The sequence below is a fragment of the Streptomyces sp. NPDC088350 genome (assembly GCF_044753545.1).
Classification (GTDB): domain Bacteria; phylum Actinomycetota; class Actinomycetes; order Streptomycetales; family Streptomycetaceae; genus Streptomyces.
In genome coordinates this window covers 349,001-462,698 of sequence record NZ_JBIVNL010000009.1, presented here as the reverse complement: position 1 = coordinate 462,698, position 113,698 = coordinate 349,001, and the positions used below count along the sequence as shown (strand labels likewise).

General features: G+C 70.9%; 102 protein-coding genes and 1 pseudogene (1 of these 103 only partly in view). 64 read left to right on the top strand and 39 right to left on the bottom strand.

The features are described 5' to 3' along the window. On the bottom strand, window positions 1-72 hold the start of the coding sequence (locus ACIQBL_RS32195) for an N-acetylmuramoyl-L-alanine amidase (protein ID WP_401947796.1). The gene continues 858 nt to the left of window position 1, outside the view; the window shows 72 of its 930 coding nt (coding positions 1-72); its start codon is at window positions 70-72; its stop codon lies beyond the left edge, outside the window. A gap of 716 nt (window positions 73-788) precedes the next feature. On the opposite strand from ACIQBL_RS32195, the gene ACIQBL_RS32190 reads away from it, so the two are divergent. Further along, window positions 789-1,973, top strand: coding sequence for a cytochrome P450 (locus ACIQBL_RS32190; protein WP_401947794.1), 1,185 nt, complete (start codon window positions 789-791; stop codon window positions 1,971-1,973). Between the two features lie 34 nt (window positions 1,974-2,007). On the opposite strand, the gene ACIQBL_RS32185 is transcribed toward ACIQBL_RS32190, so the two are convergent. Further along, entirely contained in the window at window positions 2,008-2,508 is a 501-nt protein-coding gene (locus tag ACIQBL_RS32185) for a MarR family winged helix-turn-helix transcriptional regulator (protein ID WP_401947791.1), read from the bottom strand. A 120-nt stretch (window positions 2,509-2,628) separates the two neighbouring features. On the opposite strand from ACIQBL_RS32185, the gene ACIQBL_RS32180 reads away from it, so the two are divergent. Beyond that, a complete protein-coding gene (locus tag ACIQBL_RS32180) occupies window positions 2,629-3,906 on the top strand; it encodes a multidrug effflux MFS transporter (protein WP_401947788.1) in 1,278 nt (425 codons plus the stop codon). A 258-nt stretch (window positions 3,907-4,164) separates the two neighbouring features. Here the strand turns inward: ACIQBL_RS32180 and ACIQBL_RS32175 are convergent, their stop codons facing one another. After that, window positions 4,165-6,102, bottom strand: coding sequence for a pectinesterase family protein (locus tag ACIQBL_RS32175; RefSeq protein ID WP_401947786.1), 1,938 nt, complete (start codon window positions 6,100-6,102; stop codon window positions 4,165-4,167). Between the two features lie 959 nt (window positions 6,103-7,061). Here ACIQBL_RS32175 and ACIQBL_RS32170 point away from each other — a divergent pair. After that, a complete protein-coding gene (locus ACIQBL_RS32170; protein WP_401947784.1) occupies window positions 7,062-9,326 on the top strand; it encodes an ATP-binding protein in 2,265 nt (754 codons plus the stop codon). A gap of 20 nt (window positions 9,327-9,346) precedes the next feature. Here ACIQBL_RS32170 and ACIQBL_RS32165 read toward each other — a convergent pair whose 3' ends face one another. From ACIQBL_RS32165 to ACIQBL_RS32150, 4 genes are all read right to left on the bottom strand, one after another. Further along, window positions 9,347-10,249: an aminoglycoside phosphotransferase family protein gene (locus tag ACIQBL_RS32165; protein WP_401947781.1), complete on the bottom strand. Its 903-nt coding sequence runs from the start codon at window positions 10,247-10,249 to the stop codon at window positions 9,347-9,349. 135 nt (window positions 10,250-10,384) lie between these two features. Continuing rightward, window positions 10,385-11,041, bottom strand: coding sequence for a response regulator (locus ACIQBL_RS32160; protein WP_401947779.1), 657 nt, complete (start codon window positions 11,039-11,041; stop codon window positions 10,385-10,387). Beyond that, window positions 11,038-12,369, bottom strand: coding sequence for a sensor histidine kinase (locus ACIQBL_RS32155; protein ID WP_401947776.1), 1,332 nt, complete (start codon window positions 12,367-12,369; stop codon window positions 11,038-11,040). Before ACIQBL_RS32155 ends, ACIQBL_RS32160 begins: the two co-directional genes overlap by 4 nt. A 109-nt stretch (window positions 12,370-12,478) precedes the next feature. Beyond that, on the bottom strand, window positions 12,479-14,716 hold the full coding sequence (locus ACIQBL_RS32150; protein ID WP_401947774.1) for an MMPL family transporter: 2,238 nt from the start codon (window positions 14,714-14,716) through the stop codon (window positions 12,479-12,481). A 272-nt stretch (window positions 14,717-14,988) separates the two neighbouring features. Between ACIQBL_RS32150 and ACIQBL_RS32145 the strand changes: the two genes are divergently transcribed. After that, entirely contained in the window at window positions 14,989-16,476 is a 1,488-nt protein-coding gene (locus ACIQBL_RS32145; RefSeq protein WP_401947771.1) for a serine/threonine-protein kinase, read from the top strand. Between the two features lie 37 nt (window positions 16,477-16,513). Here the strand turns inward: ACIQBL_RS32145 and ACIQBL_RS32140 are convergent, their stop codons facing one another. Next, window positions 16,514-16,867 carry a hypothetical protein gene (locus tag ACIQBL_RS32140; RefSeq protein ID WP_401947768.1) on the bottom strand — a complete coding sequence of 118 codons (354 nt, stop codon included), beginning with the start codon at window positions 16,865-16,867 and terminating at the stop codon, window positions 16,514-16,516. Window positions 16,868-17,058: 191 nt separating this feature from the next. Between ACIQBL_RS32140 and ACIQBL_RS32135 the strand changes: the two genes are divergently transcribed. The 4 genes and pseudogenes from ACIQBL_RS32135 to ACIQBL_RS32120 form a co-directional block, all read left to right on the top strand. Continuing rightward, a complete protein-coding gene (locus ACIQBL_RS32135; RefSeq protein WP_401947766.1) occupies window positions 17,059-18,282 on the top strand; it encodes a PP2C family protein-serine/threonine phosphatase in 1,224 nt (407 codons plus the stop codon). Window positions 18,283-18,339: 57 nt separating this feature from the next. Continuing rightward, window positions 18,340-19,254 carry a DMT family transporter gene (locus ACIQBL_RS32130; protein ID WP_401947763.1) on the top strand — a complete coding sequence of 305 codons (915 nt, stop codon included), beginning with the start codon at window positions 18,340-18,342 and terminating at the stop codon, window positions 19,252-19,254. After that, window positions 19,247-20,161, top strand: coding sequence for a LysR family transcriptional regulator (locus tag ACIQBL_RS32125; protein WP_401947761.1), 915 nt, complete (start codon window positions 19,247-19,249; stop codon window positions 20,159-20,161). Before ACIQBL_RS32130 ends, ACIQBL_RS32125 begins: the two co-directional genes overlap by 8 nt. A gap of 76 nt (window positions 20,162-20,237) precedes the next feature. Continuing rightward, a pseudogene (locus ACIQBL_RS32120) lies at window positions 20,238-20,468 on the top strand (phospholipase); the annotation flags it as partial. Window positions 20,469-20,741: 273 nt separating this feature from the next. Here ACIQBL_RS32120 and ACIQBL_RS32115 read toward each other — a convergent pair. Together ACIQBL_RS32115 and ACIQBL_RS32110 are read right to left on the bottom strand one after the other, a co-directional pair. Further along, window positions 20,742-21,650, bottom strand: coding sequence for a fructosamine kinase family protein (locus tag ACIQBL_RS32115; RefSeq protein WP_401947758.1), 909 nt, complete (start codon window positions 21,648-21,650; stop codon window positions 20,742-20,744). After that, window positions 21,625-22,173, bottom strand: a complete 549-nt coding sequence (locus ACIQBL_RS32110; RefSeq protein ID WP_401947755.1) for an AAA family ATPase — start codon at window positions 22,171-22,173, stop codon at window positions 21,625-21,627. Before ACIQBL_RS32110 ends, ACIQBL_RS32115 begins: the two co-directional genes overlap by 26 nt. 115 nt (window positions 22,174-22,288) lie before the next feature. On the opposite strand from ACIQBL_RS32110, the gene ACIQBL_RS32105 reads away from it, so the two are divergent. Then, window positions 22,289-23,518, top strand: a complete 1,230-nt coding sequence (locus ACIQBL_RS32105; protein WP_401947752.1) for a PP2C family protein-serine/threonine phosphatase — start codon at window positions 22,289-22,291, stop codon at window positions 23,516-23,518. A gap of 4 nt (window positions 23,519-23,522) precedes the next feature. Here ACIQBL_RS32105 and ACIQBL_RS32100 read toward each other — a convergent pair whose 3' ends face one another. The 3 genes from ACIQBL_RS32100 to ACIQBL_RS32090 are packed head-to-tail and all read right to left on the bottom strand — an operon-like array spanning window position 23,523 to window position 29,056. Then, entirely contained in the window at window positions 23,523-26,423 is a 2,901-nt protein-coding gene (locus tag ACIQBL_RS32100; protein WP_401947749.1) for a hypothetical protein, read from the bottom strand. A 3-nt stretch (window positions 26,424-26,426) separates the two neighbouring features. Next, a complete protein-coding gene (locus tag ACIQBL_RS32095; protein WP_401947746.1) occupies window positions 26,427-27,668 on the bottom strand; it encodes a hypothetical protein in 1,242 nt (413 codons plus the stop codon). After that, window positions 27,668-29,056, bottom strand: a complete 1,389-nt coding sequence (locus tag ACIQBL_RS32090) for a hypothetical protein (protein WP_401947743.1) — start codon at window positions 29,054-29,056, stop codon at window positions 27,668-27,670. The genes ACIQBL_RS32095 and ACIQBL_RS32090 overlap by 1 nt, the downstream gene beginning before the upstream one ends. 130 nt (window positions 29,057-29,186) lie before the next feature. Between ACIQBL_RS32090 and ACIQBL_RS32085 the strand changes: the two genes are divergently transcribed. The 7 genes from ACIQBL_RS32085 to ACIQBL_RS32055 all read left to right on the top strand — a co-directional run bounded on the left by ACIQBL_RS32085 (window position 29,187) and on the right by ACIQBL_RS32055 (window position 34,505). Continuing rightward, on the top strand, window positions 29,187-29,612 hold the full coding sequence (locus ACIQBL_RS32085; RefSeq protein ID WP_401947741.1) for a hypothetical protein: 426 nt from the start codon (window positions 29,187-29,189) through the stop codon (window positions 29,610-29,612). Beyond that, window positions 29,609-29,890: a hypothetical protein gene (locus ACIQBL_RS32080; RefSeq protein WP_401947738.1), complete on the top strand. Its 282-nt coding sequence runs from the start codon at window positions 29,609-29,611 to the stop codon at window positions 29,888-29,890. The genes ACIQBL_RS32085 and ACIQBL_RS32080 overlap by 4 nt, the downstream gene beginning before the upstream one ends. Before the next feature lies 1 nt (window position 29,891). Next, window positions 29,892-30,389, top strand: coding sequence for a hypothetical protein (locus ACIQBL_RS32075; protein ID WP_401947735.1), 498 nt, complete (start codon window positions 29,892-29,894; stop codon window positions 30,387-30,389). Window positions 30,390-30,418: 29 nt separating this feature from the next. Continuing rightward, the gene (locus tag ACIQBL_RS32070) at window positions 30,419-31,816 is read left to right on the top strand and encodes a hypothetical protein (RefSeq protein ID WP_401947732.1); all 1,398 of its coding nucleotides are present in this window, start codon (window positions 30,419-30,421) and stop codon (window positions 31,814-31,816) included. A 162-nt stretch (window positions 31,817-31,978) separates the two neighbouring features. After that, window positions 31,979-33,160, top strand: coding sequence for a hydroxylase (locus ACIQBL_RS32065; protein ID WP_401947729.1), 1,182 nt, complete (start codon window positions 31,979-31,981; stop codon window positions 33,158-33,160). Window positions 33,161-33,200: 40 nt separating this feature from the next. After that, the gene (locus ACIQBL_RS32060; RefSeq protein WP_401947726.1) at window positions 33,201-33,719 is read left to right on the top strand and encodes a flavin reductase family protein; all 519 of its coding nucleotides are present in this window, start codon (window positions 33,201-33,203) and stop codon (window positions 33,717-33,719) included. A 42-nt stretch (window positions 33,720-33,761) separates the two neighbouring features. Beyond that, window positions 33,762-34,505, top strand: coding sequence for a hypothetical protein (locus ACIQBL_RS32055; protein ID WP_401947723.1), 744 nt, complete (start codon window positions 33,762-33,764; stop codon window positions 34,503-34,505). Between the two features lie 76 nt (window positions 34,506-34,581). On the opposite strand, the gene ACIQBL_RS32050 is transcribed toward ACIQBL_RS32055, so the two are convergent. The 4 genes from ACIQBL_RS32050 to ACIQBL_RS32035 form a co-directional block, all read right to left on the bottom strand. Next, window positions 34,582-35,340: an SDR family NAD(P)-dependent oxidoreductase gene (locus ACIQBL_RS32050; RefSeq protein WP_401947721.1), complete on the bottom strand. Its 759-nt coding sequence runs from the start codon at window positions 35,338-35,340 to the stop codon at window positions 34,582-34,584. Window positions 35,341-35,388: 48 nt separating this feature from the next. Further along, window positions 35,389-36,153, bottom strand: a complete 765-nt coding sequence (locus tag ACIQBL_RS32045; protein WP_401947718.1) for an SDR family NAD(P)-dependent oxidoreductase — start codon at window positions 36,151-36,153, stop codon at window positions 35,389-35,391. A 28-nt stretch (window positions 36,154-36,181) separates the two neighbouring features. Continuing rightward, window positions 36,182-37,306 (bottom strand): acyl-CoA dehydrogenase family protein, encoded by a 1,125-nt coding sequence (locus ACIQBL_RS32040; RefSeq protein WP_401947715.1) that lies wholly within the window; start codon window positions 37,304-37,306, stop codon window positions 36,182-36,184. A 130-nt stretch (window positions 37,307-37,436) separates the two neighbouring features. Further along, on the bottom strand, window positions 37,437-38,915 hold the full coding sequence (locus ACIQBL_RS32035; RefSeq protein WP_401947712.1) for an aldehyde dehydrogenase family protein: 1,479 nt from the start codon (window positions 38,913-38,915) through the stop codon (window positions 37,437-37,439). 187 nt (window positions 38,916-39,102) lie between these two features. On the opposite strand from ACIQBL_RS32035, the gene ACIQBL_RS32030 reads away from it, so the two are divergent. After that, window positions 39,103-40,362: an amidohydrolase family protein gene (locus ACIQBL_RS32030; protein ID WP_401947709.1), complete on the top strand. Its 1,260-nt coding sequence runs from the start codon at window positions 39,103-39,105 to the stop codon at window positions 40,360-40,362. Window positions 40,363-40,438: 76 nt separating this feature from the next. On the opposite strand, the gene ACIQBL_RS32025 is transcribed toward ACIQBL_RS32030, so the two are convergent. Then, a complete protein-coding gene (locus ACIQBL_RS32025; protein WP_401947706.1) occupies window positions 40,439-41,443 on the bottom strand; it encodes an LLM class flavin-dependent oxidoreductase in 1,005 nt (334 codons plus the stop codon). A gap of 68 nt (window positions 41,444-41,511) precedes the next feature. Beyond that, on the bottom strand, window positions 41,512-42,285 hold the full coding sequence (locus tag ACIQBL_RS32020) for an enoyl-CoA hydratase/isomerase family protein (RefSeq protein ID WP_401947704.1): 774 nt from the start codon (window positions 42,283-42,285) through the stop codon (window positions 41,512-41,514). 129 nt (window positions 42,286-42,414) lie between these two features. On the opposite strand from ACIQBL_RS32020, the gene ACIQBL_RS32015 reads away from it, so the two are divergent. Genes ACIQBL_RS32015 through ACIQBL_RS32005 form a run of 3 tightly spaced genes read left to right on the top strand, consistent with a single transcriptional unit; the run spans window position 42,415 to window position 45,294 of the window. Next, on the top strand, window positions 42,415-42,723 hold the full coding sequence (locus tag ACIQBL_RS32015) for a hypothetical protein (protein WP_401947701.1): 309 nt from the start codon (window positions 42,415-42,417) through the stop codon (window positions 42,721-42,723). 25 nt (window positions 42,724-42,748) lie between these two features. Continuing rightward, a complete protein-coding gene (locus ACIQBL_RS32010; RefSeq protein ID WP_401947699.1) occupies window positions 42,749-44,266 on the top strand; it encodes a class I adenylate-forming enzyme family protein in 1,518 nt (505 codons plus the stop codon). Continuing rightward, entirely contained in the window at window positions 44,263-45,294 is a 1,032-nt protein-coding gene (locus ACIQBL_RS32005) for a phosphotransferase family protein (RefSeq protein WP_401947696.1), read from the top strand. Before ACIQBL_RS32010 ends, ACIQBL_RS32005 begins: the two co-directional genes overlap by 4 nt. Window positions 45,295-45,342: 48 nt before the next feature. On the opposite strand, the gene ACIQBL_RS32000 is transcribed toward ACIQBL_RS32005, so the two are convergent. Both ACIQBL_RS32000 and ACIQBL_RS31995 read right to left on the bottom strand, forming a co-directional pair. Further along, window positions 45,343-46,125 (bottom strand): SDR family NAD(P)-dependent oxidoreductase, encoded by a 783-nt coding sequence (locus ACIQBL_RS32000; RefSeq protein WP_401947693.1) that lies wholly within the window; start codon window positions 46,123-46,125, stop codon window positions 45,343-45,345. Next, window positions 46,122-47,441 carry an acyl-CoA dehydrogenase family protein gene (locus tag ACIQBL_RS31995; RefSeq protein WP_401947690.1) on the bottom strand — a complete coding sequence of 440 codons (1,320 nt, stop codon included), beginning with the start codon at window positions 47,439-47,441 and terminating at the stop codon, window positions 46,122-46,124. The genes ACIQBL_RS32000 and ACIQBL_RS31995 overlap by 4 nt, the downstream gene beginning before the upstream one ends. Before the next feature lie 113 nt (window positions 47,442-47,554). On the opposite strand from ACIQBL_RS31995, the gene ACIQBL_RS31990 reads away from it, so the two are divergent. From ACIQBL_RS31990 to ACIQBL_RS31950, 9 genes are all read left to right on the top strand, one after another. Further along, entirely contained in the window at window positions 47,555-48,787 is a 1,233-nt protein-coding gene (locus tag ACIQBL_RS31990) for a CaiB/BaiF CoA transferase family protein (RefSeq protein WP_401947688.1), read from the top strand. Between the two features lie 76 nt (window positions 48,788-48,863). Then, window positions 48,864-50,063, top strand: coding sequence for a cytochrome P450 (locus ACIQBL_RS31985; RefSeq protein ID WP_401947685.1), 1,200 nt, complete (start codon window positions 48,864-48,866; stop codon window positions 50,061-50,063). Window positions 50,064-50,071: 8 nt separating this feature from the next. Continuing rightward, on the top strand, window positions 50,072-50,545 hold the full coding sequence (locus tag ACIQBL_RS31980) for a VOC family protein (RefSeq protein WP_401947682.1): 474 nt from the start codon (window positions 50,072-50,074) through the stop codon (window positions 50,543-50,545). Further along, window positions 50,536-51,642, top strand: a complete 1,107-nt coding sequence (locus tag ACIQBL_RS31975) for an acyl-CoA dehydrogenase family protein (RefSeq protein WP_401947679.1) — start codon at window positions 50,536-50,538, stop codon at window positions 51,640-51,642. The genes ACIQBL_RS31980 and ACIQBL_RS31975 overlap by 10 nt, the downstream gene beginning before the upstream one ends. Before the next feature lie 29 nt (window positions 51,643-51,671). Then, window positions 51,672-53,168 (top strand): class I adenylate-forming enzyme family protein, encoded by a 1,497-nt coding sequence (locus tag ACIQBL_RS31970; RefSeq protein ID WP_401947676.1) that lies wholly within the window; start codon window positions 51,672-51,674, stop codon window positions 53,166-53,168. 44 nt (window positions 53,169-53,212) lie between these two features. Then, the gene (locus ACIQBL_RS31965) at window positions 53,213-54,469 is read left to right on the top strand and encodes a MaoC family dehydratase N-terminal domain-containing protein (protein WP_401947674.1); all 1,257 of its coding nucleotides are present in this window, start codon (window positions 53,213-53,215) and stop codon (window positions 54,467-54,469) included. A 33-nt stretch (window positions 54,470-54,502) separates the two neighbouring features. Then, the gene (locus ACIQBL_RS31960) at window positions 54,503-55,267 is read left to right on the top strand and encodes a crotonase/enoyl-CoA hydratase family protein (RefSeq protein ID WP_401947671.1); all 765 of its coding nucleotides are present in this window, start codon (window positions 54,503-54,505) and stop codon (window positions 55,265-55,267) included. Window positions 55,268-55,321: 54 nt separating this feature from the next. Next, complete coding sequence (locus tag ACIQBL_RS31955; RefSeq protein ID WP_401947669.1) at window positions 55,322-56,470, top strand: CaiB/BaiF CoA transferase family protein; 1,149 nt, start codon at window positions 55,322-55,324, stop codon at window positions 56,468-56,470. Window positions 56,471-56,507: 37 nt separating this feature from the next. Beyond that, window positions 56,508-57,653: a thiolase family protein gene (locus ACIQBL_RS31950; RefSeq protein ID WP_401947666.1), complete on the top strand. Its 1,146-nt coding sequence runs from the start codon at window positions 56,508-56,510 to the stop codon at window positions 57,651-57,653. A 19-nt stretch (window positions 57,654-57,672) separates the two neighbouring features. Here ACIQBL_RS31950 and ACIQBL_RS31945 read toward each other — a convergent pair whose 3' ends face one another. Both ACIQBL_RS31945 and ACIQBL_RS31940 read right to left on the bottom strand, forming a co-directional pair. After that, window positions 57,673-58,914, bottom strand: a complete 1,242-nt coding sequence (locus tag ACIQBL_RS31945; protein ID WP_401947663.1) for a cytochrome P450 — start codon at window positions 58,912-58,914, stop codon at window positions 57,673-57,675. Window positions 58,915-59,050: 136 nt separating this feature from the next. Continuing rightward, the gene (locus ACIQBL_RS31940) at window positions 59,051-60,250 is read right to left on the bottom strand and encodes an acyl-CoA dehydrogenase family protein (RefSeq protein WP_401947661.1); all 1,200 of its coding nucleotides are present in this window, start codon (window positions 60,248-60,250) and stop codon (window positions 59,051-59,053) included. A gap of 192 nt (window positions 60,251-60,442) precedes the next feature. Between ACIQBL_RS31940 and ACIQBL_RS31935 the strand changes: the two genes are divergently transcribed. The 5 genes from ACIQBL_RS31935 to ACIQBL_RS31915 all read left to right on the top strand — a co-directional run bounded on the left by ACIQBL_RS31935 (window position 60,443) and on the right by ACIQBL_RS31915 (window position 66,173). Continuing rightward, window positions 60,443-61,915 (top strand): FadR/GntR family transcriptional regulator, encoded by a 1,473-nt coding sequence (locus ACIQBL_RS31935; RefSeq protein ID WP_401947658.1) that lies wholly within the window; start codon window positions 60,443-60,445, stop codon window positions 61,913-61,915. A gap of 130 nt (window positions 61,916-62,045) precedes the next feature. Beyond that, the gene (locus ACIQBL_RS31930) at window positions 62,046-63,194 is read left to right on the top strand and encodes an acyl-CoA dehydrogenase family protein (protein WP_401947655.1); all 1,149 of its coding nucleotides are present in this window, start codon (window positions 62,046-62,048) and stop codon (window positions 63,192-63,194) included. Between the two features lie 50 nt (window positions 63,195-63,244). Then, window positions 63,245-64,012: an SDR family NAD(P)-dependent oxidoreductase gene (locus ACIQBL_RS31925; RefSeq protein WP_401947652.1), complete on the top strand. Its 768-nt coding sequence runs from the start codon at window positions 63,245-63,247 to the stop codon at window positions 64,010-64,012. Beyond that, complete coding sequence (locus ACIQBL_RS31920; RefSeq protein ID WP_401947650.1) at window positions 64,009-65,196, top strand: acyl-CoA dehydrogenase family protein; 1,188 nt, start codon at window positions 64,009-64,011, stop codon at window positions 65,194-65,196. Before ACIQBL_RS31925 ends, ACIQBL_RS31920 begins: the two co-directional genes overlap by 4 nt. Beyond that, a complete protein-coding gene (locus ACIQBL_RS31915; protein WP_401947647.1) occupies window positions 65,193-66,173 on the top strand; it encodes an NADPH:quinone oxidoreductase family protein in 981 nt (326 codons plus the stop codon). Before ACIQBL_RS31920 ends, ACIQBL_RS31915 begins: the two co-directional genes overlap by 4 nt. Window positions 66,174-66,182: 9 nt before the next feature. Here ACIQBL_RS31915 and ACIQBL_RS31910 read toward each other — a convergent pair whose 3' ends face one another. Beyond that, the gene (locus tag ACIQBL_RS31910) at window positions 66,183-67,046 is read right to left on the bottom strand and encodes a mycofactocin-coupled SDR family oxidoreductase (protein WP_401947645.1); all 864 of its coding nucleotides are present in this window, start codon (window positions 67,044-67,046) and stop codon (window positions 66,183-66,185) included. 180 nt (window positions 67,047-67,226) lie between these two features. Here ACIQBL_RS31910 and ACIQBL_RS31905 point away from each other — a divergent pair, with 180 nt between their 5' ends. The 4 genes from ACIQBL_RS31905 to ACIQBL_RS31890 are packed head-to-tail and all read left to right on the top strand — an operon-like array spanning window position 67,227 to window position 69,612. Further along, complete coding sequence (locus ACIQBL_RS31905; RefSeq protein ID WP_401947643.1) at window positions 67,227-68,372, top strand: amidohydrolase family protein; 1,146 nt, start codon at window positions 67,227-67,229, stop codon at window positions 68,370-68,372. Further along, a complete protein-coding gene (locus tag ACIQBL_RS31900; protein WP_401947640.1) occupies window positions 68,369-68,578 on the top strand; it encodes a hypothetical protein in 210 nt (69 codons plus the stop codon). The genes ACIQBL_RS31905 and ACIQBL_RS31900 overlap by 4 nt, the downstream gene beginning before the upstream one ends. Before the next feature lie 16 nt (window positions 68,579-68,594). Beyond that, a complete protein-coding gene (locus ACIQBL_RS31895; RefSeq protein WP_401947638.1) occupies window positions 68,595-69,407 on the top strand; it encodes a mycofactocin-coupled SDR family oxidoreductase in 813 nt (270 codons plus the stop codon). A gap of 13 nt (window positions 69,408-69,420) precedes the next feature. Next, on the top strand, window positions 69,421-69,612 hold the full coding sequence (locus ACIQBL_RS31890; protein ID WP_401947635.1) for a ferredoxin: 192 nt from the start codon (window positions 69,421-69,423) through the stop codon (window positions 69,610-69,612). A gap of 54 nt (window positions 69,613-69,666) precedes the next feature. Here the strand turns inward: ACIQBL_RS31890 and ACIQBL_RS31885 are convergent, their stop codons facing one another. Beyond that, complete coding sequence (locus tag ACIQBL_RS31885; RefSeq protein ID WP_401947632.1) at window positions 69,667-70,539, bottom strand: VOC family protein; 873 nt, start codon at window positions 70,537-70,539, stop codon at window positions 69,667-69,669. A 168-nt stretch (window positions 70,540-70,707) separates the two neighbouring features. Between ACIQBL_RS31885 and ACIQBL_RS31880 the strand changes: the two genes are divergently transcribed. The 8 genes from ACIQBL_RS31880 to ACIQBL_RS31845 all read left to right on the top strand — a co-directional run bounded on the left by ACIQBL_RS31880 (window position 70,708) and on the right by ACIQBL_RS31845 (window position 77,251). Continuing rightward, window positions 70,708-71,568: an alpha/beta fold hydrolase gene (locus tag ACIQBL_RS31880; protein WP_401947630.1), complete on the top strand. Its 861-nt coding sequence runs from the start codon at window positions 70,708-70,710 to the stop codon at window positions 71,566-71,568. A gap of 36 nt (window positions 71,569-71,604) precedes the next feature. Beyond that, window positions 71,605-72,240, top strand: coding sequence for a TetR family transcriptional regulator (locus tag ACIQBL_RS31875; protein WP_401947627.1), 636 nt, complete (start codon window positions 71,605-71,607; stop codon window positions 72,238-72,240). A gap of 153 nt (window positions 72,241-72,393) precedes the next feature. After that, on the top strand, window positions 72,394-72,834 hold the full coding sequence (locus tag ACIQBL_RS31870) for a DM13 domain-containing protein (RefSeq protein ID WP_401947624.1): 441 nt from the start codon (window positions 72,394-72,396) through the stop codon (window positions 72,832-72,834). After that, window positions 72,831-73,340, top strand: coding sequence for a hypothetical protein (locus ACIQBL_RS31865; RefSeq protein ID WP_401947622.1), 510 nt, complete (start codon window positions 72,831-72,833; stop codon window positions 73,338-73,340). The genes ACIQBL_RS31870 and ACIQBL_RS31865 overlap by 4 nt, the downstream gene beginning before the upstream one ends. 112 nt (window positions 73,341-73,452) lie before the next feature. Beyond that, window positions 73,453-74,292, top strand: coding sequence for a 2-keto-4-pentenoate hydratase (locus ACIQBL_RS31860; protein WP_401947620.1), 840 nt, complete (start codon window positions 73,453-73,455; stop codon window positions 74,290-74,292). Further along, window positions 74,289-75,239, top strand: coding sequence for an acetaldehyde dehydrogenase (acetylating) (locus ACIQBL_RS31855; RefSeq protein WP_401947617.1), 951 nt, complete (start codon window positions 74,289-74,291; stop codon window positions 75,237-75,239). The genes ACIQBL_RS31860 and ACIQBL_RS31855 overlap by 4 nt, the downstream gene beginning before the upstream one ends. After that, window positions 75,236-76,246, top strand: coding sequence for a 4-hydroxy-2-oxovalerate aldolase (gene dmpG / locus ACIQBL_RS31850; RefSeq protein WP_401947614.1), 1,011 nt, complete (start codon window positions 75,236-75,238; stop codon window positions 76,244-76,246). Before ACIQBL_RS31855 ends, dmpG begins: the two co-directional genes overlap by 4 nt. A 246-nt stretch (window positions 76,247-76,492) precedes the next feature. Continuing rightward, window positions 76,493-77,251: an IclR family transcriptional regulator gene (locus ACIQBL_RS31845; protein ID WP_401947895.1), complete on the top strand. Its 759-nt coding sequence runs from the start codon at window positions 76,493-76,495 to the stop codon at window positions 77,249-77,251. Window positions 77,252-77,264: 13 nt separating this feature from the next. Here ACIQBL_RS31845 and ACIQBL_RS31840 read toward each other — a convergent pair whose 3' ends face one another. The 6 genes from ACIQBL_RS31840 to ACIQBL_RS31815 form a co-directional block, all read right to left on the bottom strand. Then, complete coding sequence (locus ACIQBL_RS31840; RefSeq protein ID WP_401947612.1) at window positions 77,265-77,732, bottom strand: hypothetical protein; 468 nt, start codon at window positions 77,730-77,732, stop codon at window positions 77,265-77,267. A 19-nt stretch (window positions 77,733-77,751) separates the two neighbouring features. Further along, window positions 77,752-78,495 (bottom strand): SDR family oxidoreductase, encoded by a 744-nt coding sequence (locus ACIQBL_RS31835; protein WP_401947610.1) that lies wholly within the window; start codon window positions 78,493-78,495, stop codon window positions 77,752-77,754. Then, on the bottom strand, window positions 78,488-79,213 hold the full coding sequence (locus ACIQBL_RS31830) for a TetR/AcrR family transcriptional regulator (protein WP_401947607.1): 726 nt from the start codon (window positions 79,211-79,213) through the stop codon (window positions 78,488-78,490). The genes ACIQBL_RS31835 and ACIQBL_RS31830 overlap by 8 nt, the downstream gene beginning before the upstream one ends. A gap of 120 nt (window positions 79,214-79,333) precedes the next feature. Next, window positions 79,334-80,632, bottom strand: coding sequence for a ThuA domain-containing protein (locus tag ACIQBL_RS31825; RefSeq protein WP_401947604.1), 1,299 nt, complete (start codon window positions 80,630-80,632; stop codon window positions 79,334-79,336). A gap of 31 nt (window positions 80,633-80,663) precedes the next feature. Beyond that, window positions 80,664-82,811: an RICIN domain-containing protein gene (locus ACIQBL_RS31820; RefSeq protein ID WP_401947602.1), complete on the bottom strand. Its 2,148-nt coding sequence runs from the start codon at window positions 82,809-82,811 to the stop codon at window positions 80,664-80,666. A gap of 131 nt (window positions 82,812-82,942) precedes the next feature. Then, window positions 82,943-84,316, bottom strand: coding sequence for an RICIN domain-containing protein (locus ACIQBL_RS31815; protein WP_401947599.1), 1,374 nt, complete (start codon window positions 84,314-84,316; stop codon window positions 82,943-82,945). 594 nt (window positions 84,317-84,910) lie between these two features. On the opposite strand from ACIQBL_RS31815, the gene ACIQBL_RS31810 reads away from it, so the two are divergent. Together ACIQBL_RS31810 and ACIQBL_RS31805 are read left to right on the top strand one after the other, a co-directional pair. Continuing rightward, complete coding sequence (locus ACIQBL_RS31810) at window positions 84,911-87,511, top strand: AAA family ATPase (protein ID WP_401947597.1); 2,601 nt, start codon at window positions 84,911-84,913, stop codon at window positions 87,509-87,511. Window positions 87,512-87,613: 102 nt separating this feature from the next. Beyond that, a complete protein-coding gene (locus ACIQBL_RS31805) occupies window positions 87,614-89,029 on the top strand; it encodes an FAD-binding oxidoreductase (protein WP_401947594.1) in 1,416 nt (471 codons plus the stop codon). Window positions 89,030-89,054: 25 nt separating this feature from the next. Here the strand turns inward: ACIQBL_RS31805 and ACIQBL_RS31800 are convergent, their stop codons facing one another. The 3 genes from ACIQBL_RS31800 to mgrA form a co-directional block, all read right to left on the bottom strand. After that, entirely contained in the window at window positions 89,055-89,771 is a 717-nt protein-coding gene (locus tag ACIQBL_RS31800) for an NPP1 family protein (protein WP_401947893.1), read from the bottom strand. Between the two features lie 266 nt (window positions 89,772-90,037). Continuing rightward, window positions 90,038-91,036, bottom strand: coding sequence for a Dyp-type peroxidase (locus ACIQBL_RS31795; RefSeq protein ID WP_401947591.1), 999 nt, complete (start codon window positions 91,034-91,036; stop codon window positions 90,038-90,040). Between the two features lie 61 nt (window positions 91,037-91,097). Then, entirely contained in the window at window positions 91,098-92,141 is a 1,044-nt protein-coding gene (mgrA, locus tag ACIQBL_RS31790; protein ID WP_401947589.1) for an L-glyceraldehyde 3-phosphate reductase, read from the bottom strand. 229 nt (window positions 92,142-92,370) lie between these two features. Between mgrA and ACIQBL_RS31785 the strand changes: the two genes are divergently transcribed. From ACIQBL_RS31785 to ACIQBL_RS31755, 7 genes are all read left to right on the top strand, one after another. After that, a complete protein-coding gene (locus ACIQBL_RS31785) occupies window positions 92,371-93,471 on the top strand; it encodes a cytochrome P450 (protein WP_401947586.1) in 1,101 nt (366 codons plus the stop codon). A gap of 348 nt (window positions 93,472-93,819) precedes the next feature. After that, entirely contained in the window at window positions 93,820-94,098 is a 279-nt protein-coding gene (locus tag ACIQBL_RS31780; protein WP_401947583.1) for a hypothetical protein, read from the top strand. Between the two features lie 313 nt (window positions 94,099-94,411). Continuing rightward, a complete protein-coding gene (locus ACIQBL_RS31775; protein ID WP_401947580.1) occupies window positions 94,412-94,849 on the top strand; it encodes a Fur family transcriptional regulator in 438 nt (145 codons plus the stop codon). Window positions 94,850-94,883: 34 nt separating this feature from the next. Further along, window positions 94,884-97,094 carry a catalase/peroxidase HPI gene (gene katG / locus ACIQBL_RS31770; protein WP_401947577.1) on the top strand — a complete coding sequence of 737 codons (2,211 nt, stop codon included), beginning with the start codon at window positions 94,884-94,886 and terminating at the stop codon, window positions 97,092-97,094. A 111-nt stretch (window positions 97,095-97,205) separates the two neighbouring features. Beyond that, window positions 97,206-98,807, top strand: a complete 1,602-nt coding sequence (locus ACIQBL_RS31765; RefSeq protein WP_401947574.1) for a serine/threonine-protein kinase — start codon at window positions 97,206-97,208, stop codon at window positions 98,805-98,807. Window positions 98,808-98,816: 9 nt separating this feature from the next. Next, a complete protein-coding gene (locus ACIQBL_RS31760) occupies window positions 98,817-99,269 on the top strand; it encodes a flavodoxin family protein (protein ID WP_401947572.1) in 453 nt (150 codons plus the stop codon). A 100-nt stretch (window positions 99,270-99,369) separates the two neighbouring features. Then, window positions 99,370-99,600, top strand: a complete 231-nt coding sequence (locus tag ACIQBL_RS31755) for a chaplin (protein WP_401947569.1) — start codon at window positions 99,370-99,372, stop codon at window positions 99,598-99,600. 84 nt (window positions 99,601-99,684) lie between these two features. On the opposite strand, the gene ACIQBL_RS31750 is transcribed toward ACIQBL_RS31755, so the two are convergent. Beyond that, window positions 99,685-100,359: a hypothetical protein gene (locus tag ACIQBL_RS31750; RefSeq protein WP_401947566.1), complete on the bottom strand. Its 675-nt coding sequence runs from the start codon at window positions 100,357-100,359 to the stop codon at window positions 99,685-99,687. A gap of 267 nt (window positions 100,360-100,626) precedes the next feature. Here ACIQBL_RS31750 and ACIQBL_RS31745 point away from each other — a divergent pair, with 267 nt between their 5' ends. The 8 genes from ACIQBL_RS31745 to ACIQBL_RS31710 all read left to right on the top strand — a co-directional run bounded on the left by ACIQBL_RS31745 (window position 100,627) and on the right by ACIQBL_RS31710 (window position 108,130). After that, window positions 100,627-101,547: an SGNH/GDSL hydrolase family protein gene (locus ACIQBL_RS31745; RefSeq protein ID WP_401947563.1), complete on the top strand. Its 921-nt coding sequence runs from the start codon at window positions 100,627-100,629 to the stop codon at window positions 101,545-101,547. A 115-nt stretch (window positions 101,548-101,662) separates the two neighbouring features. Then, window positions 101,663-103,303, top strand: a complete 1,641-nt coding sequence (gene pgm / locus ACIQBL_RS31740; protein WP_401947561.1) for a phosphoglucomutase (alpha-D-glucose-1,6-bisphosphate-dependent) — start codon at window positions 101,663-101,665, stop codon at window positions 103,301-103,303. A gap of 98 nt (window positions 103,304-103,401) precedes the next feature. Beyond that, on the top strand, window positions 103,402-105,330 hold the full coding sequence (gene nhaA / locus ACIQBL_RS31735) for a Na+/H+ antiporter NhaA (RefSeq protein ID WP_401947559.1): 1,929 nt from the start codon (window positions 103,402-103,404) through the stop codon (window positions 105,328-105,330). 49 nt (window positions 105,331-105,379) lie between these two features. Then, the gene (gene rpmG, locus ACIQBL_RS31730) at window positions 105,380-105,544 is read left to right on the top strand and encodes a 50S ribosomal protein L33 (RefSeq protein WP_401947557.1); all 165 of its coding nucleotides are present in this window, start codon (window positions 105,380-105,382) and stop codon (window positions 105,542-105,544) included. 77 nt (window positions 105,545-105,621) lie between these two features. Beyond that, complete coding sequence (locus tag ACIQBL_RS31725) at window positions 105,622-105,870, top strand: type B 50S ribosomal protein L31 (protein ID WP_401947554.1); 249 nt, start codon at window positions 105,622-105,624, stop codon at window positions 105,868-105,870. Further along, entirely contained in the window at window positions 105,867-105,989 is a 123-nt protein-coding gene (ykgO, locus tag ACIQBL_RS31720) for a type B 50S ribosomal protein L36 (protein WP_043662604.1), read from the top strand. The genes ACIQBL_RS31725 and ykgO overlap by 4 nt, the downstream gene beginning before the upstream one ends. A 131-nt stretch (window positions 105,990-106,120) precedes the next feature. Continuing rightward, the gene (locus ACIQBL_RS31715) at window positions 106,121-106,951 is read left to right on the top strand and encodes a PP2C family protein-serine/threonine phosphatase (RefSeq protein ID WP_401947551.1); all 831 of its coding nucleotides are present in this window, start codon (window positions 106,121-106,123) and stop codon (window positions 106,949-106,951) included. A 213-nt stretch (window positions 106,952-107,164) separates the two neighbouring features. After that, window positions 107,165-108,130 (top strand): MASE1 domain-containing protein, encoded by a 966-nt coding sequence (locus ACIQBL_RS31710; protein ID WP_401947891.1) that lies wholly within the window; start codon window positions 107,165-107,167, stop codon window positions 108,128-108,130. 4 nt (window positions 108,131-108,134) lie between these two features. Here ACIQBL_RS31710 and ACIQBL_RS31705 read toward each other — a convergent pair whose 3' ends face one another. Next, window positions 108,135-109,271, bottom strand: a complete 1,137-nt coding sequence (locus ACIQBL_RS31705) for a PP2C family protein-serine/threonine phosphatase (RefSeq protein WP_401947549.1) — start codon at window positions 109,269-109,271, stop codon at window positions 108,135-108,137. Window positions 109,272-109,425: 154 nt separating this feature from the next. Here ACIQBL_RS31705 and ACIQBL_RS31700 point away from each other — a divergent pair, with 154 nt between their 5' ends. Next, a complete protein-coding gene (locus ACIQBL_RS31700; RefSeq protein WP_401947547.1) occupies window positions 109,426-110,187 on the top strand; it encodes a hypothetical protein in 762 nt (253 codons plus the stop codon). On the opposite strand, the gene ACIQBL_RS31695 is transcribed toward ACIQBL_RS31700, so the two are convergent. The 3 genes from ACIQBL_RS31695 to argG all read right to left on the bottom strand — a co-directional run bounded on the left by ACIQBL_RS31695 (window position 110,153) and on the right by argG (window position 113,507). Beyond that, entirely contained in the window at window positions 110,153-110,686 is a 534-nt protein-coding gene (locus ACIQBL_RS31695; RefSeq protein WP_401947545.1) for a TerD family protein, read from the bottom strand. The two genes, ACIQBL_RS31700 and ACIQBL_RS31695, sit on opposite strands and share 35 nt — an antisense overlap. Window positions 110,687-110,794: 108 nt before the next feature. Continuing rightward, window positions 110,795-111,856 carry a M20 family metallopeptidase gene (locus ACIQBL_RS31690; protein WP_401947888.1) on the bottom strand — a complete coding sequence of 354 codons (1,062 nt, stop codon included), beginning with the start codon at window positions 111,854-111,856 and terminating at the stop codon, window positions 110,795-110,797. A gap of 205 nt (window positions 111,857-112,061) precedes the next feature. After that, on the bottom strand, window positions 112,062-113,507 hold the full coding sequence (argG, locus tag ACIQBL_RS31685) for an argininosuccinate synthase (protein ID WP_019056089.1): 1,446 nt from the start codon (window positions 113,505-113,507) through the stop codon (window positions 112,062-112,064). Between the last annotated feature and the right edge of the window lie 191 nt (window positions 113,508-113,698).

The following is a 113,698-nucleotide window of genomic DNA, read 5'->3' as shown; positions in this document are numbered from 1 at the left end:
GTGCTCGTGCACGGCGAGGCCCTCGGCCTTCAGCACGGAGAGCGTCTTCTCGGCGGACAACGGTGTGGCCATGGGAGCTGTGCCCTTTCGGATCAGCGCGTCAAGTGGTCGGTAAGGACAGGTGAGTTGAGGCCCGACGTGCTTCTGTGACCGGGTTCTCGTCTCGTGGCGTTCAGGATGGCGCAAACTATGCCCCGCGCGGGGCCGATTCGATCTGTTGCTCTCGCGGGCAGTGACCGCCGGGCCCCGGTGGTGACGCCGAGCACCCCGGCCGTCGGCACCAGGGCGATCGCTCCGAGCACGGTGGCGGTCGGCAGATGCCTTGCCGGCGGTGCCATGGGTTGATGGTGGCCTCGGGGGGCGGATGGTGACATGAGCGCGGGTACTCAGACCGGGGAGCGGACGGGGGCGTGGGTACTCAGCTTTGGGGAGGTGAACTCACCCGGGGGCGCCGGGGCGCCGGGTCGCGCGGGGCGAGGCGGACTGCGGTGCGCTGGCCGGTGGTGCCGGACCGTGAGCCGCAGCCGCTGCGCGTGTGACCGGCTCCGGCCCGGAACGCCGGAGCCACCCTGGGCCTCGCTCGGCACGGTCAATCGGTACCTCATCGGCGTGCCGGGTCGGATCCAGCGGCATCCGGCGCTCGCCGTGCTCGATGTCGCCCCGTTCGTCCGCGCGCCGTAGGTCCTGTGCGCCCGCAGGGCGACATCGGCGCCCCCGCCGACTCCGCCCACGGCGCGATTGTTAGCCTCGCTCATGGCCAGTTTCCCCCTGCCCCGTCATGGATCGCGATGAGTACGGTCGCCGCCGCCTCCTTCCCGCTCGGTGCCGGGACCACCCTCGCCGAACTCGCGCAGGACCCGCATGCGCGGCTGGCGCGGCTCCGTGAGCGTGAACCCGTGTCCTGGCTGCCCGAGTTGGGCGGCTGGCTGGTCACCCGGCGTGACCTCGCGCTGAGCGTGATGCGGGACGCGGCCACGTTCACCGTGGACGACCCGCGCTTCTCCACCGCCCAGGTCGTCGGCCCGAGCATGCTCTCCCTCGACGGGGAGCGGCACGCGCGACACCGTGAACCCTTCACCGCGCCGTTCCGCCCGCGCGAAGTACGGGACGGCTTCGCCTCGTTCATCGAGCGCGAGACCGACCGGCTCGTCACCGCGCTGCGACCGACAGGCGCCGCCGAACTGCGCCGCACCTTCGCCGGCCCGCTCGCGGTCGCCGTCGTCACCGAGGCGCTCGGGCTGACCGGCACCACCCCGGACACGGTCCTCTCCTGGTACGACGCGATCGTACGGTCGGTCTCGGACATCACCGCCGGGCAGGAAGCGGGAACCGCCGGCACCAAGGCGTACGCGGAACTGCGCGCGGCCGTCGAAGCCACCGTCGCCGGCCAAGGCGGAGCCTCACTCCTCGTCTCCGCCGCCGGACGACTGACAGTGCCCGAAGTGGCCTCCAACGCCGCGGTGTTGCTGTTCGGCGGCATCGAGACCACCGAGGCGATGATCACCAACGCGCTGCTGCATCTGCTCCTGCACCCCGAGCAACTCGCCCTCGTCCGGGCCGACATGGGCCTGCTGGACGGCGCGATCGAGGAATCCCTGCGCCTCGAACCAGGTGCCGCCGTCGTCGACCGCTACGCCACCCGGGACACCGTCCTCGGCCCCGCCGCGATCCGTGCGGGCGACCTGGTCACCGTCTCCCTCACCGGCGCCAACCGCGACCCCGCCGTCTTCCCCGACCCCGACCGCTTCGACGTCCGCCGCGAGAACGCCCGCCTCCAGCTGGCCTTCGCCCACGGCCCGCACTACTGCCTCGCCGCCCACCTCGCCCGCCTGGAGACCCGCATCGCCCTCCAGCACCTCCTGGAACGCCTGCCGGCCCTGCGCCTCGACCCGGAGCACCCGACTGCCCCGCACGGACTGGTCTTCCGTAAACCGCCGACACTCCATGTGCTGTGGGACGCGAAGTCGTCCTGACGCAACCCGGATGTGATGTGTCGTCAGGAGGCGCTCATTCACGGCCCACTTGGCGCTCCATGACCTCCACCAGGCGCCCCAGCGCGCTCAGCACCTGATCCCGGTCCTCGCCCAGTCCCGCCAACAGCTGCACCTCGGTGGCGAGTTGGCGCGGGAAGAGATCGTCCACGGCCTTGGCTCCGGCCGGCGTGATGGTCACCAGGGCGGCACGTCGGTCGGCCGGGTTCGGGGTGCGGGCGATGAAGCCGCGCTTCTCCAGTTTGCCCAGCGCCTTGCTGACGCCCGCGCGGGACAGCCCGAGCCGCTCGGCGAGGCGGCGGGCGATCACCGGGTCGGTGGCGTGGCGCAGGGGGATCAGCATGTCGACCTCGGGGGCGGTGAGCGCGGCGCCCGCGTAGAGGGGTTCCACCGCCCGGTTCAGGAGGCCGGTGGCGTGCTTGAGCAGGCCGATCAGCTCCATGGGGGAGGTGTCGAGGCCGGGGTTGTGCTCGGTCCACTGTGCGCGGACGTCGGTGGGGGAGGGGGAGGGCGACATGCGGCTCGTCTTCTCGCTTCCTGGGCCCGGTCTTCAAGGACTTCCGGGGCGGTCTTCGCGAGCCGGCGCCTCACCCGTCCGTCATTGTTAACCGGTGAACCATCGGTTACCGTTGTCGTCATGGTATCGCCGTCCCCCTCGTCTTCCGCTGCCGTGGACGCCTCCGCCGCGGCCGATTCCCCCGACCCCTCGCGGCGCGCCGCCGTCGCCCTGGTCGCCGTCCTCGCCGCGCTGACCGCGGTCGCCCCGCTCGCGACCGACATGTACGTCCCGGGCCTCCCGGCTCTGGGGCACACGCTCGGGGCGAGCGGTTCGGCCGTCCAGCTGACGATGACCGCTTTCCTGGCCGGACTCGTCGTCGGACAGCTGCTGATAGGCCCGCTCAGCGACGGCCTCGGCCGGCGCCGGCTGCTGCTGGCCGGAGCGGCGGGGTTCGTGTTCTTCTCGCTCGTGTGCGCCGTCGCCCCCGGCATCGGAGTACTCACCGGTGCCCGGTTCCTCCAGGGCGTGACCGGCGCGGCCGGCATGGTGCTGGCCCGCGCCGTGCTGACCGACCGCTTCCACGGGCCGGACCTGCCGCGCCACTTCGCGGTGCTCTCGCAGATCATGGGTGTCGCGCCGATCGCGGCGCCGGTGCTCGGTGGGGCGATCCTTACCGTGTCGACCTGGCGCGCGGTGTTCGTCGTACTGGCCGTGATGGGCGGGCTGTTGCTGCTGGCCGTGCTCCGCAAGGTGCCGGAGTCCCTGCCGCCCGAGCGGCGGCACACCGGCGGGGTCGCGAGCACGTTCCGGGCGATGGGGGCGCTGCTGTCCCGTCGTACCTTCATGGGGTACGTCCTTGTCCTCGCGTTCGTCTCGGCGGCGCTGTTCACCTACATCAGCGGCTCCAGCTTCGTCTTCGAGAATCTGCACGGTGTCTCGGCCACGACCTACTCCCTCATCTTCGCGACCAACGCCTTCGCCATGCTGATCGCGGGCGCGGCCTTCTCCCGACTGGCCGGACGCACACGGCTGAACAACCTGCTCGTGGCCGGAGTCGCCGTCGCGGCGGTCGGCGCGCTGCTCCAGGTGCTGCTGGTGCTGATCGTGGGGGAGACCCTCGCCGGCACCTGGATCACCCTGTTCGTCACGGCCGGCGGCATCGGCATGGTCTTCCCGTCGACGATGAGCATCGGCCAGACCCTCGGCCGCAGCGCACCCGGCGCGGCCTCCGCCCTCCTCGGTGGTCTGCAGTTCCTGTTCGGGGCGCTCGCGGCGCCGCTGGTGGGGTTGTTCGGGGAGGACAGTTCCCTGCCGATGGCGCTGATCATGCTGATCGCCGTGGTGGCGGCGGGAGTCGCGCTGGTGGGGCTGGCCCGGCCCTGGGAGGGGCGGGGAGAGCCGTCGGCGGCGGCGTAGAGCAGGTCCATGCGCGTCCAACGGCGGTGGGGGGGGGGGGCGGCGGGCCGGCCCACCCCCCCCCCCCCCCCCCCCCCCCCCGGGGGGGGGGGGGGGGGCGGGGGGGGGGGGGGGGGGCGGGGCGGGGGGGGGGGGGGGGGGGCGCGGGGGCGGCGGGGCGGGGGGGGGGGGGGCCCCCCCCCCCCCCCCCCCCCCCCCCCCCCCCGCCGCTCACCTCGCCATGAGGGGGCGGGGTGCGGTCTGTTCTCTAGGGTGCGATCACCAGACGGGGTTCCAGCCGTCGGCGCCGGCCAGGTACTTCTCGGCGGTGTAGTCGGCCGCTTGGCTGTCCGTCAACTGCGGGGAGTTCGAGCTGTCGCCCGTGCCCAGGCCGTAGTTGTTGTACTCGTGGAACCGGGCCCACGACCAGGGGTAGTCGGGGGTCATGTCGGTCCAGGGCTGGTCTGGGTCGATGCCCGCGTGCACCACACTGTCCCGGACCACGGCCTGGGGCCAGGCGTCCGCCGTGTTGTGCCACGGCCGGCCGAGATACATCGTCTTCGCGGTCACGCCGACGGTGGTGATCTCGCTGCTGACGATCAGGAGCCCGTACTTGATGCGGTAGTCGGTGTTCGGCGCCAGCACCGTGCCTCCGGTCCAGTTCTTCACGGCGATCTGGCACCGGTCGACCACCGCGGTGGCGTTGCCGAAGATGAAGTCGATCGAGCCCTCGATGTAGCTGTTGTAGATGTACTGCCGGGTCTGCGTGGTGGCGACCGGCGCCTTGACGAGCACCGTGTCCTGGATGCCGATGAGTCGCACGTTGCCGAAGACCTGCCGGTCGCCCATGGCGGCCAGCGCGACCGCCTGCGTCTCGAAGGCGCTGATCTCGGGGTGGTTGGCGGGGTTGAACGTGTTGTGGATGGTGAGGTCCTGCACGAACAGGTCGTGCGCCTTGAAGGTCGCCACGGCGCTGCCCTGGGTGCCCCACTCGGTGCCGTCGGACTTGAGCGTCCCGTGGGCCCGGTCGTAGCTGATGACAACGTCGTCAGGAGTGCCGGTGACGCCCCGCATTGTCAGCCAGGGCCTGCTGGCCGGGACGCTGATGACCTCGTTGTAGGTGCCCTGGTCGATGAGGATGCTGTTCGCGCCCGAGTCGGGAAGCGCGTCGATCGCGGACTGCACGGTTCCGTGGTCGCCCAGGCCGTCCTGGGAGACGTAGATCAGGCTGCCTTCGAGGAAGTGCTTGCCCTTGGTGTCCTGGTCCGAGTGGTAGGCCGTCATGAGATAGGCCGCGGCGGCCACCGTGGTCCCGATGACGATCCCGGCGACCTCGACAGGCGTCGCGAAGACGGCCGTCCCCGCGATGACCGCCAGCAGGAATCCCCTGCTGAGCCTGCTCCAGTTGTTGTGGAACGCGATGTGCGTCGCGCTCAGGGCGAACGACACGCCCCGGCCGAACGCCACCGCGGTCTCCCGCGCCTGCTCCCGGAACCGGGAGGCCTCGGCGACCCCCACGATGAGCAGCAGGATCGACGCGGCGGCGAGCCGGGTGTCGATGTTCTCGCCGTTCAACAGCCTGGTCACGGCGGTGTCGAAGTTGGCGGGGCTGATCTGCATGCCGTCGCGGGTGGCGCCCTGCTGCTGGAGGTTGCCGTAGGTCGCCAGCGCCGAGAACCGGGTGTTGGTGTTCGCGACCGTGGAACCCGGCAGCCGGGCGGGGTTGACCCGACCGTCCGACAGGGTCGGCGCCACGTCGGAGTCCAGGATGAAGAAGCTGCGGGTGGTGTCCGTGGGCCAGTACACGATGCTGCTGTCGTCGGCGTCCTCGGTGCCCCACCGCCAGCCCATGAGGTAGCTGTCCGACCGGCGGATGAACAGGCGGATGAAGCTCAGCTGACCCTCGGTGTGCAGGTCCACGGTGATGTACTGGGTGGTCCCGTCGATGTCGGTGACGTCGACGGGGGGACCGCCCAGCGAGTCGAGTCGGCCGGCTCTGACCGCCTGTCTGATGCCGTTGAGCATGCCGACGTAGCCGCTGCGGGCCTCGGAGGGCTCGCTGCTGATCCGCCAGGTGACGTTCGCGCCGGTCGCGGCGGCGGCACCTGGGGCATCGGCGAACACCAGACCGCCGGCCATGACGCTGGTGGCCACCACGGCCGTCGCAGCGGCGAGAAATGATCTCCGGGGAAGTCCGCCCCGCGCCTCGGTCGTCATATGAGCTCCTTGATGTGATGAGCGACCCGTCGAACGGATCGCTGCGTACGGCGATCGCCGTGCGCGACGCGACGCGGCACGCGGTCGGTGAGTGACATCGGCCGGGTGAGATTCCGTCACAGTTCCGGTCGCCGACCGTTGTCGGCGTGTGCCGGGGGTGCGCTCCCGAGCGGGTCCGAGGACCGCGGCGCGGGAGGGCGCGCCCTGTCGTGGGTCATGTCGGAAAGGTTCGGTGCGGGACGCGTTCCGGGGCCATCCGTACTTCTGCGGGGCAGGGCCCGGCGCCGTACCCCCGTGGTTTTACGGGGTTGTCCCGCCGGGTGGGCGCCTGGTTCGCTGTCCGCCGGGGCGCGATCGGGGCGCGGAACCGATCAGGCACCGGTCTTCCCGGCGCGGACGATACCCCGGCCCGCTTGCCGCTCGGTGCGCCTGCGGTGAACGCCTTCGCCTGTATGACGGGCCCGGGGCGTCGAGCCGGGCTCCGGTCGTTGCCGGGGCCGAACGGGACGCTTCGTCGTGCTCCCCGGTGCGGCCCAGGGCGCCCGCTCCGGTCTCCTGCCCGACGACGGCAGGTGACCTCCGCGGGCGTTCACCTCTTGGGGCCGGCAGCGCGCACGATTGGCGCGCGAACGTCTCCACTCCGGCGGGCCGTCACCGTGCCGACCCGCAGCCGCCGTTCGCCGGCGCTCGCCGGGACGGCGTGCCCGTGTGCGCGGATCCGCCGCCCTTCCGCCCGCCTGTGCCCCCTCTCGGCCCGGACGTGTTCATGAGAGGTCGATCACAGCCCACTCCCGGCCGTCGGTGGGTTGGATACTGTTCAGTGGCATACGTGCCGTCGTGTCCAGTTCCGTTGCCCTGAGCGCCGCACGTCGAGATTGTCATCGAATATCGCCTTCGTGACCACCGTCGAGACAGGGCAGGGGAGTTGGGGTGCGAGCTGTGGGAAGGCGAGAAGGAACTTGATCATCCAGATACCGGGTGTGGGGAATCTGCCGGCGGCTCTGACCACGTTAGTGGGCAGGGACGGGGACATCGCCGAAGTCCGCCGCCATCTGGGGACGACACGGCTGCTGACACTCACCGGAGCGGGCGGGGTGGGCAAGACACGGCTGGCGCTGGAGGTGGCCGCCGCGTCGGCGACGGATTTCGCGGACGGGGTGTGGCTGGTGGACCTGGCCCCGGTGCGGGACCCCGCGTCGGTGGCGAACGCCACGGCGACCGCGCTGGGAGTGCCGGACCTGGGCACCCGGCCTGTCGTCGACCAGCTCGCCGCCTTTCTGGCCCGGCGCGGTCCGCTGATCGTGCTCGACAACTGCGAGCATCTCGTCGACGCCTGCGCCGAGTTGGCGCACGGACTGCTGTCCGCGTGCCCGAGGCTGCGCATCCTGACGACGAGCCGTCAGGCGCTGGACATCTACGGCGAGCACGTCTTCGCCGTTCCTCCGCTGGCGCCCGACGCCGCGGCGGAACTGCTGCGGGACCGGACCACCGCCGTACGCCCGGAGTTCCGGATCACCGACGACAACCGCGCCCAGGTCCGCAGACTCTGTGCCGACCTGGACTGTCTGCCGCTGGCCATCGAGCTGGCCGCGTCCCGGCTGCGGACCCTCACCCTCGACGAGGCGTTGAACCGGCTGGAGGACCGTTTCGGGCTGCTCGCCAACGGCAGCCGGGTCGCCCGGCCGCACCAGCGGACCCTGCGCGGGCTGATCGACTGGAGCCACGAACTGTGCACCCCGGCCGAGCAGTTGCTGTGGCGACGGCTGTCGGTCTTCGCCGACGACTTCGGCCTCGACGCGGCCGAGGCCGTCTGCGCGGGCGACGGCATCGAGCGGAGCGAGGTACTCGACCTCCTCGACCGCCTGGTCGGCCAGTCCGTGGTCCTGCTCTGCGAGCGAGCGGGTCTGACGCGCTATCGACTCCTTGAGACCATCCGCCAGTACGGGCGGGAGCGGCTCGCCGCATCCGGCGAGGAACAGCGGGTACGGCGCCGGCACCACACCTTCTACCTGGATCTCGCCGAGGGCATCGCCGACGGCTGGTACGGCCCCGGCCAGTTGGAGAGCCTGACGCGGATCCGCGCGGAGTACGCCAACCTGCGCGTGGCGCTGGACCTGGGCGGCGAGCCGCAGGCCACTCTGGCGCTCGCCGCCGCGCTGCGTTTCTACTGGTGCGAGGGCGGATACCTCGGCGAGGGACGCCGTTGGCTCGACCAGGCGCTCGCCGCCGCGCCCGAACCCACCCCGGCGCGGGCCCGGGCGCTGTGGGTCGCGGCCTGGGTCGCGGTGTTGCAGCGCGATCACGAGGCGGCGTACGGCTGGCTGGACGAGGCGGCGGAGCTGGGGAAGGCGCTGACCGACCGGGTGGTGTGCGCCCATGTCATGGGCCTGCGCGGCACGTTGGCGCTGTTCGGCGGCCGACTGGCGGACGCCGTGGCCCTGCTGGAGGAGGCGGTGACCGCCCACAAGGGGACGGACGAGGAGATCGGGGCGGTCTACGCGTTGATTCTGCTGGCCACCGCCCAGTCCCACCTCGGGGACCCGCGCACCACACAGACCTGCCGGGAGGCGGTCACGCTCGCGGAGGCGCACGACGAACGGCTGGTCCGCGCGCACGCCCAGTGGACGCTCGGCTACGACGCCTGGATGCGCGGCGACCTGAAGGAGGCCGCGCTCATGATCCGGACCGCGCTGGGGAACGAACGGGGCTTCACCGACTACCTCAGGGTCGCCCTGATGGTGGAGCAGCTGGCCTGGGTCACCGCCGCGAGCGCGGAACACCGGCACGCGGGGCGGCTGTTGGGGGCCGCGCGCGCCCTGTGGGAGGACGCCGACACCCCCATCTCGACGTTCGGACCCCACATGGTGGACCAGCACGCCCAGTGCGAGGAAGCGATCGTACGGGCCCTGGGCCCGGCGGCGTACGAGGAACTCCTCGTGGAGGGCGGCAGTCATCGTTGCCCCGACGAGGCCATCGCCTACGCCCTGCGCACCGAACCCGAACCGACCGCCCTGGCCCCCGCCCCGAGCCCGCTGACGCGCCGGGAGCAGGAAGTGGCCGCGTCGGTGGCCAAGGGCATGAGCAACCGGCAGATCGCTTCCGCGCTCGGACGCTCACCCCGCACGGTCGACGGACATGTCGAGAACATCCTGGCCAAGTTCGGCTTCAGCTCCCGTGCCCAGATCGCCTCCTGGTGGACGGCCAACCAGGAGCCGAGGCCGTAGACCGACCTCGCGGAGTCGGTTCACGGTGTGTGAACGGACGCCAGTACGCGGTCGAGCGCCGTTCGGCCCGCGTGTCCCCACGTCGGTTGGCCACCGGGCAGGCCGCGGTCCCAGGCCCGGCCGACGCCGAGGAGGCCGAGGCAACTGCGGACGGCCCAGCCGCGGGCGCGGTGGATCGTGGCCTCGTCGGCGTGGCCGTAGGCCTCGAAGAAGTGGCTGTGCGCGCCCTCGGGCAGGAGCAGCCAGGCCGCCGCGAGGTCGGTCGCCGGGTCGCCCGCGCAGAGTTCGCCGAAGTCGATGACGCCGGACAGTGTCCCGTCGGAGGTGACGGCGTTCGCGGGGTGGAGGTCGCCGTGCAGCCACACCCGCGGACCCGCCCACGCGGGAGCCGTGACGGCCTTCTCCCAGACGGCACGCGCCTCGGCGGCGACACCGGGGGAGGCCACGAGGGGCAGCCCCGCCTCGAACCCCTCCGTGAGCAGGGCGAGCGGTACGCCGCGATCCGCGCCGGCCGGTGCGTCGGCGGGCGCCTCGCGGTGCAGCGCGCGGAGGAAACCCGCGAGCGTTTCGGCGGCGTCCCGGCCACGGGTGACGGGGGTGCCGTCGCACGGTTCGCCGGGGACCCAGGTCACGATGGTCCAGTTGTGGGGGAAGCGTGCCGTGGGCCCGCCCCGCCGCACGGGAGTCGGTACCGGGAGCGGCAGCAGGGGCGCCAGGCGTGGCAGCCAGTCCCACTCCTTGCGCAGGAGGGCCGGGGCACGCGGCGTACGGGGCAGTCGTACCGCCAACTCATCGCCCAGGCGCCACAGTTGGTTGTCCCACCCGGAGGCCACCGGGCGGAGGGCGAGTTCCGCGAGGTCGGGATGCCGCTCGCGCAGCAGCGACCGGACCAGGGCCTCGTCGATCTCGACGTCCGTCGACAAGAGCGGCAACTCCTTTGGCGCGAAAGGGCGATGGCAACGTGCTGTGATCGTACGGAACCGCCCGGCGAACGGTTCACCTCGCCGCCTCCGCCTCCGCCTCCGCCGCCACGCCCCGCGAGGCCGACATGACCTGCCTCAGGCCGGCCGTACCAGCCCGGCGTCGTACGCGAAGATCACCGCCTGGACGCGGTCGCGGGCGCCGATCTTGGCGAGGACGCGGCTGACGTGGGACTTGACGGTGGACTCGGCGAGGCTGAGGCGTTCGGCGATCTCGGTGTTGCTCCAGCCGGCCGCCATGACGGTGAGGACCTCGCGCTCGCGGTCGGTGAGGGCGTCGAGGCGGCGGTCCTGTTCGGGGGTGCGGCCCGGCATCCGGTCGGCGAAGGCGTCGATGAGTTTGCGGGTCAGGCCGGGGGAGATGACGGCGTCCCCGGCGGCCACCGCCCGGATGCCCGCGACGAGTTCCTCGGGCAGGGCGTCCTTGAGGAGGAAGCCGCTGGCCCCGGCGCGCAGCGCGGCGTACGCGTACTCGTCGAGGTCGAAGGTGGTGAGGACCAGGACACGGGAACGGCCGCCCGACCGCACGATCCGGCGGGTGGCCTCGATGCCGTCCATGCCGGGCATGCGGACGTCCATCAGGACGACGTCGGGGCGCAGTTCGGCCGCCAGCCGGACCGCCTCGACGCCGTGCGTGGCCTCGCCGACGGTGCTCAGGTCGGGGTACTGCTCGATGAGCATGCTGAAGCCGAGGCGTTGCAGGGCCTGGTCGTCGACGATGAGGACGGTGGTCATGCCGGGTGCTTCTCCGTGAGGTCGGGGGCGGTCGAGGTGGGGACGAGGAGGGCGCGGACGGTCCAGCCGCCACGGGAGTTGGGGCCCGCGGTGACCTGCCCGCCGTAGAGCGCGGCCCGTTCGCGCATGCCGACCAGGCCCTTGCCGTGCCCACCGGTGCCGGGTGTCCGCCGCGGGCCGGTGTCCTCGACGGTGACGGTCACCGCCTCCGGACCGGCCGCGACCGTGACCTCGACCTCGGTGTCCGGTGCCGCGTGCTTGAGCGTGTTGGTGAGGGCTTCCTGCACGATGCGGTAGACGGCGAGCTGAAGTCCCTGGGCGAGACCGGTGAGTTCACCCTTGAGGTGCAGGGTGGCGGCGGGTCCTGCGGCCCGGAACCGGCCCATCAGGGCGGCCAGGTCGGTCAGTCCGGGCTGGGGCGAGAGCGGGGTGTCGTCGGGTTCGTCGTCGTGGATGACGGCGAGCAGCCTGCGCAGTTCGGCCAGCGCGCCGCGCCCGCTCTCGGCGATGATCCGCAACGTGTCCGCGCCCCGCTTCGGCTTGGCCTCCGCGAGCCCGGCGGCGCCGCCCGCGAGGCCGACGATCACGGCGAGGGTGTGACCGAGGATGTCGTGCATCTCCCGTGCCACCCGGGCGCGTTCACCGGCCACGGCCAGCCGGGCCCGCTGGTCGCGCTCCACCTCCATACGTACGGCGTGCTCCTTGAGGGCCTCGATATAGGCGTTCACCAGTTTCCCGGCCAGACCCAGTGCGGCCATCGACAGGATGGCGACCACGGCCAGGAACGCCAGCACCGGTGTGCTGGTCGCTTCGTGCGCCATCCCGGCGCCGTTGAAGAAGACGATCGTCACGAACGCCGTCCCGAGGGTGTAGGCGACGGCGACGGCCAGTTGGCTGGGAGGGCCGAAGCGTCCCATGTTGATCAGCGCCACCAGTTGTGTGGCGCCCGCGCCCGAGTCCACCCCCAGGAGCCGCGACACCAGGGAGGTGGCGGCCAGGACGACGAACACCGCCAGGGGCTGGCGCACCCGCCAGAGCAACGGCACGGTGAACCCCGCCGTGAGCGCCAGCATCACCACGAAGGCGGGGCCGGACCTGTCGGCTGCCTGTGCCTGTGCCAGTGCCGGAATGCCGGCGAGGGCGTAGCAGGCGGGCACCCCCCACCGCCTGACCCGCGGATGGGCCATATCGGCGGTCTTCACCCGCGTCAGCCAGGTGAGCAGCCAGACGACCGACCGGTATTCGGAGTCACCCAGCCGGGCCCGGCCCATCAGGCGCTCGGGCTCGAAAGGCCGAGCCGTCGTCGGCGGTGCGCTCACGGGATACACCCTCCGTGGTGCGGGCGGGCCGCCCGCCGGCCCCGGGGGGAAGGGGGCCGGCGGGCGGGGACGGTGTGGTCGAAAGGGGCGTCCTGGTGTGGATCGTACGGCCGCCGCCTCAGCTCCCGCCGGTGGCGACGGGCGACGCGGGTGCCCGGCCCGCGCCCTCGGAGTCGCTGTCCGGGTCCTCGGCCAGCAGGTGGCGCAGTCGTTCGCCCTCGACGTCGACATTGGGCAGTATCCGGTCGAGCCGGCCGGGCAGTGCCCAGGCGCGGTGGCCGAGCAGGGCCATGACCGCGGGCACGATCGTCATGCGGACGACGAACGCGTCGAAGAGGACGGCGGAGGCGAGGCCCAGGCCGATCGACTTGATCAGCGCCACGTCGTCGAGGAGGAATCCGGCGAACACGGAGATCATGATGACCGCGGCGGCCGTGACCACCCGGGCCCCGTGCCGGAAGCCCGCGATCACCGCCTCCGTGGGCTCGGCCCCGTGGACGTACTCCTCGCGCATCCGGGTCACCAGGAACACCTCGTAGTCCATGGCGAGTCCGAACACCACGCCGATCATGAAGATCGGCAGCACGCTCACGATCGGCGAGGTCTGGTCGACGCCGAACAGGTCCGCCAGCCAGCCCCACTGGAACACCGCGACCACCACACCGAGCGTGGCGACCACGCTGAGCAGGAAGCCGGCGGCGGCCTTGAGCGGGACCAGGATCGAGCGGAACACCAGGAGCAGCAGGACCAGGGCCAGGCCGACGACCACGCCGAGGTAGGGGATCAGGGCGCCGCTGAGCTTGTGGGACACGTCGATGTTCAGCGCGGTCGTGCCGGTGACCATCAGCTCGGAGCCGGTGCCGGACTTCAGCGCCGGGCCCCGGTCGCGGATCTCGGAGACCAGGTCGACGGTGGCCTGGCTGGTGGGGGCGCTCTTGGGCACGACGGAGATCAGGGCCACGTCGCCGTTCTGGTTGAAGACCGCGGGGCGAACGGCGGCGACGTCGGACAGCTTGCCGAGCTGGGCGACCGCGTCCTGCGCGGCGGTCCTGGCGTCGCTGCTGCCGCGGCCGTCGACGACCACCGTGAGCGGACCGTTGTAGCCGTCGCCGAAGCCCTTGGTGATCGTGTCGTAGGCGATGCGCTCACTGGTGCCCGGCGCGGACATGCTGTCGTCGGGCAGGGACAGGCGCATCGACAGAGCGGGGACGGCGAGGACACCGAGCCCGACGACCGAGACGACCAGCATCTTCAGCGGGTTGCGGGTCACGAACCGGGCCCAGCGCACGCCCGTCGTGACGCCCTCGCCGCGCTCCTGGAGGGCGCGCATCCGGCGGCTGGTGAACCGGCTGGCCATGATCCGGGTCCCGGCGAAGCCCAGCATCGCGGGCAGCAGGGTCAGCGCGATCAGTACGGCGACGACGACCGCGAAGGCGGCGCCCAGGCCCATGCTGGTCAGCATGCCGATGCCGATGATGCTCAGGCCGGCCAGCGCGATGACGACGGTGAGACCGGCGAACACCACCGCGGAACCGGCGGTGCCCAGCGCGCGGCCCGCGGCCTCCTCCGGTTCGTGGCCGTCCCGGATCTCGCCGCGGTACCGGGAGACGATGAACAGGGCGTAGTCGATGGCCACCGCCAGCCCCAGCATCAGTGCGAGGGTGGTGGCGGCCGAGCTGAGGTCGAGGAACGCGCTCGCGACCGTGATGGCGCAGACCGCCGCCCCGACCCCGAAGACCGCCGTCAGCAGCGGCAGCCCGGCCGCGAGCAGCGACCCGAACGTGATGACCAGCGCCACGGCCGCGATCAGCAGCCCGATCAGCTCGGTCGCGCCGCCACCCGCCTTCTCCTGTACGGCGTTGCCGCCCAGGCTCACCGCGAGGCCAGCCTGCTCGCCCCGGTCGGCCACGGAGTGCAGGGCGTCGCGGGCGGCGCCGGTGACGTCTGCCTGGCCGACCTTGTAGATGACCTGGGCGTAGGTGATGGTGCCGGACGCACTGATCAGACCGCTCTGGTACGGATCGCTGACGTTCGCGACCTGGGGCGCCTTCCGCAGATCGGCGATCAGCGACTCGACCTCGGTCTTGTTGGCCCCGGACTTCAGTTGCTGCCCGTTTGGCGCCTCGAACACCACGCGGGCGGTGGCACCGGCGGCCGACGCCTGCGGGAACTCCTTGCCCAGCAGGTCGATCGCCTTCTGCGACTGCGTGCCGGGCAGGGTGAAGCTGTCGGACGTGTTCGACGAGACACTCGCCGCGCCGATGCCGACGGCCGCGAGGGCGGCGATCCACAGCATCAGGACGAGCCGTCGTCGCCGGAACGAGAACCGGCCCAGCCGGTAGAGGAAGGTGGCCACGGAGTACTCCCACCAGGTTTCGAGAGGAAGAGGAGGGCCTGCGCGACCCACGCCTTCACGGTAGGAGCGCCTTGCCCCGCGTCCGCGGCACCGGGGAAGTGAAAGCGGCCGACCTGACTAGTACCGGGGTACTGGGTCCTCTCCACCCTCCCGTCGGGATGAGCGGCCTTCCGGACGAGGCGGGCGCCGTGACCCGCCCCACACGATCCGGGACAAGGGGCGGTTAAAGTGACCAGGCGAATCGAACATGGACAGAACCGGCGGAGGACACCGTGTCGGACGAAGGGCGTCGCATCGCCGGGCGCTACACCCTGACCGAGCAGATCGGCCGGGGCGGCATGGGCACCGTCTGGCGCGCCGACGACGACGTGCTCGGCCGCCAGGTCGCCGTCAAGCGACTCCACGCCCGCCCCGAACTGTCCGCCGACGAACTCGCCACCCTGTACGAGCGCACCCGCCGCGAGGCCCGCAGCGCCGCCCGCATCGCGCACCCGAACGTCATCGTCGTCCATGACGTCGTGGACGACGACGGCCGCCCCTGCATCGTCATGGAGTACGTACCGGGCCCCACGCTCGCCGAACTCCTCAAGGACGGCCGCACCCTCCCGCACGAGGAGGCGGCCCGCATCGGCCTCGACATGGTCGCCGCCCTGCGCGCGGCCCACGCCGCCGGTGTACTGCACCGCGATGTCAAACCCGGCAACGTCCTGCTCGGCACCGGCGACCGGATCGTCCTCACCGACTTCGGCATCGCCATGACGGACGGGGCGTCGACGCTGACCAGGACCGGCGAGATTGTCGGCTCCATCCACTACATGGCCCCGGAGCGGATCCGCGGGCTCACCCCCGGAACGGCCTCCGACCTGTGGGCCCTGGGCGCCACGCTCCACCAGGCCGTCGAGGGACGCCCGCCGTTCCGCCGGGCCACGGCTATGGAGACCGCGTACGCCATCGCCGTGGACCCCTTGGAACCCATGAAGCAGGCCGGACCGTTGGGGCCGCTCATCGAGGCACTCCTCATCAAGGAGCCCGGCGAGCGGCCTACGGCGGCACAGGCGGAGCGGGCTCTTCAGGCCGCGTGGTGGGGGGACTCGACGACCGAACTGCCCCCGCCCGCCGCCGACTTGACCGTCGTAGGGCCGGAGTCGAATCCGGCGGCGGACGCCGGCCGTCGAAGGCGGGGCCGTAAGGGGCTCGTTGTCGGAGTGGTCGCCGTGGTCGCGGCCGCGACGGCGTTCGTGCTGCACACGGCGTCGAGGTCCGCGTCCGACCACGCGGTGAGCCGGCCCACGGCCAGCGCCTCCCCGTCACCGGTGCCGGAGGGCTATCACCTCGTCCGGGACCGGCAGCTCGGTGTCTCCTTCCCGGTGCCGGAGGGCTGGACGGCCGGGAAGCGGACGGCGGAGGGGGTCACCTACACCGACGAGACGGGCCTGGCCGGGCTCACCATCGGTGTCGTGGACCCGGCGGGACCCAACCCCAGTACGCACTTCGCGGACATCGAGACCAACACCAAGGTCAACTACCCCACGTATCGCAGGCTCCGCATGCAGCAGACCACCTTCCGTGAACAGCCCGCCGCCGTATGGGAGTTCACCTTCCAGGGCCGGGTCCGGGTGTTCCGCGCCGTCGACCTCGGCTTCGGCCGGGAGGGCGACCGCGAGTACGACATCTACCTCTCGGCGCCGGACGCGAAGTGGGACACCTACCGTCCCGTCTTCGACAAGGTCAGGGACGGTTTTGTGACCAGCGCGTCGTAGCCGCGGGAGACGGCGTGACATGCCGGGTGACCGGGATTCAGCGGAACTCGTGCACCACGCGGATCTCGCCGACGATGTGGGAGTTGAACTCGTCCAGCTCCTCGGCCGGCACCCACAGCTCCAGAATCGTCCGGCCGCCCGCCTGCTGGACGGGATACCGGGCCAGGAACCCCGACTCCACCTCGAACCGCGTCACGAAACCGGCGCCGTCGTGCGTGACGTTCCAGTCCCGCGCGATCCTGATCGCGTAGTCCTCGTTGAGGACCGGGTAGAAGATCGGCTGCTCCGGCAGCCGGGGCGGCCAGGCACGCCAGCCGAGCGCCCTGACCAGGTCCAGCTCCTGGGGGCCGGTGGGGCGCCAGAGGGTGGTGGTCGGTCGCCGGTTCGTCATCGGAGTCGCTCTCTGCGTGGGGGATCAAGGGGTCGGAGGGGACGTTATCGGCGGCTCGGACGGCACGGCCACGGAGTTTCGTCCCCGGCGACCGCACCCTCACCCTCCGACCCGATGCCACCCCACCACGGGTCGCTACCGCCCGAACGCCCGCGCGGGTGTTGGGATGGGGGTGGCAGAGAGGGGCCGCCGTGGACGGCGACGGGGTTACCGGGTCCGAGAAGGGCTCGGCGGAGCGGTTCGCGCTCGCGCGGCGGGCCGTGTCCGCCGTCGGGTCGACGCTCGACGAGCGCAGGACGGCGGCGGAGTGCGCGACGTTCCTGGTCGACGAGTTGTGCGACGCCGCGGCCGTGGACCTGTTCGCGCAGGACGAGGCCCGCCCGGCGCCGCACGGCATGCTGCACCCGATGGCGGCGGCGGGCCGCAAGGAACTGCTGGACAGCCTGCGCACCGCGCCACGCGAGGACGTCATGGTCCGGGCCCTGGACGCGGGCCGTCCGATCACCACGTCGTTCACCACGAACGACCACGGCGTACTGGCCGCCCTCTCCGTGCCGTTGACGGCCTGGGGGAAGGCCTACGGGGCGCTCCTCGCGATCCGCGCCGACCGGCCCTTCGGCGACGACGAGGCCGCCGCCGTGCACTACGCGGCCCGGCTCACTGCCGCCCACCTGCACCACGCCGTCGAACACCACCGGCTGCGCACCACCGCCCTGAACCTGCAACAGGTCCTGCTCACCGAGCCCAGCCGCCCCCACCCCAACGTCGAGATGGCCACCCGCTACCTGCCCGCGGGCAGCGGCACCCTCGTCGGCGGCGACTGGTTCGAGGCCGTACGACTGCACTACGGCCGCACCCTCCTCGTCATCGGCGACGTCATGGGGCACGGCCTGGACGCGGCGGTCGACATGAACGCCTACCGCTCGATGCTGCGCTACGTCGCCTCCACCGATCTGCCGCCCCACCGGATCCTGCGCCAGATGGACACCGCCATGTCCGAGGAGCACAACCGCCGCCCGGCGACCTGCCTCCTCGCCCTCCTGGACCCGGACCGGGGCACGGCCGCCTTCGCCGGCGCGGGCCATCTGCCGCCCGCCGTCTTCCACCGCGACGGCGCCGGCGAACTGATCCCCGTCCCCGTCGGCCCGCCCCTCGGCACGGGCCTCGCCGACTACGAGATGACCACGCTCGCCCTCACCCCCGAGGACACCCTGGTCATGTTCACCGACGGGCTGGTCGAGCGGCGCGGGGAGGACATCGACGCCTCCCTCGCCCGCCTGGCCCGGCTCCGCCTGCACCCGGGTCAGGGCGTCTCCCGTCTCCTGGACGACATCGTGCTGCGGCTCCATGTGCAGGACGCGGAGGACGACGTCGCCGCGATCGCCGCGCGGCTGCGACCCAGAAGCACGACTTAAGTGTTCGGTCGTAAAAGCTAACTGGACCTTTCGAATCGTGGGGAACAGCCTGGAGGCATGGTCCCGCGCATCGCGTCCCCCCGTTTCCTCGCCCTGGCCGGCACGGTCGTGCTGTGGGCCTCGGCGTTCCCCGCCATCCGGGTCGGCCTCGACGGGCTGGGGGTGGCCGCGCTGTCGTTCCTGCGGTTGGTGATCGCGGCCCTCGCGCTGACGCTGGTCGCGCCCCTGGCGCACGTACGGTTGCCCCGGCGCGCCGACCTGCCCCTGATCGCGCTGTGCGGAGCCACCGGCATGACCGCCTACCAACTCCTCCTCAACTGGGGCGAGATCCACGTCGACGCGGGCACCGCCAGCCTGCTGATCTCGATCGCCCCCGTCTTCAGCGTCCTGCTCGGCACCCTGTTCCTGCACGAGCGGCTGCGCCGCACCAGCGTCGTCGGCAGCCTGGTCGCGCTCGCCGGTGCCGCCGTCGTCAGCCTCGCCGAAGGCGCCGGCGGATTCACCGGCTCCGCGCCGGCCGTACTCGTCGCCGCGCTCGTCCAGGGCGTCTACCACTTCGCGAGCAAGCCGTTGCTGCGCCGCTGCACGGGCCTCGAAGTCGCCACGTACACCATGACCGCGGGCACCCTCTTCGCCCTGCCGCTGCTCCCCGCCGCCTGCCGGGCCGCCGTCCACGCGCCCGCCGGCGCCCTGCTGTCGGCGGTCTACCTCGGCCTGCTGCCCTCCGCGCTCGGGTTCGTCATCTGGGCCTACGCCGTCGCCCGGCTGCCCCTGGCGACCTCCACCGCGGCCCTGTACCTCGTACCGCCGGTCGCACTCGTCGTCTCCTTCCTCTGGCTCGGCGAGACACCCCACCCCCTCGCACTCGCCGGCGGCGCGGTCGGCATCATCGGCGTGATCCTCGTCAACCGGCGGCCCGCCCACCCGGCCGACAGCCCAACTCCCCTCGCCCAAGGAGCCGTTCGTGCTTGACGTCCGCCGTCTGCGCATCCTCCAGCACCTGGCCGCGTACGGAACCGTCGCCGCCACCGCCGAGGCCCTGCACCTGACGGCACCGGCCGTCTCCCAGCACCTGGCGGCCCTGGAACGCGAGGCGGGCACCCCGGTCGTCGAGAAGCACGGCCGCACCCTGCGCCTGACCGCCGCCGGTGAACTCCTGGTCGCGCACGCCGAGATCATCCTCGCGGAACTCGCCGCCGCCGAGTCGGGTCTGGCCGCCCTGCGCAGCGGCCGGTGCGGCATCGTACGCGTCACCGCCTTCGCCTCCGCCGCCCGCACCCTCCTCCCGCCCCTGTGGCAGCGCCTCGCCGACGCACCCGATCTTTCGGTACGCCTCTCCGTGCGCGAGCCCGACGAGGCGCTCGACGAACTTCGCAAACGGGAAACAGATCTGGCGCTGGTGCACAGCTACACCGTGCTGCCGCGCGGCTTCCCCGCCACCTTCGAGCAGGCCGTCCTCCTGGAGGAACCGGTGCTGCTCGCCCTGCACCCCGACGAGGCGGACCGACTCGGGCTCGCGGCCGGACAGCCCGCCGATCTGTCGGGGCTCGCGCACCTGCCGTGGCTGACCCCGGGCCAGGAGACCTCCTGCTACGAGATGATCCAACGGGCCTGCGGCGCCGCCGGGTTCGTGCCCGACATCCGCGCCCGCAGCAGCGACTTCGCCGTGCTCACGGCCCTGGTCGGGGCCGGTGCGGGTGCGGCGCTCGTGCCGCGCATGGCTCTCGGGGAGACCTCCGCGCCGCTCAGTCTCCATCCCCTGCTGCGGCCCGTGACCCGCACCGTGTTCACCGTCAGCCGGGCGGGCACCGCCGGTCATCCGGACCTGCGCGGCGTGCTGGACCTGCTGCACGAGACGGCCGCCGCCGGACTCATGTAACAGCCATCCGGCGATCAAGCTTTGGCAACTCCTCGGCAACGTACGCCTGTTGCCGGTCACGGCTTGGCCAACCCCTTCCGGCGTCGAGGAGCCGAACGTCACCGACTGGCGTCGGGAGACCTTCGGCGACTTCACCACCGCGTTCCGCTTCCGCGACGCCCGCCCGCGCTCGCCCCGGCTGCCCCACGACACGGCGGAGCAGTTGGAGAAGGCGAAGGAGGAAGTGGCAACGCTGCCGAAGCCCACGCTGCCGGGCGCGGACCAGAAGTTCCCGCATGAGGAGCGGGGCCGCCGACCGCACGTCTGACGTGATTGTCGTGGCGGGCGGCCCCGGCCGGTGTCCTCCGGCCGCGGCCGTCCGTGCGGCTGAGCTGGTCCGCGCGGCCTGGCCGCTGCCGGACGGCAGGACGTGGGTCGCAGTGTCTGACCCGGACTGTCGTGCGGGCGGACTCGCCCGGGGTTTCCCGGCCAGGCCCGCGCGCCACCGACAGTGCCTGCTCGGCGAGGCCGTGGCCGAAGGGCACGACGTGGGTCGGCAGCGTCTGACCTGGACCGTGGTGACGGGCGGCTTCGCCCGGCGCTACCCGGCCAGGGCCGCCCGCGCCGCCGACAGCGCCCGGTCGGCGTAACCCCGCCCGAACAGCACCACGTGCACCAGTAGCGGAAACAGCTGGTGCAGGCCGATGCGGTCGGTCCAGCCAGGGGCGAGCGGTGCGGCCTCCTGGTAGCCGTCCAGTACCTCGGGCAGGTGCGGGCAGCCGAAGAGGTGGAGCATGGCCAGGTCGGTCTCGCGGTGTCCGCCGTGTGCGGCCGGGTCGATCAGCCAGACGTGTCCGTCGGAGCCCCACAGCACGTTGCCGTTCCACAGATCACCGTGCAGCCGGGCGGCCGGCTCGGCGGGACCGGCCAGTTCGGGCAGCCGCTCGCAGACCCGTTCCACCGCCGTCGCCTCGTCGGCGCGTACCGTGCCAGCGTCGACCGCGCGGCGCAGATAGGGCAACACCCGTTGTCCTGCATACCAGTTGGGCCAGTCGGTACCCAGCACGTTGCGCATCGGGGCGAGACCGATGTACGCGTCCGTAGGACCGCCGGGCGGTGGTGCGCCGAACGCCGGTGCGCCGGAGGCGTGCAGAGCCGCGAGGTCTCGGCCGAACCGTACCGCCGCCCGCGCACTCGGCGGGCCGGTGCGGACGTGGTCGGTGACCAGCCAGCGCTCGTCCGACCGGCGCACGGCGGGCACGCGGACCGTACCGGCGTCGGAGAGCCAGCGCAGCCCCGCCGCCTCGGCCCGTACCGCGCCGGGAGCCTCGGCGCCCTTGACCACCACCAACTGCCCACCGTCGAGCGCGACTTCGGTGACCGCCCCGGACAGCGGACGCTCACCGGTCACCGCGCACCCGGTGAGCCGGGCCGCCGCCGCACCCGGAGTCTCGCTCTCGATCACGGGGACAGCGTACGACCGGTCAGCGAGCCCCCGACCGAAGGACATCGCACAGGCCGGACTCGCGCAGTACCCGCTCGACCGTCTCCTCCAGCGGGCTGGTCGCGGGGACCACGGTCTCGACACCGCCGGGGAGTACGTCCAACGGCCGGTACCACTCGCGGAGTTGGTGCTCGGTGACCTCGTCCGCGATGGGCTTCGTGGCATGCCGGACCAGGGTCTCCTCGAACGGCACATCGAGGTAGTAGCAGTGCGTGCGGCCGGGAAAGTCGGCGAGCAGGCCGGCCAGCATCTCGCCGTAATGGGCGACGTAGAGGAGACCCTCCAGCACGGTGTGGAAGCCGTGCGCCAGTGCGTGCCGGACGGTGAGGTCGATCAGGCCGATGTTCGCGCCGCCGGGGATGTCGCGCTCGCGCAGCACCTCGCGGCGCAGGACGTCCTGGCGGACCAGGGCGACACCGCGGCCGTAGCGCTCACGCAGACCGGTGGCCACCGAGCTCTTGCCGGAGGCGCTGTTGCCGCGCAGCACGATCAGCCGGGTGGGGGAGGAGGGCGTTGTCACCCGGGGCACCCTATCCACCGCGTGCCACTGAGTGACCGGGTGAACACAAAGTGCCTCCTGAGGTCCAACCGGTCTGCTTATATCGTGGGAAAATGGTGTGATAGCGGCGATTGGTGGCAGGGCCATGACGGACGCGGAGATCGACTACGCGGCGGTGTTCCAGGGGCTGCCCGGCATGGTGGCCCTGCTGACCCCCGACCTGGTGTACGCGGACGCCAACGAGGAGTTCCTGCGCATGTCCGGCCGCACCCGCGAGCAGGTCGTCGGCCGATTCCTCTTCGACGTCTTCCCCGACAACCCGAACGACCCCACCGCCACCGGCATGCGCAACCTGGAGACCTCACTCCGGCGGGTCGTCGCCACGGGCGAACGCGACGCCATGGCCCTCCAGCGCTACGACGTGGAGTCGACGACATGCCCCGGGAAGTGGGAGGAGCGCTACTGGAGCCCGGTGAACGCCCCTGTGCTCGACGAGGACGGCAAGGTCGTGCTCCTCGTCCACCGGGTCGAGGAGGTCACCGAACTCATCCGGGCGCGCGGCACCTCCGGCGGCGGCCGGACCCGCGTCCTGGAGGCCGAGCTGTACACCCGCGCCCGCGAACTGCAGGAGGTCAACGAACGCCTGCGCAGCGCCCACGCCCGCGAACGCGAGGTCGCCCTCGCCCTCCAGGAGGCGATGCTGCCGACCCGCCGCCAGGGCGCCGGCCACCGGATCGCCGTGCGCTACCGGCCCGCGGTCGGCTCCCTGAACGTGTGCGGCGACTGGTACGACGTGGTCGACCTGGTCGGCGGCAACCGCATCGGCGTCTCCGTCGGCGACATCGTCGGCCACGGCCTGGCCGCCGCCGGCGTCATGGGCCAGCTGCGCAGCGCCCTGAGCGCCACCTCCCGCGTCGCGGACGGCCCCGCCCAGGCCCTGGACGTCCTGGGGCGCTACGCCAACGTCGTCGACGGCGCCGAATCCGCCACCGTGGTCACGACCTTCGTCGACTTCGACCACCACACCATCACCTACAGCAGCGCCGGACACCCGCCGCCCGTCCTGGTCCATCCCGACGGCCGCGTGGAGTTCCTGGACCGGGCCACCGACCCGCCGCTCGACGCCCGTCCCGACCCGACGCCCCGGCCGCAGGCCACCACCGACTTCTCCCGAGGCTCCACCCTTGTCCTCTACACCGACGGCCTGATCGAACGCCGCCGCGAGGACATCGACAAGGGCCTGGCCCGCCTCGCCGACTCCCTGGTCCGCCACCGCGACGCCGACCCCGAGGCCCTCGCGGACGCCGTACTCCTCGAACTGCTTCCGCACGGGGGCGCCACCGACGACACCGCTCTGATCATCGTGCGGCTCTGACCCGTCACACGACGATGCTGGTCATTGCCGCCCACAACAGGGGCGAGTGCTCGATACGGCCGTCCGCGCGCCAGCGGTCGAGCTGCTCGCGCTGCCAGGCGCTGAGGCTCCCCACGGGGTCGTCGTCCTCGTGAGCCGTGTCGACGGCGACGATCGCCTCCGTCAACGGGCGTACCGCATCGGGCAGTTGGGCCAGCCGGTGGAAGGCGAAGCTGGTCGGCAGTACCCAGCGGGTGGCGGTGACCAATTCGGCACCGTTGTGGAGCATCGCCGTCGCCAGGCCGAACGACTCGGCGAACCGCAGATCGCCGCCGCTCTCGCAGCCGATGAGGGCGACCCGGGCCGGCGCGGGCCAGATGCTCGCGCCCGGTTCGCCGTCCGCGCGCAGGGGGAGCGAACCCAGCAGGAGGTCCTTGGCCGACAGCGGCCGGTGGGTGCGGAGGGGCTCGGCCAGGCCCACGGTTCCCGCGTCGCAGCTCAGGTGCAGGGTGCCGTCCTCGCTCTGGCCGCCCTCGACCGGCGCGCCGCTCACGTGGCCGACGTACAGCAGCCTGCGGGCGCCCGCGCGGAGTACGCCGCTCAGCCAGTCCCGGTCCAGGTCGGTGCGGCGGAAGGCCTCCGCGGGGGTGGCGAGGGACGGTATGACGGCGCCCGCGTCGAGGCGGCGCTGGACGAGCGCGAGCAGTTCCGGGTCGGTGCCGGGCGGGCCCAGGACCGAGCCGAGGGGCGAGTCGGCACGGAATCCGGGGACGCGGGGGTCGAGGACGAGCACGACCGGACCGGTGGCGGTGCCCTGTGCTGTCGTGGGCGCCGGGTTTCGCGGCCGTAGTGACGCCGGTGCGGTGGTGACGACGTCCGCCAGGTCGACGAGCCGGACATCCTCGTCGTCGACTGCCAGGATTTCCCAGGGGACTTGGGCGACCCGGGGCGACGGCTGGATCCGTACGAGTGGACGGCCCGCCCGCTCCGACACCTGGCGTATCTGTGCCGTCAGCCCCTCCGGCCACAGAGCCTCGGCCAGCAGCCGTGCCAGCCTGCGCTCGCTCCCGTGCTCGGCCAACGCCCCCGTGCCGAACGCCCGCCGCATCCCCTCCGCGCCGTCGCCCGCTCCCGGCAGCGCGTCGGCCAGCGCGGCGACCGCCCGGTCGACCTCGGCGGCCGGCCCCTGACCGGTGCCGAAGCCCCGGGCCCCGCCGGCCCAGGTCCAGGTCATGAACAGGTCGCCGGCGTCGGCCAGTCGGATCTGGACCACCGGGCGGCTCGTCAGGTCGTCGGTGATCCAGAACGGCACTTCCTCCTCGTGCACGATCGGCCGGTGATAACGGAACTCGGCCGCCGCGATGTACTCCTGGAGCGCGACGCGGCCCGGGCCCGGCTGCGCCGACATCCGCACCTTCGGCGGCGGCGCGACCCGCAGGCCGACCGAGGCGGCGGCCTCCGCCGCCACACCGCCGAGCGTCATCGTGCCGTCGGTGTCCTCGTAGTGTCCGTGCGACTTCATGGCCGCGTTCGGGAAGACGGAGGCGGGGTCTTCGAGCGGCCCGCTCGGCGGTGTGCGGTGGAGGGCCAACGAGGCGCCCGCACAACGGTGTTCGGCCAGCTCGAAGAGCAGTCCCTGGTCCTGCCGGCGCATCACGAGACGGAAGACCAACCGCATGGCGTCGTCCGCCAGTCGCAGCCACTGGCTGCGCGCGTGGGCGGTGGCGAAGTCGAAGCGCGCCGCCTCCAGGGCCAGCGCGGAGGGCAGCGCGAGGGAGAGCGCGTTGTCGACGGACTCCCGCTCGCGGTCGCCGTGGTCCGTCCGGTTCAGGTTGTCCTCAAGGGTGCGGGCGAGCATGAGGTCGACCTGCGCGCACCGCTCGTACACCTCCCGCTCCTGGTACACGTCCCGCGCCGCCTGGGCCAGCCGCTTCATCTCGTCGATGTCGCCCCGGTCGTAGGCGTGTTGGGCGCCCAGCAGCATCGTGTCGGCGGCGGCGATCGAGGCGCCGAGCCGTTCGAAGCGGGCCAGGCTCGCCGCGAGCAGCTCCTCCGCACCGGCGGCGTCGCCGCGCCGGCCGGCGAGAAAGGCACGGGCCTGCTCGCAGACCGCCAGGTCGGCGAACCACCGCTGCTCTTCGAAGAACGCGGACGCCTCCGCGAACAACCGCTCCGCCAGGTCGAGTTCGCCCCGGTGCATCGCGGTGTACGCCCGGTGCGCGAGCAGCGACCGCTGCTGACCGGTGTCACCCATTGCCCGGAAGCGGTCCTCCGCGCGGGCGAAGCAGTCCTCGGCCGCGTCGAACCGCCCGGTCGACGAGCAGATCACACCGAGGGCGACCAGCAGCCGGGGGATGGTCTCCACCGCTGTCTCCGGCGTGGTGGACAGCAGCCCCGACGCCTGCTCCTCGGCCGCTCCCCACTCACCCCGGTCCATGAGCACATGCACCCGGTTCAGGCCGAGTTCGGAGGCGCGCAGCCCGTCGCGGTCGTCGAACTCGGGCAGTGTGACCGCCGCCTCGTCGAGACAGGCCAGTGCCTCGTCGAGACGTCCGGTACGGCGGAGCAGGTCGGCTCGGGCGATCAGCGTCCGCAGCACCATCTCCAGCCACAGTTGACGGCCGCGCGGCCCCATCGGCGCCGACGCGATGCCGTCGAGCAGGGCACGGGAGCGGCTGTTGGCGTCCTCCGCCGCGGCCAGGTCCGTGGCCGTGAGCTGGACACTCGCGATGTTCGCCAGCAGGTGCGCGCGCAGGAACCGTACGTCCGGCGAGTCGTCGAGGGACTCGGCGAGGGTGAGCAACTCCTCGTAGACGGCGACCGAGGCGGTGATGTCGGCGGCCAGTTGATGTTCCTCGGCCAGGGCGAGACCGCTGTCGAACGGCTCTCCGTACAGCGGTGTCACCACACCGTTCTCCTCGGGCATCCGTCAGTAGTCCTCATCGGCGGTGGTGGCGGCGATCTCGGCGAGGAAGGGTCCCGAAGTTCCCTCGTACGTCGATGTGTTGTACGCGAACGGCTGTGCCGCCGTCGCGAGTCGTCGTCGGACCAGCGCGCGGATCGCGTCGCGGTCGGCGGCGCCCTCGGGCCCCGGACCCGGGTCGAACCCGGGCAACAGCAGACCGATCTCGATACGCGGCTGTGTCTCCCCGGCCGGCAGTTCCAGGTCCGCCCGGCCGCTCCACACGTCGTCCCGCCGGGCGAGGGGCACCCGACTCGGGAGGCCGCCGTCGACCCCGACCTCCGCGACGAGGAGCGCACCGGCGACGGGTGCCGCGAGATGCGCGACGACCTCGACCTCGATCTGTCGGCGCGCGCCGAGCGCGCGGGCGGTCCAGGACACCGCGGTCTCGGAGGCGTCGACGAAGCCGGGCGGGTAGCGGCGCCAGTCGTTGGTGCCCGCGCCGCGCGCGATCAACCTGCCGCCCGCGACGAGTGGTTCGCCCGCGGCAAGGGCGTAGTCGCGGTGTCGTACGAACAGCGAGGCGAGGTCGACCGGGGCGCCGTCCCGACGGGGCCGATCCAGCGACGACCGAAGGCGGCGCAGAGCCTGCCCGTCCAAGCCGGCGCTGTCCGCCGCGTCGTCGACCGACCACAGGACGCTCTCCAGATGGCGTGCCGTGTCCGTAGACGGCGAGGTGGCGTGCCACCACTCGACCAGCTGGTCCAGGGCGACTTGGTGCACCTCGATCAACTCGGCCACGCAGTCGTCGGGTTGGTCACCGCCGTCGTCGAACAGCTGCTGGCACTCGTGTGTGAGAGCGGCCAACTCCAGCCCGAGGACGTTCGGTTCGAGCGCGGGTATCCCGTCCAGATGCGACGCCGGCCACCAGCGCGCCGCCCAGTGCCCGAGGCCGAGCCGGGCGGCGCCGCCCGCGAGCGCGGTCATGTCCGCCGGTACCCGCACCGCGACCGACTCGCCCGCCGCGCAGGCGTGCACGGCGGCGGCGGTGCGTTCGCCGTAGATTGCCCACAGCCACTGCTGCGCCCGCGCCGGATCGTGGATCTCGGCCACCGGCGGCGCCGGGTCCCCGAGGACGTTCCAGGTCAGCACCGCTCCGGCGACGTCGAGAACCGCTCGGGTGAAGTCGGGACCGGCGGCAGGACCGGCGACCCGGACGGTGCCGTCGTCGTCCCGCCCGACATGGACATCCCTGGGGCCCGGCGCCATCACGCGCTCCTCGACTCGGCCGCTTCCGGCACGGCGGGTGCCGCCGACAGTGTGCGCAGCGCCGACCGGACCCTGGCCCGGTGGTCCATCATCACCGAGCGGGCGACGCCGTCGAGCACCGCCCAGGCCGACGCGGCATCCGGCAAGGGCGCGTCGCGGACGTCCCGCCCGTGCAACCGCACCCACAGCCGCCGCATGTAGGCGGCCCACGGCGTACGGAGATCCCGGGCGAGGGCGTCCAGCACACCGCCGTCCGGATCGGGACGGGGCGAGACGGTCATCCGGCGGGCGCGAAGCACCGAGGCCTCCCGTCGCCAACGGCTGTTCACAGCGCGGTGGGCGGCAGTCCGCCCCGGCGCGGATTCCCCGGTGCCCAGCGGGTCGAGGCCGACGGCGAGCCGGCCGCCGAGCACGACGGCGACGCGCAGGCTCTCGTCGTACAGACCGAGCGGAGCGCAACTGCGGCCGACCTCCCGCCCGACGAGTTCCGGCACCGTCGGCAACTCCTCGCGCCGGGCCGACGACTGCAGGACGACGAAGAGCCGCTCGCAGAGTGTGCGGTCCAGCGGCGCGGGCAGTGTCGCCGTCGAAGCACCCCGGCCGACCTGCGGACGCGACGGCAACTGCCGCTCCGTCAGCCCGAGATGGGCCGGTAGATCCTCATCGCCCCACACCCCGCTCGCGTGCGCCCACAGGACCCGGCCGAACAGACCACCGTGTCCCGCCTCGACCATGGAGGCGTACGACGGTGCGTTCAGCGGCCCCTCCGCCCCGCCGCAGGCCTCCAGAACCTCGGTCGCCAGCGTGACCGCAGTGGCCGTATCGGCGACCGGAGCCGACTGACGACCGGCCCACAGGGTGCTCAACTCCCCGTCGAGTCGGGCCTGTTGGGCGGCGTCGGCCAGATACCGCTTCAGGACGTCCACCGTCCGGCCGCCGTCCGCGTGCGCCACGTCCTCGACGACGGCCCTGGCCAACGCGCCCGCGACCGAGTCCTTGTCGGCCGAGGGTGCTCCCTGTTCCACGGCCAGCTCGAAACACCGCTGGAAGTACAGATCCTGGGGGTTGCCCGCCACGACGCCCAGCGCCCGGCGGGTCCGTTTGAGCAGGGTGAACCACTGTGCCGTCGCGACAAGCCGCGTACCGGACTCCCGTATCAGCGCGTCGAGTTGTACGGCCTGCTCCGGAGCCAGGAAGTCCACCGCGAGTTCGGGGTGCGACGCCGGCCGGACGATCAACGGCAGCACGATCAGCTTGACCGTCCGGGTCAGCGGGGCGCCACCGGGGCCGCTGAGCGATTCCAGCCCGGGCCCCAGACCGCGCCACGCACGGTCGATGACCATCGCGCGCGGTCGGCGCTCGCCCGTCGGCTGACTCGGAAACGGCATGTCAGGAGCGTACGTCGTCCGAGATCGGGCGGGCGAACCTGGGATCGGTAGGCGACCCGGGCCGCCTAGCGTCCACACCGTGAGGCGGAAAGGCCAAGGACAGTCACAGGGACCAGAAGGAGCAGCAGTCATGGGAATCTTCGGGAAGCGGCGCATGAGCCGCGAGGAGCGGGCCGCCGAGATCGTGGGCAAGGTGGCGAGTGGCAAGGGCTTCTACGGCCGTACCACGCGCGCCTTCCTCGGCAACGAGGACTTCGCCAGGGTCCAGCAGTCGATCGGCGCGTACAACTCGGGCCTCGGCGTACAGCAGTTGCTCGCCGCGGGAGCGCCGACCACGACCGCCGTCGTCGTGTCGATCGGCGACACCGGCCAACTGATCAACGACGACCCGGTCGTCGACCTGGTCGTGCAGCCGACCGGGAGCACCGACCGGATCACCCTCCACACCATCGCCTCCAAGCTGCGGATCCCCCGCGCCGGCGAGCAGGTACTGCTGGTGGCCGACCCCGCCCACCCCGGCAGCTACCTCTACGCCGGGGACGGCGTGGCACCGTGACGCAGACCCTGGTGTACGAGGTGCCGGCGACCGACTCCACCCTGCTCTCCTTCGACGGCCGGGTGCTGGAGGTGTTCGGCGAGGCCGAGGCCGGCCGCTACCACCTCTGGGAGGAGCCCCGCCTGGAGATCCGCCCCGGCCGGAGCCGCCTCCTGGTGATCCGCACCCGCCCCGACAGACGACGCCAGTCCGTCTTCTACGATCCGGCCCGCCGCGCCGGCCTGGAAGCCCTGGCGGAGCGGCTGGAGCGGAGCCGGCCCCCGGTCGCGGAGCACTGACATGGCTGATGACGGGGTCGACGACCGGGTCGACGACGGGACCGGCCCCGAGCCCGCGCGGATGTCGGCGATTTCGCGGGTCGGACTGTGGGACGCGGTGTCCCTGTACGTCCTGTCCGCCGGGACGGCCCTGTGCGGCCCGGTCATGCTGGGCTTCGCCGTCTTCACCGGCGCGGACCTCATGAGCATGGGCGTGGTGTTCACGCTGGTCTTCGTTCCCCTGGGACTGGGGCTCTGGGGCACCACGGTCGCCGGCCGGGAGGAGAACCGGCAGCTCGACGCCGTCGGGGTCCCGGCCACCGCGGAGATCACCGACCTGACCGACTTCGACTGGGACGGGGAGAGTTCCGGCGTCGCGGTGGGTCTGCGGATCACCGGGCAGGGGCTGCGGACGTTCGAGACGACCTGGCGGCGCACACACCATCCCGCCCTGCGCGTGGGACGTCGGTTCAACGCCGTCGTCGACCCGGCCGGCGGCCGGTACCGCGTCGAGTTGTAGTGGTGATCACCTGCATGGAGGAGGACCAAATGCGCAGCCGTACCGGTGTGTTCGTGGGCAATCTGCTGTTCTCGGCGGTCTGCCTGTCGGCGGCGCCGTTCTTCCTCCTGGTCGGGTGCACCGCCTGGAGCGACGATCCCGGCTGGGGCTGGCCGGCGTTGCTGATCGGCTTCGGGCTGGCCGGCACGATCACGATCCCCGTCGTGGCGTTCACGAGTACGCGACAGGAGTTTCCGCGCATCACACGCAGGGACCGCGTCAAGGGCGAGCGGATGCCGTACGGGGACGACGCGTTCGTGATGTGGAGTCCCTGGAACCAACAGGGCTCGACGCAGGCGCAGTTGGTGCGGGCGGACGTACTGGAGGCGTCGTTGGTCCGCTACAGCCCCGACGGCGAGGCGACCTTCACCACCCACTACGGCGACTACACCCCCGACGAGTTCACGCCGCTGATCAGGCTGAGACTGCGGGTGCGCGACGCCGAGAACACCGATGCCGCCGCCGGGTTCGAGGTCACGGGCGAGTGGCGGGTGCCGTCCCTGTGTCTCTCGGTGATCACGGCGGGCCGCCTGGTCGTCCTCGTCGGTCCGGCCACTCCGGGGGCCGAGCGCACGGTCACCCCCTCGTGGCCGCGCAGCGCCCTGCTCGCGGGCACGAGAACCTGCCGGGTGATCGACCTCGAAGGCCGACTGTCCGACGCCACCCGTCGCCCCCGTCGCCAGCTCCAACAGATGCGGATCTCAAGGGAGATCGGCGGCACCAGGATGGCCGGCGACACGATCGACCTCCGGCACCTGGACCCGCACACGGCGGCACGGTACGCAGCTCTGGCCGACCGGGACCGCGCCTTCCCCGAGGAACAGGCGCCGGTGAGCGAGCCGGGCGAGGAAGCCCGCCGGCTGGCGGACGAACTCCCCGGTGAGAAGGGCGCGTTCGGCTCCGTCGGCCGACGATGGTCACGCCGTGGCGGAGTGCTGGTGCGCGCCCGCTTCCTGGAGATGCGTCCCAGGACCACCTTCCAGGACCACGGCCCGGTCCTCGACACGGTGCTGCGCATCCAACCGGCGGACGGCACACCCCCGTTCGACGCCGCCCGGCGGCTGACGGTACCGATGAACTACCTGACGGTCCTGCACCGCACCAAGGAGGTCGTCCTCACCGTCAGCCCGAACGGCCTCTCGTACGTGGTCGACTGGGCCCGCACCAACCTCCTCGCGGGTGTCACCGAGGCCACGGTCATCGCCCTGGACGGCCAGGAGATCCCGGTGACGGGACGCCCCGACATCATCTGGGCGTTGATGAACCTGCTGGCGTCCCAGGGTATTTCGGCCACCACACCGGTTCTGGACCTCCGCAAGCGCCGGATGGGCGCGGTGGCGGGTACGGCGCTGCACATGGTGCGGAGCCGCGCCGAACCCGGTACCTGAGCATGGTGTCCGCCGTGGACGGTACGCACGTACAGCGGTAGACCATCGGGTCCCGGTCAGCGGAAGACGCTCAGCGGGCGGTCGGCCTCGGAAACAGACTGGGATCATCCCGCCGCGCGTGCGCGGCACTTGCGAGGTACCAGTCAGCAGGAGGTGTGCGGCGTGACGCATGAAGTGGTCAACCGTGTCGAGGATCTCGGGTCCGAACTGGCCGCACTCGCCGAACAGAACGAGAAACTCGGCAAGTTGAGCGACCGGACCGTCGAACTGCTCCGCTCGGCAGGAGTGATCCGGCTTCTGCAGCCCAAGGAGTTCGGCGGCCACAGCGCCCACCCCCGGGACTTCGCGGAAGCGGTGATGGCCGTCGCGCGGCACGACGGAGCCGCGGGCTGGGTGTGCGGTGTCGTCGGTGTACACCCCTGGGAGCTGGCCCAGTTGGACCCCCGGCTCGCACACGAGGTGTGGGACGACAACCCGGACACCTGGATCGCCTCGCCGTACATGCCGAACGGCATCGCCGACCCCGTGGACGGCGGATACGTCCTGAGCGGACGCTGGCCCTTCTCCTCCGGGAGCGACCACTGCGACTGGGACTTCCTCGGCGCGCTCGTCGGCGACGGCAAGGGCAAGCCGGCGGGACCGATCTCCGTACTCCATGTCGTGCTGCCGCGCTCGGACTACGAGATCATCGACGGTACGTGGGACGTGATCGGCCTGGCGGGCACCGGCAGCAAGGACGTCGTCGTCGACAAGGCGTTCGTCCCCGCCTACCGCACCATCAGGCAGGAGGCGGTCCAGGAGGGCAGCGCCGCCGAAGCGGTCGGACTCACCGACACCCTCTACAAGTTGCCGTTCAGCTCCATGTTCCCCCTCGGGATCACCGCCGCGGTCGTCGGCATCTGCGAGGGCGCCCTCGCCCTCCACCTCTCCCAGCAGCGCGACCGCGTCGCCGTGACCGGGGTCCAAGTACGCGACGACCCCTATGTGTTGTACGCCGCCGGAGAGGCAGCCGCGGAGATCGCCGCCTCGCGGGTCCAACTCATCGACGGCATCAGCCGGTTGTACGACCAGGTCGAGGCCGGGAAGCCCGTCACCATCGAGGACCGGTCCAACGTCCGCCGCAACCAGGTCCGTTGCGCGTGGCGTGCCGTCTCCGCCCTGGACGAGATCTTCGTACGGTCCGGTGGCAACGCGATCCGGCGCGGCAACCCGATCCAGCGGTTCTGGCGCGACGCGCACGTGGGACTCCAGCACATGATCCACGTCCCCGGGTCCGCTTATCACGCCAACGCCCTTGCCCAGATGGGACTTGAGCTGCCCGAGGCGATGCGCGTCCTGATCTGACGGCCTGTCGAAGACGAGCGTACGAGAACAAGGAGGGGCCGTGACGGACGCGGTCGAGGGGCGCTACTTCCGTGAGGTGCTGGGGCACTTCCCCACGAGCGTGGTCGCCATCACCACGACGGACGCCGACCGGCAACCCCGGGGAATGATCGTCGGCACCTTCATGTCCGTGTCCTTGGAACCGCCGCTCGTGTCCTTCCTGGTGGACGGTTCCTCCAGCACCCTGCGGACGATCCGCACGGCCGGGCGATTCTGCGCCAACGCGCTCGCGGGCAACCAGGAACGCCTGTCCCGGCAGATGGCCGGCGGCCCGCATCGCTTCGAGGGAGCCGAGTGGCAGGAATCCCCGCTCGGCAATCCCGTCCTGGACGGAATCGTCGCGTGGGTCGACTGCACGGTCGAGAAAATCGTCGAACTCGGCGACCACCAACTCGTCGTCGGACGGGTCCGCACGCTCCGCGTCGAATCGATGAAGACCCCGCTGCTCTTCTTCCGGGGTGGGTACGGCGACTATCTGTCGAGCGCGACGCTGCTCTTGGACAGGCTGGTCGGCTGGTAAGAGCGCAAAAGTTTGAGCCGCGAGATCAAAGGAGATCCGTTGATGCGCCAAGACCTGCACTTCAGATTGGAACGCATCTCCGCGTGGTGCGGATTTGTGCTGTTGCTCGGTTTCGCCGTCGCGTTCTCCGTCGGCCATCTCATCACGCCGATGGATCCGACGACGGACGCCCAAGGCGTCGTCGCATTCCTCACCGACCACCGGACGGGCATCCTCGCCTGCGCCGCGATCATGGTCCTTGTGGTCCCGTTCGAGTACCCGTTCGTCGTCGTGACCAGCATGCAGATGCGCCGTATCGAGGGCGGGTGGGGGCTGCTCTCCATGGTCCAGCTCCTCACCGGCGTCGTCGCACCGATCGGTTTCTTCTTCCCGATCGCGATACTCGCCGCCGCGGCCTATCGCCCGGAAAGCCACTCGCCCGACGTGCTCTACGCGATGTCGGACATCTACTGGCTCATGCTGGTCGGCAACGCCTGCATATTCGTCCTCCAGGTCTGGTCGATCGGATACGCGGCACTCGTCGACAACCGGGCCAAGCCGGTGTTCCCGCGCTGGTTCGGCTATCTCAACCTGGTACTCGGAGTTCTGCTCATCCCGGGCGCCTTCGTGTTCCTCACCAAGACCGGCCCGTTCGCCTGGAACGGACTCCTCGCGAACATGCTCCCCACGCTCGTGTACTTCATCTGGAAGATCGCCACGCCGATCGTGCTGTTGCGCGCCGTGAAATCCGAAGAGGAGGAGGCGGCAGCGGAGACCGCGGAACCCTCCGAACTGGCCGTCCCGTAGCGGATCTCCTCTACTCCCGGACGTATCGCCTCAGCTGCTTCCGCCTGCGTGCGGCGCGAATCCGCCCCGCCGCACGCTAGACCGAGAGCGCGAACCCGCCCGTCACCCGCAGCGTCTCACCCGTGATGAACGACGCCTTGGACGAGATCAGATAGAGCAGCGCCTCGACGATGTCCCGTTCCTCGCCCTCCCGTTGGAGGATCTGCTCGCCCAACACCCGCTTCGCCTCTGCCTCCGACAGTTCGGCGCGGACGGTGTCGGTGAAGATCAGGCCCGGGGCGATCGCGTTGACGCGGATGCCGTCGGCGGCGAACTCGCGCGCGAAGGACACGGTCAGTCCGCGTACGGCGAGTTTGGAGACGCCGTAGACGCTGCGGTTCGCGTAGGCGGCCGACGAGGAGATGTTGACGATGGCGGCGCCGGCGCGTCCCCGCATGGCCCGCTGCGCCGCGAGGGAGCAGATGACGACGCCCATGACGTTCACGTCGAGCACGCGCCGTACGTTCGCGAGGCCGAGTTCTGTGAACGGCCGGTTGTAAGCCGCGTGCAGGCCCGCGTTGTTGACCAGGATGTCGAGACCACCGTGGCGTTCGGCCACCTCGCCGATGACCGTCTCGACCGCGGTCTCGTCGGCCACGTCACAGGTCACCCCCGTCACGCTGCCGCCCAGGGTGCCGAGTTCGGCGGCGGCGGTTTTCGCCGCGGCGCCGTCGATGTCCGCGAGCACGACATGCGCACCCCGCGCCGCCAGCGCGGCGCCGAACGCCCTGCCGAACCCGCGCCCGCCCCCGGTGATGAACGCGACCTTGCCCTGCTGCTCGTTACCGTCCGGCATACGATTGCTCCCGTCGTCGTCCTGGTTCCAATGGGCCCCCGGCACCGGTCACTTGGGGCTGAACCGCTGCCCCGCGTCGAGCCGCAGGCACTGGCCGTTCAGCATCGGGTTGTCGACGATGGCGAGCGCCAGCTTGGCGTACTCCTCCGGCCGGCCCAGGCGTTTGGGGAACGCCGCGTCCTTGACCAGCACCGCCCGCGCCTCGTCCGGGATCTTCTCGACGGCGCCCGTCTCGAACAGGCTGGGCGCGATGGCCAGTACCCGGATGCCTAGCGAGCCGAGATCGCGCGCCATGGTGAGACACATGCCGGCGATGGCGGCCTTGGCGGCCCCGTAGGCGACCTGCCCGACCTGCCCCTCGAAGGCGGCGATCGACGACGTGTTGATGATGACACCGCGCTCACCGTCGGGGTCCTCGGGTTCGTTGCGGCTCATGTGCGCCGCCGCGAGCCGGCTGATGTTGAAGGTGGCCACCGTGTTGAGGTCGAGGACGCGGCGGAAGGTGTCGAGGTCGTGCGGGCCGTTCCTGCCGAGTGTCCGTTTCGCCGTACCACCGCCCGCAGTGGTGATCGAGACGTGCAAGCCGCCCAGTGACTCCACGGCGGCGGCCAGCGCACTCTCCGTCGCCTCGAAGTCGGTGACGTCGACCGGCTGGAAACGCCCGCCCAGCGCCGCGGCCACCTCGGCACCGGCCGACGCGGGACGATCGAGTACGACGACCTCGGCGCCCCGCGCCGCGAGCGACTCGGCACTGGCCCGGCCCATCCCGGACGCACCGCCGAACACCACGGCCTTCTTGCCCTTGATCTCCATCGAACGGTTCCGTTCCCTTTCGCTCGGCTCAGACGGACGCGGCGGACCGCTGAAGGAGGGTGCAGAGCCGGTCGCGGTGGACGGCGGTGTCCCCGTACAGGACCCGGTCGGCCCTGGCCCGGCGCAGATAGAGGTGGAGGTCGTGCTCCCAGGTGAAACCGATGCCGCCGTGCAACTGCAGCGCCCACGCGGCCACTTCACCGGTACCGGCCGTCGTGTAGGAGGCTGCGGCACAGGCCGCCCGGGCGGTGTCGTCGGCACCGGCGTCGGCGGCCATCGCCGCGTAGTACGTCGCGGCGCGGGTGCCGTGCACGCGCAGTGCCATGTCGGCGCAGGCATGCTTCACGGCCTGGAAACCGCCGATCGGCCGCCCGAACTGCACCCGGCTCCTGGTGTGTTCGACGGTCAGCTCCAGCATCCGCTCCATCACACCGAGCGCGTCGGCGCACCGCAGGACGGACGCCTCGTCGAGCAGGTTCTGGATCTGGGCCGGTCCGCCGTCGAGACGGGCGTCCAACGGCACGCGTACGGCGTCCAGGCGGACCTCGTGGAACGCGCGCGTCGGATCCAGGACGCGCTGCCGCCGGACGGTGACACCGGGGGCGACGCGGTCGACGAGGAAGCACGCCGGCTCGCCTTCGTGGCGCGCGGTGACCAGCAGCCAGCGGGCACCGCCGGCATCCTGCACCACGGTCTTGACCCCGTCCAGGACGACCCCGTTCCCCTCGGTGCGGGCGGTGGCGTGGACGCCGTCCGGTGTCCAGGGCGCGTGCGGTTCGGCGAAGGCCCAGGCGGCCCAGCCCTCACCGGCGGCGAGTGCGGGCAGCACCTCGGCGCGCAGCCGCTCGGAACCGCCGTGGGCGATCGCCCGGCCGACGACGGTCGTCGGCAGGAACGGGCCACGGGCGAGTGCGCGGCCCAACTCCTCGGCAAACAGGGCGAGTTCGACCAGTCCCTGGCCGGACCCGCCGTACTCCTCGGGCAGGGCCAGGCCGGGCCATCCGAGGGCGGAGGTCAGGCGCCACAGTTCGGGGTCGACGTCCTCGGAACGGTCCAGCGACGCTCGTACGAGGGCGAGCGGGGCCCGGTCGGACAGCAGGTCGCGCGAGGCCTCGCGCAGCATGGCCTGCTCCTCGCTGAGCTCGAAGTTCACCAGCCACCACCCTGTCCACGACAGATCTGTAGCACGAGAAAGGTATCCTCTTTTAGGTCGGCGGTCGAGATCCAGGGCCGACCCGACCATGCTCGCCACCCCCCGGGAGCGGCCACGGGCGTCGCACCGGTCACCGTGCCGCCCAGCTCACCGTCTTCGTCTCCAGATACTCGTCGAGCCCGAACTCGCCCCACTCCCGGCCGAGTCCACTCTGCTTGTATCCGCCGAAGGCCGCCCGCGGGTTCACCCCGGCGCTGCCGCCGTTGATCGTGACCCCGCCGGTGCGGAGCCGGGTCGCCATGTCGTACGCGGCCACGGTGTCGGCGCTCCACACGGCACCGCCCAGCCCGTACGGGCTGTCGTTCGCGATCCGTACCGCCTCCTCGTCGGTGCGGAAGGGGATGACGACACCGACCGGTCCGAAGAACTCCGTCCGGGCGACGGTCATCGCGTTGTCCACGGCGGCGAAGAGCGTGGGTTCGACGAAGTAGCCCCTGTCGAGGCCGGCCGGGCGCCTGCCGCCGCAGACGATGCGGGCGCCCTCCTCCTCGCCGACCCGGATCAGCTTCTCGACCTTGTCCCGCTGGGCCGCGCTGATCAGCGGGCCCATCGTGGTGGCCGCGTCGGCGGGATCGCCCACCCTGACCCCGGCGAGCGCCGTGCTCAGCCGGGCGACCAACTCGTCGTGGACCGACTCGTGCACGAGCGTGCGCGTCAGCAGCGAACAGCCCTGTCCCGCATGGGTGGTGATGCCCGCGAGCGCGGAGCGGACGGCGCCGTCGAGGTCGCCGTCCGCGCGCACGATGTTCGCCGACTTGCCGCCGAGTTCCAGCACCACCTTCTTCATGGAGGCGGCGGCCTGGGTGTACACCATGCGGCCCACCGTGTCCGACCCGGTGAAGCTGACGAGGTCCACCATCGGGTGCGTGGTCAGCTCGCGGCCGGCCTCGACGTCACCGGTCACGATGTTCAGCACGCCCGGCGGCAGTCCGGCCGCGTCCGCGAAGTCGCCGACGAGCAGCGAGTCGAGAGGGGTCTGGGGCGCGGCTTTGAGTACGACGGCGCAGCCCGCGGCGAGTGCGGGGATCACCTTCATCATGCTGAGGAAGAAGGGGAAGTTGTAGGCGGAGATCAGCGCGCACACCCCGAACGCCTCGCGGCGCAGCACCCCTTGGGAGATGCCGATGCCCGGCGCGATCGTAGGATCCATCGGGCGTTCCCACGCGAAGGCCGGCATCACCCGCTCGGCCATGTCCCGCAGATGCGCCACCGGCACCCGGGTCTGGAGAGTCTCCGCCAGTGCGCGCACCGAACCCGCCTCGGCCATGTTGACGGCGACGAGTTCGGGCAGCCGCCGCTCCAACTCCTCGGCCATGCGCAGCAGAACCGCGCCCCGCTCGGCGGGCCGCAGCCGCGGCCACGGCCCCTCGTCGAAGGCCCGCCGCGCCGCCTCGACCGCGCGACGCACATCCGCGGGCGAGGAGTCCGGTACCTCGGCGATCGTCTCCTCCGTCGCCGGATTGCGTACCACGATCCGCGCGTCCGACGTGCCGTCGGTGTGCCGTCCGTCGATGTAGAGCCGCGAAGAGAACGAGTACGTCGTCGTCATGTGCCGTCCCCTCATCAGTGTGTCCCGTGTTGAGTGTACTGAATTGGGCGAGGTGGGCCAGGGGTGTGCACCTTTTATTGACTCGACCGGTCGGTACAGCTAACTTCGCAGATATCTGGGGGTCGGCCTTCTGGCTACGGACGACGGAGTTCGAAGAGAGGTACCGCCTGTGTTCAAGGAATTTGTGGTGTCCGGTGATTCGCACATCATCGAGCCGGTCGATCTGTTCAAGACCCGCCTGCCCAAGGTGCTGCGTGAACGCGCGCTGTGGGAGGAGGAGTTCACCCTCGACGAGCCGATCGTGCCGGGCGGGCACACGGAGTTCAAGAAGCTGCACACGATCGGGTTCGACGGCTGGACCATCTCCAAGTACCGCCAGACCGGCGGGGAGACCCCGGACGGCGATCCCGACCACATCATCCGGGACATGAACTTCGACGGCGTCGACGCCTCGGTCATGTTCCCCAACCTCTCGCTGTTCGTCCTGTTCACCGACGACCACGAGCTGTCGATGGCGCATGCGCGCGTGTGGAACGACTACCTCGTCGAGCGCTACCTCCCCTACAAGGACCGGCTGCGCCCCACCGCCGCGATCCCGATCACGGACGTCCCCGCAGCCGTGGCGGAGATCGAGCGGATCGCGAGGCTGGGGCTCGGCGCGATCCTCCTCCCGGAGATTCCGCCGCTGCCGTACTACGCCCGCGAGTACGACCCGATCTGGGCCGCGGCGCAGGCGCACGGCCTGCCGGTCTTCATCCACGTGGCCACCGGTGGCGTGAAGGTCAAGGAGCAGGTCTCCGGGACGGCGCAGACCGTGCGGGGTCTGATGACGTCCATGAACATGGGCAAGGGCAATCTGACCGACGACATGGTGGCGGGCCGGACGATGGGTTTCGCGGCGGGTGCGGGGGTGGCGGGTCCGCAGGGCATCATCGCCAGCCTGGTCGGCGGCGGGGTGTGCGAGCGCTTCCCGGACCTGCATTTCAACCTGATCGAGTACACGGCGGGCTGGCTGGTCTCCTTCATGGGGTACATGGACAAGGCGTGGAAGACGGGCACCGGCCAGGACCCCGACTGGTGGCTGGGTTTCTGGGACGACAACCACCCCGCCACCGAACAGCCCTCGATGGGACGGCTGTTCGCGATCAACGACAAGTGGCCCTACCCGCTCAAGCCCACCGAGTACGTCCGGCGCCAGATCCACGTGCAGTTCGCGGACGACCCCACGGCCGTCAAGGCGCGGCACATCACCGGCCTGTCCACGGTCATGTGGGGCAACGACTACCCGCACGCGGAGGGCACCTTCCGCAGCAGCGCGGAGTGCATCGCGGAGAACTTCGAGGGCGTGAACGACGAGGACCGCGCGGCCATCCTGGGCGGCACCCTCGCCGACGTCGTCCACTTCGACAAAAGCCGGAAACTCGCCCCGGTCACCGAGAACGCCTGACCCGCGAGACGGCGTTTCAGGGTACTGAAACGCGCTGGGACGGCGGGCGGCCCGAGGGTGCCGCCCGCCGCTTCTCTCAGTGTTCGGGCAACTCGCCGATCAGGGCCAGACCGGCGCGGGCGTAGGCGGCCCTGCGCCGTCGGCTCACCAGGAAACTCGGCGGTGCGAAATAGCCGACGTCACGAGGCAGCGAACCGGCGCGACGGGCGAGCATGTCCTTCGCGTCGGCCGTCGTCCCGCACACGGCGATCCCGGTCAGCATCTCGTCGGTGACGGCGGCGGCCATCGCGTCGGTGTCCCCGGCCCGGAACGCCTTGCGCAACTGTGCCACCGGACCCTCCCAGCCGTGGTGGGCCACGAACGGGTCGTACGTCTTCACCGTGAGGTAGAAGGCGATCATGCGGCGGGCGTCGGCCACGGCGCGTTCGGGGGCGGTGTCGTCCACCGCTGTGATGATCCACCCGTGTTCCAGGGGAGGCTCGGCGCGGCCCGCCGCAGCGGTGCCGCGCTCGACGGACGGTCGTACGACATCGTTCCACCAGGAGCCGGTGAACAGCCCGTGTCCGATCACGCCGTCGGCGACGCGGCCCGCCGTGGAGGCCATGCGGGTGTTGAACGCGGCGAGCAGGACCGGGATGTCGAGCCGGCCGAGCACGGGGGCGCGGACGTCGGCGTCGATCGAGTGGAACTCGCCGGAGTAGTGGACCTTCTCGCCGTTCTCCGCGTGCAGCCAGGCGCGGACGGCGCCGACGGTCTCCGCGATCCGGTCCACGGGCCGGTCGGCGGGCACGTCGAGCCAGTCGCGGTTGATGCGGAACGCGGCGCTGCCGAGCCCGAGGAAGAGCCGTCCCGGTGCTTGGGCGTGCAGCTGGCGCAGCGCGGTGGCGTGGGCGTACGGGGTGCGGGCGAAGGCGTAGGCGATGGCGGGCCCCGCCAGGGCGTGCTCGGAGTTCGCGACGATCTCGGCGAGGGTGAGGTAGGCGTCATGGTCGACGAACTCACCGGCGCAGAAGGCACCCGCACCGGCCTCCTCGGCCTCACGTGCCACCTCACGGCCCGGCCAGGGCATGCCGAAACGCATCAGAGCCAGCCCTCCCCAGAATCATCCCGCGTAAAAAAGGATACTGTTTTATGGAGCGTAGGGGAGTGTCAGCGCACTGTCCACTGCCCACGGGGCACCACGGAGCGGTCCACCTCCGCCTTCCCGATCGGGTTGCCGATCTGGGTGTACGACAGCCCGGTGCGCAGGGCCTGGGTGCGCGTCGCGTCGAGGGACTCCCAGATCGCGCGGACCGTGCCCTGGATCGCGGCCGGCGGTTTGGCGGCGATGACGCGCGCGATCTCGTCCGCCCGGTCCCAGAGCCGCTCGCCCGGCAGCACCTCGCTGACCAGGCCGATCTGCAGGGCGCGCGCGGCCGACAGGCGCTCGTCCAGGCCGAGCAGCGCGATCCGCAGGGTCTCGCCGAGAGGGATGCGGCGGGCCAGCCCGATCGGTTCGAGCGCCGCGGTGAGTCCGTAGCTGACGTGCGGGTCGAAGAAGGTCGCGTCCTGCGAACAGATAAGGATGTCCGCCTCGTTGAGCCAGTAGAACGCGCCGCCGGCGGCCATCCCGTGCACCGCGCAGACCAGCGGTTTCCACACCTGGTTCAGCTTCGGCGACAGGAACTCCCCGGGATCGCTCTGCGACCACACGTTGGGGTGCCGGTCGATCCCTTCCTTCACGTCCATGCCGGTGCTGAACGCGCGCTCGCCCGAGCCGCGCAACACCACGACGTGCACGTCGTCGTCGGTCTTCACCCGGTCCCAGATCGCGGCGAAGTCCTCCAGCATGTGCTGATTGAAGCTGTTCATGGCCTGCGGCCGGTTCAGTGTGACCGTGGCGACATGGTCGGTCACCTCGAACAGGACGGTCTTGAGATCCATCCGGCGACTCCGTTCATCGGATCGGTACGTCGGCTCGGTTCGTCATCTCGACGCGATCGAGGTAAGTAGTATACTTTTTTCTGGTCTTCGGGCGCCCGGAACGGAACAAGATCCGCGGAGGAAGCTGCGATGAGGCCACGAGTGGGACAGATGCTCGCCAGCACGGTGGACACGACGGCGGTGATCGTCGTGCGCTGCCCCGACAGCGAGTTGGACGTCACCTGCGGCGGTGCCGCCATGATCGAGGGGACCGGGCCGGGGGCCGTCACCGGCACCGCCGACCCGGACCGGATGGGCGGCTCACTGCTCGGCAAGCGCTACGCCGACGAGGACCTGGGCCTCGAACTGCTCTGCACGAAACAGGGACAGGGGACCCTCGCGGTGAACGGCGTCCCCCTGCCGGTGAAGTCCGCCAAGCCGCTCCCGGCCTCGGACTGAGAAGCGGGAAGCGGGAAGTGCGCCGATGAACGTGTCGATGATCCTGGACATGGCCGCCGAGGGCTTCGGCGACCGGGTCGTGATCGGACGCGCGCAGGACGGGCTCACCCCCGTCCGGCTGCGCGAACTGGCCGACGGCGGGGCCCGGTTGGTCCGCGCGGCCGGCGCCGACGCGATCGTGTACCTGGCCACGAACGGCCCCGCCTTCGCCGTCGCCCAGTTCGCCGCGGCCCGCGCCGGAGTCCCGCTGGTCCCGGTCAACTACCGCCTGGGCGACGAACAACTCGACGCCCTCCTCGCGAACCACCCGCACGCCCTGGCCATCGCCGCCCCCGACCAGGACGCGGCCCTGCGCCGGGCCGGACTGCCGTCCCGCAGCCCCGCCGACTGGCTCACGGACGCAGCCGCGCACACGGGCGATGACGCCGATCCGGTCCCGCCGTCCGCCGCCCCCGCCGTACTGATCTACACCAGCGGAACCACCTCGGCCCCGAAAGGTGTGGTCCTGCGCCACCACAACCTCGTGTCGTATGTGCTCGGCACAGTGGAGTTCGCCGCGGCGGACCCCGCCGAGGCGGCCCTGGTGAGTGTGCCGCCGTACCACATAGCCGCCGTCTCCCATGTGCTCACGAACCTCTACGCCGGCCGACGCACCCTCACTCTCGACCAGTTCACCCCGGCGGGCTGGCTCGCCCTCGTCCGGGAGCAGCGGATCACGCACGCGATGGTGGTGCCGACCATGCTCGCCCGGATCATGGACACGGCGGGACTGAACCGTTCCGTACCCTCAATGCGTTCACTCGCCTACGGTGGCGCCAGGATGCCGGTGCGCGTGATCGAGACGGCACTGCGCGCCTGGCCGGGGGTCGACTTCGTCAACGCCTATGGCCTGACGGAGACTTCGTCCACCGTCTCGGTGCTGGGCCCGGCCGAACACCGGGCGGCGGTCGCGAGCGAGGACCCCGTGGTGCGGGCCCGGCTCGGCTCGGCCGGGCTGCCGGTGCCGGGCATCGAGATCGAGGTCCGTGACGTGACAGGGGAGCCGCTCGGCGCGGGGGAGACCGGGCAGATCTGGGTGCGCGGTGAGCAGGTCTCGGGGGAGTACGCCGGGCAGGGCTCCGCCGTCGACCAGCGGGGCTACTTCCACACCCGCGACCGGGGCCGCCTCGACGCCGACGGCTACCTCCACATCGAGGGCAGGGCCGACGACACGATCATCCACGGCGCGGAGAACATCGCGCCCGCCGAGATCGAGGATGTTCTTCTACGGCACCCCGACGTGCTCGACGCCGTCGTCGTCGGCGTCCCGGACGAGGAGTGGGGCCAGCGGATCGAGGCCGTGGTGGTGCCTCGCGACGGCGCCGAGGTCGACGCCGGGGAGCTGCGCGCGGCCGTACGCGGCACCCTGCGCGGCTCGAAGACCCCGGACCGCATCACGTACTGGACCGAACTCCCGCGCACGGTGACCGGGAAACTGGTGCGCCGCGACATCGTGGCCGCACTCACCGCACCCGGGAACGCCGGGACGAAGGGGCAGCCATGAGTGTCATCACCAACGGCCCAGCGCTGGTAATGGAGTTGACGGATCGTACGGCCGCCGTGGTCGCCGGCTGGATCCCCGGAGCCGGGGTGACCTGCGTCGAACCCCTCACCGGCGGCACGTCGAGCCTGACGTACGTCGCCGCCCTGTCGGGTGTCCCGGCCGGCTACGAGCGCGTCGTCCTCAAGGTGGCGCCGCCCGGCCTGGCCCCGGTCCGCAACCGGGACGTACTGCGTCAGGCACGGCTCATGGCGGCCCTGGCCGGGCAGCCCGGAGTACGCGTGCCGAAGGTGCTGTTCTGCGACGCGGGCACGCCCCCGGCGATCCAGCCCTTCGTGGCAATGGAGTTGGTGCCGGGGGAGTGCGTCGAGCCGGTGCTGGTACCGCGCGGCACGCTCACCTCGGGGGAGGTGCGGTCCCGTGCCCTGGACGCGGCCCGTATGCTCGCCGACCTGCATCGGGTGGATCCGGCGCGTACGTCCCTCGCGGGGGAGCCGGTGGTCACGCTCGCCGGGGAGATCGACCGCTGGACCCGGGCGTTCGGCACCGTCTCCGACGACCTGAGCGCCGGTCACGAGGCGGTCGCCGACCGGCTGCACGCGACGGTGCCGGCCGCGACGAGACCCGTGTTCACCCACGGCGACTACCGGCTCGGCAACACGCTGTGCGCGGACGGCTCGGTCACGGCGATCATCGACTGGGAGATCTGGTCGCTCGGCGACCCCCGGGTCGACATGACCTGGCTGACCTTCTTCACCGACGAGGCCCAGCACCCGGCCTCCCTGTCGGACGAGCCGACCGGTATGCCCTCCAAGGCCGAACTCGTCGACGCCTACGAGGAGACGCGCGGCGAACGGCTCCACGACTTGCGGTGGTTCGAGGCACTCACCAAGTACAAGGAGTCGGCCGCGACCGCCCTGCTCATCAAACGGGGCCGGAAAGCAGGGCAGTTGAACGCCATGCATCAGCGCATGCTGCCCGCCCTGCCGGTGTTGCTGGGCGAGGCGAGGGAACTGCTGGGAACAATGTGACGCCCCCGCCGGGCCGACCTGGGCTCCCGCAACGGCCTGCGGGAGGGGCTAGTACAGCCCGCCGTCCACCCGGATCAGCGCCCCCGTCGTATAGCTGGACGCGTCGCTCGCCAGATACAGGGCGGTACTGACGATCTCGTCCGGCTGTCCGGGACGCCCGATCGCGCTGCGGGTCGTCTGCCGTTTCTCCTCCGCCCAGGCCTTGGAGATGTCGGTGAGGAACGGCCCGGCCGAGATCGTGTTGACCCGCACTGTCGGGCCGTACTCCAGCGCGAAGACCGTCGTGAGCGCGTTGAGCGCCGCCTTGGCGCCCGCGTACGGGCCGAAGCGGGGCTGGGGCATCAGCGCGCCGGACGACGAGACGTTGATGATCGAGCCCCCGTCCTCCGAGTCGGCCATCCGCTGCCCGATCAGCGAGGCGAGCCGGAACGGGCCCTTGAAGTTGACGCCGATCACCTTGTCGAACAACTCCTCGCTCGTCTCGGCCGAGGAAGGGGCGAGCGGGGACATGCCGGCGTTGTTGACCAGGACGTCGACCTTGCCGAACTCCTCGTAGGCCGCGTCGGCGAGCCGGGCGAGGTCGTCCCAGTGGCCGACGTGCGCGGCGACCGGGAGGGCGCGGCGGCCGAGGGCGCGGACCTCGGCCGCCGCGGTCTCGCACGCGTCGAGTTTGCGGCTGGCGATCACCACGTCGGCGCCCGCGGTGGCGAAGGCGCGCACCATCGCGAGGCCCAGCCCGCGGCTGCCGCCCGTGACGAGCGCGACCTTGCCGGAGAGGTCGAACAGGTCAGCCGGAGCAAGGGACTTGATGTCGCGGCGCTCGTCGCTCATGCGTCCACCCGGCCGGTGAGACTCTCGTCGTCGAGGATGTGCGCGTACCGCTTGCGGGCCGCCTCCCGCTTGGGCGGGATGTGCTCGCTGGGGAACAGCCCCTCGGCCGGGCGGCGGTTCTTCAGCAGCTGCTTGGCGATCGTGGCGCGGTGGACCTCGGTGGGGCCGTCGGCGAGGGCGAGGTTCGGGGCGGCCATCCACCATTTCGCCAGGGGGAGTTCGTTGGTGGTGCCGAGCGAGCCGTGCAGATGCAGGGCGCGCTGGATGACGTCGTGCAGCACCTTCGCCGTCTGGACCTTGCACATCGCGATCTGGGTCCGGGCGGCGCCGTGCGGCTGGGTGTCGATGATCCAGGCGGTGTGCAGGACGAGCAACCGGAACTGTTGCAGCTCCACCCAGGAGTCCGCGATGAACTGCTGCACGGCCTGCTTCTCGGCGAGAAGAGTGCCCTGAGTACGGCGGGACAGCGCGCGCTCGCACATCATGTCGAAGGCGCGGGCGCACTTGCCCACGGTGCGCATCGCGTGATGGACCCGGCCCCCGCCGAGCCGGGCCTGGGCGACCTCGAAGCCCTCGCCGGGGCCGCCGAGCATGGCGTCGAGCGGGACCCGCACCTGGTCGTAGCGGATGTAGGCGTGGATGCCCTCGTCGAGGGAGTCGCGCTCGTCCATCGTGCCGACGTTGCGCTTGATCTCGATGCCGGGTGTCTCGGCCGGGACGACGAACATCGACATCCGGGCGTGCGGCGGCGCCTCGGGGTCGGTGACGGCCATGACGATGAGGAAGGCGGCGTACCGGGCGTTGGAGGAGAACCACTTCTCCCCGTCGATCACCCACTCATCGCCGTCGCGCCGGGCCCGGCACGCGAACTCCTTCGGGTCGGCCCCCGCCTGCGGTTCCGTCATCGAGAAGGTGGAGACGATGTCCCCGTCGAGCAGGGGCTGCAGATACCGCGCCTTCTGTTCGGCGGTGCCGAACATGGCCAGGATCTCGGCGTTGCCGGTGTCCGGGGCCGCCGTGCCGAACACCGTCGGGGCCCAGTAGGAGCGGCCGAGGATCTCGTTGAGATAGGCGAGCTTGACCTGTCCGTAGCCCGCGCCGCCCAGTTCGGCGCCGAGATGGCAGGCCCACAGACCCTGGGCCCGGACCTGGTCCTGGAGCGGCCGCAGGATCGCGCGCGCCTTCTCGTTGCGCGTGTCGTACGGGTCGCCGCCGTGCGGGAACAGGAGGTCGAGGGGTTCGACCTCCTCCCGTACGAAGGCCGTCGCCCAGTCCAGTTTGGCCTGGAACTCGGGTTCGATCGAGAAGTCCAGCATCGGCCCTCCGGAAGGTGCGGCTCGGTCCGTGACGGCAAAACAGTATACTTTTTAGCGAGGTTCGGTCCATACTCGGAGCGCGTGACGGCGGATTGAGTATGAGGAGCTGGTCGATGCGCAGGCCGATGGAGGGCGTACGCGTCCTCGAAGTAGCCCAGTTCACCTTCGTCCCGGCGGCGGGTGCCGTGCTCGCGGACTGGGGTGCCGATGTCATCAAGATCGAGCACGCCGAACGCGGCGATGCCCAGCGGGGGCTGGTCCGGGTCCTCGGCTACGACGCCACCAGCGAGGGGTCGTCGTTCTTCCCGATCGTGGAGGGACCCAACCGGGGCAAGCGCAGCGTCGGCCTCGCCCTGGAGAAACCGTCCGCCCGCAAGGTGTTCGAGGACCTGGTCCGCGCCAGCGACGTGTTCCTCACGAACTTCCTGCCCGAGGCGCGCGCGAAGCTGCGCATCGACGTCGAGGACGTGCGGGCGATCAACCCGGACATCATCTACGTCCGGGGCAGCGGATTCGGCGCACGCGGGGAGGAGGCCACGAAGGGCGGCTACGACAGCACGGCCTTCTGGGCGCGCGGCGGCAGCGCCGCCGGAGTCACACCGCCGGGCGCGGACCGCATGACCCGGATGCCCGCCGGCGCCTACGGCGACGCGATGGGCGGCATGACGATCGCCGGTGGCATCGCCGCCGCCCTCTACTCCCGCGCGACGACCGGGGAGACGTCCGTGGTGGACGTGTCGTTGCTCGGCGTCGGTGCCTGGGCGACCCAGTTCACGGTCAACATGGCGCTGATGAACGGGGGCCCGCTCCCGGTGAACATCCAGCCCCGGCACGGCTCGCGCACCAACCCGCTCATCGGTGCCTACCTCACCTCCGACGGACGGTGGATCGAACTGTCGATGCTCCAACCCGGCCGCTACTGGGCCGAGTTCTGCAAGCTCGCCGGCCGTGAGGAACTCGGCACCGACGAACGCTTCGACAGCGCCGAGAAGTTGATGGCCAACGCCGCGGAGGGGGCGGACATCGTCGCCGGTCTCATCGCGTCCCGCCCGTTCGCCGAGTGGGTCGAGATCCTCTCCCGGGGGGAGGGGCCGTGGGCGGCGGTGCAGAACGCCTGGGAGGTCGGCCAGGATCCCTCGCTGCGCGCCAACGGACTCATCGCCCCGGTCGTGGACGCCGACGGCGTGGACCGCGAACTCGTCGCCAGTCCCGTCCAGTTCGACGAGAGCCCGGCCGACCTGACCCGGGCACCGCAGTTCGCGGAGCACACCGACGAGGTCCTGCGCTCACTCGGTCTCTCCGAGGACGAGCTGATCGCGCTGAAGATCGACGGCGCGGCGACATGACCGCCGTAACGGACATCGAGGCCGTACCGGACGTGACAGCCGTACGAGCGCTGAACACCGCACGAAAGGAGCCGTGATGAGCGCGACCCTCGAACCCGACGGGACCCACCAGGGCGTCCCCGCCTACCACTTCGACAACCGGCTCGGCGGCCCGGTCCTCAGCCATCAGGAACGCTGGGACGAGATCGCCCGCACCCACTCCGGATTCCGCAGCACCACCGCGCGCGGGTACTGGGTCGTCACCGAAGGCGCGGCCGTCCAACAGGCGTTGCAGGACTGGCGGACCTTCTCCAACCAGTCGGTGACGGCGCTCGATCCGGACCCGAGGTTCCTGTGGATCCCGGAGATGCTCGACCCGCCCCAGCACACCGCGTGGCGGCGCCTGTTGGGCAGCGCCTTCTCGCCCAAGACCGTCGCCGCCCGTGAACCGGAGATCCGGGAGGTCGCGTCCAACCTGATCGACGGGCTGAAGGACAGCGGCTCCGCCGACGTCCTCGACGCGTTCGCCCGCCGCTTCCCGACCCTGATCTTCATGCGCCTGATGGGTCTGCCCGAGGAGGATCTCCCGCAGTTCCTCGACTGGATCCACGACCTGCTGCACCTGTCCCACGGTGAAGACCCGCACGGCGAGCGGCAGTTGCGCGCCATGAACTCCGTGTCGGAGTACTTCGAGGAACAGATCGCCGTCCGCCGCGAGGCTCCTCGCGACGACCTGCTGTCCCGCGCCATGACCTGGACGATCGACGGCGAGCCGATCAGCGACCGGGACATGCACGCGTTCTGCGTCCTGCTGTTCCAGGCCGGCTTCGACACGGTCCCGATCTCGATCGGCTGGGCCCTCTACCACTTCGCCACGCATTCCGAGCAGCGCAAGGCGATCGTCGACGACCCGTCACTGATCCCCACGGCGGTCGAGGAGATCCTGCGCGTCTACTCGTTCGTCGTGCCCGCCCGCAAGGCGACCCAGGACGTGGAGATCGGCGGCTGCCCGGTCAGGGCGGGGGAGATGGTGATGCTCCCGCTCGCCGTCAGCAACCGCGACCCCGAGCGCTTCGACCACCCCCTCGACGTGGACCTGCGCCGCCAGGCCACCAACCACATCGCGTTCGGATCGGGCCCGCACCGCTGCCTGGGCTCGCACCTCGCCCGCCTCGAACTCAACGTGGCCGTCGAGGAATGGCACCGGCGCATCCCCGACTACCGGATCACCCCCGGCCAGGACCTCGAACAGCACGGCAACATGTACGGCATCAAGCAGCTCCGGCTGGAGTGGTGAGCGACGCCATGACGCACCCTCTCAGCGCAACTGACCTGTACCACACCGGAATTGTGGTCCCGGACATCGAGGCGGGGAAAGCGCGGCTGACCGGACTCGCCGGCCACCGCTGGACCGGGACCATGGCCGCAGACCTGCCGGTCCGGCTGGCGGACGGCGAGCGCGTGCTCCCGCTGCGCTTCGCGTACTCGCTGGACGCCCCGCACCTCGAACTCGTGCAGGAGATCCCGGGAACCCCGTGGACGCCGGCCGCGCACTTCGCCATCCATCACCTCGGCTACTTCTGCGACGACCTGCCGACGACGTCCAAACGCCTGGAGGAGGCGGGCTTCCCGCTGGAGGCCTGCGCGGAGGTCGACGGCGCCATGTCGATCTTCGCCTACCACCTCGACCCGGCGGGCGTCCGCATCGAGATCGTCGACCGCACCCGCATGCCGGACTTCGACGTCTACCTGCGCTCCAAGGCACCGACGTGGCACTGACGTTCACCGAGGAGCAGGAGCAACTCCGTACGACGCTGCGGCGCTTCCTGACGGAGAAGGCACCGAGCGCGGCGGTGCGCCGCGCCATGGACTCCGACGAGGGACACGATCCGCGACTGTGGCGGCAGATGGCCGACCAACTCGGCCTGCACGGAATCGCGCTGCCGGAGGAGTACGGCGGATTCGGCGGCGGCGCCGTCGAGTTGGGGATCGTGCTGGAGGAGACGGGACGGGTCCTGCTGCCGTCGCCGTACTTCGCGACCGTGGCCCTCGCCGGGCAGGCCCTCGCGGCCTCCAACGACGAGGCGGCGAAAGCGCGTTGGCTGCCCGCGATCGCCGACGGCTCGATGACGGCCACGCTCGCGCTCGCCGAGGCCACCGGTTCATGGCGGTTGGCGGACATCGAGACCTCGGCCGGAAACGGGACGGCGGTGTCCGGTACCAAGATGTTCGTCGTCGACGGCCACACCGCCGACCTGGTCCTCGTGGTCGCCCGCACCGACACCGGGCCCGGGCTGTTCGCCGTCGACGGTGCCGCGCCCGGTGTGACCCGCACCCGGCTGGAGACCCTCGACCCGACCCGGCGGCTGGCGCGTATCGACCTCGACAGCGCGCCCGCGCAACGGGTCGGTCCGGACGGTGACGCCTCGGCGTATCTGCGCACGGTGCTCGACCTCGTGGCCGTGGCGCTCGCCGCCGAGCAGGTCGGCGGGGCGCAGGCCTGTCTGGACGCGGCCGTGGAGTACGCGAAGGTCCGGGTGCAGTTCGGGCGGCCCATCGGGTCGTTCCAGGCGGTCAAGCACAAGTGCGCCGACATGCTGGTCGCCGTGGAAGGGGCCAGGTCGGCGGCCTACCACGCGACGGCCGTGGCCGCCGAGGGCTCGTCCGAACTACCGGTGTCCGCCGCTTCGGCCGCGTCCTGCTGCGCGGACGCCTTCACCCACGCGGCCAAGCAGAACATCCAGATCCACGGCGGCATCGGCTACACGTGGGAGCACGACGCGCACCTCTATCTCAAGCGCGCGAAGTCGTCGGAGCAGTTGTTCGGGGGCCCGGCGACGCACCGGGCCCGGTTGGCCGACCTGGTCGGAATCTGAGACCGACGTCCTGTCGAAAGGCTGATCCCGTGGGAATTCGCGACCGCCTGTCCCGCCTGCTGGCCGAAGCGCCCGCGGCTGCCGAGGCGATCGAGTACGACCGGGACTGGTGGACCTGGGGGCAGGTCCAGCGGACCGCGCGGGGCCTTGGCGAAGCACTCGACGCGATGGGCCTGCACGCCGGCGCGCGCGTCGGGGTCGTCCTGGAGAACCGGCCCGAACACGTCGCCGCGGTCGCCGCGGTGATCGCCTCCGGGCGCTGCCTGGTCATGCTCAGCCCGCTCCAGCCCGCCGAGCGACTCGCCGCCGACGTCGCGCGCTGCACACCGCCCGTCGTGGTGTCCGGAGCCGAAGTCCTCGCCCGCGACGGCGTGTTGGCCGCCGTGACCACACACGGCGCGGCCCTCGAACTGGGCACGGACGGGACCCTGCGGTCCGCGGGCGGCACGTCACCCGTCGCGGCACCGAGCCGCCCAGGTGTTGCCGTGGAGATGCTCACCTCCGGCACCACCGGCCCCCCGAAACGCGTCCACCTGCGGATCGGGCAGTTGGACCAGGCGCTCGTCTCCGGCGGACAGACCCGGAAGGACGACCGACTCCTGTCGGAGTCCGCGTCGCTCGTGGCCACCCCGCTCGTGCACATCGGCGGCCTGTGGCGGGCCCTCGCCTGCCTCGCCACCGGCCGCCGCATGCTCCTGATGCCGAGGTTCGCCGTCGAACCCTGGGTGAGCGCGGTCGAACGCCACCGACTCCGCGCGGCGAGCCTGGTACCGGCCGCGCTGCGCGCCGTACTCGACGCACACGTACCGAGGGAACGCCTCGCCACCCTCCAGGTGGTCACCTCCGGTACGGCCCCCTGCCCGCCGGAACTCGCCGACGCCTTCTTCCGCACCTACGGCATCCCCGTCCTGATGACCTACGGCGCGACGGAGTTCGCCGGAGCCGTCGCCGGCTGGACCCTGCCGTTGCACGACCGCTGGTGGCAGCGCAAGGCGGGCAGCGCCGGACGCGCCTTCGCAGGCGTGGAGTTGAGGGTGACCGGCGACGACCGCACCGAACTGCCCGTCGGCCGGACCGGCCGCCTTGAGGTCCGCACCGAGCAGAGCACCCACGGCGGCCGGAGCTGGGTGCGGACCAGCGATCTGGCCCGGATCGACGCCGACCGGTTCGTGTGGATCGAGGGGCGTGCCGACGACGCCATCATCCGCGGCGGCTTCAAAGTGCAGCCGGAGACGGTCAAACGAGTACTGGAGACCCATCCGGCCGTCCGCGAGGCGGCAGTCGTCGGGCTGCCGGACACGCGACTCGGTGAAGTACCGGTCGGGGCAGTCGAGTTGGTGCCGGAGTACCCCGCACCGGACCCGGCCGAACTCACCGCCCTGTGCCGCGCCCACCTCACCCCGTACGAGGTGCCGGCCCACATCGTCGTCCTCGACGAACTGCCCCGCACCCCGTCGAGCAAGGTGAGCCGCGTCGAACTCCTCGACCTCGTACGGGCCCGGCTCGCCGAGCACACCGAGGCCTGAGTGTCCTGAGGAGGAACTGCTGTGTCCAGCAAGGAGGTTGAGCGGTGAGCGATACCGAGGAGAAGGCGGCCGAGCGGTTCGGCGTGCTGACGGACGAGGCGGTCGAACGCTCCCGGCGCCGCCTGGGCGTACCCCAGCCGCAGCGCAACCCACCGCACAACTACGAGGTGACCTGGGACGGTTCACGCCACTTCGCCTACGGCTACGGCGACGCCAACCCGCTCTACTGCGACCCCGAGTACGCGGCGAAGACCCGCTGGGGCTCCCTCGTCGCACCGCCGACCTTCCTCTACACGATGGGGGAGGACGCGGCCCCGACACCGGACCCGGAGACCAAGGCCCTGCTCAAGGGCGACCCCTTCGCCGGACTCGGTTCCTACCAGGCGGTGATGGAGTTCGAATGGTGGCGGCCCCTCCAACTGGGCGACCGCTGCCGGGTGTTGCAGACCCAGGTCGACGTGCGGCTCAAGCACAGCAGCTTCGGCGGGCGCACCGCCCACGTCGTCCGCGACTACCTCTACGCCAACGGGCGCGGCGAGCCGCACGCGCTGCGGCGCGGCACCTGGATCAACGCCGAGCGGCACACGTCGAAGAAGCGCGCCAAGGAGACGCACGAGCAACAGCCGTACCCGCCCGACCGACTGGCCGAGATCGACGCGGCCTACGCCGCCGAGACCAGACGCGGAGCCGAACCCCGCTACTGGGAGGACGTCGAGGTCGGCGAAGTACTGCAACCCCGGGTGAAGGGCCCGCTGACCACAACGGACGTGGTCGTCTGGCACCTCGGCTGGGGCATGCAGCTCACCCCGCCCGGCGCGTTCGGGATCGCCGCCGCCGTACGTCGCAAGGCCCCCGGCCTCTACCCGCCCAACCGGCTGGGCGTCCCGGACACCGTGCAACGCCTGCACTGGGAACCCGAACGGGCCCGCGAACTCGGCCTGCCCAACCCCTACGACTACGGCGGCATGCGGGAAACCTGGCTCTGCCATCTCCTCACCGACTGGATCGGCGACGACGGCTGGCTGTGGAAACTCCGCTGCGAGCACCGCAAGTTCAACTACCTCGGCGACACGACCTGGGTGCGCGGCACGGTCGTCGACAAACGGCAGGTGGACGGGCGGGGCGAGGTGCACGTCGAGGTGCGCTGCGAGAACCAGCGCGGTGAAGTCACCACGCCCGGTACGGCAGTTGTGCTGCTGCCGCGTCGGGAGCGCGCCGTCGAACTCCCCTCGCCGCCCGCCCCGGACCTGGACGGCATGGTCGCCCACGAACTGGAGCGGTTCGCGGTCGGCGGCAAGTGAACGGCAATTGAGGATCACGATTCAGGAGGCAAGGTGTCGGACGAGGTGCTGGTGGAACGCCGTGGCGCGGTCCAGGTCATCACGATCAACCGTCCCGCGGTGAAGAACGCGCTGGACGCCGGAGTGGCCGCCGGTGTCGCCGCCGCGGTGGACGAGCTGGACGAGACGGACGAACTGCGGGTCGGCGTGCTCACGGGAGCGGGCGGCACGTTCTCGGCGGGGATGGACCTCAAGGCGTGGCTGCGCGGTGAGAGCCCCGCGATCGAGGGCCGCGGGCTGTGCGGGATCACCGTCACCCCGCCGCGCAAACCGCTGATCGCCGCCGTCGAGGGCTGGGCACTGGCCGGCGGCTTCGAGCTGCTGCTCGCCTGCGACCTCGTCGTCGCGGCCCGCTCGGCACGGGTCGGGGTGCCGGAGGTGACGCGGTCCCTGGTCGCCCGCGCCGGTGCGGCCCTGCAACTCCCGCGCCGGATCCCGTACGCCATCGCGCTGGAACTGCTCCTCACCGGCGAGCCCGTCACCGCCGAACGCGCGGCCGAGGTCGGTCTGGTCAACCGGCTCACCGACGAGGGCGGCGCGCTCGAAGGCGCCCTGGAACTCGCCGCGACGATCGCCGCCAACGGCCCCCTCGCCGTCGCCGCGACCAAGCGGATCGCCTACTCCGCCGCCGACTGGACGCTGGAGGAGGGGTGGACCCGGCAGGCCGAGATCGCGTCGCCGGTGTTCTCGTCGCAGGACGCGCGGGAAGGCGCCGCCGCGTTCGCGGAGAAGCGGCCACCGGTCTGGAAGGGACGCTGACGGCACCGTACTCTTAATGAGTATCCTTAATTTAAGTCGCCGAGGAGGATGTCGATGACCACAGGACCGCTGTCCGGCTGCCGCGTGGTCGAACTCGGTGGCATCGGGCCGGGCCCGTTCGCCGGGATGCTGCTCGCCGACCTCGGCGCGGAGGTCGTCCGGGTGGACCGGCCCGAGCGGGCGGACGAACCCGACGCGGGCGGACCCGCGGACGTACTCAACCGGGGGAAGCGGTCCGTCGTACTCGATCTGAAGCATCCGGCAGGACCCGCCGCCCTCCTCCAACTCGCCCAGCGCGCCGACGTGTTGATCGAGGGCTTCCGCCCGGGAGTCACCGAACGCCTGGGCATCGGACCGCACGAGTGCCTGGCCCGCAACCCCCGCCTGGTCTACGGCCGGATGACCGGCTGGGGCCAGACCGGACCCCTTGCCGCGGCCGCCGGACACGACCTCACCTACATCGCCCTCACCGGCGCACTCGGCGCGATCGGGGACGCGGCAGGACCCCCGCAGATCCCCCTCAACCTCGTCGGCGATTTCGGAGGCGGCGGCTGCTACCTCGTGATCGGGGTGCTGGCCGCCCTGCACGCCGTAGGGCGCACGGGAGTCGGCCAGGTCGTCGACGCGGCCATCGTCGACGGCACCGCCCACCTCCTCGCGAGCACCTTCGGCAAACTCGGGCGCGGGGCGTGGACCGACGAGCGGGGGAGCAACCAACTCGACGGCGGCTGGCCGTTCTACGCCGTCTACGCGACGAAGGACCGCCGGCATGTCGCGGTCGGCGCCCTTGAGGCGAAGTTCTACCGGCGGCTGATCGAGCTGCTCAAGCTCGACGTCGATCCGGAACTTCAGCACGACCGGTCGGCCTGGCCGGAGTTGCGCCGGCGCCTGGCCGAACGGTTCGCGGAGCGCACCCGTGACGAATGGGCGGCCCTGTTCGAAGGGACCGACGCCTGCGTCGCACCCGTCCTCGGACTCACCGAGGCGGCAGCACACCCCCAACTGGCCGCGCGCGGCAGCCTGTTCGCCCGGGACGGCGTCGTCCAGCCCGCCGCCGCACCCCGCTTCTCGGTGACACCGTCGAGCCCGGGGCCCGTGGCACCATCCGTCGGCGCCGACACCCGTGCCGTGTTCCGGGACTGGGAGATCGCCGGCGTCGACGCACTCGTCGACAGCGGCGCCGCCGTGCAGTTCCCCCACTGACGCCGTCCAGTTACCCACCGACCGAGAGGACCCTTCCATGCCAGAGGCCGTCATCGTCGACGCCGTCCGCACGCCCATCGGCAAGCGCAACGGCTCACTCGCCGCCGTGCACGCGGCCGACCTGTCGGCACACGTGCTCACCGCGCTGGTGGAACGCACCGGCGTGGACCCCGGCACCGTCGACGACGTGATGTGGGGCTGTGTGACCCAGATCGGCGACCAGTCGAGCAACGTCGCGCGGTTCGCGGCACTCGCGGCCGGCTGGCCCGAGCATGTGCCCGGCGTGACGATCAACCGGGCCTGCGGCTCCAGCCAACAGGCCGTCGACTCCGCCGCGCACGCCGTCATGGCGGGGCAGTACGACCTCGTGGTGGCCGGCGGCGTCGAGACCATGAGCAGGGTCCCGCTCGGCGCGCACCGGACCACCGGCCAGCCGTTCGGACCGGCCGTTCTGGCCCGCTACCACGGGGTCCGGTTCAACCAGGGCATCGGCGCCGAGATGATCTCCGAGCAATGGGGCTTCAGCCGCGGCCGACTCGACGAGTTCGCGTCGGATTCGCACGCCAAGGCCGCCGCGGCGATCGACTCGGGCGTGTTCGACGACCACATCGTGCCCATCGAGGTCGACGGCACGAAGTTCACCGTCGACGAGGGGCTGCGGCGCGGTACTTCGGTCGAGACCCTCGCCAAACTCAAGCCGTCGTTCAAGGAGGACGGCGTGATCCACGCCGGAAACGCCTCCCAGATCTCCGACGGCGCCGCCGCGCTGCTCATCACCACTCCCGAACGGGCAAGGGAGTTGGGCCTCAAGCCGATCGCCCGCTACCACTCCGGCGCGGTCAGCGGCGCGGACCCGGTCATGATGCTGACTGGCCCGATCCCCGCGACGGAGAAGGTGCTGCGCCGGTCCGGCCTGACCATCGACGACATCGGGGCGTTCGAGGTCAACGAGGCGTTCGCACCAGTGCCGTTGGCGTGGCTGGCCGAGACCGGGGCCGACCCCGAGCGGCTCAACCCACTGGGCGGAGCGATCGCGGTCGGCCATCCGCTCGGCGGCTCCGGGGCCATCCTGATGACCCGGCTGCTCGCCCGCATGCGGCAACGCGCCCTGCGCTACGGGCTCCAGACGATGTGCGAGGGCGGCGGCACCGCCAACGCCACGATCGTCGAACTGCTCCCGTGACGAGGTCCGGACGGAGGGATCACCAGGCCACCGGCAACTCGTAGATGCCGTAGGCCTGGGAGTCCTCCTTGAACTTCAACTCCGAGACGTCCACGGCGAGTCGAAGGCTCGGCACGCGGCGGAACAACGTGCTGAACACGACGTGGAGTTCGATGCGGGCCAGCTGCTGTCCCACGCACTGGTGCGGGCCCCAGCCGAACGCGTGGTGGTGCGCCGCGGCGCGGGTGAGGTCGAGCTTCTCGGGGTCCGGGAACGCCTGCGGGTCCCAGTTGGCGGCCGGCAGCGACGCGATGACGCCCTCGCCCGCGCGGATGACCTCACCGTCGATCTCGATGTCCTCGACGACGGCCCGGCGCGCCAGCAGATGCGGGATGGTGAGGTAGCGCAGCAGCTCCTCGACCGTGCTCGTCACGTACTTCGGATCGTCCGAGTGCTCACGCAGGCCCGCGAGTTGGGCCGGGTTCCGCAGCAACAGCGCGGTGCCCAGCGTGATCATGTTGGCGCTGGTGTCATGACCGGCGACGAGCAGGATGTGCCCCAGCGGCGCGGCTTCCTCCATGGACAGCTCGCCCCCCTTGATGCGCGCGCCGAGGTCGGAGAGGACGTCCTCGCCCGGGTTGTCCATCTTGGCCTCGATGAGCCCGGCGATGTAACGGCGCACGGTCGCCGTGCTCTCCGCCGCCCGCTCCGGGGTCTTGAAGCGCGCGTTCGTCACTCCCGCGTGCTCCTGGAAGAACTCGTGGTCCTCGTACGGCACTCCGAGGAGCGCGCAGATCATCAGCGACGGCAGCGGCAGGGACAGCGCCTCGTTCAGTTCGGCGGGGTTGGGACCCGCCAGCATCCTGTCGATGAGGTCGTCGGTGATCCGCTGGATCTCCGGGCGGATCCTCTCCATCCGGTGCCGGGTGAACGAACTCGTGAGCATCCGCCGCCACCGCGTGTGTTCGGCACCGTCGGTGTTGTTGATCGACGGCTGGATATGCGCCGCGTGCGCTTTCATCGCCTCGGTCGTGTGCGGATATCCGGGCGCACCGATATTCGCGCTGAGCCGGGGATCGGTCAGCAGCTGCCGCTGGGCCGCGTGCGTCGTGACGACCCACGGCGTGGTGCCGTCCCATGTCCTGGCCCGCACGAGGGCCTTGCCCGTGTCGTGCAGCTTGAGCAGCCCCGGCGGCGGCGCGAACGGGCACTCGCCCGATCGGGGCGACGGGTACTCGGGCAGTTCCTCGGAGACGTCGGTTCCGGCCACGCTCTCGGTCATGGTTCTGTCGTCCTCTCGTCGGCCCGCACCTGACGAAACCATACGTTGACCGTTCGGTACAATCAATCGTCGGCGGCCGTCGAAGAAATGCGTGGACCGAGTATTGACCGAATGGTCCATTCAATGGTGGGGCAGGTCAGCGCGGCTCCCGCGGCATCCCCAGCCCCCGCTCCGCCACCTGCGTCCGCAGCACCTCGTTCGCCCCGCCGGCGATCGTGTACGCCCGCGAGTACAGATGCGCGTCCTGCCACCAGCCATCCGCTACGGCGTCCTCGTCGCCCTCGACCAGCAACCCGTCCGTGCCCTGCAGGCCGAGGCCGAAGTCGACCAGGTCGTGGTTCAGCTCGCTGAAGAAGATCTTGCCGAGGAGGGCGTCGGCGGGCTGCTCCGTGCCGTGCAGCATCCGCGACTGGGCGAGCCCGATCAGCGCGGCGTTCACCTGCACCCGCGTGGCCAGTTCGCCGATCGCCTGCCGGGTCGCGGAGTCGTCGAGCGCGGGGCCGCCGCCCACCGTCGTACGAGAGGCGAGGTGCATCAAGTCGTCGAGTACGGCGACCAGTTCGACCCCGCGTGCCGCCACACCGGAACGCTCGTGGCCGAGACTGCTCATCGCGACCCGCCAGCCGTCGTCCACCCGGCCGATCACGTTCGCGGCCGGGATCCGCACGCCGTCCAGGAAGACCTCGTTGAAGTCGGTCGTCCCCGTGATCTCCCGCAACGGCCGGATGTCGACGCCCGGGCTGCGCAGATCGAGGGCGAACGCCGTGATGCCCTTGTGCTTCGGGGCCTCGCGATCGGTGCGCGCGAGCAGGTAACCCATGTCGGCGTGCTGCCCGTTGGTCGTCCACACCTTCTGGCCGTCCACGACGAACACCGCGTCGTCGCCCTCGCCCTCGCGCACCGCCCGTGTCCGCAGCGCCGCCAGGTCGCTGCCCGCCTCCGGCTCGCTGAACAGCTGGCACCACACGTCCTCGCAGGAGCGGATGCGCGGCAGGAAACGCGCCCGCTGCGCGTCGGTGCCGAACTCCAGCAGCGCCGCCGAGGCCAGTGAGGCCGCGCCGATCGGCTGCCAGGTGCGGGCGCGGGCGATCTCCTCGGCCACGACGGACGGCTCCAGGGGATGCGCGTCCGGCCGTCCGCCGTACTCAGCCGGCCAGTCGATCCCGAGGAAGCCCGCCTCGTACAGCTTGGCGGTCCACTGCCGGATCGCCGGCATCAGTTCGGGCTCCGGCGCGCGCACTCCCGCACGGGTCTTGATACCCGGGGCGTGCTCCGCGACGAAGGCGCGCACCTTGCGCCGGAACGCTTCGAGCTCGGGCGTGGACTCCAGTCGCATCGCAGACGGCTCCCTGTTCTCATGTCGCGGCCCGGAAATGAGGTTACTCTAACCGTGTCACTCACCCGGTTGGTAGAGTCCTACCCCCGAAAAAGTGGCCTCATCTGGGTTCCGCGTACCTGAACCAGGGGCCTCCGACCCAGGTGGCGAATAGACTGGGGATCCGCAATATCCGCCCCAGAGGAGTTGGCCATGGCGACTGCCGTCGACCGCGAGCCCGCCGACGGCGAGACCGGTGTCCCGGTCGGCAAGCTGGCCGCGCAGACCGCCCGCCGTATCGAGGCGACCGTGATCCGCCAGGGCTGGCCGGTGGGCGAGTCGTTGGGGTCCGAGGTGGATCTGCGGGAACGTCTGGGGGTCAGCCGGGCCGTGCTGCGCGAGGCGGTGCGGCTCGTCGAGCACCACCAGGTCGCCAGGATGCGGCGCGGCCCGAACGGTGGCCTGATCGTCTGCGCACCCGACGCCGGCCCCGCCACCCGCGCCATGGTGATCTACCTCGAATACGTCGGCACGAGCGTCACGGACCTCCTCCAGGCCCGCCTCCTGCTGGAACCGATCGCCGCCGGACTGGCCGCCGACCGCATCACCGAGGACGGCATCGACACCCTCCGGACCACGCTCGACGCCGAACTCGACCACTGGGACGACCCGGGAGTCCACTCGCAGGACCCCCTCCACCCCGTCCTCGGCCGGCTCTCGGGAAACCCGGTACTGCACCTGTTCGTCGACGTCCTCACCCGGCTCACCGCACGCTACGCGCACACCTCCCGCCGTATCTCCAAGGCCGAGATGCACGCGGCGAAGGGCACCTCGCACCGCGCCCACAAAGCCGTCGTCGACGCGGTGATCGCCGACGACGGGGCCCGCGCGCAGACGGAGTTGACCGCGCATCTGGAGTCGGTGGCCGGCTGGATCGAGAAGCACCGGGTGCGGCGCGGGCTGCGGATCGCGGGCAACGTGGTCGAGCCCGAACTCGTCGAGGGCCCGCGGGCCAAGCTCGCCGAAGTGGTCGCGGCCCGGATCCACGACGACATCGCCGCGCGCGGCTGGCAGACCGGCATGGTGCTCGGCTCGGAGGCCGACCTGCTCGCCCGCTACTCGATCAGCCGGGCCGTACTGCGGGAAGCCGTACGGCTGTTGGAGTACCACTCGGTCGCCCGGATGCGTCGCGGACCCGGCGGCGGACTGATCGTCACCGAACCCGAACCGCAGGCCAGCATCGACACCATGGCGCTGTTCCTGGAGTACCAGGGCGTCACCGCCGACGACCTGCGGATCGTCCGCAACGCCATCGAACTCGGCATCGTCGCCCGGGTGACCGCCAGGGTCGCGGAGGGCGACCAGGAGGTCGCCGAGCGCCTGGGCAGGGCCGTGCGCTGGAGCACGGAGGGCCCCGCCGACGACCCGCGCAAGGCCGACCTCTTCCACACCGAACTGGCCGCCCTGTCCGACAACCCGGTGCTGGCGCTGTTCCTGTCGATCATCACCGAGCTGTTCCGCCGCCACGCCTCCGGCCACGACCGGCCACTGCCCGGTGACACCGCGGCCGACGAGGTCCAGCACGTCCACCAGCGCATCCTCGACGCCATCGTGGACGGGGACGCGGGCGTCGCCCGGCACCGGATGCGCCGGCACCTGGACGCGCTCATCCCCTGGTGGCACTGAGCCGTCGACACCCGATCACCCAAGCCCCATGCGGCCTTCGGGCCCATGGGGCGTTCTTCTGTGCCCGGAGAGATCTGTGTGCGCCGAGATTAATTAGGTATACTGAATTGGTCGAGCCGAAGGAGTTCCGATGCGCCGGACCCTGTTCGAAGAGACCCATGAGGACTTCCGTCTGCTGGTCCGTGACTTCATCGCCCGTGAGGTCGTCCCCTCGTACGAGGACTGGCGACGGGCCGGACTCGTCCCCCGCGACCTGTTCACCGCGCTGGGCAAGCTCGGCATCATCGGCACCGCTATCCCGGAGGAGTACGGCGGGGGAGGCCAGGACGACTACCGCTACAACGTGGTGATCCAGGAGGAGTGCGCACGCGCCTGCGTCACACTCGGCGGCCTGCGCACCCATCTGGACGTCGTCGTCCCGTACTTCACGGGCCTGGCCGATACCGGGCAACGGGCGCGCTGGCTCCCGGGGTTGGCCTCGGGTGAGCTGTACACCGCGATCGCGATGAGCGAGCCCGCCACCGGCTCCGACCTCGCCGGCATCACCACCCGGGCGATCCGCGACGGCGACCACTTCGTGCTGAACGGGTCCAAGACCTTCATCACCGGCGGCCATCACGCGGACCTGGTGATCGTGGTCGCCCGCACCACTGTTGACCCGGAGAACAGGCGAGCCGGCCTCTCCCTCCTCGTGGCGGAGAAGGGCATGCCCGGCTTCACGGTCGGGCGCAAGCTGGAGAAGATCGGTCTTGCCGTCCAGGACACCGTGGAACTCTCCTTCACCGACGTCCGCGTGCCCGCCGCCAACGTCCTCGGCTCGGAAGGCGCCGCCTTCACCCTCCTCGGCCGCAACCTCGCCCAGGAACGCCTCGCCATCGCCGTCGGCGCGGTCGCCCAGGCCCGCACCGCGATCGACCTGACCGTCGCCTACGTCCGCGACCGGACCGTGTTCGGAAGACCACTGGCCCAGTTCCAGAACACGAAGTTCGAACTCGCCGCCCTGGACGCGGAGTTGACCGCAGCCCAGGCCCTGCTCGACGCGGCGGTCACCGCGCACGTCGCGGGCGGACTGGACCCCGTGGACGCGGCCCGGACCAAGCTGTTCTGCACCGAGACACAGGGACGTGTCGTCGACCGCTGTCTCCAACTGCACGGCGGCTACGGCTACATCCTCGAATCCCCGATCGCCCGCCTGTACGCGGACGCCCGCGTGAGCCGCATCTACGGCGGCACCAGCGAGGTCATGAAGCTCATCATCAGCAAGTCCCTGGGCCTTTGAGACCCTGCAGAACACGCCTTTGAAGCCCCGCAGACCATGAGGAGTTGGGTGTGAACATCGACGGTTCAGCGGCACTCGTCACCGGCGGTGCCTCCGGGCTCGGCCTGGCCACCGCGCGGCGCGTCGTCGAACGCGGCGGACGTGTCGTCCTCGCCGACATCTCCGAGGAGCAGGGCGTCAAGGCCGTCGCCGACCTCGGCGAGGCCGCACGCTTCGTCCGTACGGACGTCACCGACGCGACCGAGGTCTCCGCCGCCCTCGACGCGGCACAGCAACTCGGCACCCTGCGCTGCGTCGTGCACTGCGCCGGACGCGGCGGCGACCGCACCCGGATCATCGACCGCGACCGCAACCCCGGCGAACTCGACACGTTCGCCGAGGTCATACGCGTCAACCTGATCGGCACCTACAACGTGCTGCGTCTCGCCGCCGCCCGCCTCGCCGGCAACGACGTCGTCGACGGCGACCGCGGCGCCGTAGTGCTCACCGCGTCGGTCGCCGCGTTCGACGGCCAGATCGGGCAGACCTCCTACACCGCCGCCAAGGCCGGAGTCCACGGCATCACCCTCGTCGCCGCCCGCGACCTGGCCAGTTGGCAGATCCGGGTGAACACCATCGCGCCCGGCATCATGGACACCCCGATGCTCGGCCGTCTGCGCGCCGACATCCGCGACGGCCTCGCCGCCTCCGTACCGCACCCCAAACGACTCGGTGACCCGGACGACTTCGCCCGCCTTGCCGTGGAGATGCTGGAGAACCCCTACCTCAACGGCCAGACCGTCCGGCTCGACGGCGCCATCCGCATGGCCCCGCGATGACGGTGGACGAGACCGACGAGACCGACGAGCGGTTCCGCGCCCGTCTGCGGGCCTTCCTGACGGAGCAGCACCCCGGCCGTCGCCCCAAGGACCCCGTTGAGCGGGTCGCCTGGCAGAAGAAATGGCTGGCCACGCTGTACGACGCCGGTTACGCGGGCCCGAGTTGGCCGCGCGAGTACGGCGGCATGGACCTGTCCTTCGCACGCCAGGTCGTCTACCAGGAGGAGTACGCCCGCGCCCGCGTTCCCGGCCCGCTGGGCACCGGACTGGGCATCGCCGCCCCCACCCTCATCAAGTACGGCACACCCGAACAGAAGGAGTGTCACCTGCGACCCATGCTGCGCGGCGACACGGTGTGGGCCCAGGGCTACTCCGAACCGGAGGCGGGCTCGGACCTTCCCGCGCTGCGCACGACGGCACGGCGCGCAGGCGCGGAGTACGTCGTCAACGGGCAGAAGGTGTGGAACAGTTCGGCCGACATCGCCGACATCGTCTTCACCCTCGTCCGCACCGGACCGCCCGACTCCCGCCAGGACGGCATCAGTTACCTGCTGATCGACGCACACGCCCCCGGAGTGACCGTACGGCCGCTGCGCGACCTGACCGGGGACACGCACTTCTGCGAGATCTTCTTCGACGACGTCCGCGTACCGGTCGCCCACCGCATCGGCGAGGAGAACGGCGGCTGGCCGCTGGTCCGGACGAGCCTGGGGCACGAGCGGGCGGCCGGGGCGATGAACCAAGCCGCCCTGTACCGGCGGGTGTTGGACGAGTTGATCGCACTCGCCCACGAGCGCGGGGCCACGGCCGACCCGATCGTCCGCGACCGGCTCGCGGACTTCGAGATCCGGGTGCGCGTCATGCGGCTCACCGGCATGCGGACCATCGCCGACATCATGGCCAAGGGCGAACCGGGGCCCGCCTCTTCGACGGCACGCCTGTTCATCGTCACCTTCGAGCAGGAGCTGCACGAGTTCGCGGTCGACCTGCTGGGACCGTACGGAATGCTCGGCCGCCACGACCCTCACGCCGTCCAACGCGGGCGCTGGGTATGGGGGTTCCTGCGCACCCGGGCCTCGTCGATCGGAGCGGGCACCGCCGAGATCCAGCGCAACACGATCGCCGAACAGGTACTCGGCCTGCCCCGAGACCCGGCGATGCCCACGACCGGGGGAAGGACATGATGAGGGCCGCACGCTGCACGGAGTACGGGCCGCCCGGCGGCCTCACGGTCGCCGAGCTCGACGACCTCCACCCCGGTCCGGGCGAGGTGCTGGTCCGCGTGCACGCGGCGGCCGTCAACTTCCCGGACGTACTGATCGTGGCGAACCGCTACCAGGTGCCCGCGCCCCTGCCGTTCACGCCCGGCAGTGAATTCGCCGGTGTGGTCGCCGAGTTGGGGCCGGGTGTCGCCGGGCCGCCCGTCGGCTCACCCGTCGCCGGGGCGGTACTCACCGGTGCCTTCGCCGAGCAGGTCGTGGTGCCCGCGGCGACATTGCGCCACGTCCCCGAGGGCCTGGACATGGTGCACGCCGCCGCCTTCCACGTCACCTACGCCACCGCCTACCACTCCCTCGTCACCGTCGGACAGGGCAGTGCGGGGGAGTGGGTGGCCGTGCTCGGCGCGGCGGGCGGGGTCGGTTCGGCGGCGGTCGACATCGCGACGCGGCTCGGTATGCGGGTGGTCGCCGCCGCGTCGAGCCAGGAGCGGCTGACCGTCGCCCGCAAGCTGGGCGCCGAGGCCGGCGTCGACTACGTCCACGAGGATCTCAAGCTCCGCACAAGGGAGTTGACCGGCGGCGAGGGTGTCCACCTCGTGATCGACCCGGTGGGCGGCGACCATGCGGAGGCCGCTCTGCGGGCGCTGCGCCGGGGCGGCCGGTTCGTCACGGTCGGATACGCCGACGGGAAGATCCCGCGGATTCCGTTGAACCTGGTGCTGCTCAAGGACCTGGTCGTGCGGGGCTTCGAGATCCGTACGGTGCGCCAGTACGCCCCGGACGCGGTGGCCGCCGCCGACCGTGCCCTCGCCGGGATGGTCCGGGACGGGATGCGCCCGCTCGTCTCCCGCGTCCACGCCCTCGCCGAAGTCGCGACCGCCCTGACCCACGTGGCCGAACGCAGGACCACGGGCAAGGTGGTCCTGGACCTCAGCGCGTAGCAAGGAACCTCAGAACGTGGGGAGTTGAGGGCGCTTGCGGACATAGCCGCCGGCGTCCACCCGCATCTGCATGCCGGTGACATAGCGGGACTCGTCGGAGACCAGGAAGAGGACCATGTCGGAGACGTCCTCCGGCTCGACGTAGGGGATGTCCATACCGGTCGTCGCGGGGAACGAGACCAGCGCGTCCGCGCGGGTCGGGTTGTCGAGGTCGGGCCGGAACGACCGGTACATGATGTCGCTGTTGAGCATGTCCGTGTTGACATTGGTCGGGTGCAGCGCGTTGACCCGGATCCGCCGGGACAGCAGGACGGTCGCCAAGTCGTGGACGAAGGCGGCCACTTGGCGCTTGGCGAAGGAGTAGCCGAGACCGCCCGGGCCGTTGGACGGGTTGTCCACGGTCGCCGGGGTCAGCGCCGCGATGGACCCGGTCGCCACGATCGAGCCACCGTCCGGCAGATGGGGAAGAGCGGCCTCGACGGCGTGCACGACGCCGTTGAAGTCGACGGTGACGGCGTCGACGAAGGCCTGGACGCCCTGCTGGGGACCCAGCGGGGCGATACCGGCCTGGGCGACGACGGCGTCGAGCCGCCCCAACTCGGCCACCCCGTCGGCCACGGCGGCCTTCAGCGCAGCTGGATCGCGTACGTCCGCCTTGCGTGCCACGATGCGTCGGCCGAGCTTCTCGACCTGGCGCACGGTCTCGTCCAGGTCGTCCTGAGTGGCCAGCGGGTACGCGTTGGTGGCGATGTCCTCGCACAGGTCGACGGCGATGATGTCGGCGCCCTCCGCGGCGAGCCGCAGCGCGTGGGAGCGGCCCTGCCCACGCGCGGCTCCGGTGATGAAGACGACCTTGTCCTGTACTCGGCCCATCGTGGGACTCCTTCCGCCGGAAATAAAAGAGTAGCCTTAATGGTGTCCGAAGAGGATGTTCGTGATCCATGATCGGCCTCAAGTCCACTGACGGCTGGCCGGTTTCCGTTCAGTGGGACCTGAACAGTGCACAGAATTCGGCCGGTGCTAGAGAGTCCATGAGATCGAGGGAGCACATCGATGCCATTGCAGCCATGGATGAAGTTGCTGTCGACCGACGACCACCTCATCGAGCCACCGCGCCTGTGGACGGACCGCCTGCCGACGAAGTACCGCGATGTCGGGCCGAGGATCGTCGAGCAGGCGCGCGGCGAGGGCGAGGCCCCGGCCGAGGTGTGGAACTACGAGGGCCGCATCTACCCCTACATCGGCCTGAACGCCGTGGCGGGCAAGTCGCCCGAGGAGTTCGGCCTCGAACCGACCCGCTACGACGAGATGATCCCGGGCTGCTACGACCCGAAGGCCCGGCTGCGCGACATGGACCTGGACGGCGTGTGGGGCGCGCTGTGCTTCCCGTCGTTCCCGCGCTTCGCCGGCACGGTGTTCCTGGACGGCCAGGACCGCCGACTCGCCCTGCTGTGCGTGCAGGCGTGGAACGACTTCGTGCTCGACGAGTGGTGCGCCACCGCCCCCGGCCGGCTCATCCCGCTGGTCATCCTGCCGCTGTGGGACGTCGACGCCTGCGCGGCCGAGATCCGGCGCACGGCGGCCAAGGGCGCCAAGGCGATCTCGTTCCCGGAGAACCCGGTCCCGCTGGGCCTGCCGTCGTTCCACACCGACCACTGGGACCCGGTGTTCACGGCGGCCGAGGAGACCGGGATGCCCCTGTGCCTGCACTTCGGCACCTCGGGCGCGGCTCCGAAGACCGCCCCGGAGGCACCCTTCGCGGTCACGATCGCCCTGTTCGGCTGCAACTCCATGTACGCCACCGCCGACCTGCTGTTCTCCCCGGTGTTCCACAAGCATCCCGACCTCAAGGTGGGGCTGTCCGAGGGCGGGATCGGCTGGATCCCGTACCTGCTGGAGCGGATCGACGGCACGTGGGAGCGGCACCGCTTCTACCAGAACGTCAACCAGACCGTGCGGCCCTCCGAGCTGTTCCACCGGCACATGCACGGCTGCTTCATCGACGACCGGTTCGGCGTGGACGTGCGCCACCACATCGGCGTCGACAAGATCACCTGGGAGTGCGACTACCCGCACTCCGACTCCTATTGGCCCAAGAGCCGCGCCTACGCGGCCGAGGTCCTCGCCGACGTACCGGACGACGAGGTGCACAAGATCGTGGAGCTGAACACCCGCCGCCTCTACAACCTCCCCGTATGAGCAGGCGCCCGGAGTCCGAGCGGTCCGACTGGACCGATCTCGACCTGCTGACCCGCGACGAGGCGTACGGCCGCCTCCAGGAGGAGATCGCCCTCACCGACCGACGTCTGGCCGAACTGGGCGCGGGCGACGAGGCCGAGCGCGAACTCCTCGGCACGCGGCTGCGTGCCCTGCGCGAGGCCGCCGAGGATCTGAATGTCCGCTGAGGCGACGGGAGTTGGCATGGGGCGTGTGGAAGGAAAGGTCGCGCTCGTCACGGGAGCGGCCCGTGGTCAGGGCCGCTCGCACGCGGTGCGGCTGGCGGAGGAGGGAGCCGATGTCGTCGTCACCGACGTGTGCCACGACATCAGCGATGAGCTGCCCTACTCGTTGGCGTCGAAGGAACAGCTCGAAGAGACCGCGGAGTTGGTGAGAGCGACGGGCCGCCGGTGCGTCGCCGTCCAGGCCGACGTCCGCTCGGTGGTGGAGTCGCGGGTCGCCGTCGACGCGGCCCGGGAGGAGTTCGGGCGGCTCGACACGGTCGTGGCGAACGCCGGCGTGATGAGTATCGGCGCCGCCTGGGAACTCTCCGAGGAGGCCTGGGACGTCGTCATGGACGTCAACCTCAAGGGGCCCTGGAACACGGTCCGGGCCGCGATCCCCTGGATGATCGAGGCCGGACAGGGCGGTTCCGTCATCATCACCAGTTCGGCCGCCGGTATCCGCGGCCATGTGCCGTACGCCCACTACGTGGCCAGCAAGCACGGCGTGGTCGGGCTGATGAAGGCGCTCTCCAACGAACTCGCCCCGCACCGCATCCGGGTGAACACCGTCCACCCCACCGGTGTCAGCGACACGGGCATCACCGTCGGCGTCCCGATCGAGGAACTCGCCGCGAGGGAACCGCTGTTCGCGCTGGCCGCGATGAACCCCCTCGCCCCCTACGTCGAGCCGCGCGACGTGTCGAACGCCGTCCTGTTCCTCGCCTCGGACGAGGCACGGTACGTCACGGGACTCCAGTTCACCGTCGACGCCGGCTCGACGAACAAGCCGTAGAACGGAGTGGTGAATGAAGATCACGATTGACTCCTCGCTGTGCTCCGGGCACGCGAGGTGCGCGGCGGCGGCGCCGGAGGTGTTCCGGCTCGACGACGACGGCTATGCGCTGCCCTTCGACGGCGAGTTGCCTCCCGAGCTGGAACAGGCGGCAAGAGACGGGGAGTTGGCCTGCCCTGAGCGGGCCATCACCGTCGAGCGGTGACGCGGAGGAGCCCCACGGCCGTGGACCGTGGGGCTCCTCTCGTGTGGGCCGGGTTCAGCCGGCGGGCTGCGGCGGCGGCGTGAAGTGGTGGCCCCAGAACGCGCCGTCGGTGATCTCGTAGACGGGGACCGGCTCCGGTACCTGGAGGCCGTTCCAGCCGAACTCGACGGCGTAGTTCTCCGGCGACCACACGTAGAAGGACACCATGTGGTCGTTGGTGTGCTTGCCCAGCGAGTGCATCATCGGGACTTCGAGCTTGGCGGCCCGGTCCAGGGCGCGGCCCACGTCGTCCAGCGTCCTGCCCTCGACCATGAAGTGCAGCAGCCGTCCGGGGCCGGGTGCCGGGGTGACGCCCAGGGTGTGGTGGCGGGGGTTGCAGCCCATGAACCAGGTCGTGCCGCCCGGTGAGCGCATCGTGTTGCGCTCGATGAAGCCGAGGACGTTGACGTAGAAGTCGAAGGTGCCCCGCGCGTCCTCGGCGGAGACGATCGCGTGTCCGAAGCCCATGTCGCCGGTCAGGAACCCTGACACCAGGGGCGTGTGCACCGGAACGTGGTCGAGGATCGCGCCGTAGAACAGCTCGACCGGGTTGCCGCCCGGGTCGTTGAACCTGACGAAGCCGGTGACCCTGCGTTCCGCGGCCTCGTCCTCGGTGCCGGCGGTCACCTTGATGCCGGTCTTCTCGACGTCGGCGACCAGCCTCGCCAGTTCCCGCTCGTCGATCACCTCGAAGCCGAGGGCGGTCATCCCGTTCTGCGAGCCGGGGGAGACCACGATGCGGGCGGGGTGGTCGTCCATCCTGAAGTACAGGGACTCCGGGTCGCCGCCCTCAACTGGCATCAGGCCGAGGAAATCCGCCCCGAACACCTTCCATTTCTCGATGTCACTGGACTCCAGCCGTACATACCCGAGTGAGCGCACACCCATCAGGTTCTCCCATCACCGTGGTCAGGTCCTGGCAGCCAGACGCTAGTCAGCCCGGCGGACCGGGGGCCGCGAACGTCCCACTGATCGGGAGGAGTCGGGCACCGCGGCGCGGCCCGATGGCACGGTGGCTGACGCCTGTCACCCCGCGACCGGAGGCCACGCACCGTCATGACACTCACCGCTGAGGGCACCCTGCGCGAACTGCGCACCGACGAGGGCACGTTGCGCTACCACGAGGCAGGCGACGGGCCGCCCCTGCTCCTGCTGCACGGCTCCGGTCCCGGTGTGACGGGCTGGCGCAACTACCGGGGAAATCTCCCCGTGTTCGCGCAGCACTTCCGCTGCCTGGTCCTGGAATTCCCCGGGTTCGGGGTGAGCGACCCCACCGACGAGAACCCCATGATGGCGGCGCCCAAGGCCGTCCTGCGTTTCCTCGACGGCCTCGGCCTCGACCGCGTCGACGTCATCGGCAACTCCATGGGCGGTTTCGTCGCGGCCGGTCTCGCCGTGGCGCACAAGGACCTGTTCCGCCGGGTCGTCACCATCGGCGGCGTCGGCCGCAACATCCTCTCGCCGGGCCCCAGCGAAGGCCTCAACCTGCTGGTCGAGTTCGCCGAGAACCCGACCCGCGAGAACCTCGTCCAGTGGCTGCGGTCGATGGTCCACAACCCGGCCCTTCTTACCGAGGAACTCATCGAGGAACGCTGGCGGACCGCCACCGAGCCCGCGACCCTGGAGGCATCCCGCCGGATCTACGGCCGCCAGGCCATGGCCGCCATGCAGGCCGCGCAGGCGCACTCCGACCAGCCCGTCTGGGCCGCCCTGCACAAGATCACCGCGCCCACGCTGCTGACCTGGGGCCGCGACGACCGGGTCACACCGCTGGAGAGCGCGCTGATCCCGATGCGTACGATTCCCCAGGCCGAGCTGCATGTGCTGCCCGACTGCGGACACTGGGCGATGATCGAGCAGAAGGAGGCCTGGGAGAGCACGGTCCTGGCCTTCCTGACCCGCCCCGAGGCATCCTGAGCGTCGGCGGGAGCACCGGACGACATGGGGGACGGCGTGGCGAGACCCGCTGAGGGACGGCAACCGGCGGCCCCGGTCTCCCGCGGCCAGATCGCCCGCCGCGTCCGCATCCTTCGCGCGGCCTCCGAACTCGGCGCCCGCGAAGGCCTCGCCAGCGTGCAGATGCACGACGTGGCCAAGGAGGCCGGCGTCGCCATCGCCACCCTGTACCGCTACTTTCCCTCCAAGCCGTACCTGTTCATGGCCGTCCTGGAGTGGCACATCGAGCAGTTCCTCGGCGGCCACGAGAACGTCCGTGAGGACGGGGACGAGCACGGCCGTGAGCACGGGAGTGGGGGCACGGACGCCGCCGCCGAGGTCGCCGAACTCCTCATCGCGCTCAGCGTGAAGCTGCTGGACAGCCCCCTGCTCGCCTCGGCGGTCGCGCTGTCGTCGTTCACCGAGTACGCGACCGCCGTTCCGACTCGCATCGACATCGTCGACAGCGCCCTGGGACAGGCCATCCTGCGCCTGCTCGGCGTGCGCGAGGCCTCCGAGACCGACCGCAGCAGGGCGCGGCTGCTCATCTACGGGTGGTGGGGGCTGTTCGTGGCCATGCTCACCGAGGAGATCTCCACCGAGGAGGCGGAGACCAACATGCGGCTGGCCGCACGGCTGCTCCTCACGCCGTAGTCGACCGGGACCCGCAAACAAATGTGATGCATTTCTTACGTCCCCCCGGCAGCCGGGTATCTTCCCGCATTCCGTAGGTAGGTTGGTTCCGTCGGCGGCAGCCCGTTCCTATTGCCGCCGATTCCACTGGAACCAAGAAGAGGAAGATTCGGCATGCGGAAAATCGGATTTGCCGGCGTGGCTCTCATCGCTGTTTCCTTCGCGCTCACGGCGTGCAGCGGGTCCGACAGCAAGGACTCCTCCTCGAAGGCGGCGGCCTCCATGTCGGCCTCGCAGCCGGCGGCGCGGGCGGCGGACAGGACGGGCATGTTCGCGGGGCTCAACGGCAAGAAGGTGGTCGGCTCCGCACAGGTGAGCGGTTCGGGCGTCATGCTTTCGGGCTTCTCGTCCGACGAGGGCCCGGACCTGCACGTCTACCTCACCAACGGTACGGATGAGGCCGCCGTGTCGGCGGGGAAGCAGCTCGGAGCCGTCAAGTACGACGCGAAGTCGCAGACGTTCGCACTCAACGGTGCCGACGCGTCCGCCTACAGCACCGTGGTCATCCACTGCGACAAGGCTAAGGCGGTATTCGGCGCCGCGAAACTGTCATGAGGACGCCCCTCTCGCGCCCGACCCTGAGCGCGGCGGCCCTCGCCGGCGCGCTCAGAGTCACCCTCGGTGTCCTGTGGCTGCATGAGGGGACATTGAAATACCGGGCGCACTTCGGTGCGGCGGACATTCTGCTGGTGGCCAACAGTGCGAAGTCGAACAGCAGGGTTCCGGGCTTCTTCAAAAGCTTCTCGGATTTCGCTCTCGCGGGATGGCCGCATTTCTTCGGCTTCGCGATGCCCCTTCTGGAGACATCGCTGGGCGTCGTCCTCATCGTGGGAATCCTGTCCCTGCCGGCGTCTCTGCTGTCCGCTTTCACACTGCTGACGTATTGGAGCGCGGATCAGCTCATCACGGAGTATCCGATAATGGCCGCCCTCTCGATGGTTGTCGTGGCGTGGCCGCTGCCGGCCGCACGCTTTTCCCTGACGACCCTCGCGGAAAGGGTGGTAGGCCGGAAACGTCCGAACGTGGTGGTGTTCCAGGAGCCGTTCCGTCGCTGGCTCTGACGTGGAGAACCGGCCCCTCGTCCCCCCGCTCAAGTCCCGGTGAGCGGAACCCGCGCGACCGTGATCGGGCACCGATGCCCAGGCTGGAGACCATCACGAGCTGAGGATGCGAATGACAGACGTTGGGGAACCGAGGTCCGCGGCGGACCGAGAGGCGGCGGTGGCCGAGGCGGTCGTACGACTCACCCGTGCCGCCCGTGACCACCAACCGTGCGCCCCCGTACGGGATTTGCTCGGCGCGACGGACATCGGCCTCGCCTACGCCGTCCAACAGCGCGTCATGGCCGACCGGATCGCCGCCGGAGCACGGGTCGTCGGCCGGAAGATCGGGCTGACCTCCGAGTCGGTGCAGCGTCAAGTCGGCGTCGACCGGCCCGACTTCGGGGTGCTCCTCGCCGACATGGACGTCAGCGCGCTGCCGGCCGTGCCCAGCGAACGGCTGCTGCAGCCCCGCGTCGAGGCGGAGATCGCGTTCGTCCTCGCCGCCGACCTCGACGACGACGAGCTGGACATCGAGCGGGTCCGGTCCGCCGTCGCCTACGCGGTCGCCGCGCTGGAGATCGTCGACAGCCGGGTCGCCGACTGGGACATCGCGATCACCGACACGGTCGCCGACAACGCGTCGAGCGGGTTGTTCGTACTCGGCGGCGAGCGCGTCGAGTTGAAGGCGTTCGAACCCCGGGACGTGTCGATGCGGCTCTACGCCGACGGGAAGCTCGCGTCCGAGGGCGACGGCACGGCCTGCCTCGGCGATCCCCTCGCCGCACTGCTGTGGCTGGCGCGCACGGCCCGGGAGTTCGGCGATCCGCTGCGGGCCGGACAGGTCGTGCTCTCGGGCGCACTCGGTCCGCTCGTCCCCACCCCGCCAGGAGTCGCCGTACGGGCCGAGATGACAGGCCTCGGGCCGGTCACCGCGACGTTCTCATCGAACCCAGCGAAGGAAGAGGGATGACGAAGACCAAGGTGGCCGTCATCGGCTCCGGCAACATCGGAACCGACCTGATGATCAAGGTGCTACGGCTGTCCGACACCCTGGAGTTGGCGGCCATGGTGGGCATCGACCCGGACTCCGACGGCCTCGCCCGCGCCGCCCGCCTGAAGGTGCCCACCACCCACGAGGGCGTGGACGGCCTGATCCGGATGGACGGCTTCGACGACATCCGGATCGTCTTCGACGCCACGTCCGCCAAGGCGCACGTCGAGAACGCCAAGTGCCTCGCCCCGTACGGCAAACGGCTCGTCGACCTCACTCCCGCCGCCATCGGCCCGTACGTCGTACCGCCGGTGAACCTGGACGAGCATCTCGCCAACGATGTCGACAACCTCAACCTGGTCACCTGCGGCGGCCAGGCCACCATCCCGATCGTGCACGCGGTCAGCCGGATCACACCGGTGCCCTACGCCGAGATCGTCGCCTCGATCGCCTCGAAGTCGGCCGGACCCGGAACCCGCGCCAACATCGACGAGTTCACCGAGACCACCTCCGCCGCCATCGAGAAGGTGGGCGGCGCCCAGCGCGGCAAGGCGATCATCGTGCTCAACCCGGCCGAACCGCCGCTGATCATGCGGGACACCGTGTACTGCCTGATCGGCGACGCCGACCACGAGACGATCCGGGCCTCCGTCGAGGGCATGGTGGACGCGGTCGCCGAGTACGTGCCCGGCTACCGGCTCAAGCAGCAGGTGCAGTTCACCCCGATCCCGGCCGGCGACCCGGTCCACACACTCTTCACCGGCGACGTCTCCGAGGTGACCACGAAGGTCTCCGTCTTCCTCGAAGTGGAGGGCGCCGCCCACTACTTGCCCGCCTACGCCGGCAACCTCGACATCATGACCTCGGCAGCCCTGCGGGTCGCCGAGCGCATCGCCGAGCGCTTCTCCAGCGAGGTGACCCGGTGACCCCCAGGCTCTATGTGCAGGACGTCACCCTCCGGGACGGCATGCACGCCATCCGGCACCGGATCACGCCCGAGAAGGTGGCCGCCATCAGCGCGGCCCTGGACCAGGCGGGCGTGGACGCCATCGAGGTCGCCCACGGCGACGGCCTGGCCGGCGGCAGCCTCAACTACGGCCCCGGCAGCAACACCGACTGGGAGTGGATCGAGGCCGCCGCCGGCGCCATCCACCGGGCGACCCTGACGTCCCTGCTGCTGCCCGGCATCGGCACCATCGCCGAACTCAAGCAGGCGTACTCCCTCGGCGTCCGCTCGGTCCGCGTCGCCACCCACTGCACCGAGGCCGACGTGGCGGCCCAGCACATCGCCACCGCCCGCGAACTCGGCATGGACGTCTCCGGCTTCCTGATGATGGCCCACATGACCGACCCCGCCGAACTCGCCCGCCAGGCACGGCTGATGGAGTCCTACGGCGCCCACTGCGTCTACGTCACCGACTCCGGCGGCCGGCTCACCATGGACGGCGTACGCGACCGCATCCGCGCCTACCGGGACGTACTCGACCCGGACACCCAGATCGGCATCCACGCGCACGAGAACCTCTCCCTTTCGGTCGCCAACTCCGTCACGGCGGTGGAAGAGGGCGTGACCCGGGTGGACGCGTCCCTGGCGGGACAGGGCGCGGGCGCGGGCAACTGCCCCGTCGAACCGTTCGTCGCCGTCGCCAACCTCCTTGGCTGGGAGCACGGTTGCGACCTGTTCGCGCTCCAGGACGCCGCCGACGACCTGGTCCGCCCGCTCCAGGACCGCCCGGTGCGCGTCGACCGGGAGACCCTCACCCTCGGCTACGCGGGCGCCTACTCCAGCTTCCTGCGGCACGCCGAGACAGCGGCAGGACAGTACGGCCTCGACGCGCGCACCATCCTTCAGGAGGTCGGCAGGCGGGGGCTGGTCGGCGGCCAGGAGGACATGATCGTCGACATCGCGCTGGACCTGACGCGCGGCTGCTGAACGCGCGATTCCGCAGAGCCGCCTCCCGGCCGGTGCGCCGGGGGGCGGCGCTTTCGCGTATTGATTGGACCGGGCGTACCAATAAACTCGTGCACGCCTCTTGGCCCGCGTCCGAAGCCGTTGATACGTTGACGCAGGCGCCGAACTAGAATTGATTTCAGTTTGAGCAGAGAGGCATTGACGATGACGTCTGCCCTTCGCCTGGAACCGCGATACGAGGCCGACCGGCATGCGCTGCCACCGTCGATGATGGAGCGCGTCACGCTGATCATGGACCTCTTCGAGCGGCCCCAGACACACCTCACCCTCGAAGTGGTGTCCCGCCGGACCCACCTCCCGCGCTCCACCACCCACCGGATACTCGACCAACTGGTGCGCCTGGACTGGCTGCACCACACGGTCGCCGGGTACGCGCTGGGACCGCGCGCGCTCGGACTCGGCGGGCGGGAGATCGGGCACAGCACCCTGCGCGCGGCGGCAGCGCCCCAACTCCTCGACCTGGCCGTCCGCACGAAAATGGTCGTCCACCTCGCCGTGCTGGACGGCCCGGAGATCTACTACCTCGACAAGGTGGGCGGCCGGGCCGCGGTCGACATCCCCTCCCGGGTCGGCGGCCGGGCGGTCGCCCACTGCACCGGGCTCGGCAAGGCGATGCTCGCCTGGCTGAGCCCGGAGGAGATCGACGCCCGCTACCAGAAGGCGATGGAGTGCCGCACCGCGCACAGCATCGGCCGACTCGACCTGCTGCACCGGGAGTTGGGCACGGTACGCCGACGCAACGGGCTGGCGATCGACCGGGGCGAGTGTTTCCCCGACCTCGGCTGCGTCGGCCTCGCGCTGCGCGGGCCCGACGGCCCGGTCGGCGCGATCTCGGTCGTCGGCGACGGGCGCGCACCGCTGGAACTCGTCGCCCCGCTGGTCGTCAACGCCGTACGAGCCGTGTCCCAGGAGCTGTTCGCGGGCGGGGAGTCGTATCGGCGGGAAGTGACGGACGCCGTGGGGTAGTTGGGGCAGGGCGTCACGAGGACCGGGAGATCCAGCCGGTGTTGTCGCGATGGCGGTGCAGGCCGACGGCCGTGAACTCGTCCTCGCCAGGACCGCTCGTCGCGCCCAGACGCCGGAGCGCCTGGGAGATCGGGCTGAGCCGCTCTCGCGACGGCTCGTCCACGGGCCCCCACGCGAGTGCGCCATCGGCCCAGAGCGCGGCACGTTGCTCACCGACCCCACCGAAGTACTCGGCCTCCACATAGGCGACCGGTCCTACGGCGGACCACTCGGCGAGCGTCTTGCGGAAGCCGCCCGGCAGCCGCCGGAACCCCAGGTCCCCGGCATCGCCGCCGTCCGTGACGGCGTCGGAGACCTCGGCCGTCATCGGCATCAGGGACAGGCCCTGGCCGAGAGACACCACTCGGGCGCCGGACACGTTCTGTGCGGCGGCACGGAGCAGTTCGTCTCCGGCGATCACTGCCTGGAGGACGTAAGTCACCTCTGGATCCTTCTCCCGGTCACGCCAACCCGCCGTTGGCGAACAGTACTTGACCGTTGATCCAGCGGGCCGGGCCGACCAGGAACGCGACGGACTCGGCGATGTCGTCCGGGCTGCCCAGACGCTCCAGCGGGGCGGCCCTGGCGAGGCTCTCGACCGTGGTCTCGTCCTTGCCGTCCAGGAACAGGGGAGTGGCGGTCGGGCCGGGGGCCACGGTGTTGACGGTGATGTCCCTGCCGCGCAGTTCGCGGGCCAGGACGAGGGTCATCGCCTCGACGGCGGCCTTGCTCGCCACATAGGCGCCGTACGCCGGGAACTTGGTGCGGGTGACGGTGGTGGAGAAGTTGACGATCGCGCCGCCGCCGCGCACCCGGCGGGCGGCCTGCTGGGAGACGACGAACGTGCCGCGGATGTTGGTGCGGTGCATACGGTCGAGGTCGTCGAGGTCCAGGGTGGCGATCGGGGACAGGACCATGATCCCGGCGGTGTTGACGACGACGTCGATCCCGCCGAACTCCGCCTCGACCGCGTCGAACGCGGCCGACATCGCCTCCTCGTCGGCCACGTCGCCGCCGACGGGAATCGCCCTGCCGCCGGCCGCGACGATCGCGGCGACCGTGTCGTCGGCCTTGGCCTTGTTGCCGGCGTAGTGCACGCCGACCGCGATGCCGTCATTTGCCAGCCGCTCCGCGACGGCGCGGCCGATGCCGCCGGAGCCGCCGGTGACCAGCGCGACGCGGGTGGTGGTGCCGGTGTCAGTCATGGTGGAGGTCCTTCCGGGAAGTGGGGATCCGCGTGGAGCTGGGGATCTGCGTGAGCCACTGCCCGAGCAGGGCCGACTCCGCGGGGGTGAACGGCTCGGGGGTGAGGTCGTCCAGGGACGAGAGCAGCGTGGTGGCCGCCGCCGCGCGGGCGTCGGGGACCGTGGTGTCCGCCGCCGGGTCGAGCAGGATCGCCTGCACCATCGCGTCGCGGACCAGCGTCGACAGCCCGGCGTCCGGGTACAGCTCGGGGCGGGTGATCAGTGCCAGCGCCACACCGGTGGTGGCCGACATGACCATCCGCGCCGCGATCTGGGGCGCGACGCGCATACGGCCCTGCGCGGCGAGCCGCTCCAGGACGGTGCGGAGAATCCGCAGCGCTTCCCGCGCCGCCTCCGGCGTGGACCGCAGCGCCGGGGCGAACATCAACTTGTAGGCGTTGGGATGCGCCAGCGCGAACGCCACATGGCTGTCCCACCCGGCGAGCAGGTCCCGCAACGGGTCCGCCGACTTCTCCGCGGCGCGCTTGGTCTCCAGGTACTGGTCCCAGACGTGGTCGACCGTCGCCGCCAGCAGCCCGTCCTTGTCGCCGAACAGCCGGTACAGCACGGGCTGTTGGACACCCGCCGCCTCGCACACCGCACGCGTCGACACGTCGCCGCCCGGAGACTGGGCGATCAGCTCCGCAGCCGCCTCGATTATCAGCGATCTCGTGTTCATGTAATCGACGATAACATCGATGTGTATCACTGCCAACGGCATGTCGTTAGCGGTGAAAACACGGGCGCCTCCCACCGCGTCAGTGCGGTGGGAGGCGCCCGTGTGGTGCCGTGCGGTGGCTCAGGACTGCACGGCGAGCTGGAAGGCCTGCGCGGCCGAACCGTCGCAGGTCCGCTGGGTGAGCTGGACACTGTTGGTCGCCGCCGTGGCGGCGGTCAGGCACTTGCCGCTGTGCCGGGCGACGAAGTGGTAGCGCCCGCTCGTCTCACGCACGGGCTGCCACTGCTGGTTCGTGCCACCGGAGTAGGCCCACAGTTGCAACGGCGCGTTGTCCGCCGTCGAACGGTCGGTCACGTCGATGACCTGTGCCGGATTGCCGCGCGCGGTGATCTCCATGTACCCGCTGTCGGTGGAGCGGAACTGGTACTGCTGCGCCGTCGTGCCGTTGCAGGCGTACTGCTGGATCGCCGTCCCGTTGGCGGTGGCGGCCGAACGGGCGTCCACACAGGTGCCGTTGCCGCCGTTCTGCACGGAGTACCAGGCGGTCTCGGAGATCGGGGTGTCCGTGGGTGGGGTCGAAGTGCCGCCCCCGCCCAGCCACTTGAGCCCGTCCAGCAGGAACTGGTTCTGGGTGGCGCTCGCGAACGTCGACGACAGACGCGTGTTGGTCGTGTAGTCCATCGCGTTGTGGCCGAAGTTCGCGTACAGCATCTTGTACTTCGTGTTGGTCCACAGGATCGGGTAATAGCCGCTGTACCAGGACTGGTTGGGATCCGTGCCGACCGGGAAGCTGCTCGGGTCGATCGACGCCAGGATCCTGATGTCCGGGTTCTGCCGCAGATCGTTGGACCAGCTGTACCACTCGCTGACCGACGAGGTGAACGTGGCCGGCAGGGCGGCGGTGGGCGGGATCGCATGGTCCTCCACCTTCAGGGTCACCGCGGTCGGACCCCAGGTGTTGGACACGAAGTTCCCCGAGCCGAGGAACGTGTTGTGGTACCAGGACCAGCTCGCCGCGTCCGTCGTGAAGGCGGAGACATGGAAGCCCATGAAGCCGCCGCCACCCCTCATGTACGTCTCGAAACCCGAGCGTTGGGCTGACGTCTGCGGCAAGTCGTCGAGGAACAGCACCACTTGGTACGCGTTGACCCCGCCGTTGGCGAGCAGGTCCCAGTTGGTGCTGGCCGTGTAGGTGTAGCCGTTCGCCGCGGCCTGCTGCGGGAACCAGACGTTCGCCTCCTTGTCGAAGTCGATGTGCGCCGCGTCGTAGGTACCGCTGTAGAGCCCGAGGATCTTGAACGGGGTTGCCGCGGTGCTCGCGCGGGCGGCGGGCGGTACGGCCGCGAGGCCGAGCAGCGTCGCCAGCAGGAGGAGGACCCGCAGGAGCGCCCGGGTGGAACCGGATCTGTTGGTGTTCATGTAAGTGATCGATCCTTTCCGTGCGTGCGGTCTACGGGAAGCTGGTCAAGTAGGCGACGTTGGTACTGGAGTTGGACGGCCCGCCGGTGCTGTTGATGATGTGGCTGATCGTGCCGACCCCGCCCAGCGAGACGGTCACCATGTCGTGGAACTTGACCCCGGACACGCTCGGCACCTCGAAGGCGTGATCGGCGACCACACCGGAGTTGGAGCTGAAATAGCAGTAGCTGCCAAGTCCCCATGCCTCGTGGGTGGTTACGGAGGCGGCGACCTTGTAGGCGGGGTAGCCCTTGCCGGTGCCGTTCATCCACGAGGCCTGGTTCGGCGGGTCGTAGGGCATCTCGTTCTGGAAGAAGTACGTCCGGCCGCCGTTGCCGTTCCAGAGGACCTGGGTCTTCTGGAAGTGCTCGACGAACAGGCCGTACGCGGTCACGTCGGCGCCGTTGACGATCAGTCCGGTGTCCGCCGTGTTGGTGGTCCAGCCGACAGTGCCGGAGTTGCCGTGGTCGGCCCGCCAGATCCAGGTGTGGTCGATGATCGTGTTGGCGCTGTTGATTACCAGGGAGTTGGTGGCCTTGCCAATGGTGGCGCCGCCGATCCGGACGAAGACATCGGACAACTGCGTCGGGTCGGACGCGTGCGCGGCGGTCGAACCGGACGGGCCGATCTGCACCAGCGTCGCGGAGTTGGTGGTGCCCGCGTCGATCAGCAGACCCGCCAGTTCGATGCCGTCCACGTCGGCGGTGGAGATCGCGGTGATCCCGCCGTCCGGCACGAAGGTGGCCAGGCCCATGCCGAGCACGACCGTGTCGGGGCGGGTGATGTTGATCGTCTGGCTGAGGTGGTAGACGCCGGGGGTGACGAGGAGGTTCTTGCCGGCGGCGAGCGCGGTGTTCATGTCGGCGGCGGTGGCGCCGGGCTTGACGATGTAGAACTGGTCGATCGGCAGCGACTTGCCCGCCGGGGTCTTCCCGCTCCACGTCGTCCCCACGGCGTTGGACTGGAGACCGGGCACGAACACCTGGTAGGCGCCCGCGCTGTCGACGTAGAGGAAGGGCTTCTCGCGGATCGTCGGGGAGCCGGCGACGTTGGTGTACGTCGGGAAGGACTGGGCGGGTGCGCCCTGGTCGCCGACGAAGACCATGTTCCAGTTGGAACCGGACCAACTGCCCATCGTGGAGTTCCGGGTGAGGAACTGCTGCTGCGAGCCGGACTGGATCTGGCCGTCGACCTTGGTGTCGGAGATGAAGCCGCCGCTGGACCAACCGCCGTCGTCCAGCGCCAGGTTGCCGCGCACGTGCATGCGCCGGTACGGGGCGGCCTGCGAGACGGCCCAACGGTCAGTACCACCAGTGGGGTTGACCGAGAGGTTCTCCGCGTCGCGCCAGAAGTTCTGGGTCGCGTTCCCCTGGAACCAGTCGGCCTCCGCGTGCACGGAACCGTTGATCGTCACGTCGTCCGGCGAGAAGCCGAGACCGGCGACCTGTGTGTAGAAGCCCACGTTGGCGTTCGCGCTGTACGTACCCGGCTTGAACAGCAGGGCCTGGCGGGCCGACCCGAACTGGTTGGTCTCCTGCTGGGAGAAGACCGAGTCCAGCTTGGACTGGATGGTGGACGCCGACATCGACGGGTCGAACACCGTCACGTTGGGCCCGAAGTCCGGGGTGCCCGGCGGGTTCGTGGAGCCGCCGCCCAGCGTGAAGGACTGCGCGGCGGTGCCGTTGCAGGTGTACTGCGCCAACTGCACGCTGTCCGCGGTGGAGGCGCTCGGCACGTCCAGACACTTGCCGCTGTTGCGGTTGACGAAGTGGTAGGCGCCGTCGGACTCGACGACGGGCAGCCACTGCTGGTTGGCGCCGCTGGAGTACGTCCACAGCTGGATCGGCGCGGAGTCGGCGGTCGAGACGTTGGTGACGTCCCAGGCCTCGGCGCCGTTCAGGTCGCTGTTCACACGGTAGTAGCCGCTGTCGGTGGCGACCAACTGCCAGTTCTGCGCGGTGCTTCCGTTGCACGTGTACTGCTGGACGGCGGTGCCGTCGGCGCTCGCCGCCGAGCGGGCGTCGACACACTTGCCGCTGCCCTTGTTGACCACGGTGCTGTAGCCGGTCGGCGGCGCGGTGGCCGCCGCGCTGGCCGAGCCCTGCGCGGCGAACTCGATACCGGTCACGGTGGTCGCCACGAGCGCGACCGCCGTGAGCGCTCTCGGCAGAGGGTGACGGCCGGTCGGTCTCTTCCATCGGAACACGGATCCGGGCACGGATGTCTCCTGTGGTGATGGGGGGTGGGGGTGGAATGGTGGGAGGGCGTCCGTCAGCCGGTGTACTGGGCGAAGATGCTGGTGAACTGCCAGTTGCTCTGACTCACGCCCGAGCAGGTGTCGTCGTTCGGGTAGGCGCCCGGGCAGGGACGGTCACGGTTGGCCGACCAGAACGTCAGCCGCGCGAGATGGTGCGCCTGCGCGTAGCCGAGGATGGTCTGGAAGTCGGCGGTGGTGACGGTCTCGTTGTTGTCGGTGATGCCGTTCATGGAGGAGATGCCCATGTCCCGGTAGGCCGCGTCGTCGCTGTAGCCGTACGCGTTCTTCAGAGCGGTCTTGAGACCCTCCGCGGCCCGCTGGGTGAGCGTTCCCATGTTCTGGCCCGCGCCGCCGAAGTCGAACGGCATGATCGTCCAGGCGTCCACGGTCAGCCCGGACGACGCGGCCCGGTTGATGAGACCGGTGTCGGGACCGCTCTGCCCGGTGCCGATGGTGACGTACACCTTGATGCCCGGGTTGTTGGCCTTGACGGTCTTCAGCGCGTCCACGGTCCGCTGCTGCACGGTCCCGTTGCTGTACGCGTCGGCCTCGATGTCGATGTCGATCGCCTTGAGCGAGTAGGCGCTGATGACCTTCTGGTACGCCGCAGCCAGCTCGCCGGCGCTGGAGCAGGAACTCTCCAGCTTGTTGCCGCTGTAGCCGCCGAAGGACGGGACCACGTCGCCGCCGTTGGCGCGCACGGTGGTGATGGTCTGCTGGTCGACCCCGCCGGTCAGGGCCCGGCCGCCGTCCCACTGCGGGTTGCAGTACCCGTTGCTCAGGACGAAGGCGAGCGTGAACCACTTCACGCCCGTCGCGTTCATGACAGTCGTAGGGCTGGGCGGGTTGCCCCAGCCGTTGTAGAGGTACGGCGCCACGGCCATCGGCGCGGTGCTCGGCGGGGTGGTGCCGCCGTCTGCCGCGGGCGCGTTCCACTTCTGGTTGGCGGCGCCGGTACAGGTCCAGATCTGGGTGCGGGTGCCGTTGGCCGAGGAGTTGCCCGTGACGTCCAGACACTTGTCGTCGGTCGGGTTGACGATGTCGTGCGCGGCGGTGACCGTCCACTTCTGGTTGGTGCCGCCGCCGCAGGTCCACAGCTGGAGCTGGGCGCCGTTGGCCGTCGAACTGCCGGTGATGTCAAGGCACTTGCCGAGGGCTCTGATGGTTCCGTCGGAGCCGACCGTCCACTGCTGGGCTGCGGTGCCGTTGCAGTCGTAGATCTGTACGGCGGTGCCGTCGGCCGAGTTCGCGCCGGCCACGTCGAGACACTTGCCGGCCAGGCCGGTGATGGTGCCGGTCGCGGCCGAGGCGGAGGGTGCTCCGAGGGTGCCGACGGCGGTGAGGCCGAGGGAGAGCGCGAGGGCGCAGCGCAGGGCGAGGCGTTGCATGGCGAGGGGGCCTTTCGTCCTGGGGTGGGGGTGGACGCCGCCGGCGTGAGGGCGGTGAGAGGTGAACACGCGTGTTCACATACGTGAGCGTGAAATGCATCCATGGGAGGTCTGTTGGCTGGTGAACCTAAAGGTCTGAACCAAAGCCGTCAAGAGGTGCGACCGGAGAAGTCCCGCAGGGCGGAGCTGAGTTGAGAAGTTGTAGGCGAGGGAAAAGAAATCACCAGGACCGCGGATTCCGGAAACCGAGGACGCGCACGATCACCTGGACCGACGCGCACTACGTGGTCGAGCGGCCCCCGTCGGGCAAGCACACGGTGGAGCTGACCTGCACCGAGTGCTCGGCGTCCCTGCTCGCAACTACAACGGCGTCAGCATGCTCGACGCCCCCAAACCGCGTCGTGGGCACCGGATCAGGCCGGTGCGGGGTGGTGAGACGGGGGCCGCGAACTCCCCGATGAGCCGGGCGTGTTCGACGAGCCCGTCCAGCGGGGAGCCGTCGAACGCCCCTGCGTTTCCGCACTCAAGAGGGCGACGGCCGGCCGAAGTGTGACATCCGCACACGATTTCCCCGCGAGTGGCAGAATCGACGGCGTGGACGGGGGGATCCTCGAGCGCGAGCCCGAACTGGCGCGACTGGCCTCGGCCGCACGTGAGGCGGCGGACGGGGCCGGCTCCGTGGCGCTCGTCTTCGGCGAGGCTGGCATCGGCAAGTCGAGCCTGGTGAAGGCCATGCCGGACCGGCTGCCCGACCGCACGCGCATCCTCCTGGGCCAGTGCGACGACCTCGCCACCCGCCGCCCCCTCGGCCCGTTCCGCGACCTCATCGGCAGCGTCGGCGCCGAACTCGCCCACGCCGTCGTGGAGGGCGGCGACCGCAACCGCGTCTACGAAGCCCTGCAAGGCGAGTTGGCCGGTGTACCGCATCCGGCGGTGCTCGTCGTGGAGGACGTCCACTGGGCCGACGAGGCCTCGCTGGACGCCCTGCGCTTTCTGGTCCGGCGGATGGAGCGGCTGCCCGCCGTACTCGTCCTCACCTACCGGGACGACGAGTTGAGCCGCGAACACCCGCTGCGGCACCTCCTCGGCCAGGTGTCCCGCGCGGACCGCGTGCACCGGCTGCCACTGGCCCGCCTCTCCAAGTCCGCCGTGCGCGCGCTCAGTTCGGCCAGTCGGCTCGACCCGGCGCAGGTGTACGAGGTGACCTCGGGCAACCCCTTCTTCGTCGCCGAGGTCCTCGCGGCCGGCGGTACCGGGGGTGTGCCCCCGACGGTCGTCGACGCGGTGCTCGCCCGGCTGCGCGACCTCGACGCTCCGGCCGTCGACGTGCTGGAGCAACTCGCCGTGGTGCCCTCGGCCGTCGAACGGCCCCTGGTCGACACGCTGCTGACGGACGGCGTCGCCGGACTGGCCGCCGCCGAGCAGCGCGGACTGCTCGCGGTGACCCCCGAACGGGTCGCGTTCCGGCACGAGTTGATCCGCCGGGCCGTCGCCGACTCCCTGCCCGCGGCCCGCCGGATCGACCTCAACCGCGCCGTCCTCACCGCACTCGTGGCCCGGCCCGGCTCCGACCGGGCCCGCATCGTCCACCACGCCGCGCAGGCCGGCGACCAGGACGCCATCGCCCGCTACGGCCCCCACGCGGCCCGGGACGCCACGGAGGCGGGCGCCCACCGCGAGGCCGCCGCCCATCTACGGCTCGTACTGCGGCAGCGGTACCGCTACACCCCCGCCGAACTCGCCGACCTCCTCGAACGCTACGCCGTGGAGTGCTACACCCTCGCCGACTCCGTCGAGGCCGTCGCCGCCCAGCGGGAGGCCGTGGCCCTGCGCCGCTCGCTGGGCGACACCCTCGCTCTCGGCGCCGATCTGCGCTGGCTGTCCCGCATCCACTGGTGGGCGGGCCACGCGAAGGAGGCCCAGGACGCGGCGCGGGAGGCCATCGCCGTCCTCGAACACGCCGGTGACGACCGGCTGTTGGCCCTCGCGCTGAGCAACACCGCCCAGCTGCGGATGCTGTCCGACCGGTACGCCGAGGCCATCGCGCACGGAGAGCGCGCCATCGCCCTGGCCCGGCGCGCGGACGACGCGGCGATCCTGGCCCACGCCCTCAACAACGTGGGCGCCGCCCGCTGGCGCGGCGGAGACCCGGACGGGCGACGGCAGTTGGAGGAGAGCCTCGCCGTGGCGCTGGCCGCGGGCGAGGTCGAACACGCCTGCCGGTCCTACGCCAACATCATCTGGTCCCTCCTCGACAACCTCCGCTACGCCGAGGCCGACCGGTACCTGCCCCCGGCCATGGAACTCGCCGACCGCGCCGAGCACTTGGGGTTCCTCAACTACCTCCACGTCGAGCAGGCCATGCGCCGGCTCGCCGCCGCCGACTGGGAGGACGCCGAGCGGCACGCCGAGTACGGGATGCACGACTTCGTACCGGCCCGCTGTCCCGCGCTGACCGTCCTGGCCCGGGTGCGCGTCCGGTGCGGCAGGCCCGGCGCCGACGAACTCCTCGGGCAGGCCTGGGAGATCGCCGTACGGACCGGGGAGCTGCAGCGCACGGGCCCGGTGGCGGCCGTACGCGCGGAGGCGGCCTGGCTGCGGGGCGACCACGCGGCGGCGGCCGAGGCGGCGGGGCCGGTCCATGCCCAGGCGAGTCGGCTGGACCGCGGGCCGTACCGGGCCGAACTCGGCTACTGGCTCGGCAAGGCGGGGCATACCGTGCCCGTCGACGACAGCGATCACCCGTACGCGTTGCAGGCGGCCGGGGAGTGGAAACGGGCCGCGGACCTGTGGGAGCAGGCCGGCTGCCCCTACGAGTACGCCGCCGCGCTCGCGGAGAGCCCCGACCCGGCCGACAAACTCGCCGCGCTCACCCGACTCGACGCACTCGGCGCCGAACCCCTCGCCCGCCTCCTCCGCACCGACCTGCGAGGCCTCGGTGTGCGCCGCATCCCGCGCGGCCCGCACGCGGCGACCCGGGGCAACCCGGGCGGTCTCACGGAACGGCAGCTCCAGGTCCTACGACTGCTTGTGAAAGGCCTCACGAACCCCGAGATCGCCGGCCGGCTCGTGGTGTCCGTCCGTACCGTCGACAACCACGTGCGCGCCGTCCTGGAGAAGCTCGACGCGCCCACCCGGCGACAGGCCGCCGCCCGTGCTGCGGAACTCGGGCTGCTGCCCTACCGTGAAACGTAGGTACCCGACATCACCGAGCTGGGTGACGGGCACGGATGCCCGCACAGCTCCGGGCGACATAGAACATGCAGGTCACCCAGAACACCAGGAACGGGGAACCGCATGTCCAGCACGCCCGCACAAGCCGCATCCCGTGAACTGACCGATTTCACCGGAGAGTTGATCGGCCCCGAGGACTCCGCCTATCCGGAGGCCCGCGCCGTCTACAACGCGATGATCGACAAACGGCCCGCGCTGATCGCGCGCTGCGCCGACCCCGACGCCGTGGCCCGCGTGATCGACTTCGCCCGCGCCCACGCCCTGCCCCTCGCGGTACGCGGCGGCGGCCACCACGGAGCCGGACTCGGCACCGTCGAGGGGGGAGTGGTCGCCGACCTCTCCCCGCTCAAGGACATCCACGTGGACCCCGAGGCCCGCACGGTCCGGGTCGGCGGCGGCTGCGTCTGGGGCGAGGTGGACCGCGCCACCAACGCGCACGGACTCGCCACCCCCAGCGGCATCATCTCCACCACCGGCGTCGGCGGCATCGCCACCGGGGGCGGGCTCGGCCACCTCACCCGCAAGTGCGGCCTGACCATCGACAACCTGCTGGAGGCCGACCTCGTCCTCGCCGACGGCAGCCGGGTGCGGGCGAGCGCCGACGAGAACAGTGACCTGTTCTGGGCGGTGCGGGGAGGCGGCGGCAACTTCGGCGTCGTCACCTCGTTCCTGTTCCGCCTCCACGAGATCAGCACGGTCGTCGCCGGACCCACCTTCTGGCCGGTCGAGATCAGCGCCGAAGTCCTCACCGCCTACCGGGACTTCCTGCCCGGCGCACCCCGCGAACTGAACGCGTTCTTCCTCTACGGCACTGTCCCGCCCGCCCCGCCGTTCCCCGAGGAGATCCAACTGCGCAAGACGGCAGGCGTCGTGTGGTGCTGCACCGGCGGCGACACCGAGGCCGCCGCACGCGAGATGGCCCCGCTGCTCGACGCACTGCCCGCACCGCTGCTGCACGCACCCGGACCGATGCAACACCCGGACATGCAGGGCATGTTCGACGGGCTCTACCCGCCCGGCGACCAGTGGTACTGGCGCGCCGACTTCGTCAACGAGATCCCCGACGAGGCCGTCGAACTCCACGCCAAGTTCGGCGCCGAGGTCCCCACCCCGCAGTCGACGATGCACCTCTACCCGATCGACGGCGCCGCCCACGACGTCGGCAACGACGAGAGCCCGTGGGCCTATCGCGACGCACGCTGGGCGTCCGTCTTCGCCGGCGTCGACAGGGACCCCGCCAACGCCGGCCTCATCAAGAGGTGGACCGTCGACTACCAGGAGGCCCTGCATCCGTACTCGGCGGGCGGCGCCTACGTGAACATGATGATGGACGAGGGACAGGAACGCGTCCGGGCCAGCTACCGCGGCAACTACGACCGGTTGGCCCGCATCAAGGCCGACCGTGACCCGGACAACGTCTTCCGCCTCAACCAGAACATCCACCCGGCCCCGAAACCGCGCTTCGAGACGCGTCCGTGAGACCCATTCCGAGGCCGGGCCGGCATCACGCGTTCGGGTCGAACGAGATGCCGGACGGTTTCGCGATGGACAGGGCGTAGTCGAAGTCGACGTCCCTGATCTTCAGTGTGGCGGAGCCGAAGTCGGCGGCGAGGAGCTTGTCCTTGAGCCCTGCCGGGTAGCCGTTCCAGCCCACCAGACGCGGGTAGAACCAGCCGCCGGTGGCGTTCTCCGGGGGATCGTCGTTGGTGTTGGCGAAGCGGAAGTCGTGCGAGCCGATGCCGTCCTTGTGGTACACGATCTTGGGGTGCGTACCGTCGAAACGCACCCCCGAGGCGGCGGACACCTGGTAGGCGGAGTGCTGCGACACCGACACGTACTGGACGGTGTTGTCCTTGATCCACACCACGACGTGCTCCCAGTCGTGGGTGTGCCCTATCGCCGCCGGACCGAGCGTGACCTGGTCCTTCTCGAAGTAGCTTGCGTACATGACCGCGCACCAGTCGTTGTTGCACTTCTCGCGCGAGTACGTGTTGGCGTTGTTCAGCTGGGCCATGTCGTGGCAGTGCCCGTTGACGTCGCCGCCGAGCTTCAGCCCGGGGTTGATGGTGCCGTCCAGACCGATGGCGGCCGTGGCGTAGCAGCCGTCGCCGTCGTAGTCGTAGGCCGGGGAGAAGGTCTGCTCCAGGCCGTCGGCGTTCTGCGGGAGCAGGGTAAGTACGTTGGCCTGGGCGGCTGTTGCCTGCCCGATGACGAGGGCCAGCGCACCGAGGACGGTGACGAGGGCGGAGCGACGGACGCGTCGGCCGCGGGTCCGGGGCTTCGCGGCTCTCGCGGGGCTGTCGGTGGGGGGTGTCAGTGGGGGCACGCCGACTCCAGTTCTTGGCGGTGGGGGCGCTACTGGATGCGCCAGGTCCAGACCTTTGCAGTCGAGTGTGTGCACGTCAACACCCTTGCGGTGTACGGGTCTTGGCCCACCGCTGAATTCTCCCGCGCCCCCGGCGACCGCCCGTCAGCCGTACGGCGCCGTCATCCGTCCGATCGGTCGGGAAGGTCCGGAAGGTCGTCGAGGAAGTCCGCGGAGGGGACGAAGAAGAGGGTTCCGGTGACGGCTGTGGAGAAGTCCAGGATGCGGTCGTGGGTCGCGGAGTCGGTGCCCAGGAACATGTTGCGCAGCATCTGTTCGGTGACCGAGGGCGTACGGGCGTACCCGATGAAGTAGGTGCCGAACTCGCCCTGCGCCGCGCTGCCGAACGGCATGTTGTCGCGCAGGATCTTCCGCTCGGCGCCGTCCGGGCCCGTGATGACGTTGAGCGCGATGTGCGAGTCGGCCGGTTTGACGTCGTCGGCCATCTCCATGTTCGTCAACTTCGTGCGCCCGACGGCCCGTTCCTGCTGCTCCACCGACAGCGCGTTCCAGGCCGCCATGTCGTGGACGTACTTCTGTACGATCACATAGCTGCCGCCCGCGAACTCCGGGTCCTCGCGCCCGATCACCACCGCCTCGCGGGCCGCCTGCCCGACGGGGTTCTCCGTGCCGTCGACGAAGCCCAGCAGATCGCGTACGTCGAAGTACTGGAACCCGGACACCTCGTCCCGCACGGTGACCGCGCCGCCCAGCCGGCCCATGATCTCGGTGACCAACTCGAAGCACAGATCGGCCCGTTCGGCCTTGATGTGGAACAGCAGGTCACCCGGGGTGGAGACGGCCGTGTGACGGGCGCCGGCGAGTTCGCGGAACGGATGCAGCTCGGCGGGGCGCGGGCCGTCGAACAGCCGGTCCCACAGCTCCGATCCGACACCGGTCACACAGCTGAGGCGCCCGTCCGGCGCGCGGAACCCGATGGACCGGATCAACCCGCCCAGATCACCGAGGAGTTGGCGCGCGGTCTCCTCGCCGCCCGGCTCCACGGTGACGACGAGGAAGGTCGCGCTGGGCGTCAGCGTCTCCAGCACCGCCTGCGTCGTCGGGGCGCTCTCGCCGCCGCTGGTGCCGTCGAGGTGCTCGACCGAGCCGTCAACTGTCATGTACGTCATGCCTCCGCGGTGTTCTGGGAGGTGCCGGCCATGTCGGCCGTCACCTTGCGACTCACCCGAGTTTCCCAGTCCGCGCGTCCTGCCACAGGTCGACGCCGCCGTCGACGGCGTACGAGTCGATCTCGGCCAGCTCCTCGTCGCTGAAGGCGAGGTTGTCCAGCGCCGCCACGTTCTGTTCGAGCTGCTCCGTGCGGGACGCGCCGATGACGAGCGAGGTGACCCGCTCGTCGCGCAGCGCCCAGGCGAGCGCCATCTGCGCCAGGGTCTGCCCGCGCCGGCCCGCGATCTCGTCCAACGCGCGCAGCCGGCGCACCATGTCCTCCGTCAGCCAGCCCACGTCGAACGACGTGCCCCGCGCGGCCCGCGACCCCTCCGGAATCCCGTCCAGATACTGCCCGGTCAGCAGCCCCTGTGCCAGCGCCGTGAAACCGATGACCCCGAAGCCCTCGTCCCGCGCGGCGTCCAGCAGCCCGTCGGTCTCGATCCACCGGTTGAGCATGCTGTACGACGGCTGGTGGATGAGCAGCGGCGTGCCCAGCTCACGCAGGATCGCGGCGGCCTCGCGGGACCGCTCGGCGTCGTAGGAGGAGATGCCGACGTAGAGGGCCTTGCCCTGGCGGACGGCGGTGTCCAGCGCGCCCATGGTCTCTTCGAGCGGGGTGCCGGCGTCCAGCCGGTGGGAGTAGAAGATGTCCACGTAGTCGAGGCCCGTGCGCCTCAGCGACTGGTCGAGCGAGGCCAGGACGTACTTGCGGGAGCCGCCGCCCTGGCCGTAGGGGCCGGGCCACATGTCCCAGCCGGCCTTGGTGGAGACGACCAGTTCGTCCCGGTACGGCGCGAGGTCCTGCTTCAGCAGCCGGCCGAAGTTGCGCTCGGCGGCGCCGTAGGGCGGGCCGTAGTTGTTCGCCAGGTCGTGGTGGGTGATGCCGAGGTCGAAGGCGCGCAGCGCGATCTCCCGCTGCGTCTCGAACGGCCGGTCGTCACCGAAGTTGTGCCAGTACCCCAGGGACAGCAGGGGCAGATCGAGCCCCGAGCGGCCGGTGCGGCGGTAGCGCATGGTGCCGTTGTAGCGCTCAGGATCGGCGACGTGGGTCATCGGGGGGTCTCCGCGAGGTGCATGAGGGGGCGTGCCGTCGGGGGTGATCGACGTGCCTACTGTGCCCGCGCGTGTTGGTCGCGTCCAACCGTTCCTCCGCATGGGATTCAGCAGTGTCGTCGTTGAATCGGGGAGTGTGACGGAAGGATCACCTTCGGATTGCATTACGGAAGGTGATCTTGGGCAGTCATGCGGGCGTTTGCGGTTGCCTCCCCCACGAGGAGATTCGTTGAGCGTCCCCGTCACCTCTTCCGTCGACGTCCCCACCCCGTCCGCTCCCGGCGCCCTGCCCCTGATCGGACACGGGCACCGACTGGCCCGCGACCCGCTGCCGTTCATCACCTCGCTGCGCGAGCACGGCAGTGCGGACATGAACGCGATCACCCTGGCCGCGTTCCTGGTCGCCCTGTTCGGCGCGGACCTGCCCGGGCAGTTGGCGGGCGAGTTCACCGCGCTCATGCCGGCCATCATGGAAGGAACGATTCGGCAGACCATCCTCCCGGCCTGGGTGACCCGCCTCCCGCTGCCCATGAACCGCGCCCACGCCCAGCGCGTAGCCCGGCTGCGCGCACTGATCGACCAGGCCATCGACCACCACGGCGCCGACCGCGCGACCTCCGCCGAGACGGCGGGCTGCCCGCACGCGGACACCGCGCGGGGCGAGGAGAGGCCCGGCCTGTTCGCGACCCTGCTGGCGGCGGAGGACTCGCTGGGCCGGCAGCAGCTCCAGGACGAGGCCATCACCCTGCTGACCGGAGCGATCGAGACCACCGGAACCACCCTGGCCTGGACGCTGTACGAGATCACCCGCGACCCCGGCATCGAGCGACGGCTGCGCGAGGAACTGGGGTCGGTGTGCGGCGACCGGCCCCTGCGCTACGAGGACCTCGACCAACTCCCTTACTCCCGGAGGGTGTTGCAGGAAGCCATCCGAAAATACGGGCCGGCCTGGATGGTGACCAGGACCGCCGCCCGTGACGTCGAGCTGGGCGGGCACCGCATCCCCCGGGGCGCGGACGTCGTCTGGAGCCCCTACCTGCACCAGCACGATCCGGACCACTTCCCCGACCCCGACACCTTCGACCCGGACCGCTGGACACCCGAGCGCGCACCGGACACCCGCGGCTCCTTCCTCGCCTTCGGCGACGGCCGCCGCAAGTGCATCGGCGAGAACTTCGCCTGGGCCGAACTCCAGATCATCCTCGCCACCGTCCTGCAGACCTGGCCCCGCTTCGCACTGACCTCACGCCCGCCCCGTGCCCAGGCGGTCGTCACCGTCAAGCCCGACGAGATGACGATGACGTTCCTGTCGCCGAGTGCGGAGGCGTAGCGAGCGACGACGGGGTTCCGGGTGTCTGCGGCCTCCGTGTCGCGGGCACCCGGATCGACTTCCGGCCGTACCGTGCGGGCGGATCGCGCAACGGACCGCTGAGGTTCGGTGGCGCCTCGCCCGTCCTCGCCTCCGACACCCACCCGAGGGCATCGTCGTCCGCCCCTGCGGCCGAGTCGCGTTCGTCGGCTGATGCTGGACCTGGACCTGGACTTGGGCTGAAAGGCCTCAACTCCCCTGAGGGAGGCCTTCGGTGAACCAACTGGCGGCCTCGGACGTCTCTCCTTGCACACAGCCGCACAGCAATCACCGAAGGCGCAACTCGTGCCGCCGCCAGGAGAGTTCACCGTGATCGACCGTGACGACGAGCAGACCCACCCCGCCGCCCCTTGGCGGTGGGGACTCGGCCCGACAGGAGCCGTGGGTCTCGTCGTGGTCGGGATCGCCGCGGCCCTGTGGTCCTTCCTCCACCTGCCCGGCACCACGGAGAACCAGGCGGTCGACTACTACCGGGCGAGCCGTGTCGTAGCCATCGGCCTGGTCCTGGCGGGCGCCGCTCTCCTGGGCCGCATCCGCGCCCGCCGCACGTCCGACAAGGAGGCGACGCGGGAGCAGGAGGCAGCCTGACGGCCTTCTCGACCCCGACAGCGGGTCTCACCCCGGCGCGACCACCGCCCGTTCCATACCAACGCGCTGGACCCGCTGTCCCTCGTACGGCACTGTGCGGACGAGCCGCCGGACTTCGCGGCGCCCCGGTACATCGACACCGTCCGTGAGTTCCCGTTCACCGGGACCGGGAAAGTTCGCAAGGGCGTACTCCGGGAACGTGGGTCACCGCCACCACCTGGGACCGCTCCGCACCGCCGGCCCCGGCACGACATCTAACTTGAACTGTTTGTTTTCTTGAATCACTCGTGTTTATGGCTGTAGGTTGAGGGCCATGACCGCATCCCAGCATCCGACCACCGCCGATGAGCTGCGCGGTGCCGGCCTGCGGGTGACGGCAGCCCGCGTCGCGCTGCTCGAGACCGTTCGGCACGGCGACCACCTCGATGTCGAGGCGGTCGCGTCCGGGGTCCGTGACCGCGTAGGACATATATCGCTTCAGGCCGTCTACGACGCCCTCCACGCGCTGACCTCGGCAGGACTCATACGCCGGATCGAACCGGCAGGCAGTCCCGCCCGCTTCGAAGGTCGCGTCGGCGACAACCACCACCACCTCATGTGCAGGTCGTGCGGTGTCGTCGCCGACGTCGACTGCGCGGTCGGCGAGGCACCCTGCCTGGCCGCGTCGGACGACCAAGGCTTCTCGATCGACGAGGCCGAGGTCATCTACTGGGGCCTGTGCCCCGCCTGTACCGCAGCCCCCAGTTCCTGAGCCACGTGTTCCACCCCGTTTTGGAAGGATTCCCATGTCTGAGAACCACGACGCAATCGTCACGGACGCGAAGTCGGAGGACGCCGGGGGCTGCCCCGTCGCGCACGGGCGCGCCCCGCACCCGACCCAGGGCGGCGGAAACCGTCAGTGGTGGCCGGAGCGCCTCAACCTGAAGATCCTCGCCAAGGACCCGGTCGTCGCGAACCCGCTCGGCGCGGACTTCGACTACGCCGAGGCGTTCGGGGCCCTCGACCTCGCGGCCGTCAAACAGGACATCGCCGAGGTACTGACCACCTCGCAGGACTGGTGGCCGGCGGACTTCGGCAACTACGGCCCGCTGATGATCCGTATGGCCTGGCACAGCGCCGGCACCTACCGCATCAGCGACGGCCGCGGCGGTGGCGGTCGCGGTCAGCAGCGCTTCGCCCCGCTGAACAGCTGGCCGGACAACGGCAACCTCGACAAGGCCCGCCGTCTGCTGTGGCCGGTCAAGAAGAAGTACGGCCAGTCCATCTCCTGGGCCGACCTCATGATCCTCACGGGCAACGTCGCGCTGGAGACCATGGGCTTCGAGACCTTCGGCTTCGGCGGCGGCCGTGCCGACGTCTGGGAGGCCGACGAGGACGTGTACTGGGGTCCCGAGACCACCTGGCTCGACGACCAGCGCTACACCGGCGACCGTGAGCTGGAGAACCCGCTCGGCGCCGTCCAGATGGGCCTCATCTACGTCAACCCCGAGGGCCCCAACGGCAACCCGGACCCGCTGGCCGCGGCCCGCGACATCCGTGAGACGTTCCGCCGGATGGCGATGAACGACGAGGAGACCGTCGCCCTCATCGCCGGTGGCCACACCTTCGGCAAGACCCACGGCGCGGGCCCGGCCGAGTCGGTCGGCGACGACCCCGAGGCCGCCCCGCTGGAGGCGCAGGGCCTGGGCTGGAAGTCCACCTACGGCACCGGCAAGGGCGGCGACGCCATCACCTCCGGCCTCGAGGTCACCTGGACCACCAAGCCCACCCAGTGGAGCAACGACTTCTTCAACATCCTCTTCGGCTACGAGTGGGAGCTGACCCAGAGCCCCGCCGGCGCCAACCAGTGGGTGGCCAAGGACGCCGAGGCGATCATCCCGGACGCCCACAGCGACGCCAAGAAGCTTCCCACGATGCTCACCACCGACCTCTCGCTGCGCTTCGACCCGATCTACGGTGAGATCTCCAAGCGCTTCCACGAGAACCCGGCCCAGTTCGCGGACGCCTTCGCCCGTGCCTGGTACAAGCTGACCCACCGCGACCTGGGCCCGAAGTCCCTGTACCTCGGCCCGGAGGTCCCGTCCGAGACCCTGCTGTGGCAGGACCCGCTGCCTGCCGCTGAGGGCGAGGCCATCGACGCCGCCGACGTCACCGCCCTCAAGGCGAAGATCCTCGCCTCGGAGCTGACCGTCTCGCAGCTCGTGTCCACCGCGTGGGCGTCCGCCTCCACCCACCGGGGCAGCGACAAGCGCGGCGGCGCCAACGGTGCCCGCATCCGCCTGGAGCCGCAGCGCGGCTGGGAGGCCAACGACCCCGACCAGCTCGCGCAGGTGCTGCGGGTCCTCGAAGGCATCCAGCAGGAGTTCAACTCCGGTGCCAAGAAGGTCTCCCTCGCCGACCTGATCGTCCTCGGCGGCGCTGCCGCGGTCGAGAAGGCCGCCAAGGACGGCGGCGTCGACGTGGAGGTCCCCTTCACGCCGGGCCGTGTCGACGCGACGGAGGAGCACACCGACGTCGAGTCGTTCGCCGCGCTGGAGCCGACCTCCGACGGCTTCCGCAACTACCTCGGCAAGGGCAACCGCCTCCCCGCCGAGTACCTGCTGCTCGACCGGGCCAACCTGCTCACGCTGACCGCCCCCGAGCTCACCGTCCTCGTCGGCGGCCTGCGCGTCCTGGGCGCCAACCAGGGCCAGTCCGCGCACGGTGTCCTCACCGACAAGGTCGGCACGCTGACGAACGACTTCTTCGTCAACCTGCTCGACCTGGGCACCACCTGGTCCTCGACCTCCTCGGACCAGCAGACCTTCGAGGCCCGTGACGCCTCCGGCGCGGTCAAGTGGACCGGCACCCGTGCCGACCTCGTCTTCGGCTCGAACTCCGAGCTGCGCGCGCTCGCCGAGGTCTACGCGAGCGACGACGCGAAGGAGAAGTTCGTGAAGGACTTCGTCGACGCGTGGGTCAAGGTCTCCGACCTGGACCGTTTCGACCTCGTCTGAGCAGTCCGCACCGCCTGACGTCCGGGTCGGCCCCCACGGGTCGGCCCGGACGTTTCTCAACCTCCGAACGCGAAGCACAGGCGTGCACGTTCGTCACATAAGCTCCTCCGCATGAACGAGGGGGATACCGGCAGACGGGTCGTCGACGGCCGCTTCGAGCTGGAGTCACGGCTCGGCGGCGGTGGCATGGGCACGGTGTGGCGCGCCCGCGATCTGCTGCTGCATCGTTACGTCGCCGTCAAGGAAGTCCGGCCGCCGGACATCGACCTCGCCGAATACGACTCCGGCGCCGCCGAGATGCTCCGCCAGCGGGTACTGCGCGAGGCGCGGGCGCTGGCCAGGGTCGAACACCCGAACGTGGTGACGATCCATCACATCGTCGACGGCGGAGAGGGCACCTACCCCTGGCTCGTCATGGAACTCGTCCAAGGCGGCTCGCTGGCCGACCGGTTGGAGCGAGGACCCATGGCGCCGGCGGAGGCCGCCCAACTCGGCTGCGGAGTGCTCGACGCCCTGCGCGCCGCGCACGAGGCCGGCGTCCAGCACCGCGACGTGAAGCCCGCCAACGTCCTGCTCCGCACCGACGGCCGCCCGGTCCTCACGGACTTCGGCATCGCCGCGATCCGCGACGCCACCGCCCTCACCGGCACCGGCTCGATCATCGGTACGCCCGACTACATGGCCCCGGAACGGGTCTCCGGCCACAGCGGCGGCCCCGCCGCCGACCTGTGGTCGCTGGCGATGATGCTGTACGTCGCCGTCGAGGGCCACCATCCGCTCCGGCGCGGTACGACCCTGGCCACGCTGGCCGCCGTACTCCAGGAGGAGGTCCCGCCACCGGTGCGGGCGGGATCGCTGACGCCGGTGCTGTCGTGCGTCCTGGTCCGTGCTCCCGAGGCACGGCCGGACGCCGGGACGGTCGGCCGGATGCTGGCCGCCGCCGCGGGTCGGCCGGAGGTCCGCGGCCCCGCGACCACCTCGTACCCCCTCGCACCGCCGGCTTCCCTGCCGCTGCCGCCCACCGACGACATGCAGGCGGCGCGGCGGTCCGGGCGAAAGTCCAAGCGGTCCCCGGGCGTCACGATCGCCTCCAGCGTCGTAGGCGTACTGCTGGTCGGGACGCTCGCCTGGAAGGTGCTGCCCGGCGGGAACCACAAGAACGACGCGGCTGCGTCCGCAGGTGCCAGTGGCCAGACGCAGCAGCAGACCTCGCCCACCGTCTCCGCGAGCCGGAGCAGCGCCGCCGTGAAGACCCAGGACATGCTCACCCCGGCCGGCATCCGGACCGCGATCAAGGCATTCGAGAAAAAGACGGGGAGCGACAGGTTCGCCAGCCTCTCCGTCTACCCGGGGTACGTCATCGCGGATGTGATGGTCAAGGGCAGTAACACCAAGGTCGACAGCTACACCTACCGCTCCGGCACCGGTTTCGACGACCTCTTCGACGGCAAGGACACGTTGTCGCCCGGAGATAAGCCGGTGAAGCTGGACAACTTCGACTGGGACGTCGTTCCCAAGCTGCTCCAGCGCGCGAACAAGGACCTGAAAGTCGCTAAGCCGACGAGCCGTTACCTGCTGCTCCGGGTGCCGAGCACTTTCGACGACTCGGCGACGGGCATGGCGATCTATCTGAGCGACGAATACGGCTCCAGCGGTTTCCTGGAGGCCACCCCGAAGGGCAAGGTGACCAGGGTGGAGCCGGCCGACGGGTAGGTTCACCCCGTGCCCACCTTGCTGATCGTCCATCACACCCCCTCGCCCCACTGCCAGGCGATGTTCGAAGCCGTCCTCGCCGGAGCGACGACCCCGGAGATCGAGGACGTGCGGGTCGTACGGCGTGCCGCTCTGTCCGCGACCGTGTCGGACGTGCTGGGCGCCGACGGCTATCTGCTGGGCACGCCGGCGAACCTCGGGTACATGTCCGGCGCGCTCAAGCACTTCTTCGACCAGGTCTACTACCCGTGCCTGGACGAGACGCGCGGCAGGCCCTTCGGGTACTACGTGCACGGCGGGAACGACGTGACGGGGGCCGTGCGGGGCATCGAGTCGATCACGACCGGGCTGGGGTGGCGGCGCGCGGCGGACCCCGTGACGGTCACCGGTGAGCCGGACAAGAAGGGCGTGGAAGCCTGCTGGGAACTCGGGGCGACGGTCGCCGCCGGTCTCACGGCCTGAGCGGGCGGCCACCACCCGTTCGGGCGCCGAAGAATGTCGTGACCCCCCGGAACACCCTCAGCGTGGAGGCACATGCCCCTCCGAGTGACAGGAGTTCTTCATGAGGAAGCGTCTGACGGCCGCGGTGGGTCTGGCGGGTGCGGCGTTGCTGCTGTGTGCCGGTACGGCGAGCGCGGACCCCGACCCCGTCGGTGTCGCCGTCGACAGCCCGGGCGTGCTCTCCGGAAACGTCATCCAGATCCCCGTCGACCTGGACCTCAACCTGTGCGGCAACACGATCAACGTCATCGGTCTGCTGAACCCCGCCGCGGGCAACCACTGCGCGGGCTGACCGGCCGTACCGTGAACGAGCCGCGGGCCCTGTGCCCGCGGCTCGTTCCGCGTGTCAGGAGATGTCGTGTCGGGGGACGCAGCGTCAGGGGACGTCGGTCAGCCGGTTCAACGGAGTGCCGTGGGCCCAGCGCCGTAACCGCGTGCCGTCGATGAGCTGGACGCCGCCCTGCCGTCGCGCCCACTGCACGTCACGTCGGCTGAAGGTGCCCCGGTGGACGACGAGACGCAGATGCGGCCCGGAGCCGGCCGAGCGGGCGGATCGTGTCGGTGTCTCCTCGTCGGGCAGCGGCTCGGCGACCGGCCGGAAGGCCACCTCCAGGCGGTGACCCAGCCGGTCGCGCGCCCGGACCCGTGGTTGGCCCTGTGCGTCGGGCCGGGCCAGCGCCCGCCAGCCGTCGCGGCGCAGCATCCGGGACACGGCCAGGGCGAGCCCCTCCACATCCAGGTCGGCGATCTCCTCGGGCGTGTAGTAGCCGAGACGGCGACGGGCCAGCGGGCGGTGGTGCCGGACCACGGCCGCGGTGATCAGGGCGAGCAGCGCCAGCCCGGCGACGAGCGCGCCGGTGCCGAAGGTGCGGTACGCCACGGCGAGGCCGGCCACGACGCCGCACACGAGGAGGGCCACGACAACGAGGGCGGGCAGCACCTCGTGCAGTACGGGGCCGTAGCGTCCCTGGGCGCGCAGCGCACGGATCGCCTCGCGGCGCCGGGCGCGGCGCGAGTCGCGCTTCTGGTGCCTCTGTCGCCTCTGTGTCACCAGAGCCAACTCCCCCCACCCCCAAGCGCGTTGGCGTCTGCGGAAGGGATACCCGCCGGAGGGGGTCCATGTGCGCGGGGGTAGGGAACCGGCCACCAAACCGGCCGAACTGTTTCGGAGGGCCCTGTGCCCCTCGGGGTGGCGAAATCGTCCCTGCCGACCTCTGGCCCCGGGGACTTACCGACCGGTATACAAGGCCAGTTGAACGAGAGACGACCGCGTCGGGCCCGCCCCGTCGTACCGTCTCGTACCTGGGGGAGGAACTCCATGAACCGTGAGACGCATCCGGCCGCGACCGCACACCACCGCGGCAGGGCCGCGGCGGTCGCGGCGGCGGTCAGCGGCTGCGCCCTCGTCGTGGCGTCCGCGGCACCCGCGGCGGCGCACGACCCGGGCCACGGCCACGACCGTGCGACGCAGTACGTGGCGCTCGGGGACTCCTACACCGCGGGCCCGTACATACCGACCCAGGTGGACGCCAACTGCGCCCGCTCCGACCACAATTACCCCTCGCTGGTGGCGGCGGACCGCAGAGGGATCGTGCTCGACGACGTGAGCTGCAGCGGGGCGACGACCGAGGAGATGTGGAAGGCGCAGGGCACCAACCCGCCCCAACTGACCGCGGTGCAGCGGGACACGGATCTGGTGACCCTTCAGATCGGCGGCAACGACATCGGGTTCAGCACCATCATCGGCACCTGCGTCAAGCTCAGCGCCACGGACCTGACGGGCAACCCGTGCCAGCGCTACTACAACTCCACCGGCGTCGACCAGTTGGCGCTGGCCGTCCTCAACACCGCGCCGAAGGTGAACAAGGTGCTGCGGGCGATCCACCAGCAGGCACCGCACGCGCGCGTGGTCGTCGTCGGCTACCCGGACCTCCTGCCCGACGACGGCAGCGGCTGCTACCCCCAAGTGCCGTTCGCCGCCAAGGACTTCCCCTACCTGCGCGACACCGGCAAGCGCCTCAACCTGATGCTCCGTGTGGTGGCCGCGCTGAACGGCGCTGAGTACGTCGACACCTACGGCCCGACCGTCGGCCACGACATGTGCAAGGCGCCCGCCGACCGCTGGATCGAGCCGCTGCAGCCCGCCTCCCCGGCGGCTCCGGCGCACCCCAACGCGAAGGGCGAGGCGGCCATGGCGGGTGCGGTACTGAAGCAGCTGGACAGGCGCCACCGGTACTGACGGGCAGCCGCGGCCCGGGTTTTCCACAGGCGGCGGGGGTGTACTCGCGAAACGCGCCCCTGACGAGGAAAGATGGGGCCGTACGCGAAGTCGGTCGATACGGAGGAGCGGGCACATGCCACACGAGCGAGCGGGCGAACAGGCCCGTGCGGAGGATCTCGTCGACGTGGCCCGGCTGGTCACCGCCTACTACGCGCTGCACCCGGACCCCGCCGAGCCGGGGCAGCGCGTCGCGTTCGGCACCTCCGGGCACCGGGGCTCGTCCCTGAACACGGCGTTCAACGAGGACCACATCGCCGCCACCAGCCAGGCCATCTGCGAGTACCGGGCCGACCGGGGCACCGACGGGCCCCTCTTCCTGGGGGCCGACACGCACGCGCTGTCCGAGCCCGCGAAGGTCACCGCCCTGGAGGTGTTCGCGGCCAACGAGGTCACGGTCCTCATCGACAGCGCGGACGGCTACACGCCCACCCCGGCGGTGTCCCACGCGATCCTCGCCCACAACCGCGGCCGGACCTCGGGCCTCGCGGACGGCGTCGTGGTCACCCCGTCCCACAACCCGCCCGCCGACGGAGGCTTCAAGTACAACCCGCCGAACGGCGGCCCGGCCGGCTCCGAGATCACCTCCTGGATCCAGGACCGCGCCAACGAGATCATCACGAGCGGCATGAAGGACGTACGGCGCATCCCGTACACCCGAGCGCTCGCCGCCTCCGGCACGGGCCGCTACGACTTCCTCGGCACCTACGTCGCCGACCTGCCGAACGTGCTCGACCTGGACGCGATCCGGACGGCAGGGGTGCGGATCGGCGCCGACCCACTGGGCGGGGCGTCCGTCGCCTACTGGGGCCGGATCGCCGAGGAGCACCGGCTCGACCTGACCGTCGTCAATCCGCTCACGGACCCGACCTGGCGGTTCATGACGCTGGACTGGGACGGCAAGATTCGCATGGACTGCTCGTCGCCGTACGCGATGGCCTCGCTGATCCAGCAGCGCGACCGGTTCGACATCGCCACCGGCAACGACGCGGACTCCGACCGGCACGGCATCGTCACCCCCGACGCGGGCCTGATGAACCCCAACCACTATCTGGCCGTGGCCATTTCCTACCTCTACGCCCACCGCGAGCGGTGGCCCGCCGAGGCGGGTGTCGGCAAGACGCTGGTGTCCTCGTCGATGATCGACCGGGTCGCCGCCGACCTCGGGCGCCGGCTCGTCGAGGTGCCCGTCGGCTTCAAGTGGTTCGTGGACGGACTGGTCGACGGCGCGCTCGGCTTCGGCGGCGAGGAGTCCGCCGGTGCCTCCTTCCTGCGCCGGGACGGCTCCGTGTGGACCACCGACAAGGACGGCATCATCCTGGCGCTGCTCGCCAGCGAGATCACGGCGGTCACCGGGCAGACGCCGTCGCAGCACTACGCGGCGCTCACGGACCGGTTCGGCGCGCCTGCCTACGCCCGGATCGACGCCCCGGCGTCCCGCGAGGAGAAGGCGCTGCTCGCCAAGCTCTCGCCCGCGCAGGTCACCGCCGACACCCTGGCCGGCGAGCCCGTCACCGGCGTCGTCACGGAGGCGCCCGGCAACGGCGCGGCCCTCGGCGGCATCAAGGTGACGACCGCCAACGCCTGGTTCGCGGCGCGGCCCTCCGGCACCGAGGATGTGTACAAGATCTACGCCGAGTCCTTCCTCGGCCCGGACCACCTCGGCCAGGTGCAGGAGGAGGCGAAGGCCGTGGTCGGGGCGGCACTGGGCGGCTGACCCGGTGGCCGTGGTGCGGGCCGCCGTAGGAATGAACGGTGCGGCGGCCGGTGTTGGGCGGACACGTGAGTCGCGACGCAACGTGGAGTGAACCCCGTATGTCCTTCGAAACCACCGACTACACGGGGCAGACGTCGTGCGGGGACGACGCGCACTCCCCGCTGCGTGACTTCCTGCGGACCGAGACCGGGAGTGCCGCCGTCCTCGTGGCGGCGGCGCTCGTCGCGCTGGTGTGGGCCAACGTCACGCCGTCGGCGTACGAGTCGTTCTGGCAGACCCACCTCTCCGTCCGGCTCGGCTCGCACGGGGTGTCGCTCGACCTGCGCGAGTGGGTCAACAGCGGGCTGATGACGCTGTTCTTCCTCGTCGTGGGGCTGGAGGCGCGCCGCGAGTTCGACATGGGCGAGCTGCGGGAGCGCAGGCGGCTGGCGCTGCCGCTCGTCGCGGGCGCCAGCGGCATGCTCGTGCCGGTCGCCATCTACCTGGCGATCAACAGCGGGCACGGGACGGCGAACGGCTGGGGCGCGGTGATGTCCACCGACACGGCGTTCGCGCTGGGCATGCTCGCCGTCGTGGGCCGCCGTATGCCGCCCGGACTGCGGGTCTTCCTCCTCACGATCACCGTCGTCGACGACTTCCTGGCGCTCGTGGTGATCGCCGTCTTCTACAGCGACCACATCGCGGTACCGGCGCTCCTTGCCGCCGTGGGCACGTTCGCCGTCATCATGCTGCTCCGGCGTTTCAGGGTGCGCCGGGGCCCGGTGTACGCGCTGCTCGGGGTCGTCACCTGGGTCGCCCTGCTGAAATCGGGCGTGGACCCCGTCGTCATCGGACTCGCCATGGGGCTGATCACATACGCCTATCCGGCGGGGCGCGACGACCTGGAGCGCGCGACCGGGCTGTTCCGGCTCTTCCGCGAGCAGCCCACGCCCGAGCTGGAACGCGACGTACGGGCCGGTATCGCCGCGTCGATCTCCCCGAACGACCGGCTCCAGCGCATGTACCACCCGTGGGCGAGCTACGCCGTGGTCCCGCTGTTCGCACTGGCCAACGCCGGGCTCCAGATCAGCGGGGACCAGCTGGCCAGGGCCTTCACCTCGCCCGTCGCGCTGGGCATCCTCATCGGGTACGTCGTCGGCAAGCCGCTCGGCATCGTCTCCTCGACGGCGCTGACCAGGCTGCTGTCCCGGGGCCGGATCCGGCCGCCGGTCGGCTGGGGCGCCGTGACCGCGGGCGGCACCCTGGCGGGCGTCGGCTTCACGGTGTCCCTGCTGATCGCGACCCTCGCCTTCGACGGGACCACCCTGGAGGACGCGAAGACCGGCATCCTCAGCGCCGTCATCGGCTCGTTCCTGGTCGGCAGGGTCGTCACCGGAGTGATCGGGCTGCTGCCGCCGCAGGTCCGGCCCAGGGTGCTGTTCGGCAGGGCGGAGACCATCGTCGACCTGTCGGTCCCGGTCGACCCCGACCGCGACCACCTGCGCGGCCCTCGGCACGCCCCGGTGACCGTGGTGGAGTACGGCGACTACGAATGCCCCTACTGCGGGCAGGCCGAACCGGTCGTCCGCGAACTGCTCGGCTCCTTCGGGGACGAGGTGCGGTACGTGTGGCGGCACCTCCCGCTCACCGACGTGCACCCCCACGCCCAGCTCGCCGCCGAGGCCGCGGAGGCCGCCGCACTGCAGGGCGGCTACTGGGAGATGCACGACCTGCTCCTCAGCCACCAGGGCGCCCTGCGCTTCAACGACCTGCGGGACTACGCCGAGCGGATCGGCCTGGATACCGCCCGCTTCGCACGCGACATGCGGGCCCACGCCGGTGCGGGCCACGTCGCCGAGGACGTCGAATCGGCCGATCTCAGCGGCGTGGCGGGCACCCCGACCTTCTTCGTCAACGGCCGCCGCCACCACGGCGCGTACGACATCGACGGCCTGTCCCAGGCCGTACGGGCGGCTCGGGAGCGGGCCGCGGTGGCGGCCTGGCGGGCGGGAATGGATCGCGGGGTGCCCGTGTTGAGACGCATGTAGCTGACATGCTCGGGACAAGATCCCGGGATGTGGGCGGAAGGAGGTCCTCATGGCACGCACCACGAACCGTCCCGTCGTCACCCTGAAGTCGACGGCCGGGACCGGCGTCACCTACGTGACGCGCAAGAACCGTCGCAACGACCCCGACCGGCTGGTCCTGCGCAAGTACGACCCGGTGGCCGACGAGCACGTCGCATTCCGCGAGGAGCGCTGAACCGAGCGCGCGGCGGCCGTACCACGAACCGAGCAGAGCGGCCGTCCCACCGCGGACGGCCTGAGGAAGGAAGCACCATGAGGTCTGGCATCCACCCCGTGTCCCGTCCGGTCGTCTTCCGCGACCGTGCCGGGGACACCGCGTTCCTCACCACCTCGACCGCGCGGTCGGCGCGCACGATCGAGTGGGAGGACGGGAACACCTACCCGCTGATCGACGTCGAGATCTCGTCGGCCAGCCACCCATTCTACACCGGCAACACGCGTGTCGTGGACACCGCGGGCCGTGTGGAGCGCTTCGAGCGCCGCTACGGGAGGACGTCATGAAGGTCCGTAATTCGCTGCGCTCGCTGAAGTCCAAGCCCGGCGCGCAGGTGGTCCGCCGCCGTGGCGTGACCTTCGTGATCAACAAGAAGGACCCGCGTTTCAAGGCCCGACAGGGCTGACGCGGCACGTACGACCGGTCGGCCCGGCCCCGCTGTGCGCGGTGGCCGGGCCGGCGTCGTTCCTGGGGGAAACCTGTCGGTATAAAACCGTTCTTTATGCTTAAAGGGCTACTAACCCTCTGGAGTGGTCAATGTCCCGCAAGCGCCCCATGGACGACGGTGACGAACTGCTGGCCAGGCTCGGGACGCTGACCGCCCAGGCACGCGAGCGGGCGGAGCTGCAGCGCTCCCTGGTCCAACTGGCCGTCGCCCTGCAGCGCGGCATGCTCCCCGGAGACATGCCCGTCACCCCCCGGTTCCACCTGGCGGTCCAGTATTCGCCCGCCAATCACGGCCTCAATGTGGGCGGCGACTGGTACGACGCCTTCACCATGCCCGACGGACGCATAGGCCTGTCCATCGGCGACGTCCAGGGCCACAACATCGAGGCGGCGGCGTTCATGGGCCAGGTCCGGGTCGGGCTGCGCGCGCTCGCCTCCGTCACCAGCGAACCCGGCGAACTCCTCGCCCTGACGAACGACCTGCTCCTGTCCCTCGGCACCGAACTCTTCGCGACCTGCACCTTCGTGCGGCTCGACCCGGTCACCGGCGTGCTGGAGAGCGCGCGGGCCGGACACATACCCTCCGTCTGGGCCACGGCGGACGGCCGGTGCGGCATCACCGACGACGAGGGCGGACCGCCCCTCGGCATCGTCGCCGGACAGCGGTACCCGGTGACCGAGCACCGGCTCACCACCGGCGGAGTCTTCGTCCTGGTCACCGACGGCGTGGTGGAGGGCCCCTCGATGAGCGTCGACGAAGGCCTCGACCAGGTGATGCGCCTCGCCGGAATCGCCGCCGTGGCGGGCATGGACGCGGGCTCGCTCGCGGCTGCCGTGATCAAGGGAGCGGAGCGCGTGGGGCACGAGGACGACGCGGCCGTACTGGTCGTCGGCCATGACGCGCCCGACACCCGGCCGTAGGGGCTGTGGAGCCGGCCGCGCTTCGGCAGCGCCCCAGAGGGGTGCGGGGCTGTGAACATGTGCGGCATCCGCCGCGTGGGCGCGACCAGCCGCGACGGCGCGGCGGCGGAACGACTGGCGCATCGCGGCCCCGCGGCGGAGCCGCACATCGACACAGCCGGATGATCGCTCCTCGCCTCGCCGACACGGCCCGGGCAGTGTCTGATGGCTGCTGTGGTGGGTTTCGAGGATCTGCGGCGACCGGCCTGGTACGCCCTCCTGACGCTGGCCGTCGCCGGCGGCTACTTCGCGGCGGGGCGGCTCGGTCTGCTGCGGGAGCTGGTGGTCGAGGGCGCGGTGTTCACACCCATCTGGCCGCCCACCGGCGTCGCGGTCGCCTGCCTGCTGATCTTCGGGCTGCGGGTACTGCCCGGCATTGCCCTCGGCGTGCTCCTCGTGATCATGTCCCTCACCTCGCTCCACCCGACCGCGCTCGTCGTCCTGCTGGGCAACACCGTGGCCCCCGCCTGCGCCTACCTCATGCTGCGCCGGCTCGGCTTCCGCACCGACCTCGGCCGACTCAGGGACGGCCTCGCCCTGGTCTTCCTGGGCGCCCTGACCGCCATGCTGATCAGCGCGACCTGCGGGGTCGGCCTGCTCGTCCTCACCGACAAGCTGGCGGAGCACTCCTTCTGGCCGGTCTGGCTGGGCTGGTGGGTCGGCGACGCGATGGGCGTGCTCATCGTCACCCCGCTGCTCCTCGTCCTGCGCACGGTGCGCCTGCCGCTGGACCTGCACCGCTGGAAGGAGGCCGTCGGACTGACGGCCACCATCGGCGTGGTCGTCCCCCTGGTCACCCACAGCCACGTCAGCCTGCTGTTCCTGATCTATCCGCTGCTGATCTGGGCGGCACTGCGGTTCCGGTTCGCGGGCAGCATGCTGTGCGCCCTGTTCGCCTCCGTCATGGCCACCATCGCGGCGACCGACGAGACGGGCCCGTTCGCCCAGCTGACCCACGTCGAAGTGATGATGAAACTCCAGGCCTTCAACGGCACGATGGCCCTCACCGCCCTGCTGCTGTCCTCCGTGATCACCGAGCAGCGCAACACGAGGCTGTCGGTCGAACGCGCCTGCCAGGAACTGGCCGAGGTCCTCGAACACCTCACCGCGGGTGACCCCCGCCAGGGTGGCCGCCCGTGACCCGTCACGAGAGGCCCGCGTCACCCCTCCTGCGCAGCACCAGCAGCGCGGTGTCGTCACGGGGCGTGCCCGCCGTGTGCCGGCGCAGGTCGCCGTAGACGGTCGCCGGAACGTCCTTCGGGGGGACGTCGCCCCAGGCCGCCGCACGCTCTTCGAGGGGATAGAACGCGCCCGCCGGATCGCGCGCCTCGGTGACCCCGTCCGTGCAGAGCAGCAGCGTGCCGTCCGACGGGAACACGAACCATTCGACGGTACGAGGCTCAGGGGCCAGCGCGTCGAGGCCCAGCGGAACGCACGGCTCCTGCCGGAGCACCGGGTCGGCCCGCTCCTCGCGCAGCAGCAGCGGCGCCACATGACCGCAGTTGATCGCCTGGACCTCCTGCTCGCCGTCGACGCCCAGGACGAGCGCCGTCACGAACCTCTCCCGCTCACCGGTCTGCGCCGCGAAGGAGTTGTGCCGCAGCACCGCCTCCTCCAGGGCGTCGACCACGGCGGTGAGGGTGGGCTCGGCGACGGCCGCTTCCCGGAAGGCGCTCAGGACGGCGAAGGCCGCGCTGATCGCCTGGAGGCCCTTGCCCTGGACATCGGCGATGAAGACGCGCGTGCCGTAGGGGGAGGCGACGACCTCGTAGACGTCACCGCCCACGCGGCTGTCCTCCTCCACGGGCCGGTAGAGGCCGTGGACCAGCAGCTGGTCGGTCATCAGGGGGAACGGGCGCAGGATCTGCCGTTGCAGAGCCGCGGCGGCGGACCGCAGCCGGGCGATCTCGCCCTCCCAGCGGATCCGCTGCGCCGCCCGCGCCACGCTGAGGCCGTTGAACACCAGGGCGAAGGCGATGACCGCCGCGTCGGCCCCCACCGTGTGCAGCGGGGTGTCGAAGAGCGAGCCGGCGATGACGATCGTCACCCACACGGAGGCGACGGTGGTCTGCCGCACGGTGCCGCGCCCGGCGATCAGCGCGGGCAGCACCACCAGAAAGGGAGCCGGCCGGGTGTCACGGCCCAGGGCGATACCGGTCAGCGCCACCAGCAGCGTGACGGTGACGAGCCAGAACACCACCACGGCCCAGCGGAGCGGAGGCGTGACCCGGTGCCCGGCATCCGCCACAGTGGAACCGGCCGGTTCTCTCGAGGTACGCACCGGCCTCCCGCCGCCTTCATTCGTCGGACAACCGTCGGGAACGCTTCCCACTCTTCAATATCAGCCCCATGCGTACCGTACGCGAGCTGCGGCAACAGCTCCGGCTCGACCCGGGACGCACCTGACCCCGTCAGGGGGCTAGATTCCGATCCGTATGTTTGTCCGATGGTGGGGGAGTTGGGAGACCGTGTTCATCTGGCGCACACTGCGGGGTGAATGGCAGGGCATCGTCGTCGATCCCGTACGGCAGTTGCTGCGGCGCGGACTGCCGGGCATGTCCCTGGCGTTCGTCGCCGCCTTCGGCGTCATCTTCTTCCACGCGCTGGCGCAGGACCCGACCGGCGCGGAGATCGTCCGGCACGTCGGCGGAGTCCAGGGCGACCTGCCGTTGTGGCTGGCGCTGCTGCGTACCCCCATATCGCTGTACGTGCCCGCCCTCGACCTTCCGGTATGGGCCGGCATCACCCAGCTGTTCCTCGCCTTCGCGCTGGCCGAACTCGCACTCGGCCGGACCCGGACGCTGGTCGTCGCCTACGCGACCACGCTGGCCGGCACCCTCACGGTACGGGTGATGCTGCTGATCGGGCCCGGCTGCGGGGGGCTCGGGCTGCGGCCCGAGATCGGGCACGTCCTCGACACCGGGCCGTCCGCGGCGGTCGTAGGACTCTTCACCTATCTGGCCGTCGTCCGGCGTGCGCCCATCGTGTTCGCCCTCACCGGCGGATCGATGGTGTGGGAGTCGATCGTGAAACCCAACCTGGCGGGCCGCGAGCACCTGGTCGCGGTGGGTGCCGCCATCGTCCTGGCCCTGGTGCACGAGCTGCGTCAGAGGCGGTCGAGCGTCACGGCGCTGCTTCCGCACCTCAAGACGAGCCCACCGGTCAGGGCTGAGACACGCTGCCCATCTCCGCGGTGAACCCCACCGGCTCGCTGTCGAACCCCCGCACCATCGGGCGGAACTCCCAGTCCCCGGAGGCGGTCTTGGTGAACTCCCCGACCGTCGCGGCGGTGGACCCGGCCACCCCCGCGAAGTCGTCCGACAGCAACTCCTTGTAGCCCTCCACGACCAGCGCCCTGGCGTGCGACAGATCACCGAAGGTCCTCGTCCCGCCGTTCTGATGGATCGCCACCCCAACGACCACCCGCGCGAAGGACGACGCGAGACGGTCGAGTTCGAGGACCATCACCTCCATGTACCCGTACCCCTGGCCGCTCTCGCTGTGCCGGCTCATGTTGATGGTGCCGTCCGGCGAGCGGCTCTCGGAGTTCACGACGTACACCGGGCGTCCGTGCGGGGCGTCGGCGGAGTAGGTCGCCGCGACGATGTCCAGATGGCGCGGCTGCTGCCCCCAGGGACTCGGATCCCAACGGAGCCGCACTTCGACCTTCCCCACGACCTTGCTGATGCTGCTCACTGATTGCCGCTCCCGTATCAGGCCATCACGGGACGATCCCCCGCATGGTCAAGTATGGCTCCTCAGCTGCCTGTTGATGCCGTCCGAGCGCGCCTGACCTGCCGGGGGTCAGGCCTTCCGGATCGCGTCCACCAGTCCGCCGACGAGGTTCGCCCGCTCGGCCATCGACGCGACGAGCAGATACTCGTGGTCGGCGTGGGCCCCGCCCCCGACGGCGCCCAGCCCGTCGAGCGTCGGCACCCCGAGCGCGGCCGTGAAGTTGCCGTCACTCCCACCGCCGACGGCCCGGCCCTTCAGCCCGGGAAGCAGCCGCTCGGCCACGGCGAACAACCCGGCCGCCGCCGACTCGGGCATCGGCGGCCGTCCGACACCTCCCTGTACGGTGATCACGGCCTCGTCGAGATGCGGCGCGAGGCTCGCGAACGCGGACTCGATCCGCTCCTTCTCCCCGGCCGACTCGACCCGGACGTCCACGACGACGGTCGCCTCCGCCGGCACGACGTTGTCCAGCGTCCCCGCCGACGCGACGGTCGGCGTGACCGTCGTGCCGACCCCGGGCCGCGCCAACGCCACGATGTCCAGCACCTGGTGGGCCGCCTCGACCAGCGCGTTGACCCCGGCGGCGGGCTCCAGCCCCGCGTGCGACGCCCGGCCCGCGACGGACACCTCGAACGTGCCGCAGCCCTTGCGGCCGGTCTTCACCGCCCCGCCGTCGGCGGCACCCTCGACCACGAGCACGGCACCGCAGGCGAGGGCGCGTTCCTCGATCAGCGCCCGGGAGAAGTGGGAGCCGACCTCTTCGTCCGCGGTCACCAGGATCTCGACCCCCGACCGGTCCTCCAGCGCCGCCAGCCCATGAACCGCCTGCACCAGGCCGCCGAGCATGTCGAAGACACCGGGTCCGGTCACGCGCCCGTCCTCGACCCGGAACGGGCGCCGCGCCAGCGTGCCCAGCGGGAACACGGTGTCGTGGTGACCGAGGACCAGCACCCGGGGTGTGCCACCGCCGGACCAGTGGACGTGCGGCCCGCCCTCGCTCTCCACCAGCTCGGCGCGCCCGCCGAGCCGCCCCTCGATGACACCGGCGACGGTCTCGGCCGATCTCCGCAAGGCGTCCAGGTCGCGGGAGGGCGACTCGACCTCGACGAGGGTGCGGAGGTCTTCGATCATCGCGCCGACGCTCACATCGACGATCTTGGGTGTGGTCACGGGGGAAGGCTACGCGGGGAGCGCGAGGGAGAGGCGGGCGGCTGGTGGTCGGTTGCCGTGCGCCCTCAGCCCACGTCCCGTGCGTCCCGGCCCCCAGCGACGAAGGGCCGGCCCGACGCCCAACGCGTCGAACCGGCCCTACGGCGTCGCTGTTCCCCGGAGTCGGTCAGTCCGTGCCGGACTCCATCGCCGCGCGGTCGAGCAGCGCGTCGTCCTCGGAGACCTCGCCGCGGGAGGCGATGGCCTCGGCGCCGCCCTCGGGCATGCTGCCGATGAGGCCGGTCGCGGCGGCCTGCGCGGCACCGATCGCCGTGTTGCCGGTGCCGATCAGGCCGAGGCCCGCGTACTGCTCCAGCTTGGCGCGGGAGTCGGCGATGTCGAGGTTGCGCATGGTGAGCTGGCCGATGCGGTCGACCGGGCCGAAGGCCGAGTCCTCGGTGCGCTCCATGGACAGCTTGTCCGGGTGGTAGCTGAACGCCGGGCCCGCGGTGTCGAGCAGCGAGTAGTCCTCGCCGCGCCGCAGCCGCAGGGTGACCTCGCCGGTGATCGCCGAGCCGACCCAGCGCTGGAGGGACTCGCGGACCATCAGGGCCTGCGGGTCCAGCCAGCGGCCCTCGTACATCAGACGGCCCAGGCGCCGGCCCTCGTTGTGGTACTGGGCGACGGTGTCCTCGTTGTGGATCGCGTTCACGAGACGCTCGTAGGCCGCGTGCAGCAGGGCCATGCCGGGCGCCTCGTAGATGCCGCGGCTCTTGGCCTCGATGATCCGGTTCTCGATCTGGTCGGACATGCCCAGGCCGTGCCGGCCGCCGATGGCGTTGGCCTCCATCACCAGGTCGACGGGGGAGGAGAACTCCTTGCCGTTGATCGTCACCGGGCGGCCCTGGTCGAAGCCGATCGTCACGTCCTCGGTGACGATCTCGACCGACGGGTCCCAGAACCGGACGCCCATGATCGGCTCGACGGTCTCGACGCCCGTGTCCAGGTGCTCCAGGGTCTTGGCCTCGTGGGTGGCGCCCCAGATGTTGGCGTCGGTGGAGTACGCCTTCTCCGTGCTGTCGCGGTAGGGCAGCTCGTGGGCGAGCAGCCACTCCGACATCTCCTTGCGGCCGCCCAGCTCGGTCACGAAGTCCGCGTCCAGCCAGGGCTTGTAGATCCGCAGGTGCGGGTTGGCCAGCAGGCCGTAGCGGTAGAACCGCTCGATGTCGTTGCCCTTGAAGGTCGAGCCGTCGCCCCAGATCTGGACGTCGTCCTCCAGCATCGCCCGCACCAGCAGGGTGCCGGTGACGGCACGGCCCAGCGGGGTGGTGTTGAAATAGGCGCGCCCGCCGGAGCGGATGTGGAACGCCCCGCAGGTCAACGCGGCCAGGCCCTCCTCGACCAGCGCCGCACGGCAGTCGACGAGCCGCGCGATCTCGGCGCCGTAGGCCTGCGCGCGGCCGGGCACCGAGGCGATGTCGGGCTCGTCGTACTGGCCGATGTCGGCGGTGTAGGTGCAGGGGACGGCACCCTTGTCGCGCATCCAGGCGACCGCGACGGAGGTGTCGAGTCCGCCCGAGAAGGCGATGCCGACGCGCTCGCCGGTGGGGAGGGAGGTGAGGACCTTAGACATGGGAAGATTATGCACCCTCGCGCATGGTCATGCAAAGTCCCCTCCTTGAACCGGTCCCGGCGGGGGGCGCCCGGAGGGGGGGGGCCCCCCCCGGGCCCGGCCGCGGGGGGGCGGCCACACCCCCCCCTGGTTAAGTACATTGAGTTAAAGGGGGGGGTGAAGTTGGCCCTGGTGGTTGGGCCCCACTGTGT

What these genes read in the sequence shown, in the direction of transcription:
- ACIQBL_RS31980 (WP_401947682.1), top strand. Translation starts at nt 50,072, where the DNA reads ATGACGCACCCTCTCAGCGCAACTGACCTGTACCACACCGGAATTGTG.
- ACIQBL_RS32070 (WP_401947732.1), top strand. Translation starts at nt 30,419, where the DNA reads ATGCGCAGCCGTACCGGTGTGTTCGTGGGCAATCTGCTGTTCTCGGCG.
- ACIQBL_RS32140 (WP_401947768.1), bottom strand. Translation starts at nt 16,867, where the DNA reads ATGACGAACCGGCGACCGACCACCACCCTCTGGCGCCCCACCGGCCCC.
- ACIQBL_RS32130 (WP_401947763.1), top strand. Translation starts at nt 18,340, where the DNA reads ATGGTCCCGCGCATCGCGTCCCCCCGTTTCCTCGCCCTGGCCGGCACG.
- ACIQBL_RS32005 (WP_401947696.1), top strand. Translation starts at nt 44,263, where the DNA reads ATGAGTGTCATCACCAACGGCCCAGCGCTGGTAATGGAGTTGACGGAT.
- ACIQBL_RS31865 (WP_401947622.1), top strand. Translation starts at nt 72,831, where the DNA reads ATGAGGACGCCCCTCTCGCGCCCGACCCTGAGCGCGGCGGCCCTCGCC.
- ACIQBL_RS31835 (WP_401947610.1), bottom strand. Translation starts at nt 78,495, where the DNA reads ATGACTGACACCGGCACCACCACCCGCGTCGCGCTGGTCACCGGCGGC.
- ACIQBL_RS31935 (WP_401947658.1), top strand. Translation starts at nt 60,443, where the DNA reads ATGGCGACTGCCGTCGACCGCGAGCCCGCCGACGGCGAGACCGGTGTC.
- ACIQBL_RS31890 (WP_401947635.1), top strand. Translation starts at nt 69,421, where the DNA reads ATGAAGATCACGATTGACTCCTCGCTGTGCTCCGGGCACGCGAGGTGC.
- katG (WP_401947577.1), top strand. Translation starts at nt 94,884, where the DNA reads ATGTCTGAGAACCACGACGCAATCGTCACGGACGCGAAGTCGGAGGAC.
- ACIQBL_RS31825 (WP_401947604.1), bottom strand. Translation starts at nt 80,632, where the DNA reads ATGAACACCAACAGATCCGGTTCCACCCGGGCGCTCCTGCGGGTCCTC.
- ACIQBL_RS32000 (WP_401947693.1), bottom strand. Translation starts at nt 46,125, where the DNA reads ATGAGCGACGAGCGCCGCGACATCAAGTCCCTTGCTCCGGCTGACCTG.
- ACIQBL_RS31725 (WP_401947554.1), top strand. Translation starts at nt 105,622, where the DNA reads ATGAGGTCTGGCATCCACCCCGTGTCCCGTCCGGTCGTCTTCCGCGAC.
- ACIQBL_RS32020 (WP_401947704.1), bottom strand. Translation starts at nt 42,285, where the DNA reads ATGGATCTCAAGACCGTCCTGTTCGAGGTGACCGACCATGTCGCCACG.
- ACIQBL_RS31745 (WP_401947563.1), top strand. Translation starts at nt 100,627, where the DNA reads ATGAACCGTGAGACGCATCCGGCCGCGACCGCACACCACCGCGGCAGG.
- ACIQBL_RS32075 (WP_401947735.1), top strand. Translation starts at nt 29,892, where the DNA reads ATGGCTGATGACGGGGTCGACGACCGGGTCGACGACGGGACCGGCCCC.
- ACIQBL_RS31715 (WP_401947551.1), top strand. Translation starts at nt 106,121, where the DNA reads ATGTCCCGCAAGCGCCCCATGGACGACGGTGACGAACTGCTGGCCAGG.
- ACIQBL_RS32115 (WP_401947758.1), bottom strand. Translation starts at nt 21,650, where the DNA reads ATGTCCTTCGGTCGGGGGCTCGCTGACCGGTCGTACGCTGTCCCCGTG.
- ACIQBL_RS31955 (WP_401947669.1), top strand. Translation starts at nt 55,322, where the DNA reads ATGACCACAGGACCGCTGTCCGGCTGCCGCGTGGTCGAACTCGGTGGC.
- ACIQBL_RS31815 (WP_401947599.1), bottom strand. Translation starts at nt 84,316, where the DNA reads ATGCAACGCCTCGCCCTGCGCTGCGCCCTCGCGCTCTCCCTCGGCCTC.
- ACIQBL_RS32025 (WP_401947706.1), bottom strand. Translation starts at nt 41,443, where the DNA reads ATGCGTTTCGGCATGCCCTGGCCGGGCCGTGAGGTGGCACGTGAGGCC.
- ACIQBL_RS31775 (WP_401947580.1), top strand. Translation starts at nt 94,412, where the DNA reads ATGACCGCATCCCAGCATCCGACCACCGCCGATGAGCTGCGCGGTGCC.
- rpmG (WP_401947557.1), top strand. Translation starts at nt 105,380, where the DNA reads ATGGCACGCACCACGAACCGTCCCGTCGTCACCCTGAAGTCGACGGCC.
- ACIQBL_RS31870 (WP_401947624.1), top strand. Translation starts at nt 72,394, where the DNA reads ATGCGGAAAATCGGATTTGCCGGCGTGGCTCTCATCGCTGTTTCCTTC.
- ACIQBL_RS32185 (WP_401947791.1), bottom strand. Translation starts at nt 2,508, where the DNA reads ATGTCGCCCTCCCCCTCCCCCACCGACGTCCGCGCACAGTGGACCGAG.
- ACIQBL_RS31995 (WP_401947690.1), bottom strand. Translation starts at nt 47,441, where the DNA reads ATGCTGGACTTCTCGATCGAACCCGAGTTCCAGGCCAAACTGGACTGG.
- ykgO (WP_043662604.1), top strand. Translation starts at nt 105,867, where the DNA reads ATGAAGGTCCGTAATTCGCTGCGCTCGCTGAAGTCCAAGCCCGGCGCG.
- ACIQBL_RS31950 (WP_401947666.1), top strand. Translation starts at nt 56,508, where the DNA reads ATGCCAGAGGCCGTCATCGTCGACGCCGTCCGCACGCCCATCGGCAAG.
- ACIQBL_RS31690 (WP_401947888.1), bottom strand. Translation starts at nt 111,856, where the DNA reads ATGATCGAAGACCTCCGCACCCTCGTCGAGGTCGAGTCGCCCTCCCGC.
- ACIQBL_RS31845 (WP_401947895.1), top strand. Translation starts at nt 76,493, where the DNA reads ATGATGGAGCGCGTCACGCTGATCATGGACCTCTTCGAGCGGCCCCAG.
- ACIQBL_RS31860 (WP_401947620.1), top strand. Translation starts at nt 73,453, where the DNA reads ATGACAGACGTTGGGGAACCGAGGTCCGCGGCGGACCGAGAGGCGGCG.
- ACIQBL_RS32105 (WP_401947752.1), top strand. Translation starts at nt 22,289, where the DNA reads ATGACGGACGCGGAGATCGACTACGCGGCGGTGTTCCAGGGGCTGCCC.
- ACIQBL_RS31985 (WP_401947685.1), top strand. Translation starts at nt 48,864, where the DNA reads ATGAGCGCGACCCTCGAACCCGACGGGACCCACCAGGGCGTCCCCGCC.
- ACIQBL_RS31940 (WP_401947661.1), bottom strand. Translation starts at nt 60,250, where the DNA reads ATGCGACTGGAGTCCACGCCCGAGCTCGAAGCGTTCCGGCGCAAGGTG.
- ACIQBL_RS32095 (WP_401947746.1), bottom strand. Translation starts at nt 27,668, where the DNA reads ATGGCGCCGGGCCCCAGGGATGTCCATGTCGGGCGGGACGACGACGGC.
- ACIQBL_RS32180 (WP_401947788.1), top strand. Translation starts at nt 2,629, where the DNA reads ATGGTATCGCCGTCCCCCTCGTCTTCCGCTGCCGTGGACGCCTCCGCC.
- ACIQBL_RS31915 (WP_401947647.1), top strand. Translation starts at nt 65,193, where the DNA reads ATGATGAGGGCCGCACGCTGCACGGAGTACGGGCCGCCCGGCGGCCTC.
- ACIQBL_RS32190 (WP_401947794.1), top strand. Translation starts at nt 789, where the DNA reads ATGAGTACGGTCGCCGCCGCCTCCTTCCCGCTCGGTGCCGGGACCACC.
- ACIQBL_RS31900 (WP_401947640.1), top strand. Translation starts at nt 68,369, where the DNA reads ATGAGCAGGCGCCCGGAGTCCGAGCGGTCCGACTGGACCGATCTCGAC.
- ACIQBL_RS31945 (WP_401947663.1), bottom strand. Translation starts at nt 58,914, where the DNA reads ATGACCGAGAGCGTGGCCGGAACCGACGTCTCCGAGGAACTGCCCGAG.
- ACIQBL_RS32050 (WP_401947721.1), bottom strand. Translation starts at nt 35,340, where the DNA reads ATGCCGGACGGTAACGAGCAGCAGGGCAAGGTCGCGTTCATCACCGGG.
- ACIQBL_RS31910 (WP_401947645.1), bottom strand. Translation starts at nt 67,046, where the DNA reads ATGGGCCGAGTACAGGACAAGGTCGTCTTCATCACCGGAGCCGCGCGT.
- ACIQBL_RS31885 (WP_401947632.1), bottom strand. Translation starts at nt 70,539, where the DNA reads ATGGGTGTGCGCTCACTCGGGTATGTACGGCTGGAGTCCAGTGACATC.
- ACIQBL_RS31895 (WP_401947638.1), top strand. Translation starts at nt 68,595, where the DNA reads ATGGGGCGTGTGGAAGGAAAGGTCGCGCTCGTCACGGGAGCGGCCCGT.
- ACIQBL_RS32055 (WP_401947723.1), top strand. Translation starts at nt 33,762, where the DNA reads ATGCGCCAAGACCTGCACTTCAGATTGGAACGCATCTCCGCGTGGTGC.
- ACIQBL_RS32045 (WP_401947718.1), bottom strand. Translation starts at nt 36,153, where the DNA reads ATGGAGATCAAGGGCAAGAAGGCCGTGGTGTTCGGCGGTGCGTCCGGG.
- ACIQBL_RS31855 (WP_401947617.1), top strand. Translation starts at nt 74,289, where the DNA reads ATGACGAAGACCAAGGTGGCCGTCATCGGCTCCGGCAACATCGGAACC.
- ACIQBL_RS31795 (WP_401947591.1), bottom strand. Translation starts at nt 91,036, where the DNA reads ATGACAGTTGACGGCTCGGTCGAGCACCTCGACGGCACCAGCGGCGGC.
- ACIQBL_RS32035 (WP_401947712.1), bottom strand. Translation starts at nt 38,915, where the DNA reads ATGACGACGACGTACTCGTTCTCTTCGCGGCTCTACATCGACGGACGG.
- ACIQBL_RS31920 (WP_401947650.1), top strand. Translation starts at nt 64,009, where the DNA reads ATGACGGTGGACGAGACCGACGAGACCGACGAGCGGTTCCGCGCCCGT.
- argG (WP_019056089.1), bottom strand. Translation starts at nt 113,507, where the DNA reads ATGTCTAAGGTCCTCACCTCCCTCCCCACCGGCGAGCGCGTCGGCATC.
- ACIQBL_RS32010 (WP_401947699.1), top strand. Translation starts at nt 42,749, where the DNA reads ATGAACGTGTCGATGATCCTGGACATGGCCGCCGAGGGCTTCGGCGAC.
- ACIQBL_RS32160 (WP_401947779.1), bottom strand. Translation starts at nt 11,041, where the DNA reads ATGACCACCGTCCTCATCGTCGACGACCAGGCCCTGCAACGCCTCGGC.
- mgrA (WP_401947589.1), bottom strand. Translation starts at nt 92,141, where the DNA reads ATGACCCACGTCGCCGATCCTGAGCGCTACAACGGCACCATGCGCTAC.
- ACIQBL_RS31990 (WP_401947688.1), top strand. Translation starts at nt 47,555, where the DNA reads ATGCGCAGGCCGATGGAGGGCGTACGCGTCCTCGAAGTAGCCCAGTTC.
- ACIQBL_RS32175 (WP_401947786.1), bottom strand. Translation starts at nt 6,102, where the DNA reads ATGACGACCGAGGCGCGGGGCGGACTTCCCCGGAGATCATTTCTCGCC.
- ACIQBL_RS31765 (WP_401947574.1), top strand. Translation starts at nt 97,206, where the DNA reads ATGAACGAGGGGGATACCGGCAGACGGGTCGTCGACGGCCGCTTCGAG.
- ACIQBL_RS32015 (WP_401947701.1), top strand. Translation starts at nt 42,415, where the DNA reads ATGAGGCCACGAGTGGGACAGATGCTCGCCAGCACGGTGGACACGACG.
- ACIQBL_RS31755 (WP_401947569.1), top strand. Translation starts at nt 99,370, where the DNA reads ATGAGGAAGCGTCTGACGGCCGCGGTGGGTCTGGCGGGTGCGGCGTTG.
- ACIQBL_RS32090 (WP_401947743.1), bottom strand. Translation starts at nt 29,056, where the DNA reads ATGCCGTTTCCGAGTCAGCCGACGGGCGAGCGCCGACCGCGCGCGATG.
- ACIQBL_RS32100 (WP_401947749.1), bottom strand. Translation starts at nt 26,423, where the DNA reads ATGCCCGAGGAGAACGGTGTGGTGACACCGCTGTACGGAGAGCCGTTC.
- ACIQBL_RS31830 (WP_401947607.1), bottom strand. Translation starts at nt 79,213, where the DNA reads ATGAACACGAGATCGCTGATAATCGAGGCGGCTGCGGAGCTGATCGCC.
- ACIQBL_RS31905 (WP_401947643.1), top strand. Translation starts at nt 67,227, where the DNA reads ATGCCATTGCAGCCATGGATGAAGTTGCTGTCGACCGACGACCACCTC.
- ACIQBL_RS31880 (WP_401947630.1), top strand. Translation starts at nt 70,708, where the DNA reads ATGACACTCACCGCTGAGGGCACCCTGCGCGAACTGCGCACCGACGAG.
- nhaA (WP_401947559.1), top strand. Translation starts at nt 103,402, where the DNA reads ATGTCCTTCGAAACCACCGACTACACGGGGCAGACGTCGTGCGGGGAC.
- ACIQBL_RS31930 (WP_401947655.1), top strand. Translation starts at nt 62,046, where the DNA reads ATGCGCCGGACCCTGTTCGAAGAGACCCATGAGGACTTCCGTCTGCTG.
- pgm (WP_401947561.1), top strand. Translation starts at nt 101,663, where the DNA reads ATGCCACACGAGCGAGCGGGCGAACAGGCCCGTGCGGAGGATCTCGTC.
- ACIQBL_RS31805 (WP_401947594.1), top strand. Translation starts at nt 87,614, where the DNA reads ATGTCCAGCACGCCCGCACAAGCCGCATCCCGTGAACTGACCGATTTC.
- ACIQBL_RS31700 (WP_401947547.1), top strand. Translation starts at nt 109,426, where the DNA reads ATGTTTGTCCGATGGTGGGGGAGTTGGGAGACCGTGTTCATCTGGCGC.
- ACIQBL_RS32085 (WP_401947741.1), top strand. Translation starts at nt 29,187, where the DNA reads ATGGGAATCTTCGGGAAGCGGCGCATGAGCCGCGAGGAGCGGGCCGCC.